Here is a 115343-nt window from a genome sequence, read left to right on the forward strand (position 1 = left end):
TTGGAAAACATCTCCGACCTCTGGAATCAGACTCTAAACGAACTCGAGAAAAAGGTCAGTAAACCCAGTTTCGACACCTGGTTAAAATCAACAGAAGCCAGATCCATTGTAGGTGATGCAATTTACATTGTAGCCCCTAATGAATTTGCTCGTGATTGGTTAGAAAACAGTTATGCTGAGTTAATTTCTGAAACAGTTTATGACATAACAGGTTCACAGTTAACGCCCAAGTTTGTCATTCCTGAATCTAGTCAATCTAAGGACGAAGATTCTCAACCTATGAAAAAAGTGAATCAAGCAAATTCAAATGAGCAAGATTCCAAGACCATGCTTAATTCCAAATATACCTTTGAAACCTTTGTCATAGGCTCTGGAAACCGCTTCGCACACGCTGCTTCTCTAGCTGTTGCTGAAGCACCCGCAAAAGCTTATAATCCACTCTTTATTTATGGTGGCGTTGGTTTAGGCAAAACGCACTTAATGCATGCGATTGGTCATTATGTGCTTGAGCATAATCCAGATGCTAAGGTTGTCTATCTGTCATCTGAAAAATTCACCAACGAGTTTATTAACTCGATTCGTGATAATCGCACGATTGATTTTCGTAACAAATATCGAAATGTCGACGTGCTTCTAATTGATGATATTCAATTTTTAGCTGGAAAAGAACAAACTCAGGAAGAATTTTTCCATACCTTTAATTCATTACATGAGGATAATAAGCAAATCGTCATTTCAAGTGACCGACCTCCAAAAGAAATACCGACACTTGAAGATCGGCTACGTTCACGGTTCGAGTGGGGGTTAATTACAGATATTACACCACCCGATTTAGAAACGCGGATTGCTATTTTACGCAAGAAAGCAAAGGCAGATGGCTTAGATATTCCCAATGAGGTCATGCTCTATATCGCTAATCAAATTGACACAAACATTAGAGAATTAGAGGGTGCACTTATACGTGTGGTTGCATACTCATCGCTCGTCAATGAAGAAATTGATGCCTCACTTGCCGCAAATGCACTTAAAGATATCGTGCCGCATGCTAGGCCAAAAGAAATTACGATTAAAGGAATCCAAGAAGTGATCGCGAATCGATTTAATATCTATTTAGAAGATTTCGCAGCGAAAAAACGGACAAAATCAGTCGCTTTTCCTCGTCAGATTGCGATGTACTTAACACGCGAATTAACGGATTTTTCACTACCTAAAATTGGTGAAGAATTCGGGGGACGTGATCATACCACAGTGATTCATGCTCATGAAAAAATCTCTAAAATGATGGCTGATGATATTCAACTGCAAAGAGAAATAGACGAATTAACCGAACAAATTAAATCAAGTTAATCACATTAAGTTGTGAATAATGTGGACAACAGTAACAACCTTAAGCACAAGTTATACACATGTGGATAACCAAGCACTTAGCGATGTTTCGACAGTTTTCCACAAATCCACATGCCCTACTAGTATTATGACTGAAATTATTAAAACAAAATAAATAATATAACACGTATTTATAGGGAGGCACTTATGAAAATCGTCATTAACCGTGACCAATTAATGAAAAGCATTCAAGACGTGATGAAAGCTATTTCACCGAAAACAACTATTCCTATTCTGTCTGGAATGAAAATCGAAGCAACTGAAGATGAAGTGACCTTAACGGGTAGCGATTCTGATGTAACGATCGAATCCATTATTCCTAAAGAAGAAGATGGCATCATTCATATTCATGATATAAACCCAGGTAAAATTGTCGTTCAAGCGAAGTTTCTACCAGACATTATTAAAAAATTACCTGATGAAACGGTTGAAATAGAATCGGATGGTGACTTGAATATTCTAATTCGTTCAGGGCAGGCAGAATTCAAATTAAACGGACAAGACCCAGAAGAATATCCACAACTCCCAATGTTAGAAACCGAAAATAGTTTTCATATGCCAATTGATTTATTAAAAACATTAATTCGCCAAACGAATTTCGCCGTTTCAACATCAGAAACTCGTCCAATCTTAACGGGGGTTCATTTTAAATTAGAAAATGGAGAACTAGAACTTGTTGCAACTGACAGTCATCGCTTAGCTTCACGCCGTGTCTCAATGGAAGAAGACGTGAGCCAACTAGAATTCAAAAACACTGTGATTCCTGGTAAAAGTTTAAGTGAATTAAATAAAATATTAGATGAATCTCAAGAGTCTATTCAGATTAGTGTAGCGGATAATCAAATTCTATTTAGAACGAAGCATTTATTCTTCTTATCTCGTTTATTAGACGGTAATTATCCAGAAACATCACGTTTAATTCCAGATCAAAGTAAAACAGAAGTGCATGTTAACGCCAAAGAGTTAATGCAGACGATTGATCGTGCAAGTTTACTTGCAAAAGATAATCGCAATAACATCGTTAAATTAGTGACCCAAGAACAAAACACCGTAGAAATCTCAAGTAACTCACCAGAAATCGGTACAGCAGAGGAAATGCTAAAGACAAATGATATTTCTGGTGAAGAATTAAAGATTTCGTTTAATGCTAAATACATGATTGATGCTTTAAGAGCAATTGATGCTGAAGAAGTTAAAATCAGTTTTACAGGTGCCATGCGTCCATTTATTATTCAACCAACAGACGATTCCGAACACATTTTACAACTCATCACACCAGTTAGAACGTACTAAATAACTTCCAAGTCAACTGAGCCTAAAGAGAACTTTTTAACTCTACGGCTCAGTTTTCTTTTCTTATCGGCAAATTTTTAGTAAAATATATAGTTAGGGAAATTCTAAGCGTAATTCATAAAATGAGGTGACAACATGGCTGAACCAATTGAAATCCAAACAGAAGAAATCACTCTAGGACAGTTTATTAAGCTCGCTAATATCGTTGAATCTGGCGGGATGGTGAAGATGTTCTTACAAGACTTCAATGTCTATGTAAATGGTGAACAAGATCAACGTCGTGGACGGAAACTGTATCTTAATGATGAAGTAGAGATAGAGGACGTTGGTACGTTTATCGTTGCTCAAGAAGATTAAAGACTTAGGGGTCTCATGATGCATATTGAAAATATAACAATTGAACAATATCGTAATTACGATTCATTATCTTTAGAATTTGATAATCAAATCAATGTCATGATTGGGGAGAACGCCCAAGGTAAGACAAATTTGATGGAAGCTATTTATGTTTTAGCCTTTACGAAATCTCACCGAACGTCAAAAGATAAAGAATTAATAAAATGGGACTCAGAGTATGGTAAAATAAAAGGGAGCATCTTTAAAAGAAATCGTACTTTCCCACTCGAAGTGATTTTTTCAGGAAAAGGGAAGAAAGCTAAGTTCAATCATATTGAACAAAAACGATTAAGCGATTATATAGGTTCACTTAATGTTGTGATGTTTGCGCCAGAAGATTTGAATTTAGTTAAGGGAAGCCCGCAGGAACGTCGTAAATTTATTGATATGGAATTGGGGCAAGTTCAACCCGTTTATATTTATCATCTCGGGCAGTACCAAAAAATCCTGAAACAGCGGAATGCCCTATTAAAAGATTTACAAAGACAATCAAAACAAGATCGAACGATGTTACATATTTTAACTGAGCAATTAATTGAACACGGTAGTATTGTCTTAAATAGAAGACTGCAATTCTTACAAAAGTTAAGAGAATGGGCAGTTCCAATCCATCATGGTATAAGTCGCAGTTTAGAAGAACTCACTATTAATTACGAACCGACCATTGACGTATCAGAGGATACAGATTTGGAAACAATAATAGAAAGATATAAAGCCCATTTCACGTCGATTGAAGATCGTGAAGTGGAACGCGGGACAACATTAGCTGGTCCCCATCGTGATGATTTAATGTTTGAAGTAAATGGTCGTAATGTTCAAACATATGGTTCTCAAGGACAACAACGAACAACGGCATTATCTTTAAAATTGGCAGAAATTGAACTCATTGAACAAGAAGTTGGTGAGTATCCCGTGCTATTGCTTGATGATGTGTTAAGTGAACTGGATGATCACAGGCAATCGCATTTACTTAATACCATTCAGGGCAAAGTCCAAACGTTTGTCACAACAACGAGTGTTGATGGCATTCATCATGATACGTTGAAGCAAGCTAAAATGTTTAATATTCATAACGGATATTTGAAATAAGAAAGGTGAGGTTTCAGGTTGTTTATTCATATCGGTGATGAACACGTTATACGTTCAAGCGAAGTTGTTTCGATCATTGATTATAACCTCTATCATTCTTCTTCGATTGTTGAAGAGATGATTTTTAATCAACGAAAAGCAGGAAATGTTGTGGAAGTGCCGTTTGAAGAACCTAAGGCAATTGTGATCACAACAGACGAGATTTATTTTAGTTCTTTATCCGTTGCAACGTTAAATAAGCGTTCGCAATTATCGCATATGTTAGATGGAATAGAGGATATAGCGGACGAAACACCGGATTTAAACTAAAAGCATGATCATTATGAAAATGAAGGTGAGACAATGTCTATGGAAGATAATTTAATGCAACAAGGGGATTATGGTGCGAGCCAAATTCAAGTATTAGAAGGTTTAGAAGCTGTTCGTAAAAGACCAGGCATGTATATTGGTTCTACGAGTGAACGTGGTCTTCACCACCTTGTTTGGGAAGTCGTCGATAATAGTATTGATGAGGCGTTAGCAGGTCATTGTGACACAATCGAGATCCAAATCGGTAAAGATAATAGCATTACAGTCATCGATAATGGCCGAGGAATTCCGGTTGATTTACACAAAAAGGCAGGTAAGCCAGCATTAGAGGTCATCATGACGGTGCTTCACGCAGGTGGTAAGTTCGATGGTGGATCTTATAAAGTGTCAGGCGGTCTTCACGGTGTTGGGGCTTCAGTCGTTAATGCACTATCCAGCGAATGTGAAGTGTTTGTTCATCGTGATGGTACGCTTTATTATCAAAGCTATACACGTGGCATTCCTGATGATGAAGTGAAAGCCATTGGTGAAACAGATATCACGGGGACGAAAACGCGTTTTAAACCTGATCCAGATATTTTTACGGAGACTGAAGAGTATTCGTATGATCAATTATTACATCGTACACGTGAATTAGCGTATTTAAATAGAAAATTACAAATATCATTAGAGGATTTACGTGAAGAAGAACCTCGCCGAGAAGAGTTTTATTTCGAAGGCGGTATTTCAGAATATGTTGAGCATTTAAACCATACGCGTCAGGCGCTACACGAACCGATTCATGGTGAGAATGAGCTTGACAATATTACGGTTGAATTTGCGATACAATATAATGACGGCTATGTCAGCAATTTATATTCATTTGCTAATAATATTCAAACAACAGAAGGTGGTACGCATGAGTCAGGCTTTAAGACAGCTTTAACTCGTGTCATTAATGACTATGCTCGCCGCAATAATTTATATAAAGAAAATGATCCGAATTTAATTGGGGATGACGTGCGCGAAGGTTTAACAGCGATTATTTCTGTTAAACACCCTGATCCACAATTCGAAGGTCAAACGAAGACGAAACTCGGTAACAGTGAAGTTAGAACCATTACGGATCAGATCTTCGCCGATAAATTCTCACAGTTTTTAGCTGAGAATCCAAAAGTCGCTAAACAAATCGTTGAGAAAGGGTTAATGGCTTCACGTGCTCGAATTGCTGCGAAAAAGGCACGCGAGGTAACACGTCGTAAGAGCGCACTAGAAGTATCTAGTTTACCTGGTAAGTTAGCTGACTGTGCCACAAAAGATGCTGATATTAGTGAGCTATACATTGTTGAGGGTGACTCAGCCGGTGGTTCAGCTAAGCAAGGTCGTGACCGTCATAACCAAGCCATTCTTCCTTTACGCGGTAAAATCATTAACGTTGAAAAGGCACGCCTGGATAAGATTTTATCGAATAACGAAATTCGTTCAATGATTACCGCTTTAGGAACAGGCATTGGTGAAGAATTTGACTTGTCGCAAGCTCGTTACAAGAAAGTTGTCATCATGACGGATGCTGACGTTGATGGTGCCCACATTCGTACGTTATTATTAACCTTCTTTTATCGGTATATGCGCCCATTAGTAGAAAATGGGTATGTCTATATCGCTCAGCCACCATTGTATAAAATGACGCAAGGTAAACAAATTTACTATGCGTATAATGATGCTGAAATGGAGCGCATTTATAATGAATTGCCAGCCTCACCTAAAATTAGTTATCAACGTTACAAAGGTTTAGGTGAAATGAATCCGTCGCAATTATGGGAAACAACGATGGACCCAGAAACGCGTACATTGCTTCAGGTTAACTTAGAGGATGCCATGGATGCCGATGAGATTTTCCAAGTGTTAATGGGTGATCAAGTAGAACCTAGACGCGATTTCATTCAACAAAATGCACAATATGTACAAAACTTAGATGTTTAATAAAAGTTCATGAACGTTTGAATTAAACGTTCATGTTCTTCTGTTAGGGAGGTAATTACTTTTGGATCAAGAACGTCCTCAAGTCCAAGAAATTAATTTAAGTCAGGAAATGCGAACCTCATTTTTAGACTATGCGATGAGTGTCATTGTTTCGCGAGCTTTACCAGACGTACGTGATGGGTTAAAACCAGTTCACCGTCGTATTCTGTATGCGATGCACGATTTAGGCATGTATTCGGATAAAGCCTATAAAAAATCCGCACGTATTGTCGGTGAAGTCATTGGTAAGTATCACCCGCACGGTGACTCAGCCGTATATGAAGCGATGGTCCGTATGGCGCAAGATTTCAACTTCCGTTACATGCTTGTTGATGGCCATGGTAACTTTGGTTCAGTAGATGGCGACTCAGCTGCCGCGATGCGTTATACAGAAGCTAGAATGTCCAAGATTTCAATGGAGATCTTGCGCGATATTAATAAAGATACGATTGATTATGATGATAACTATGACGGGACTGAAAGAGAGCCAGTCGTACTTCCAGCCCGTTTCCCTAATTTACTTGTAAACGGTGCTTCTGGAATTGCTGTCGGTATGGCAACTAATATTCCACCCCACCAACTAGGTGAAGTGATTGACGGGGTCTTAGCTTTAAGTGAAAATCCTGATATCACGATCCAAGAGTTAATGGATGATTATATTTATGGTCCTGATTTTCCAACGGGTGGCGAAATCTTAGGCCGTAGTGGTATACGTAATGCCTATGAAACTGGTAAAGGGTCTATTACCATTCGTTCGAAGGCTGATATCTTAGAGGATTCAAACGGCAAACCACGAATTGTTGTCAATGAGATCCCGTTCCAAGTAAATAAGGCACGCTTAATCGAAAAAATTGCAGAGCTCGTTCGAGAAAAGAAAATCGACGGTATTACTGATTTACGTGATGAGTCAGACCGAGATGGTTTACGAATCGTGATTGAAGTTCGTCGTGACGCTAACCCGAATGTTGTCTTAAATAACTTATATAAACAGACTGCCTTACAAACGTCTTTCGGAATCAATATGTTGGCTCTCGTTAATGGGCAACCAGAAGTATTGAATCTAAAACAGACGTTAAGTCATTACTTAGAACACCAAAAAGAAATAATTACCCGCCGTACTCAGTTTGAACTGGATAAAGCGGAAGCCCGTGCCCATATTTTAGAAGGTTTACGTACAGCGCTTGATTATCTAGATGAAGTCATCACGCTGATTCGTGAATCACAAACAACAGATATTGCTCGGGATGAATTAATCTCTCGTTTTGGTTTATCCGAAAAGCAAGCGCAAGCGATTTTAGATATGCGTTTGCAGCGTTTAACAGGATTAGAACGTGAAAAAATCGAAAATGAATATCAAGAACTAACTGAATTAATTGCTGAATTAAAGGCGATCTTAGCTGATGAAAATAAAGTGCTTGAAATTGTTCGAGAAGAGTTACTTGAGCTTAAAGAGCGCTTTAATGACAAACGTCAAACAGATATTACAGTTGGTGGCGCTGATTTAATTGAAGACGAAGACTTAATTCCTGAAGAAACAGTTGTCGTCACAGTGACACACAAAGGCTATGTGAAGCGACTGCCTGCAACGACATATAAAGCTCAGCACCGTGGTGGACGAGGTATTCAAGGTATGAATATGAACGATGATGACTTCGTGGAGCATTTACTCACGACGTCCACTCATGACACGCTGTTATTCTTTACGAATAAAGGCAAAGTCTACCGAGCTAAAGGTTATGAAATTCCTGAGTTCAGTCGTACTGCTAAAGGTCTTCCATTAATCAATGTGATTGAAATTGATCAAGATGAATGGGTAAATGCGGTCATTACGGTGAAAGAGTATGTGAGGGATTGGTATATATTCTTCACAACGAAAAACGGTATTTCCAAACGTACGACGCTTGAACAGTTTGCGAATATTCGCCGAGGTGGACTGCGAGCGATTAATTTACGTGAAGATGATGAATTAATCTCCGTTCGCCTGACTGATGGCAGTAAACAAATGATGATCGGTACGAAAGCAGGACATTTAATCCGTTTTAACGAAGAAGATGTTAGAGTGATGGGACGTACGGCATCTGGTGTTAAAGGAATTTCATTGCGTGAAGATGATGCTGTTGTCTCCATGGATATCTTAGAGCCAGGATCCGAAGTCTTAACTGTTACTTCAAAAGGTTATGGTAAACGCACACCAGAAGAAGAATATCGCATGCAAAACCGTGGCGGTAAAGGGATTTTAACGTGTAAATTGAACCCTCGTAATGGTCATGTCGTAGCCGTAAAACCTGTAACAGGTGAAGAAGACTTAATGATTATGACGATTGATGGTGTATTAATTCGTATGTCATCAAAATCGATTTCAACGACAGGTCGTAATACGCAAGGGGTTAAACTGATTCGCTTAGGTGATCAGGAAGAAGTAGCGACTGTTGCCCGCATTGAAAAAGAAGATGAAACGGAAGACGAAATAGAAGATCAAGAAGAAGAAACACTAGAAGACGGTGAATCTCCTGAAGAAGAGTAATAGAGGTGTTAGGTTATGAAAGTGCATCCACAACAAATTGTGCCAGGCTGTGTAGTTACAAAAGATGTCATAGGAAATACGGTGACACCTATTATTCCACGCAATACAGTTGTGGATCCTATTCATATCCAAGTGCTAGAAAAATTCAGGATTAATGAAGTTGAAGTGGCTAATAAACTTGTCACGGGTGAAGAGTTTGAAGCGGAAGAGTTAACTGAAGAAGAACAACAATCGCTTCAAAAGTTACCATTTTTCGAGCACTTCGTGGATGTCGTTAAACAAACACGATTAATTTTTGAGAATTGGGATTACCGTACTCCACTTGATTCGAAAAAGATTCGCGAGTTAATTTTGCCCCTAACAGAGCAAGCTGAGGATAAGCGTGATGTCATTTTAAAGCTGCATCATTATAATGATCCGAAATTCTATATGTATTATCATATGGTGGCGATGGCTGTTATTTCAACGTATTTAGCCAAACGACTTGGCTATGACGAGAGTGAACGTCATGGTGTTGCATTAGCTGCTTATTTATCAGATTTAGGGATGTTAAAGTCGCAAAAAGACGTTTATTTAAAAGAACGATCCATAGACTATAATGAATACGAACAAATTCAAAAGCATCCTATTGAGTCTTATCGCTTACTAGAAAAGGAACCGTTTAACCAAGATGTCAAAATTGCCATCTTACAGCACCATGAACGGTTAGATGGCTCGGGTTATCCATTAGGTGTCAAAATGGATAAGTTGCATCGGTTTGCGAAAATCTTAGCTGTCGCAGATATGTTCCATGCAATGACTTCTGAGCGAATGTATCGTCAAAAGCAATCGCCTTATAAAGTTATTGAAGAAATGCGAAAAGACCAATTAACACAATTGGATACGGAAGTACTGAATGAACTTGTTAGGTGTTTTGTTAATTTCGGAAACGGAACTGAAGTTAAACTATCAAATAGTGAATATGGAACGATTGTCTTCACAGATGAACGTTATCCTACTAGACCGCTCGTTCGGTTAAGGAAGAATAAAGAAATTTTAAATCTTATTGATGAAAAAGATTTATATATTGAAGAAATCTTATAGAGTCATTAGCTATATGTAGCTAGTGACTTTTGTTTTATAAATAGTCGATCTTGTTTAAGTCAATACTCACATTTTAAAATTTCTTTAAATTGGCGATGTGGTTAGGCTTAAAATATTGTATAATAAAAACGGTGCAGAATTGAGTCGAAAAGGATTAAAGAGACATGGGGGAACCGAGAATGAAACAGACAAAGACATACCTGACACGCATCCTCGTATTAACGGTGATGGTGTTTAGTTTACTAATGACAGGCGTGACAACAGCGCATGCTGAAATTAATGTTGAAGCAGAATCAGCGATTTTAGTTGATGCTGAAACAGGAAACATATTATTTGAAAAAGAATCAGATATTGCATTACCACCAGCAAGTATGACGAAGGTTATGACAGAATACTTAGTGTGGGAAGCTGTTGAAAATGGCGAAATTAATTGGGATACAAAGACAGAAATCAGTGAATATGCTTATTCAATTTCAGCTAATAATTCATTTTCCGGTGTTGGTCTTCGTTTAGACCATGAATACACAGTTCAAGAGTTATACGATGCCATGGCGATTTATTCAGATAATGCGACGACTATTGCATTAGCTGAGCTAATCGCAGGCTCAGAAGGCGAATTCGTTAAAATGATGAATGAAAAAGCAAAGGAAATGGGCTTAGAAAATGCAGAGTTCGTTAATTCGACTGGTTTATCTAATAGTAGTTTAGGTGAAAACTATCCTGAGGGAACAAATCCTGACGATAATAACTTAATCTCTGCGAAATCAATGGCCAAGCTTGCTTATCATTTAGTCAATGATTATCCAGAGGCCTTAGAAATATCAAGTGTTCCGACGCAAGAATTCGAAGGCAATGAAATGATTAATTACAATTGGATGCTTCCTGGTATGCCAGGTCATATAGCAAAATATACGTATGAGGGCTTAGATGGGCTAAAAACAGGTCGTACAGAATTAGCAGGTCACACCTTCACAGGAACAGCTAAACGTGACGGGACACGATTAATTTCAGTTGTCATGCGGACAGATAGTGTCGAAGCACGTTTCGAACAAACACAGAAAATACTTGATTATGGCTTTAATAGTTTTTCAAATCAAACATTATTTGAGGAAGGTCATCAAATCGAAGGTGAGTCAACGCTTCCAGTAGTAAATGGTAAAGAAGAAGAAATTGAGATTGCGTCTGCTGAACCGATTGAAGCGATGATTCGTGAAGGTGAAAAGGACCAGTATTCAGTGAATTATCAAATTAATGAAGATGTTTTAAATGATGAAGGTGCGATTGAGGCGCCAGTAGAAGAAGGTTTAGAAGTTGGCAAATTAGTGTTAACATATGATGGAGAACAAAGTTATGGTAATATTTTATCAGATGAGTCTACTATTTCAGTTCCAGTTGAAACCAATGATGGTGTCGAGAAATCAAATTGGTTTATGTTAATGCTACAAGCAATTGGTGACTTCTTTGTTGGACTATTTAATAGTATCAAAGGCTTATTTGCTTAATAACATCTGTTAAATCCGTTGTTGATATTGTGATCCGCTTTCGGTGGACGCTTTCCGCGGGCACGGCTCGAGCCTCCTCGGCCGAAAAGCCTGGCCTGTGGGGTCTCGAGACTCGTGCTATTCCCGCAGGAGTCACCACCTTCGCTTCTCACAATCCAACAACTCAACACTATTTTCATTATTAATATTTAAGTTTTAACTAACTAAATACAGATTGATAGGTTATAGGGGGAGCTCATATGTCAAATGTCGGTACAGATCGTGTGAAACGAGGAATGGCTGAGATGCAAAAAGGCGGCGTCATTATGGACGTTGTGAATGCTGAACAAGCTAAGATTGCAGAAGAAGCAGGTGCTGTTGCTGTTATGGCTCTAGAGCGTGTGCCATCAGATATTCGTGCTGCAGGCGGGGTTGCTCGTATGGCAGATCCAACAGTGACTGAAGAAGTATTAAATGCGGTGAGTATTCCAGTGATGGCTAAAGCACGAATTGGTCATATTGTGGAAGCGCGCGTGCTTGAAGCAATGGGTGCAGATTATATTGATGAAAGTGAAGTATTAACACCTGCAGATGATATTTATCACATTGATAAAAACGATTATACCGTACCATTTGTCTGTGGTTGCCGAAACTTAGGTGAAGCGTTACGTCGAATTGGTGAAGGTGCTTCTATGTTACGTACGAAAGGCGAACCAGGAACAGGTAATATTGTTGAAGCTGTTCGTCATATGCGTGAAGTCCAAACACAAATTCGTTACGTTCAGAATATGGCAAAAGATGAACTAATGGTGTATGCCAAAGAAACAGGCGCCCCATATGAATTACTCTTGCAAGTCCAAGAAGAAGGACGTTTACCCGTCGTAAACTTTGCAGCTGGTGGCATTGCAACGCCATCTGATGCTGCGCTTATGATGGAATTAGGCGCGGACGGCGTATTTGTTGGTTCTGGTATTTTCAAATCGAAAAATCCAGAGAAATTCGCCCGCTCAATCGTCGAAGCAACAACCCATTATCAAGATTATGAGTTAATTGCTAAGTTATCTAAAGATCTAGGTACAGCAATGCCTGGTCTTGAAACATCAACGCTTGAAGGTAACGATCGTATGCAAGATCGTAGTGAGTAAAGGAGTCTTATCATGGCAACAATAGGTGTATTAGGTTTACAAGGAGCATTCCGTGAACATATCCAATCCATTGAGGCATGTGGTCACGATGCTGTGTTAATTAAAAAAGTAGAGCAATTAGAAGCTGTCGATGGGTTAGTTTTACCTGGTGGCGAAAGCACAACAATGCGCCGATTAATTGATCGTTACGGATTTTTTGATGCCCTTGTCCAATTTGGTCAAGCTGGTAAACCAATCTTTGGAACGTGTGCAGGACTTATATTACTCGCTTCACAGATCGAAAATGATGATGACAATCATTTAGGCTTAATGGATATGACAGTGGCTCGTAATGCGTTTGGACGTCAAAAACAAAGTTTTGAAACGCCTCTTGAGATCAAGGCGGTGGCAGATGATTTTGAAGCAGTGTTTATTCGTGCCCCTTACATTCTTGATGTACACCATGATACGGAAGTTTTAGCTACCTATGATGATAAAATCGTTGCGGCTAAACAAGGACATTATTTAGCCACAGCATTTCACCCAGAACTGACTGATGATCATCGCTTAATGGCCTATTTTATCGATATGGTAGAACAATCAAAACTTGCTTCTGTCTAAAAAATAAGGTATATTAAAAGCTACAATAATAATGAATCAATTGCGCTGATAGGAATTAGTAGTGGTAAGTGTTTATCTCAGAGAGCTAGTGGTGGCTGTGAACTAGTATAAACAGACCGCGAATCCATCCTGGAGCAGGTGAACTGAATGATGACGTAAGTTTACCCGGAAAACAGTCCCGTTATGACTGTACAAGTTGGAAGGTTAAATCCTTCAACAAGGGTGGCAACGCGGGTTATACTCGTCCCTTTACTGCATGTGCAGTAAAGGGGCGTTTTTTTATTGGATTAACGATATTAGGGAGGTTAAATGTATGTTAGACATGAAGTTTTTACGTGACAATTTTGATGAAGTGAAACAAAAGATGCAAAACCGAGGAGAAGATTTAACGGATCTCGATCAGTTTCTTGATTGGGATGAAAAGCGCCGTGCTTACATCCAAGAATCAGAGGAGTTAAAAGCACGTCGAAATGAAGTTTCCAAAGAAATTTCTCAACTGAAGAAAAATAAAGAAGATGCAGATCATTTAATCCAAGAAATGCGTGAAGTAGGTGATCGCATTAAAGAGATCGACAATGAACTAAATGAAGTCGAGACGAAATTAAATCAGTTAATGCTTTCGATTCCAAATGTGCCTCATGAGTCAGTTCCAATTGGTGAAACCGAGGATGATAACATTGAAGTAAGACAATGGGGAGAAGTGCCATCATTTGATTTCGATGTTAAGCCACATTGGGATGTTGCAGATGAGTTAGACATTATTGATTTCGAACGTGCTTCTAAAGTGACAGGCAGTCGTTTTGCCTTTTATAAAGGACTAGGTGCACGTCTAGAACGAGCGTTAATTAACTTCATGATGGACTTACATTCAGACCGTCATGGTTATGAAGAAATGATGCCACCACAAATCGTTAATCGCGATAGTCTAACAGGGACTGGTCAGCTTCCGAAGTTCGGTGAAGATGTATTCAAACTAGAAGAATGGGATTATTTCTTAATTCCAACAGCTGAAGTTCCCGTAACGAATTATCACCGCGATGAGATCTTAACAGCTGACGATCTGCCGAAGAAATTCACGGCATTTAGCACAAATTTCCGTAGTGAAGCGGGATCAGCTGGCCGTGATACGCGTGGTTTAATCCGCCAACACCAATTTAATAAAGTCGAACTCGTTCAACTTGTAAAACCTGAAGAGTCTTATGAGACATTAGAGTCGCTCACAAATGATGCTGAGGAAGTGTTGCAGCAATTAAAATTACCATATCGTGTGATGAATATGTGCACAGGTGATTTGGGCTTCACAGCAGCGAAAAAGTACGACATTGAAGTGTGGATTCCGAGTTATGAGACTTACCGAGAAATCTCTTCTTGTTCGAACTTTGAAGATTTCCAAGCAAGACGTTCTGGCTTACGCTTCCGTCGTGAAGCAAACAGCAAACCAGAATACATGCATACTTTAAATGGTTCAGGCCTAGCAGTCGGACGAACGGTCGCCGCGATTTTAGAGAACTATCAAAACGATGATGGATCTGTAACCGTTCCAGACGTGTTAAAACCATATATGGGTAATGTGGAACGCATTAGCCAATAAATTAAAGACCCTCCGCTTAAGTGATCTGTATATGACCTAAGCGGAGGGTTAATATTTGTCTTATGAAGGAGTGTGAAGCTCACTAATTTGTAAGAACATTAAGAATATAAATTTCCTCGAGATTTTTATTATTTTCCTCTTTATAAATGTTTGTGAGCTGTGGTATACTAACAATCGTTGGTCGACAAAATGCGTCTTAAAGGCGCCTGCGCAAGAAAATATAATTTATTTCACAAAACACCTTGCATAACGTCGAACCATATGATATATTTTGTTTTGTGAGTTCACGGAGGAGTACCCAAGTTCGGCTGAAGGGAGCGGTCTTGAAAACCGCCAGGGGGTTTACGCCCCGCGGGGGTTCGAATCCCTCCTCCTCCGCCATATTATTTTAAGAGTAATTGGTTACATGATGTAGCCATTTTTTTATGTCTTTATTAAAAGTTTGAATATTATGATAATATTTGCAGTTATAAGATTGTTCGTATGTGATTGATGATAATAAAACGCTCTATACGTTGGCCAACGTATAGAGCGTTTTATTATGATTTAATATATTGTCTAGAAGTTTGAATATGATTGCCAATGCGTTCAAGGATGGGATCCACTGATGTGTTTGGATTGTGTAAATCATAATCGTTAATATTGATACGCATCACTGGGCACGTATTAAAGTTATTAATCCATTCTTCATAACGATCATACATTTCACGCCAGTATTCAATTGGCGTTTCTTGCTCCATTTCACGCCCACGGTTCTTAATTCGCTCTAATACATCTTCAAATGAACCTTCGAGATAAATTAAGAGATCAGGGTGAGGGAAGTAAGGGGTCATCACCATGGAATCGAATAAATGCTTGTACGTATTATAATCGGTTGGAGTCATCGTCCCTTTATCATAATGCATTTTCGCAAAAATACCCGTATCTTCATAAATTGAACGGTCTTGGATGAACCCACCCCCGTATTCAAAGATCCGTTTCTGTTCTTTAAATCGTTCAGCTAAGAAATAGATCTGTAGGTGAAAGCTCCACCGTTCAAAATCATAATAGAATTTATCAAGATAAGGGTTGTTTTCAACTTTTTCGTAAGATGTACGAAAGCCGATCTTATTGGCTAGCGCTTTCGTCATTGTAGATTTACCGACACCTACTGTTCCGGCGACAGTTATGACCGCATTTTTCGGAATGCCGTATTGGTTTAGATCGCTCATGATATAAAATCTCCTTTATCAATATGTTGTTGCACGACAGTTAAAATATAATCTAAATCAGATTGATGTTTAACGAAATCAATTTCGTCTCCGTTAATGCGGATGACAGGTACATCTGGATTTTCCTCTTCAAAGTGATTCATAAATTCCTCGTAGTCCTCAGATAGTTGTTGTAAGTAGTCCGCTTGGATGTTTTGTTCGACTTCTCGTCCACGACTTTCAATTCGTTTTAACAAGGTATCAAGGCTAGCGTGGATATAAATCATGACATTTGGTTTCGCTAAGTCTTGTGTTAAGATATTAAAAATCTGCTCATATTTTTCGTATTGTTCTGGTTTTAATGTCCGTCTCGCGAAGATCATATTTTTCATAATATGATAATCAGAAACAACGGGCTTTGCCTGATTTAAGTAATGCTTCTCAATGTCTTCGAGTTGCTTGAAGCGATTGCATAAGAAGAACATTTCTGTTTGAAAGCTCCACTCTTCAATATTGTCGTAAAACTTTCCGAGAAACGGATTCTCCTCAACGATTTCCTTTAATAAATGATAATAGAAGTGAGTTGCAATTTTATTGGATAATGACGTTTTACCAACGCCGATTGGACCTTCAACCGCAATAAAAGGCGTGTTATTCTGTCTCACGCATGATTCCTCCATTCATGACAAAGTTCGACTAGCTGTTATCCATCATACCAAATTTTAATTCGGTGTTGGGATATGATTTGAAATAAAAAATTTTCAATACTCCTATCAACCACCTATACGCTTTTTGCCCCAGTACATAGTTTATAGTATCGAAACAAAAAAGGGGTGAATAAATATGTGGGATGATTGCAATGAACTAGATTGCAAAGACTCAAAATGCGTATGTAAAACCGTACGCAAAATAGCAGATGCACAAGATGCAGTTGATGATCCAGGTTGTGATGTCGGCTGTAAACAATCAATCGATGACCTATTATCACCATCAACACCATCGTCAGGAAATGACACGGTTCCTTTTATTTTGTATTGTAAAGGATCATGTCGTCCGTTTGTCGGTAATGGTATTTTACAAGGTACTACAGGAAATAATCGCACTTTCCGTTGCTTCGAATCACCGATATTCCGTGTTAGTAAAATTCATAAGGATTGTTGCGCCGACTTAGAATTATTGTTACCAGTAACTGAAGGAGGATCAACACCAGGCCCTGGGGGGCATGAAGTCTGTAACTACTTCCCTGGTAACTCGATTCGTAACTTGCAACGCACAGGCATTTGCGTCAAAGTTGATTTATGTGATTTCGTCGGTATTTCATGTCTTGAACCAGTACGCGCACTACCTGTTTCTGACTTTAATGCTAATAACTGCGGCTCCTCTCAATCTCAATCTCATTCTCATTCTTAAAGGAAGAAGGTTGGTATCGTTTTGCGGTACCAACCTTTTCTATGTTTAATTTAATACATAGCGGGGTATCGTAAAAGTGTTAAGCTTGCTTTACAAAGCTTGTGCTGATTATAAATAAACTAAAAAAATTCTTTATGATACGTGTTTGACAAAATACCTATAGGGGTATATAATTACAAATGTAACGTCAAACAACAACTTTTCAAACGTATCTCAGAAGGAGGTTGAAAACATGGAATACGATGCAAAAGTTAAAAATAGAATTAAGCGTCTTGAAGGTCAATTACGTGGAGCGTTGCGTATGATGGAAGAAGGCGAAGATTGCCAAGAAGTAATCAACCAACTTTCAGCAAGCCGTACAGCACTTGATCGGACCATTGGTGTGATTGTAAGTGAAAACTTAATTGAATGTGTACGCGATGCTGAAGAAAATGGTGAAAACACAGACGAACGTGTTAAAGAAGCCGTCAATTTACTCGTTAAAAGCCGTTAAGAAATTTAAAAAGCGAAACAAGTTGACAAAATATATTTTGAGCTTTAATATACCCCTCAGGGTATAAAATGAAACAAATGAAGGAGGATTTTAAAATGGAAATCGCAAAAACATTAGATGCAACAAGTTTGGCTTGTCCAATGCCTGTCGTAAAAACGAAAAAAGCAATTGAAGATGTAAATAGTGGCGAGGTTTTAGAAGTGCGAGCAACGGACGCTGGAGCAAAAAGTGATCTTGCCGCATGGACGAAATCATCAGGACACGAATTAGTTGATACGAAAGAAGAAGACGGCGTATATATATTCTACGTAAAGAAAGCATAATGTTTAATATTCTGTTGAAAAGGATAAACGAAATATAAGTAAATACTTTATAAGGAGGATTTTCAAAATGGAAATCGCAAAAACATTAGACGCAAAAGGTTTGGCATGCCCAATGCCAATCGTGAAGACGAAGAAAGCAATTGAAGATGTAAATAGTGGCGAGGTTTTAGAAGTGCAAGCAACAGACGCTGGAGCAAAAAGTGATCTTGCCGCATGGACGAAATCATCAGGGCATGAACTAGTTGATACGAAAGAAGAAGACGGCGTTTATACTTTTTACGTTAAAAAAGCTTAAAAATTTTAATCAAAACAATACCTTTAGGGGTATAAAACTACAGGAGGTTCAATCATGGCTGAGAAGAAAAAGACAAATATAATCCTATTTAGTGGAGAATACGATAAAGCGATGGCAGCTTATATTATTGCGAACGGAGCGGCTGCCTATGATCACGATGTTACAATCTTTCATACGTTCTGGGGCTTGAATGCCTTAAGAAAAGACGAAAAATTACGCCCACAAAAATCATTTATGGAGAAAATGTTCGGCAAAATGATGCCACGCGGTGCGAAAAACTTACCATTATCTAAAATGAACTTTGCAGGTATGGGTCCTCAAATGATTAAAAGTGTGATGAAAAAGCACAATGCAATGCCAGTTGAAGATTTAATTGATATGGCGAAAGAACAAGACGTCACGTTACTAGCGTGTACGATGACGATGGATCTTCTAGGTATTAAAGAAGAAGAGTTAATCGATGGTGTTGAATTAGGTGGCGTAGCTGCTTATATTGCAGAAGGTGAAGATGGAGCAGTTAACTTATTTATCTAAGTTAAAAACTGTGAATGAATTCATCATTTCAAAAGATACTATAAATGACAATGGGTGAAAGTGAGGATCTACAATGAAAGAGATTACCACAGATGAAGTGAAAGAGTTATTAGATCAAGATGCAGATGTAAAAGTGATTGATGTTCGTGAAACGGATGAAGTAGCAGAAGGTCATATTCCAGGTGCGAAAAACATTCCGCTCGGTTTATTGGAATTCCGAGAAAATGAATTAGATAAAAATGAAGACTATGTTATGGTTTGCCGTTCAGGTGGCCGTAGTGGTAAAGCGACGCAATATTTAGAAGAAAGCGGCTATAACGTCAAAAATATGGCCGGCGGTATGTTAGCTTGGGATGGACCGACAGCAAAATAACGCCCTTAAGTTGTTAGTCTAATTATAGACCATTATGGCAGTTTTTATAGAGTTTAACAAATGCGTGTTTCACGTGAAATATTGAATGATAATGAGGAGGTTTTTGATTATGAGTTTCAAAACACTAACAGTTAATGAATTAGCTAACAAGGTGATGAATCAAGAAGATGTCTTCCTACTAGATGTTCGTAGCGAAGATGCTTTCGAAGACTGGAAGGTTGAAAGCGATAGTTTCAATTATTTAAACAAGCCATATTTCGATCTTGTAGATGGTGTAGAGCCGATTAAAGAAGAAATTCCAGAAAATAAAGATGTTGTCGTGATTTGTGCCAAAGGTAATTCTTCTAAAATGGTTGCCGAGCAGCTAGCAGATGAAGGATTCGACAATATTTACTCTGTAGAAGGCGGTATGAGAGCTTGGAGTGAACACCTAGAGCCTGTTAAATTAGGTGATTTAGAAGACGGTGGCGAATTGTATCAATTCGTACGTCTAGGTAAAGGTTGCCTATCCTATATGATCGTATCTGACGGTGAAGCAGCAATTATTGATGCGACTCGTATGGCTGATACGTATATTAATTTCGCAGAAGAAAAAGGTGCAACAATCAAGCACGTATTCGATACGCACCTACACGCTGACCACATTTCTGGTGGCCGTACAATTGCGGATAAAACGGGTGCAACGTACTATCTACCACCGAAAGACGCTGAAGAGATTCAATTAGATTATGCACCAATTCAAGACCAGGAAGAAATCAAAGTTGGGTCATCTAAGATTGATGTTCAAGCGATTTATTCACCAGGCCACACAATTGGTTCAACTTCATTCATCGTGGATGATCAGTACTTGATGACAGGTGATATTCTATTTATCCAATCTATTGGTCGCCCAGATTTAGCAGGTAAAGCTGATGATTGGGTTGGTGACTTACGTGAGACACTATACGAACGCTACAAAGAACTATCAAACGACCTAATTGTACTACCAGCTCACTATTCATTTAAAGAAGAACAAAATGAAGATGGTTCAGTTCAAGAAAAACTAGGTGTTCTATTCGAACAAAATGATGGTCTACAAGTAGAAGATGAGGAAGAGTTCCGTAAGATGGTAACAGAAAACTTACCACCTCAACCAAACTCTCACGAAAGAGTTCGTATGACGAATATGGGTAAAGAAACTCCAGAACTTGAAGAGAAACGTGAAATGGAAGTCGGACCTAACCGTTGTGCTGTAAGATAAATAACTGAATAAAGAGGGAGGTTGTCTCCCTCTTTTTATTTTTCAAAACGAATTACCCTAGGGGGTGTTGGAATGGAATATAGTTTGCTATTTATGCTTGTCATCTTTTTGATTGGCTTCTTAGGATCATTTATCTCGGGCATGGTTGGGATCGGTGGTTCGATTGTTAAATATCCCATGCTATTATATATCCCACCACTTTTAGGATTTGCAGCATTTAGTGCCCATGAAGTATCAGGCATTAGTGCTGTTCAAGTATTCTTCGCCACGATTGGTGGTGTTTGGGCTTATCGTAAAGGTGGTTATTTAAATAAAGAATTGATTATCTATATGGGTGTCAGCATTTTAATAGGTAGCTTCATTGGTGGATTTGGTTCACGGTTTTTATCAGATGATGGTGTTAACTTCGTCTATGCCATGTTAGCGACTGTAGCTGTTGTGATGATGTTTATGCCTAAGAAAGGTGTGGACGATCAATCATTTGATCAAGTGACATTTAATAAAACATTAGCTGCAACATTAGCGTTTATTGTAGGTGTTGGTGCTGGTATTGTCGGTGCTGCTGGCGCTTTCGTGTTAGTGCCAATCATGTTATTAGTACTAAAAATACCGACTCGCATGACTATCGCGTCATCTTTGGCTATCACCTTTATTTCTTCAATCGGTGCAACGGCTGGTAAATTAATGACAGGACAAGTCTTATTAATTCCTGCCATTATCATGATTGTAGCTAGTTTAATTGCATCGCCATTAGGCGCGAATGCTGGTAAGAAGATTAATACGAAGTTATTACAAGGTATTTTATCTGTATTAATTATGACATCAGCTATCAAAATCTGGCTCGATTTTCTATGATATAATGAAACTCACCTTAGAATAGGTGGGTTTTTTGTATAGGTTTCAAAGGTAAACTATATAAGAGGGTATTATTTGAGTTACATAAAGTGAATGATAAGAATAGTCAGCTTCAACTTCTGGAGGGTGATTTACATGCGTGAAACGGAGGATTCGAAATATATTCAACAACACTTAGCGAATGAACGAACGTATTTAGCCTGGATTCGAACAGCCCTAGCGATTATGGGGATAGGCTTTTTAATCGTAAATATTCATTTTTCGACGGGTGCCAGTGTAGGTGGTCAGTCGGATCAGTTAGTTGAAATGATTGGAATTCTATCAGTTGTGATTGGGTTGGTTGCGATTGTTTTTTCGACGGTTCATTATGTGCGCAAGAAAAAACAAATTAACGATCAAACATTCACATCTTCCCTTCATCTCGTTTGGTTAATTTCGGCGTTAATGTTAGTTATGGCGGGACTGTTTTTCGCTTACTTTTATTTATACTAAGTCACGGAGTCATCTCATATTGTTTGTATGGGGTGACTTTTTTATATTGGATAGGCTTACGCGTTTAATTGGTGATTAAACAGATCGGTATGGTATATTATAAGTGTCATTAATTTAAGAAAGTGAGGCGTTATCGATGAATGAAATTACAACAGACGAAGTGAAACAGTTACTTGAAAATAAAGAGGACGTCAATTTACTCGATGTTCGCGAACCAGAAGAAATTGAACAAGGGCATATTCCTGGCATCAAACATATTCCACTTGGTTCATTAGAAGAACGCAAAGACGAGTTAAGTCAAGATCAGGAGCATGTCGTCATTTGCCGTTCAGGTAATCGCAGTGGTAAAGCTGTTCAGTACCTCGAGCAACATGGCTTCAACGCGAAGAATATGGTCGGTGGCATGCTAGATTGGAATGGTCCGGTAGAGCGGTCGTAAATTCGTGAAGCGCGATAACCTATTAAAAAGCACTCACTTGAAAAGTGTCAGACTGCCGAGAAATTCACGGCAGTCTGACACTTTTATAACAGATCGGGCTCTTTGTATGAGCTCTGACTTGTTAGACTAAGAGAAGTCAGTGATTTAAGTTTCTGATTGGATTAGAGGGAAGTAGAAATTGCGAAAATTTATATATGATATAACACTAAAGTATTTGAAAATGACTACTAAACAGTTGCTGAAAAAAAGTAATAAAGACAAAAACCGAAAAGAAATTGAATCAACCATGAGAGATTTTGAAAAACAACTCCAGGAGCACGGGATATTAGATGAATCAGGTTTGTTAGTTGGCTCCATTCCAAAACGAAAAGAGCCGTGTCACTTAGTTAATGCATTTGTTATTGCTCAGAAAAACGACGATGAAGAAAATTATTATATTCAAACGGCTAAAGTGTGGACTCATAAAAAGGATCGAAAAGTTCCAATTATTATCTCTCAGTCAATATTAGCAACTTTTTTGTTAACATTAGGCGTTCTTCTCGCTATGGAGCGTTTTGGGATCGAAGTTAGCACATGGATTGGTTTAATGGGATTTATGCCCATTTTCGGGATGATAGCCGCAGCATTCGGTTTAGGGAGGAAACGCTGGGTTTGGATCATTATAAACTTTGTATTCTCTCAACTGTATAGTTTATTACTATTCTAATTAAATTAAACACTATGTATTTATAAATAAGTAATCATAGCTACTAATAATAAAGTGAAATTCAACATAGTAAGACCTGCAATTTTCCATCCTCTTCCCATTAGTGCTATAAAAAAGCCGATAATTGGTAAAAAGAATAAAATTAAATAGTATATACCTTCGATTATCGTAGTCATATATTGATTTAAAAATATAAAAATCAACCATAACATAACAAACAAAAAAGAGATCAAAAGTGAACTTTTGTGTAATTTTTTTTCATAACCTTCGACCCAAGTTCTAGCAACTTGCATGTAAAAATCGTCTTCTTTTGCAAATCGATTGGTTATAAAAGCATCCATTAATTTAATCGAGCTTTTTGATTTAACGCGTTTAGGTCCTTCTGTTAAATGCGGTGTTAAATACTTTTTTTCAATTAATTGTTCTTCAAACGTTTTCATTAATTTATTCACTTTATTGTGAGTGAAATTTTTTTGTGATTTTATAAAGGTTTCCCTTTTTATTAACTGGTAGATAAGAAAACGAACAAACCCCAAATAAATTTTAGAATACAGGCTTCGAAACATTCTATTTAATTCATCCTCTCAGTTTGTTTTACTATTAAATCTAATCGTTATAAAATAATAAATCTGGTGGATTTTATAATGAACTTAGCCACTTAAGTCATAAAAAACGCCATGTGAATTTCATGTTATATTGAAGTTAACCACAACACTCAATAAAGGAATGAAATCACATGACGCCATTTAATGATAACATGCCCCGCACTAAGGGCAAACACTTAAGCGCGGATGAACGGTCAAAAATCCAAGTGTTAAAGCAGGAAGGCTATTCTCACCGTCAAATCGCCAAAGTATTAGGCTGTGCGCCGCAAACAATCAATAATGAGATTAAACGGGGTTCGGTGACGCAAGCAAGAGAACAGAAACAAAATGGCAAAACATACCGCTATACGCATCCCGTTTATTTCCCAGATGTCGGCCAACGTCAGTACGAAGAAAATCGGTTAAACTGCGGGCGTATACCGAAATGGGTTGGTATCCCTACATTCATAGAATGGGCGGATACCAAGATGCTTCAGGACGGATGGTCTCCAGACGCTGTCGTCGGTTATTTGAAAGTCCATTTTCCGTATGCCCAAGCCTTACTACCGTGCACTACCACACTCTATCATTGGATCAACATCGGCATTATGCGGACGAAGAATATTGACCTGCTTGAGAAAGTCAGTCGCGCACCTAGAAAGACCGGGCGGCACGGTAAAGAAAATAAGCGCAAGTTAGGTACTTCCATTGAAGAGCGGCCGAAACATATTGAAGACAGAGCAGAGTTCGGACACTGGGAAATTGATACGGTACTGGGCGTTAAAGGTGAAGATGATGAGGTATTACTCACCTTGGCCGAGCGTAAAACACGGTTTGAATGCGTTATTAAAGTCGACCGAAAGGATGCATCATCGATTTCAAAAGCCGTTCAGTCACTGGCCGAGCGAACCGGCACAGACATGCGCGCCATGTTTAAAACCATCACGTCAGATAACGGGTCGGAGTTCAGCACGTTAGAAACGGATTTAAAAGAAACGACCCAAGTCTATTTTAGTCATCCCTATGCATCTTATGAACGCGGCACCAGCGAAAATCAGCACAAATTGATTCGACGGTTTATACCGAAAAGTCACCCCATCAGTCAAGTGAGTCAGCAACAAACCTTACGCGTACAAACGTGGATGAATACCTATCCGCGGAAACAGCTCAATTATCGCACGCCACAGGAAGCACTCATGACAGAGGTCAAGGCAATAGCTTAGATAGTTGTGACATTTCGCTCCCCCCTAGGGGGGAGAGCGTCAACTCTCTTCATCTATTCACAATCTCCCCATAGCAGGGGCTGGCCCAGTGGCTAACTTGTACTTGAAATTTAGGAAATAATAAATCTCCTATGAAAATTGCTATTATTAATAAAAAACAATAACAGATATTCATAGGAGATACAAGAGAAGGTTATACTAATATACTAAATTAATATTTTTTTAAAATGCGTAGCGGGCTACGTGTTTTAGCAAGGCTACGATTGTGGCTATGGCTACACCCACTTGCCACCATATCGCTGCGACAAGAATTAACACAAATACTAAACCTGTTCTTTTTGTTTTATTTTTGTCCCAATCAACATCTTCTAGAACAATTTTTTCTTTCATATGAACTCCAGAAGATAACTCGCTTAGTATTTCTAATGTTAACCAATCTACTTCTATCCAAGGAAAAGAGCTTGAAGTACTAATATCAAAGGTGCTCAATCTAGCTTCAATAAGGTTGGTAATATCATCTTCTATAATACTGTCTATTTCTGCTCGGGCTTCTGCCACCTCACTGACACCTGGTAAAAGAGTCTCTTCCATCATCAAGTTTATTAGCTCATCTATTGTACCGTCTAAAAGGTCACCGTTAATAGCTTTATCTGCAGGTAAATCCCAAGCTACCTCACTAATGTTTCCCATAATAATAGACCCTGTCAAAGAACCCTTTAAGGGACCTAAATTAACATCGTATTGAGATGAATAGCTGATAGTTCCTTTAGAACTTGATGTGTAACCTTCGTCAACATCAGCGAAAGGAGAATTTATTGGGTGATATTCCACAGGATCGGGCTCTGGAAGAGTGGATCTCTTAACCTGTGTACGAAAACTTTCAAAATGCTCTAACATATTCGCAGGGCAAAGTTTTCCACTCCAGTGGTTGTGGGTAACCACGTTGTAAATCGGGATGTTATAATCACGCATTAATTTACGAACTAACACAGCTGCATTCCTTCTTGTTTGTACAAAATCTCCTCCGTTATTTACACATAATTCAATGCCGATACTATTTCTGTTTCCGTCTCCCGATCCATCACCAGCGTGAAAGCCTGATTCATTTGTAGGCAAGTGTTGGTAAATCACTCGGCTGTCATCTACAGTGAAATGCCAAGATGAAAGAGTGCTAGGATTTTGAACATAATTGGAATGCATAAAAGCAGTAGCTCCAGGAGCAGTATTGGCTGTTTCATGAATCGTAATATATCGAGGAAACATAGAATAACCAGGACGATTATAATTTAAAGTAGGAATAAACACCTGAGAAATGGAGATATCACCTAAATCACCGCCGATAAAATCAACACTTCCTGTGTCGTCCTCCTCTTCAGGAGAGGTACGAGCTTCCAACCCAAGGGAAGTCAGTGTTTCCGATCCTGCAATGCCGTCTACTCTTAATCCATTCATAATTTGATAGCGTCGAACTGCATCTTCTGTGTTGGGACCGTAAATTCCGTCAACGCCGTTGTTCTCAGCATCAATATCTGGATAGAAATTATTATCTACTAAGGCTTGTTGTAAGGCACGAACTGCGTCTCCCTTATCACCAGGTCGTAATGTGTCACCGTATGATCCGGAATCTCTTACGCTACCAGATCCTTCACCGCTGATCCCCAAAGACGTCAATGTTACTGGTCCTGCTATACCGTCTACCGTTAATCCATTCATGTTTTGATAACGACGAACAGCACCTTCTGTATTAGGTCCATAAATACCGTCTATTCCATAGTTTGGGGCATTTATTTCTGGATAAAAATTATTATCTACTAAGGCTTGCTGCAACATTCTCACAGCTTCCCCAGAATCGCCGTGTTGGAGTATTCCAGCATACCCCGCAGATCCTTCACCATCACCTTCGTCAAGAATTCCTAAGTTAGATAATGTTTCTGGACCTGCGATTCCATCTACCGTTAAGTTATGCATAATTTGATAGCGTCGAACTGCATCCTCTGTGTTAGGACCGTAAATTCCGTCAACGCCGTTGTTCTCAGCATCAATATCTGGATAGAAATTATTATCTACTAAGGCTTGTTGTAATACTCTAACGGACTCTCCAGAATTTCCTGGACTCAAAACAGTACTTTCGGAGATCTCTCCAGAATTTCCATCAATTAGTCCAAGGGAGGAAAGTGTTGAAGGCCCCGCAATGCCGTCTACTGTTAATTCATGAACGATTTGAAACCTGCGAACCGCATCTTCTGTGCTAGGTCCGTAAATTCCGTCCACACCGTTATTATCCGCATCAATATTTGGATAAAAGTTATTGTTAACTAAGGCCTGTTGTAACAAAATTACATCTTCACCTGAATCACCACTTTTTAGTACTGTATCTTTTGTAATAGTCAATTAAAACAACTCCCTTTTAAAATTAAATTTCGGTAATTTAGAATTGTTACTTCCTACTTTCAATTGATTGCCCCTCCTTTTAGTTCTCATATTATATAAAGTGTATTTAAGTAATTAAAAACAACCTCTTATCTTAAATTGCTCTAGAAATACATTAATAATCAATGATTAGAAGATGGCAACCAAAGGAGATACTGAAGTTTTTTAAATTGTGTTAATAATTTAAGTTAGTCCAAGATTATTTCTTGCTGTCTATTATATTGTTTAAAGTTATTCGCTTTTGAAGATTAAACACAACAAACTTTTTTCATTACTTAGGCTTCTTTTTTATTAGTTAAAGTTTAGATTTAACATTTTCTCTTAACTTTGTGATTGCAGATGTTAGCTCTGTGATCTTTTTTTCTAGTCTAATTAATAAATAAATCGTGATCGCAATGGGAAAACCAAAGTTTCCTATTAAGTCATATAATAAATTAACATCCATCTTATAGCCCCCTTTTTAATATAAAGAGAAAGCTTAAAACAAAAGTTTACTAATTATGAAATATTATTTGAAAACAAAAGTACTTAATCATATAATAGAACATATGTTCGATTTTTTGATAAAAAAAGTTGATTACTTGATGATTATTTCTCTTTTGAAATTAAGGAGGAATGGACATGTACGAGGCTTATTATTATGTAGATGAATTTGTTAATCAGAATCCTGAATTATTCGAACAACCGATCATAAAAAGTTTTTTCCAAGATCAAGATCATTTTCTTTTGCTTAAAAAAGCGATTGAGCATAACGATGAAAACGCAAACCAAGAATTAAATCAGCAGTTTATTAAGTTTTATATGACATATAGGTTGGTTAGTTATATATCAGTATTATCTAGAAGGTATACCAATGACTATGATCAAAAGCTAAAAAAGCACCAAGATCGCCATGTCTTAATTCTTGATAAACCAGTGTCAGAAGGTGATGATGCAGCTATTATTGATTTATTTCATGCAGAATATGACGATTATGATTTGCACGGAACTATAACAGACATATTCTCCGATGAGAGACTCATAAATGCGATCAATGACTTGTCTAACAAGAAAAAACGCATTTTAGAGTTAACGTTCATGGGGCAGTTATCAATTAAAGAGATTGCAGAATACTTCAATGATAGTTCTCAGAACATCTCTAAGCATAAACGGGATGCTGTTAACAAAATTAAAAGTAAATTGAGTTAGTCAGTTCTAGAAAGGGGTGAAAGATATGGAGGACTTAGATGAGAATGTCATCATTCATGAAACGCTCAAGATGATGAAACCAAAAATTAAGAAGAGCATCAATCATACCAGCTATCAAGAACAAGAGGACGTGGAGCAGGAAATCAATTTGAAAGTTGTTGAAGCTGTGAAAAGTGAGAAAATCAAACCGATTGATTTCTGGGAATTTGTTGAGAAGAATAAAAGTGAAAGGACATAATTTTTCCTAATTCCAATGAAGCAAGAGGTAAATGGATTTTGAATTTAAATTACCTGCCTTGTAGTCTGTTGGAAAATGGTGGATTTTATAATGAACTTAGCCACTTAAGTCATAAAAAACGCCATGTGAATTTCATGTTATATTGAAGTTAACCACAACACTCAATAAAGGAATGAAATCACATGACGCCATTTAATGATAACATGCCCCGCACTAAGGGCAAACACTTAAGCGCGGATGAACGGTCAAAAATCCAAGTGTTAAAGCAGGAAGGCTATTCTCACCGTCAAATCGCCAAAGTATTAGGCTGTGCGCCGCAAACAATCAATAATGAGATTAAACGGGGTTCGGTGACGCAAGCAAGAGAACAGAAACAAAATGGCAAAACATACCGCTATACGCATCCCGTTTATTTCCCAGATGTCGGCCAACGTCAGTACGAAGAAAATCGGTTAAACTGCGGGCGTATACCGAAATGGGTTGGTATCCCTACATTCATAGAATGGGCGGATACCAAGATGCTTCAGGACGGATGGTCTCCAGACGCTGTCGTCGGTTATTTGAAAGTCCATTTTCCGTATGCCCAAGCCTTACTACCGTGCACTACCACACTCTATCATTGGATCAACATCGGCATTATGCGGACGAAGAATATTGACCTGCTTGAGAAAGTCAGTCGCGCACCTAGAAAGACCGGGCGGCACGGTAAAGAAAATAAGCGCAAGTTAGGTACTTCCATTGAAGAGCGGCCGAAACATATTGAAGACAGAGCAGAGTTCGGACACTGGGAAATTGATACGGTACTGGGCGTTAAAGGTGAAGATGATGAGGTATTACTCACCTTGGCCGAGCGTAAAACACGGTTTGAATGCGTTATTAAAGTCGACCGAAAGGATGCATCATCGATTTCAAAAGCCGTTCAGTCACTGGCCGAGCGAACCGGCACAGACATGCGCGCCATGTTTAAAACCATCACGTCAGATAACGGGTCGGAGTTCAGCACGTTAGAAACGGATTTAAAAGAAACGACCCAAGTCTATTTTAGTCATCCCTATGCATCTTATGAACGCGGCACCAGCGAAAATCAGCACAAATTGATTCGACGGTTTATACCGAAAAGTCACCCCATCAGTCAAGTGAGTCAGCAACAAACCTTACGCGTACAAACGTGGATGAATACCTATCCGCGGAAACAGCTCAATTATCGCACGCCACAGGAAGCACTCATGACAGAGGTCAAGGCAATAGCTTAGATAGTTGTGACATTTCGCTCCCCCCTAGGGGGGAGAGCGTCAACTCTCTTCATCTATTCACAATCTCCCCATAGCAGGGGCTGGCCCAGTGGCTAACTTGTACTTGAAATTTAGGTCTGTTGGAAAATTTAATTATCATTTGGTTGTTTTATAAGTAGTAAATCGCTCTTTATATAGTAGATGCGCATCAAAAAAGTTTAAAGAGTGATTATTAATGGCATTAGTTACAAAAGTTATGAATCTTAAACAGGTACAAGATGCTGAACAATCTCATATGGCGTTTCACGATGAACTACAGTATGGTGCAGGACAAAGTACCGTTTCTTCAAATCTAGCAGGAGTATTATTATCATCGTTGAGCACACTGTTTGGTAGAACCGTTGGTACAATATCTACAGTTGCTTATGAGATGGTAAGTATTGCAGATAATCAGAATTCTGATGCAATTGCATCATATGTCAGAGGAGGTGCTATTGCCTTTGAACGTTTAGGTGATTTGTTGAGAAATGGTAACTATATTAATGTAGAATTTCAGTTTGTGAAATTAGATTATTGGAGTAATGCTTCGACACCAGACCACACTTATATGTCTGGGAATGTTCATGACCCAACATCTGCTTATATTATTCAACAAGTACAACAGTCAAATGGTAGTTGGGTTAGTTACACATCATAATATAATTCCAGATAATCAAGCATAAGTATTTGATTTTATGACTGTCGAGAGTCTTGTCTCGACAGTCATTTTTTATGGAAGTATGAAATAAATTACCGAATTTATTTCATATAATTATTATAGTTCCTTCCGTTAGGTGTTACAATGCTTATAATTAAACTAAAGTTTAGGATGATTATATGAGAGATAAGAAGAAAATCCTATTATTAGTCAGTACTATAATTGTCATTGGTTTAACGGTCTATTTTGTAAATGATTATATGAAATACACTACTTTTGAAAATGAGTTTAATACTGTTAAAGATGAATATAATCATGATGAAGAAATAGATATGGTGAGAATAGAACACCGAAGTTTTGATTCAGAAATGCTGCATGCAAAAAATTTAACTGATCAGAAAAAAATTCGTGAATTATCCGAGAACTTTTCTGATATAGAATTAAAAGAAAGTAATCACTATAATCTATCAAATAATGATCATTACCAAATTATTTTGCACCATTCAAATTCTCAACCTTCCACCTATATTTCTATATATGAAAATAAAATATTAATAAGTGAACCTTTCATTCATGGTTCTTATGAAGTTATTGACGAAAACAACTTATATACTTACTTAAATAACTCAAGTTTTGATTGGGATGAAGAATTAGAAATCGAAGAGTAAATTAATGTGTGACATGTAAGAAAAAGAATAAACGTCATCAGTTAAGTCATTATGATCACCTATAATAGTCCTCATGCAAAAATTAGGTGATTTTGAGTTCATCACTTTAATTATAAAGCGATTTCATATACAATATGAGTACAGAATTTTTAAACAATTAAATAAGTTTGACAACAATTCGAATGAGGTGATGGTCATGAGTGAAAACGTTTTAAAAGGTAGTAACAAACAACACAACTTAAACAATTATGAAGAAACATACCAAAACTTCAGCTGGGATGAAGCGAAACAGAACTTCACTTGGCATGAGACAGGTAAAGTGAATATCGCATATGAAGCGGTCGATCGTCATGCTGAAAATCCCGATAAAAAAGATCAGGTCGCGTTACAATACGTCTCACCTGACCGCAAGGAATCCTTAACATTTGATCAGTTGAAAAAACAAAGTAATCAGTTTGCGAATGTGTTAAAAAATCAAGGCATTGAGAAAGGTGATCGCGTGTTTTTATTCATGCCGAGGTCGCCTGAATTTTACGCGAGCTTCTTAGGTGTTTTAAAAGTCGGTGCCATTGCTGGGCCGTTGTTTGAAGCATTTATGGAGCAGGCGGTACAAGACCGTTTGGAAGATAGTGAAGCGGTTATGCTCATTACGACGCCTGAATTATTATCACGCGTACCTGAAGATCAATTGCCTGACTTAAAGAAAGTCGTCTTAGTCGGTGATTCAACTGATATTCCTGATGGTTATATCGATTATCATCAAGAAATGGCACAAGCGAGTGAATCATTCGATCTTGAATGGGTCGATTTAGAAGACGGTATGGTGATTCACTATACATCAGGTTCAACAGGTAAACCAAAAGGGGTTTATCATGTTCATAATGCAATGATCCAACATTATCAAACAGGTAAATGGGTGCTCGATTTACAAGAGGATGATGTGTATTGGTGCACGGCTGACCCAGGTTGGGTAACGGGCACGAGCTATGGTATCTTTGCGCCGTGGTTAAACGGGGTGACGAACGTCGTGGTTGGTGGTCGTTTTAGTCCAGAGGCATGGTACGGAACATTAGATGATTATCAAATTTCCGTATGGTATTCTGCGCCAACGGCATTCCGTAAGTTAATGAGCTCAGGTAAAGAGATCGTAGATGACTTTAAATTAGACAGTGTGCGTCATATTTTAAGTGTCGGTGAACCGTTAAACCCAGAAGTGATTCATTGGGGCAAGAAAGCCTTTAATTTACGGATTCACGATACGTGGTGGATGACCGAAACAGGTGCGCAATTGATCTGTAACTATCCAACGATGGATATTCGTCCTGGTTCGATGGGTAAACCGATTCCAGGTGTAACCGCAGCGATCGTGGATGACCAGGGTGAAGAATTGCCACCAAACCAAATGGGTAACTTAGCGATTAAAGCGGGTTGGCCAGCTCAGATGCGTGCAATTTGGAAACGTCCTGAGAAATTCGAAAGCTATTTCTTAAACGGTTGGTACGTGTCTGGTGATAGTGCTTACCAAGATGAAGATGGCTACTTCTGGTTCCAAGGACGTTTAGATGATGTCATTAATACATCAGGTGAACGTGTCGGTCCATTTGAAGTCGAAAGTAAGTTAATCGAACATGAAGCTGTCGCTGAAGCGGGCGTTATTGGTAAACCTGATCCTGAACGCGGTGAGATCATTAAAGCGTTTGTTGCGCTTAATGAGGGTTACGAAGAATCTGAAGACTTATTAGAAGAAATCCGTCAGTTCGTGAAGAAAGGGTTTGCGGCTCATGCAGCCCCACGTGAAATTCAAGTAACGGACGCCATTCCGAAAACACGTAGTGGTAAGATTATGCGTAGACTCCTTAAATCACGTGAACTAGGCCTACCAGAAGGCGATACGTCGACGTTAGAAGAATAATTAATGATTTTATTAACAGCACAGTACTCGAACATTATTCCGAGTGCTGTGCTTTTTCTTATGAAACAAGTTTAGATTCCCACAAAATAGGAAACTTAAATAAGTACAGACTACACAATAGAAAAAGGTGATCTTAATGGATGATAAACTTTACACATTTATTGGTGTTGGCATTGGACCTTTTAATTTAGGTTTAGCGGCATTAACTGAAGATTTGGATGACGTCGACAGAATCTTTTTCGATGAAACGCCGAAAATGAATTGGCATCCAGGCATGCTAATTGATGGGATGGATTTACAAGTATCGTTTTTAGCCGATCTGGTGACGTTCGCAGATCCAACAAGTCGGTATTCGTTTTTAAATTATTTGCATGACCATGAACGACTATATAAATTTTTCTTTTATCATCGCTTAGAAATTCCGCGTCAAGAATATAATGATTACTTACAGTGGGCAGCAGCTCAGATTAATGGCCTTTATTACGGGCATCGCGTGGTAGATGTGATTGATCATCATGACGCCCCTGAACCTCATTATGAAGTGGTTGTAGAAGACGTCGAACAAGGTGAGACGTCACATTATTATACAAAGCATGTCGTGATGGCAACGGGATCCAAACCGCTTGTGTTAAATGCAGCGGAAGATTTGCCCGAAGAAGATGTCTTGCATACAAGTCAATATTTAGAACATAAGAATGAATTGTTAAAGTCAGACCATGTGACGGTAGTTGGATCAGGTCAAAGTGCAGCAGAAGTGTTCTATGATTTATTACAGGAAAGGAATAATTATCCTTTTCATATTACGTGGTTTACGCGCAGTAAAGGGATTTTCCAGCTTGAAGCAGCGAGTATTGGACAGGAGTTTTTCTCGCCGAAGTATGTGGATTATTTCCATCAATTAGAGTTTGATAAACGTATGCGGACATTAGAGACGTTAGATCCGTTGCGTAACGGGGTGGATGTGAAGACGTTGGATCATATTTATCATTTATTATATAATTTCTCGATCGGTGAAACAGACCCACAAATAACGATTCAACCGTTAACGGAAGTAAATGATATTAAGCAGAAAAACGGTTCATATGAATTGGTCTGTCAGCAGTGGCAGGAAGAACAATCATTTGAATATGACACTGAAAAAGTAGTGTTAGCGACAGGTTATAAGCCTGATATTCCTAAATGGTTCACGGACCGCTTTGAAGACAGAGTTAAATGGGAAAATAAAGATAAATGGATGTATGATCTGACGCGTGAATATCGCCTGCAATTCAACGATGAACGTGAGCATCAGTTCTATGTGGTGACGAATATTGATCATTCTCATGGTACAGCGGCGACGAATTTAGGGCTTGCTGTTCAACGGAATATGGAAATCATTAATGATATCGTTGGAAAACAGGTTTATAAAGCGCAGGATCATGCGATTTTCCAACAATTTCGCTATGAGTAGGACTGGGTGAAGTCGTTTGATTTTATCGGTAACGGGAATAGTGTTAATAACAAAAACGATGAGGTCAAGGAGGGGTTCGCTATGTTTAAACGGATTGCGTGTCTCATGACGAATGACTTCAAAGACCGAGAATACACAGATCCAGCCTATGCGTTTCGTGAAGCGGGACATTCAGTAGAGACGATTGAGAAGCTTGGTGATCAAGTGGTGAAAGGCAAGCGCGGGGAAGTTGAAGTGGCGGTTGATTATGGTATTAATGATGTCACTCCCGACCAATTTGATGCTTTGTTTATTCCTGGAGGCTTTTCGCCTGATCAATTGCGAGCAGATGACCGATTTGTTCAGTTCGCTCGTGATTTTATGGAACAAAATAAACCCGTATTTGCGATTTGCCATGGACCACAATTATTGATCACAGCTAAAACTTTAAAAGACCGTCATGTCACAGGTTATGATTCTATTGTCGTCGACTTAGAAAATGCAGGTGCTATTTATCATGACCAGCCCGTTGTCGTCTGTCATAACCTTGTAACGAGTCGAAACCCTGATGATATTCCAGATTTTAATCGTGAATCCTTAAAACAGTTATGAGCTAGATTCATCTAGCTCATAACTTGTTCATAGAAGGTGGTGAGTTCGTTTGATTATAACAGAACGAGAAGATTCATTTATCATGATTCGCCAACATGATCATGCGCTTGTAAGCGGCGAAATAGCGAAGCAATGGTTATCTAACATTTTCGAAGGAGAGAAGTGGCGCGATCAAGTGGAATATGCCGTGTCTCATCATGACTATGCTTGGATTCCTCTAGATGCAGAACCTATTTGGAACGATGATAAAGGTCAGCCGCATTCATTTATGTATTATCCCGTCAAACCGAAAGTCGAGCATTATTCATGGGGAGTCGACCAGGTTCATAAACAGTCGGCATATGCAGCTCTATTATGCAGTTGGCATTATGCGTCATTTTTTGACCAACAATCTGATGATCCGACCATTTCCGAATTTATTACCCGGGAAATAAATCGACAACAATCGATTAAGCAACAATCATTACCCGAGCAATCTGAGCAAGACTTTCATTTTAAGTTACTGCAATTCTGTGATGATTTGTCGCTTTATATGTGCTTAAATGAACCAGGAACACCCAAACATGAAGAGGTTAAAATGTTCAAAGATGGGTTCAGACAACACTTTCAAGGCTTGGACGAGCCTATACAAGCAAAATGGCTAGACGAACAACGAATTGCTGTTTCGCCTAACCCATTTAAGGAGCCATTTCACCTGCCAATTCCAGTTAAAGAAGTGGATAAAGAATTAATTAACAGTCGCGGTCTTCAGCAAGCGTTTGACTTAACGGAATTTGATGAACGCCATGTCTATTTAGTCTAATTTTCGAATATTAAATTCGTGATCAAGCAATGCCCAGTTCTGAGGAAAAGCTAAGCCGAGTTTCCAATAACTAATCCCTCGCAAACCTTTTTCTTTAATAAGATCGAATTTGGTTTGAATACTTCTAGCGTCTTCAAACCAGACTTCGTGTTGGTTCCCATCTTCATCCCAATAATAGAAGTAGGGTGCTTGCGCTTCTTCATCGAATTCGATCGCTTGATTGTATTCACGGGCCAGTTGAATGCCTTGATTGGGACTAATGGCTTGAGCGGGGTCGCCGCCTTCTTCATAAGGCAATGTCCAGTCATAGCCATAAGTATTTTGACCAAGCATAATCTTATCGGCAGGAATTTCAGTTAATGCGTATTCAACTACATCGGTGACGGGACCAATCGGCGATACAGCCATAGCTGGACCACCACTATAACCCCATTCATACGTCATAAGCACAACGAAATCGACAATGTCACCGTGGGCAGCATAATCATGTGCTTCGTACCACGCACCTGTTTGTTCGGCGCTTGTTTTCGGTGCAAGGGCTGTTGAAATCATCAAACCTTCTGGAGATAAACGGTCTTTTGCGGTTTGGAGAAATTGATTGTAAGCCTCTCGCATATCGGTAGGTAAGAACTCAAAGTCGAAATGAATATCTTGATACCCAACTTCGTTTGCTGTTGCGATAATTTGGCTAAATAATTCGTCTTGTACTTGCTCATTCGTTAGTATTCTACGGCCAAGCTCTTGATCGAAAGAGCCATCACGTAAATTGGTAATGACCATCATCAGCGCAGTCTGATTTTCGCTAGCAATCTCAGGTAATGGCTCAATTGGCGGTGGTGTTAATGTACCATCATCATTTACTTCATAACTAAATAATCCTAAGTACGTTAATAAAGGTGTACGATTCATTGCAGATTCAATCAGTTGATCGCTTACCGTATCCCCGAACGGTTCGACATAGGCATTAGTTGATATAGTGGTTTTGGATGGCTGAGGAATAGATAAGACTTGCCCGATCATTAATGGTTCATTGTAATCCAAATCATTATACTCAGCTAATTCTTCAAACGGGATATTCAGTTTTTGACCAATCGAATAAAAACTGTCACCAGCTTGCACTGTATACTCATCATTAGGGATGATGAGTGTTTGCCCGACGACTAAATCATTTGGCGTTTCTAATTGATTAATCATAATCAACTCATCTGCTGATGCTTGATAACGATTGGCGATTGAATATAAGGAATCACCTCGTTCGACGACATGAATTAACATAAACGCACTCCTCTCACTTATTCTTTATGAATTTATGAGAGGTCAATCGTTAATATGCATACATGCCGTGTTATAATGAGATTAGGTGATAAAGATGCAGGTATCATTCATGGATGAAGCGATCGAACAAGCGAAGCAAGCAGAGGCTATTGGTGAAGTGCCAATTGGCGCAGTGATTGTATATGAAGATAAAGTAATCGCTACTGGATATAATCAACGAGAGACGTCGCAATTAAGTGTAGCGCATGCGGAAATGATCGCGATTGAAGCGGCTAACCAACAAATCGGGAGTTGGCGTTTAGAAGATTGCACACTCTATGTCACGTTAGAGCCTTGTCCAATGTGTGCAGGAGCGATTGTTCAATCACGTATTCCTCATGTTGTATATGGTGCAACAGATCCTAAGGCAGGTTGCGCTGGTACGCTTATGAATTTATTAGACGATGATCGGTTTAATCACCGTGCGACTGTTACATCAGGTGTAAAGGAAGCAGAATGTGCGTCGTTATTAACTGATTTTTTCCGTCGATTAAGAAAACAAAAAAAGTCGACATAATTTGTTAACGAATTGGATTTCTTTGTTATTGCAAATTCGCTTTAAACGTAATATACTAGTATATGCGCTTTTGAAAAGGCGCTCCATAATTAAATGAACACTTGCCGTGCTAGGTGGGGAGGTAGCGGTGCCCTGTAACCCACAATCCGCTATAGTGGGACTGAATTCCCGTCTGAGGTAAAGTAGCTTTAAGGTCTGACGTCAGTGCACAGTGTTGACGTCTGGGTCCTGTGCAACGAGAACCCGTGAACCCTGTCAGGTCCGGAAGGAAGCAGCAGTAAGCGGCCCCTCTTGTGTGTCGCAGGGCAACCTGGACCGAGCTAGAATCTGACGTAACGCTTATGAGTTACTTTATCGAAGATGGGTGCACGGCGTACATAATGATGACAACTCACCTGTTAAGCGGGTGAGTTTTTTTAAGATATTACAGCGTTTACGAAACAATTGTATTACGTTTTGAAATGTCTGAATCGAATCGGTTATAATGGAAGAAGAGAAACTAAAGGAGATTACGTCCATGGCCTATCAAGCATTGTATCGAGTGTGGCGACCACAACAATTCACTGATGTTGTCGGTCAATCGCATATTACTAGAACGCTACAAAATGCGATTCTACAGTCTAAAGTCGCCCATGCTTATTTATTTACAGGACCACGCGGGACAGGTAAAACAAGTGCGGCGAAAATATTTGCTAAAGCAATTAATTGTAATTACGCCCCTGTCGAGGAACCATGTGGTGAATGTGATGCATGTCGTGGCATTCAAGACGGTTCGATTTCAGATATTATAGAAATAGACGCCGCTTCTAATAACGGTGTGGATGATATTCGCGAGATTCGGGATAAGGTGAAGTACGCGCCTAGTGCTTTGACTTATAAAGTGTATATTATTGATGAAGTGCATATGTTATCGACAGGTGCATTCAATGCTTTACTCAAAACCTTAGAAGAGCCACCTGAGCATGTGATGTTTATCTTGGCAACGACTGAACCACATAAGATTCCATTGACGATTATATCGCGTTGCCAGCGCTTTGATTTTAAACGAATTTCACAACAAGCCATTGTCGATCGCTTAAAATTAATCCTCGATGACAGTGATATTCCTTACGATGATCATGCGATTGTTCATGTTGGTCTCACGGCTGAGGGTGGTATGCGTGATGCGTTAAGTATACTTGATCAAGCGATCGCCTATAGTGAAGATGGCCATATTCATACGGAAGACGTATTAGCAGTAACCGGCTCGATTGCCCAAGAACAGTTGCTGGCAATGATTGAATCGCTCATTCAGCAAGATGGGAAGCAAGCTTTAACGCTACTCGACCAAATGATTCAAGAAGGAAAAGATCCGAGTCAGTTCGTTTTTGATTTTATCAACTTCTTACGTGATTTGTTAATGTACAACAGTGCAGATGGCATGGAAGAAGCGCTCGTTCGTGCGATTCCAAATGAGCAATTCCATCAAGTGCGTCAACAACTGACAGGTTACTGGTTAGAAGAAGCGATTTCAGTGTTAAACCAAACGCAACAAGATATGAAATGGACGAATAGTCCGAAAATCTTAGTTGAAGTGGCGCTGTTAAATATTCGCGAACTACCTAGTGAAGCTGAAGAACAACAGGGATCTGCCGCATCACCAGAACTGTTACAACAGATTGCGAACTTAGAGAAGGAACTGAAGACACTAAAAGAACAAGGTGTCCCTCAGGCTAATCAATCACAGGCACCACAAGAAGCACCTAAGCGCCAACAAACGAACCGTCAGAAGCAATATAAAGTCCCATATGAAAAAGTGCGCCAAACGTTATCGAACGCTACAAAAGACGATATTCAATCGGTTCGTCATAATTGGGCAACTTTTATGGAACAGTTAAAAAAGACAAGTCCACCTGCCCATGCTAAACTAGTGAATAGTGAGCCTAAAGCTGCTTCACCACAATCACTCATTATAGCGTTTGAATATGAAATTCATTGTAAGCTCATTGAAGAAAACCAAGAAATGATTGAAACAGCTTTAAGTGAATATATTGGTAAAAGGCTGACGATGATTCCAATTCCAAAAGATGATTGGCAGCCGATTCGAGAGGATTTCTTAAATCAACAATCAGATGATGAAACAGAAATAATGGCATCAAAAGAATCAACCGAACATGAGGAAGAAAGTAACCCAGCTGAAGAGGAACAAGTCATTACCGAAGCTCAACAGTTATTCGGGGATGATTTTGTAGAAGTGAAAGATTCTTAATAAAATATTTGATTGAAAGGGATGGATTATATGAATAATATGATGAAACAAATGCAGAAAATGCAGAAGAAGATGATGAAGGCGCAAGAAGAATTACATGAGATGTCGTTTGAAGCAACTGCTGGTGGCGGCATGGTTAAGGTTGTTGCTAATGGTAAAAAAGAAATCACAAATGTTGAGATTAATGAAGAAGTCGTCGACCCAGATGATGTTGATATGCTACAAGATTTAATTATTGCAGCAACGAATGATGTGTTAAAACAAGTAGATGACACAACAAACGAAAAGATGGGTGAATTCACGAAAGGTATGAATATGCCGGGAATGTTTTAGGAGGCCATGCTAATAAATGTATTATCCAGAACCAATTACGAAGCTAATTGATAGTTTCACAAAACTGCCAGGTATAGGTCCAAAAACTGCCGCTCGCCTGGCATTTTTTGTGTTAGAAATGGAAGAAGATGATGTATTAGATTTTGCAAAATCACTCGTCAACGCTAAACGTGAGCTAACGCATTGTAGTACGTGTGGTCATATAACGGATCAAGATCCATGTAGTATTTGTAGTGATGAATCGCGTGATGGATCAGTCATTTGTGTAGTCCAAGATCCGAAAGATGTGATCGCGATGGAAAAAATGAAAGATTTTCAAGGCAAGTATCACGTATTACACGGAACGATTTCGCCGATGGAAGGAATCGGGCCTGAAGATATAAACGTATCGACGTTGATTGAACGCCTTAAAGATGAGCAGGTAGAAGAATTAATCTTGGCGACGAACCCGAATGTGGAAGGGGAAGCGACGGCGATGTATATCTCACGTCTCGTGAAACCGTCAGGCATTCGTCTATCCCGAATTGCGCACGGATTACCTGTCGGAGGCGACTTAGAATACGCTGATGAGGTGACGTTATCGAAAGCACTAGAGGGACGTCGCGATTTATAATTGAATGAAGTTCTAATCGTGCTAATACGCACATAGGATTCTACTAGGATAAGCGAAAGGAGTTCTAGTATGGATCCAATTGTCGTGGTATTAGCACTTTTAGCTTTAATTGTTTTATTGTTGCTGTTTGGTGTTCCTGTTAGTATGATGCATTGGTTATCTAAAGGTGTATTTAAAATTGTGATAGGAGCATTGTTTATATTCATTGCTAATGTGTTTGGTGCAATGTTTGGTTTACATATTCCGATTAATTTATTTACATCTGTTGTTGCAGGATTCTTAGGCGTGATGGGTGTAGGAGCATTAGTGGCCATCCATCTGTTAATCTTATAGAGTTGTTGAAGGTAAAGCGAATGCAATACTGCACTCGCTTTATTTTTATAGCTTTGCCAAAGTCCGTTGTTGATATTGTGATCCGCTCTCGGTGGACGCTTTCCGTGGGCACGACTCGAGCCTCCTCGGAACTGAAGGAACTTCGGCTAAGTGCCGGACGTCAATCACAAACGCCGAAGTGACCCACATCCTGTGGGCCTCTGGGGGTCTCGAGACTTGTGCTGTTCCCACAAGAGTCGCCACCTTCGCTACTCACAAATCAACAACTAAGTGCTATATCAATCGAAAATCAACACTATACTTTAACAGTTCTATTTTATAAAAAGTTTCATAGAACATGTATAAGAATCTATTAAGCTGGGGATGATAGGTAGTGGAGGTGGAACCGATGAATCAAATGACCTTTCACTACTGCCAAGTGTGTGATCAATGGAAAGCGCAAGGAATCTATGTTTTAACGAATTTTATTTGTCAGTCATGCGAGCGTGCAATAGTTCAAACGAATCCTGAAGAAGAGCAGTATCAATATTACGTTGAGAAAATGAAATCTCGTCCGTTAACAAATCAGATGTTGATGTAATCTACTCTCCTATTTTTTATAGAATAATTTAAAAGACGCAACGACTATTAAATTTATAGTCGTTGCGTCTTTTAAATTGGCTTTGTTATAGTTTAGTGTTTATTTTTAAATAACAAAGTATTGAGTTGTTGAATTGTGAGTAGCGTTGGTGTCGACATTAGTCTTCTGGGTCGTCGATGGTATAGCGCGTGTCTCGAGATCCCGCTGTGATACAGTGATACAGCGAAAAAGGCGCATGATACAGCGCAATTGGTGCTCTATACAGCGAAATCTCTCCATTATACAGCGAAAACATACTTACATACAGCGAAACCATCGCTTGATACAGCGAAACCCCCAACACATACAGCGAAACTAAACTATACACCTAAAGCGGATCACGATATCAACAACGGACTTTAACAAAGCTTTTAAATTTAGAGCGTTTATTCAGGATCTTCTCCAATAATCCGAACTTCTCGTTCAAGGTCAACGCCAAAGGTTTCCTTGACTGTATTTTGCACGAGTTCAATCGATTGAATGTAATCCGTCGCTGTTGCGTTATTCTTGTTCACGATAAATCCAGCATGTTTAGTAGACACTTCAGCACCGCCGACGCCTTTACCTTGTAAATGACTGTCTTGAATGAGTTTACCTGCAAAGTAACCAGGTGGGCGCTTGAAGACACTGCCACAAGATGGGTATTCTAACGGTTGCTTTGATTCGCGTTTGTACGTCAAATCATCCACGACGGCTTTGATGTTATCGTATTGGCCTGGTTTTAAGACGAATAAGGCTTCTAAGACGATATAGCCTTTTTCAGGGATGTTGCTGTGGCGATATTGTAGGTCAAAGGCATCAGCTGAAAGGGTCAGTAAGTTGCCATCAGGGTCCACCACAACGGCTTCTTTTAAGACGTCTTTGATTTCGCCTCCATATGCGCCAGCATTCATGAACAATGCTCCTCCTACTGTGCCGGGGATCCCGCAGGCGAACTCTAATCCTGTTAGTTGTTCGTCTAACGCACGGTAGGAAACATCTATGATTCGAGCGCCGCTTTGTGCAATCATTTCATTTCCTTCGACTGTAATGTCTTTTAATTCTTTTAGGCTTAAGATAATCCCGCGAATGCCACCGTCTTTGACGATTAAATTCGATCCATTACCGAGTAGGGTGAATGGGAGTTGTTCACGGTTAGCCAATTTCACCACTTCTTGGACGGCTTCGTAGGAGGAAGGCGTGACGAAGTAGTCAGCTGCGCCGCCAAGTTTTGTATACGTATGGTTTCTTAAGGGTTCGTTAATCATGATATGGTCATCATCAAGTATTTGTTGTAATTGTTGTTCGATCGATGCATTAGTTGCCATGCAGTTCATCACCTCAACGCTTTGATTTTACGCGTATGAATGGTTTGTTATAGACGCGTCAGTTTATATTATTCTTATTATAACACGAAATGAATATTTACCGTTTGATGCAATGTGTTTTGAGACTTTTTTCGTGTAAGTTTAGTTAGAGACAGTTGTTGATATTGTGATCCGCTATCGGTGGACGCTTTCCGCGGGCACGGCTCGAGCCTCCTCGACCAAAAAGCGTGGTCTGCGGGGTCTCGATGCTCGTGCTATTCCCGCAGGAGTCGCCACCTTCGCTTCTCACAATTCAACAACTAAGCTAACGCACATTTTACAATTAGGTAATTAATTTTATTAAAACATTCGTGTAAAATAGGGTTATCAACTAATAGACTGGGTGATTAAATTGGATCAAAGCCAGAAACCGCTTGTTGACGCTTTAAAAGAGCATATAAGTAATTCACCGCACTCCTATCATGTCCCGGGGCATAAAAATGGGCAGTTATTTCCAGATGAGCTGGCTGATTGGTATCCCTTTTTAGCTTATGATGTAACGGAATTGCCTGGTTTAGATGATTTACATGAACCGAGTGGAACTATTGCTCAGGCACAACAATTAGCGGCACATTATTATGGTGTGGATGAGACGTATTTCTTGGTGAATGGGACAACGGCTGGTAATTTGGCGATGATTATGGCGACTTGTGAAGCGGGTGATCATGTATTAGTTCAGCGCAACAGTCATAAATCGATTATGCACGCACTTCATCTAGTAGGAGCGAGGCCGATATTTGTGACGCCAGATTTTGATCAAGCAACAGGCAGATTTAGTTCGTTGCGTGCTGAGGTAATGGCTGAGGCTATACATAGTGATCCAAGTATTAAAGCGATTGCGTTAACCTATCCAGATTATTTCGGTGCAACGTATGATTTAGAATCAATTGTAAAGGAAGCACACGCTCATCAGATTCCTGTTTTAATAGATGAAGCTCATGGGGCTCATTTTAATGTGAGTGATGCCTTTCCGAAGTCTGCGGTTGATTGTGGTGCAGATGTTATTGTTCAGTCAGCCCATAAGACACTGCCAGCCCTTACGATGGGTTCATTCTTACATTTGCAGTCAGCTTATGTGTCAGCTAACCTTTTAAAATATTATTTACAAGTGTTTCAATCAAGTAGTCCGTCTTATTTAATTATGATGAGCTTAGATTTAGCTCGTTATACAGTGGCGAATCTACATAAGGAAGACGTGAAGAAGACGCTAGACTGGATTGAAAAGTTTAACAAGACGATTGATCAGCTCGATGGTTTTCAAGTGTCAGCGGTTCGTAAAGGTGTTGATGATCCCTTAAAAACGATTATAACGTCCGATCGTTATAACTTACACGATGTGTTAATGTGGTTACATGAGAATGGAGTTGACGCTGAATTAGTCAGTGAACAACAACTATTATTGATTCATGGCTTAAATTTAGACGATGAATCGTGGAATGAGCGAATGCGAACGATGATGGATTGTTTGAAAGGCATTCCATTTAAGCAAAACCATGATAGAATAGAAACTAATATTTCATTTCAAAGTGGTATTGTACGTCTACCGTATTCTTATAAGGATTTGAGGCAATTCAGCCAAGTATGTATCAATTTTCAAGAAGCCATTGGTCGGATTGCTGCTGAGTCGATCACCCCTTACCCGCCAGGCATTCCTATCATTGTAGAAGGGGAAATCATTACATCTGAAGCGGTAGAAATGATAGAACAAGCAAAAGCTGAATCTGTCCATATTCAAACGACAGGTTCATCTAGTCATACACAGATTAAGGTTTATTCTATAGAGTAAAGGAAGAGTGTTGTGAGCGGATTATTTATTACATTTGAAGGTGGAGAAGGCGCTGGTAAATCAACAGTGATTCAATATATTGCCGATCAACTTGAGCATAAAGGGTATCAAGTATTAATGACGCGAGAGCCAGGTGGCATTGATATTGCGGAGAAGATTCGTCAAGTGATTTTAGACCCTGGGCACACGGCAATGGATGCGCGAACTGAAGCGTTATTGTATGCAGCTGCGCGCCGTCAACATTTAGTGGAACGGGTTATCCCTGCTTTAGAAGATGGTAAAGTTGTTTTATGTGACCGTTTTGTCGATAGTAGTTTGGCTTATCAAGGTCATGCTCGCGGTTTAGGGATTGACGATGTGTATGATATTAATAAATTTGCGATTGAGGATTGTATGCCAGATTTAACGATTTTATTTGATCTCGACCCTCAAATCGGCTTAGACCGGATACAAGATAATCATCAACGTGAGAAAAATCGTCTTGATTTAGAGAAGCTTGATTTCCACCAAAAAGTAAAAGAAGCCTATGATCTGTTAAAAGAACGTTTTTCTGATCGCATTCAAAGTATCGATGCCCATCAACCGATTGAAGCGGTACAACAAGCATGTGAAGCGACAGTTAATCAATATTTAGATCATCGATTTCAAAAATAATTCTTTATGAGTGCTAAATTGTCAAAAAACTTGTTATAATAGTAATAAGTATAGAGTCAGTTAAGAGGAGGATAAGGATGAAACTAATCCTTGCGATTGTACAAGATAAGGATGCTAACCGCTTGGCAGATGCGTTGGCAGACAATGATTATCAATCAACTAAATTATCATCGAGTGGCGGTTTTTTAAAGGAAGGTAACACGACCTTGATGATTGGTGTTCACGAAGACCATGTTGATCACGCGTTAGAAATCATTGAAGATAATTGTAGTCACCGTGATCAAATGGTAGCTCCAATTTCACCAATGGGTGGCAATGCAGACTCTTATATTCCGAAGCCAGTCAAGGTCGAAGTAGGTGGCGCAACCGTCTTTGTATTACCTGTTGACGCCTTCCATCAATTTTAAGCAGGAGTGACTGATTGTGAAAGTAACTCAAGAAATGCGTGCTCAATTAGAGGCCACGCAGCAAAAACAACCCAAACAAATGAATATGAAATCGTCATTCCAAAGCGTGGTCGGACAAGAAGCTCAGAAAATGAAGGAATCTGAGCTTAACCGCTTGCTAGGTGATTTAACCAAGCAAGGTGAAAAAGTGGCGAAATTTCGCTCCTTCCCTGACCTAGGCAAATACAAACAAATGGTTCGTCAATTTATCCAGGAAGCGACTAATTATGGTTTAGAGCTTGAACAGTCGCGAAAATGGGATTTAAATGGCGGGAACCAAACGTTATCAATTGTTAAACAAGTCGATGAAAAATTGGTCAAACTGACGGATGATGTATTAGATCAAGAGAAAAGCTCCATTGATGTATTAGATGATATTGGTGAAATTAAAGGACTTCTTATGAATTTATACGCTTAAATAGAACAGGATGACGTTAATGGAAACGTGGGCGCAGTTACAAGAAGTACAACCTGTGGCAACTCGTATGTTACAAAACAGTATTGTTAAAAATAGAATGGCACACGCTTATTTATTTCATGGGCCAAAAGGGACTGGCAAACAAAACGCCAGTCTTTTATTTGCGATGCGGTCGTTTTGTGAAGAGGCTGTAGAAGAATCGAGTGAACCTTGTGGGGAATGTCGGTCATGTAAGCGAATTAAATCAGGCAATCATCCTGATGTCCATTGGCTAGAACCAGAAGGTCAATCGATTAAAAAAGAACAAATCGAATTTCTGCAAAAAGAATTTACATACACAGGCTTAGAATCTAATCAAAAAGTTTATATCTTATCAGAAACTGACAAAATGACAACCAATGCGGCTAATCGCTTATTGAAATTCTTAGAAGAACCCAGCCAGCAGACGGTGGCGATTTTGATGACTGAGAATGTGGGTTCTGTGCTGAACACAATTTTGTCACGTTGCCAACGTATACAATTCCATGCTTTGAATCAAAATGATTTAACACAGCAATTTATCGAACAAGGGTTACCTGAGTCGACGGCACAAATTTATGCTGCCCTTAATTTTGATTTAAACGAAGCCCTGACTTATGAAGAGGATAGTTGGTTTGCCGAAGCGCGAAAAATAGTGATACAATTAATAGATAAAGTCATGAATCCTAAAGAAGAAGGATATCTGTTCCTCCATCAAGTGTGGCTACAACATTTCCAGGAACGCCACCATCACGAGCTAGGAATAGATTTATTAATATTATGGTATCAAGACATTATTTCATACCATTTAGACCGACAAGATCGTATCGTTTTAATTGATCAAAATGACCGATTAAAGCAATTTCACTATACGATGACATTACATGAAGCCAAAGCGTGTGTATATGAATTGCTGCAAACGAAACGTAGGTTAGCCTACAATGTTCACAATACACTTGCAATGGAACATTTAGTCCTTCAATTGCAGAGGTGATAAACGTGATAGAGATTATTGGTGTCCGCTTTAAACAAGTGGGTAAAATATATTATTTTGACCCAGGAGAGCTACAATTAACAACTGAAGATTATGTCATTGTTGAAACGGCTCGCGGGATCGAGTTTGGTCGCGTTGTGATTTCAAATCGTCAAGTTGATGAAGAAGATGTTGTCTTACCGCTTAAGAAAGTCATTCGGGTAGCAGACGACAAAGATAAATTGACGGTAACTGAAAACAATGAGATGACAAACCAAGCGATTAATGAATGTTCGAGTAAGATCAAAGAGCATCAACTAGATATGAATTTGGTTGATGCCGAGTATACATTTGACCGTAATAAAATTATTTTTTACTTTACGGCAGATGGACGTGTGGACTTCCGCCATTTAGTGAAAGATTTAGCATCAGTATTTAAGACACGAATTGAATTACGTCAAATTGGGGTACGTGATGAAGCTAAGATGTTAGGCGGAATCGGGCCTTGTGGACGCATGCTTTGTTGTTCTACGTTCTTAGGTGACTTTGAACCTGTCTCAATTAAAATGGCAAAAGATCAAAACCTATCATTAAATCCAGCCAAAATTTCTGGATTATGCGGCCGTTTAATGTGCTGCTTAAAATATGAGAATGATATGTACGAAGAAGCTAAACAAGAGCTGCCTGATATTGGTGAAAGCCTAACAACTTCTAACGGATCTGGTAAAGTTGTCGGCTTGAATATGTTAGAGCGCCTTGTGCAGGTTGAGTTAACAGAAATGGAACGCACAGTCGAATATACAGTTGATGAATTAATTGATGAAGGCGCCATTAAAGTGCCAGCAACAGAGTAATGAGGTGGATGTTGTGAACAAAAAGGAAGTGTTAGAGCGTTTTTCTCATTTAGAAAAACAGTTTGAAGAATTACAGCAAGATTTTTCGTTGTTGAAAAACGATCTCGTTCAACTAATGGAAGAAAATCATCAATTATCGCATGAGAACCATCACTTGCGTCAGCGTGTAGACGATTTAACACAGGATGAACCCGCTAAACATGAACATAAAGCAGCCAAGCGAGTTGGCGAAGGTTATGATAATTTGGCGCGAATTTATGAAGAAGGCTTCCATATTTGTCACGTCTATTTCGGAACACCAAGAGAAGAAGAAGATTGTATGTTTTGCTTAAAGTTTTTTAACTAGATAGATTCACTGAACATCCTTTACTGCTATGTGTAGTAAAGGATGTTTATTGTTAGCGTGTTTATGATTATTAGAAGAGAGGTTTAAAGGGCATGGTAGAATTAAAAGGTGATGAACGAATTGACTACTTATTTACCGATGATGAACGGCAAGTGATTCAAAGCCCGTCAGCGTTCGCATTTTCAGCTGATGCTGTCTTGTTAGCTGATTTCACATATTTACCAATTAAACGTGGTCGTGTCATGGATTTGTGTACAGGTAATGGCGTTATTCCGTTGTATCTGTCTAAGCGTTCCAATGCTTCAATCTATGGCGTTGAAATTCAAGAACGGTTATATGATATGGCCTTGCGTAATGTTAAACTAAACCAACTAGAAGATCATATCGAAATGATCCATGGTGACCTTCGTGAGGTATCGAAACAGTATAATCAACAGTTTGATGTTGTGACGTGTAATCCGCCGTACTTCAAAACGGATTCGAAAGAGAAACAAAACAATAATGATTATTTAACGATCGCAAGACATGAGGTTTATGGCGGGTTAACTGATGTGTTACAAGCCTGTAGTCGTCTGGTCAAATCAGGGGGCAAAGTTTCGATGGTTCATCGTCCCAATCGTTTAGTTGAAATCATGACCTTAGCTGAAACCTTTCAATTAGCGATCAAACGACTAAAGTTCGTCCATGCCAAACCAAATCGAGATGCGACCATGGTATTAATCGAGTTTTTAAAAGATGGAAAATCAGATATTAAAGTCGAGGCGCCGTTTTATATTCATCAGGAAAATGGAGCGTACACAGATGCGATGAAGGCGATTTTACATGGTTAGAAAGGAAGAATTATCACATGGTTCAGATTCAAAAAAGTTTCGGTAAAGACCAGAGCTCAACTTTATACATCGTCCCAACGCCGATTGGAAATTTAAATGATATGACATTCCGAGCGGTGGATGTCTTAAAACAAGTCGATTTAATTGCTTGTGAAGATACACGGCAAACGAAGAAACTATTAAATCATTTTGAAATAGAAAAATCACTAGTCAGTTTCCATGAACATAGTGAGGAAGCAAAGCGGGCAAGTTTGATCGATAATTTGCGTGAAGGGAAATCAATTGCTTTAGTGAGTGATGCTGGTATGCCGCTCATTTCGGATCCAGGCTACACATTAGTGCGAGATGCGCGTGAAGAAGGACTTCATGTCGTTGTCTTACCAGGTGCCAATGCAGCATTAACCGCTTTAGTTGGCTCAGGGTTACCAACTGATACGTTTACGTTTGCTGGATTTTTGCCGAAGAAAGATCAAGACTTACGAAATCGTTTAAAAGAGTTAGATCGGACAGGAAATACTTTGATTTTTTATGAGTCGCCTTATCGTGTCAAACAAACCTTAAAACGGATGACAGATGTATATCATGCATCTCGCCGAGTAACACTGGCTAGAGAGCTAACTAAAACGTTTGAGGAGTATGTGTCTGGAACCATTGAGGAAGTTTACGGATGGGCATGTTCAAATGATGCCACTATACGTGGTGAATTTTGCATCACTGTAGAGCCAGCTGATCAAATAGATGAGGAAGAAGATCGTTGGTGGGAATCCTGGTCTATTATTGAACATGTTGATTACTATAAGTCAAAAGAAGCTATCAAAACGAAAGCAGCGGTCAAAAAAGTGGCCTTAGATCGTGGTGTTTCGAGTCGTGATATTTATGATGCTTATCATGAGTCCTAAACGTAGAAAAAGCGGAGCATCATAACCCCGCTTTCTCACTTCAATCCATTTTCTTTTGGATTTCATTAATTAATTGTTGTGCACCTTCTTTACTTAGAACGATGTTTCCGTCGCCAACTGTGATGTTGTCGTTAGAAACTTCTCCAGTAATTTGGCAAGCCATATTAGGTTGGTATTTCTTAAGCACAATTTGATCGTCGTCAACGTAAATCTCAAGAGCGTCTTTAACGTTGATATCTAATGTACGACGAAGTTCAATTGGAATAACGACTCGTCCTAATTCATCGACTTTTCTGACAATACCAGTTGATTTCATTTTGTTTCTCCCCTCTCGATCATAATTTCGCTATCTTTCGAGACTAAATTTACCACTCTTTGTATGTATAGTCAATTAATTAAAGTATATTTACCAGTAAAGTGTTTCAAATTGAAACAACATACATGAATGGTGTAGATATGTCTTAAAGAAATAGGATGTACAATGAAAAACAATGGAAATTAACGCTTAAAATCGTTACAATAGAACCTAACTGAATAGATTAATGATTATGTTCTATCTTAGTCCATTGTTGGAATTGTGATCCGCTATCGGTGGACGCTTTCCGCGGGCACGGCTCGAGCCAGGCAACTACATCGAATAAGCATCTCTGCTACTTGCACCGAGATAGCCTACTTCGAAGCATCATTAGAAGACGCAGGTGCATCCCTCGGCCAAAAGGCGTGGTCTGTGGGGTCTCGAGACACGTTCTGTTCCCGTGACGGCCCGGACGGCCTAATGTCGACGTTGGTCACAGGACGTGACCGAACTTAGTTGACCAGGAGTCGCCACCTTCGCTTCTCACAATTCAACAATTTAGAGCTAGCTTTATAAATCTTGAAACTAAAATTTTAAATAAGCTTATAATAGCTATATAGGAGGTTTCTTAATGCCTGAGGAGAAGAATACGTTTTATATTACAACACCTATTTACTACCCAAGTGGCAATTTACATATTGGCCATGCGTATACAACGGTTGCAGGTGACGCGATGGCTCGGTATAAACGATTAAGAGGCTATGATGTCATGTACTTAACAGGTACTGACGAGCATGGCCAAAAAATTCAACGCAAAGCGGAAGAAGAGGGGACTTCTCCGAAAGAGTATGTGGATGGCATCGTAAGTGGTATTCAATACTTATGGGATAAGCTAGATATTTCTCATGATGACTTCATACGGACAACTGAGGATCGTCATAAAGTCATTGTTGAAAAAATCTTTGACCAACTCGTCCAACAAGGCGATATCTATTTAGATGAATATGAAGGTTGGTATTGTACGCCTTGTGAGTCTTTCTTCACTGATCGTCAATTAGATGATGGTCATTGTCCTGATTGCGGTCGTCCAGTTGAACGAGTTAAGGAAGAATCGTATTTCTTTAAGATGAGTAAATATGTTGATCGTTTAGTGCAGTTTTACGAAGATAATCCAGGCTTTATCCAGCCGGAATCACGTAAAAATGAAATGCTAAGTAACTTTATTGAACCAGGTTTAGAAGACTTAGCGGTATCAAGAACGACTTTCGAGTGGGGTGTAAAAGTCCCTGGTGATCCTAAACACGTAATCTATGTTTGGGTTGATGCATTATCCAACTATATTACAGCACTAGGCTACGGAACAGAAAACGACGAACGCTATCAAAAATATTGGCCAGCTGATGTGCATTTAGTTGGTAAAGAGATTGTTCGTTTCCATACCATTTATTGGCCAATCATGCTTATGGCTCTTGATTTGCCACTTCCAAAGAAAGTGTTTGCGCATGGTTGGTTACTCATGAAAGACGGTAAAATGTCTAAGTCAAAAGGCAACGTCGTCGATCCAGTTGATTTAATTGATCGTTATGGTTTAGATGCGCTTCGTTATTACTTATTACGCGAAGTTCCGTTTGGTTCTGACGGTGTCTTTACGCCAGAAGCATTCGTGGAGCGTTCAAATTATGATTTAGCCAATGACTTAGGTAACTTATTAAATCGTACGGTAGCGATGATTAATAAATATTTTGATGGTCATGTGCCAGCGATTAATCTAAACGAAACAAGTTATGATACAGACTTAATGAAGTCAGCAACGGAAACGAAACAAAAAGTTGAAGCAGCAATGGATGAGATGGAATTCTCAGTTGCTCTTTCGACGTTATGGCAATTTATCAGTCGCACGAATAAATACATTGATGAAAATGAACCTTGGGTATTAGCTAAGGATGAGGCACAACGCGATCGTTTAGGTAATGTGATGGCTCATTTAGTCGAGTCTCTTCGCAAGATTGCTATTGTGCTTCAACCATTTTTAACGTCTACACCGAAAAATATCTTTGATCAGCTTGGCATTCAAGATGAGGCGTTACAAACATGGGATAGCATTGCTGAGCATGATCTTGTTCAAAACGTACAAGTCGTGAAAAAAGGTACACCAATCTTCCCTCGTCTTGACACAGAAGAAGAAGTTCAGGCGATTGTAGATATGATGACGAAAAACTCACCAAAACCGACTGAAGAAGCGGAAAATGAGCAAAATGAAGACCAATCAGAGGAAATCACTATTGATGATTTCTTTAAGATCGATTTCCGCGTTGGTGAAGTCATTCACGTGGAACAAGTTCCGAAGACAGATAAATTATTAAAAATACAACTTGATTTAGGCTATGAGAAGCGTCAAGTTGTTTCGGGTATTGCAGAGCATTATGGTGAGCAAGATCTAATCGGTCGAAAAGTGATTTGTGTGAGCAACTTAAAACCAGCAAAACTTCGCGGTGAATTATCAGAAGGTATGATTCTAGCCGGAGAAGACGACAATGGTCATTTAAGCCTCGCAACCATCGATCAATCCTTACCAAACGGAACACAAATTAATTAAAAGATAAGGATTGTTAAAGTTAAGTGTTGATTTTCGAAACATGAAGCACTGAGTTGTTTTATTGTGAGTAGCGAAGGTGGCGACTCCAGTGGGAACAGCACGAGTCTCGAGACCCCGCAGGAAGTGCTTTTCTTCCGAGGAGGCTCGAGCCGTGCCCACGGAAAGCGTCCACCGGGAGCGGATCACAATAGTAACAACGGACTTTAATATAGCCAAAATTAAAAGGGGCGAAATTCGTCCCTTTTTCATGTAGATGAAAAGGAGTGCAACGTCATGTTATTTGATACACATGTGCATTTAAATGCTGATCAATTTATGGAAGACCGTGATGAAGTCATTCAACGAGCTTTAGATGAAGGCGTTACTGAAATGGTAGTCGTCGGTTTCGATCGTAAAACTATTCCTATAGCCATCGAAATCGCTGAACAATATGATTTCATCTACGCAGCAATAGGATGGCATCCTGTTGATGCGATTGATATGCAAGATGAGGACTTACAATGGATAGAAGAATTAAGCGCTCATGAAAAAGTTGTCGCCATTGGAGAAATGGGCTTAGATTATCACTGGGACAAGTCACCGAAAGATGTACAAAAAGACGTATTCCGCCAACAAATCGCTTTAGCTAAACGCGTGAATATGCCAATTATTATTCATAACCGCGAAGCAACAGCTGATATTGTTGAGATCTTAAAAGAAGAACAGGCAGGAGAAACTGGCGGCATTATGCACTGCTATAATGATGATGTCTCTTACGCAAAAGAATGTTTAGACTTAGGATTTCATATATCTTTAGGGGGGCCTGTCACGTTTAAAAATGCGACAGATCCCAAAATCGTAGCCCAAGAGGTACCGCTTGATAAGCTATTAATCGAAACGGATTGCCCATTTTTAGCTCCGCATCCGAATCGAGGCAAACGTAATGAGCCAGCTTATGTCAAACTCGTAGCTGAGAAAATTGCTGAACTCAAAGAGATCTCAGTTGATGAAGTAGCAAAAGAAACAAATAAAAATGCCAAAAATCTATTTCGCATATAATGAAAAAACCGTTCATAAAATAAAATGACCCACGTACGTATAAATCAAGTATGCTTGGTTAATGATGGTTTTAGGTATCAAATAGCGACCAATTTGTAAACAAATATCAAAGATTGTCATCAAAATGTAATGTGTAAATAGGACTTTTTTAATTGACTTATTGGTATAGGGTGCCTATAATCGGTTGCGTACAAGGAGGCATAGTTTATGGCAAATTTTGAACAGGCGAAAGGAAGCGGACGTCGCTTCACGTCGAAACACATGTCTATTATTTTCTTTTCAGTGTTAATTGCCTTTTTCTCAGTTGCCATGTTTATCAGCGATGCAATGAAAGCTGAAGTTTCAGTCTCTATAAACGGTGAGGAAGAAACTGTTCATTCAACGGCTGACACCGTTGAAGGTTTATTGACTGAAATAGACTTAGAGGTTGGTAAACATGATGAGTTGTCTAAGTCATTAGACGCTCCAGTAGAAGATGGAATGGAGCTTACTTACAAAGAAACAGATGAAGTCGTCGTTACAATTGGAAATAAATCAAATCATTACTATACAACAGAAGATAACGTACAAAACTTTTTGAAAGATGAAGGAATTGAGCTATCCGAAAACGATCAAATGTCCGTTTCGGCTCAAGATGATATTCGCAATAATATGCATATCGCAATCAATAAAGCTCTTGAAGTCACCATTAATGATGGTGGTGAAATACAAACAGCTCATGTTCCTAATCAAACGGTAGAAAATCTATTAAACAAGCAAGGGATTGCATTAGATGACAATGATCGTATCAATGTGGATCCTACTGAAAAAGTAAAAGATAACCGTACAATCGAAATTGTTCGCGTTTCTACAGAGTATGAAACAGTCGAAAAAGATGTTCCTCATGAAACAGAAACACGTGAAGATGATTCGATTATGCAAGGTGATAGTGAAGTCGTTCAATCAGGTCAAGATGGTAAAAAAGTGGAAGAATACAAGATTACCAAAGAGAACGGCGAAGAGGTTTCTCGTGAACTAGTTGAAGAGGAAATCGTTGAGGAAAGTGAAAATCGTGTGGTCGCAAAAGGAACAAAGCAGCCAACACAAACAGCACAATCTAGCTCATCAAATGAGTCGAGTTCACAATCATCAGATGTTCAACAAGTTTCCGAATCATCTGGTGGCTTTCAAACGTTCACTTCAACGAAATATACAGCAGACTGTAGTGGCTGTTCAGGCTATACAGCAACAGGCGTAAACGTTAATAATAAAACAACTCATAACGGTATGAGAATAATTGCTGTTGATCCTGGTGTTATTCCGTTACATTCTAGAGTAGAAGTAAAAACACCTTCTGGTTCATTCACAGCTATTGCGCTTGATACAGGCGGTGCCATTAATGGTAATAAGATTGATATTTTAACAAATTCAAGATCAGACGCACTCCAATGGGGTCGTAGATCTGTTCAAGTTCGCGTACTTGATTAATATTTTCGCCTTGAGAAGAATCCTGCTATACTATGAAGGTATAGCAGGATTTTTTATGTTGAAGTAGATATGAATAAAAGTGAGGCATTGATTTGAAAATACAAGAAGTCATCGTCGTAGAAGGTCGTGACGACACAGCTAAAATAAAACAAGCGGTAGACGCTGATACGATTGAAACAAATGGTTCGGCCATTGACCAACCAACTCTAGAGCGAATTAAACACGCCCAGGCTAAACGTGGTGTGATTATTTTTACGGATCCAGACTTTCCAGGTGAACGGATTAGACGGATTGTGCAACAACAAGTACCAGGATGTAAGCATGCTTTCATGCCAAAAGATGAAGCAAAAGGCTCGAATGGACTAGGGGTAGAGCATGCTACGAAACAGGCGATTCGCGAAGCGCTGGAAGCTGTTTATGAACTACGTCAGACATCCTATCAGCCTATAGAGTGGCGTCCTTATTTATTGGAATATGGTTTAGTAGGTGGGGCGCATGCTAAACCACGGCGTGAGCGTTTAGGTGAACGATTAAAAATTGGCTATGCGAATGCTAAACAATTAGAAAAAAGATTAAACATGTTTCAAATCACGGTGGATGAATTCGAATCTGTTATGGATGAGATCTTGAAAGAGGAGCGACAGCAATCATGAAACCGATAGCGACAATAACACGGACGAAAGAAATTATGGAGCGTCATCAATTATCTTTTAAGAAAAGTTTAGGGCAAAATTTCTTGATTGATGTTAATATTCTAGAAAAGATTGTCTCAAAAGCAGGTATTGATGATGAAACAGTGGTGATCGAAGTCGGTCCAGGCATTGGAGCATTAACCGAACAATTGGCCAAAAAAGCTGAGCATGTTTATGCGTTTGAAATTGACGGACGTCTGATCGATGTCTTAGAAGATACCATGTCGCCTTATCCACAAGTGACAGTGACTCATCAAGACATTTTAGAAGTTGATTTAAACGCATTTATTGCTGAACATGTTCCTGAGGGTAAACAGGTCAAAGTCGTAGCGAATTTACCGTATTATATTACGACACCAATTTTAATGAAGTTGTTATCGAGTCAGCTTCCAATTGAGTCGATCACAGTCATGATGCAAAAGGAAGTGGCTGCACGAATGGCTGCAGCGCCTAATTCTAAGGATTATGGGTCGTTATCCATTGCTGTCCAGTATTATACCGAATCTGATGTTATTATGACGGTTCCGAAAACGTGTTTTGTCCCGCAACCTAATGTTGATTCAGCGATTTTGCAATTAAATGTTCGAAATCAGCCATATGTCACTGTTCAAGATGAGGCGTTGTACTTTGAGATTGTTCAAGCAAGTTTTGGTCAACGTCGGAAAACGTTACGTAATAATTTAAAACGTGCTTTTAAAGAATTGGATGCATCGACACTTGATCAAGTGTTTGCAGAATCGAATATTGATGGGACAAGAAGGGGAGAATCATTAACGCTTGAAGAGTTCGGATCTTTAAGCGATGTCATGAGCCATTATGTAAAAAATAATTGATCTTATATAAAGCATCTAACATCTTTTGTTTGGTAAAAATAAAAGGTGTTAGGTGTTTTTTTATGGAATTATCAAGCACAATTATTCGTCTTATGTAATAGTGTGTAATGAGAAGGGCATCTGCGGAAAGGGCGAGCGCTATGACTTGGCAAAAAGGAGATATTGTGACACGTTATTCCTATAATCATGATCTGTTATTTCGTGTGCAACATTCTCATAAGGATGAAATTGTGCTATTCGGGGAAAACTTCCGACTAGAGGTTGATGCACCTTCCTCTGATTTAAGACGAGTGGAAGAGAATGAACGTAATCAATTAGAGCAATCGATTCGTGAAAGTGAAGCAACGTCTTATCGTATGTTTCGTCAAGATTATTATTTACAGTCATTTCGTCATTATACATCTTCTATGGTCGCTGAAGACCCTATTATTCAATTTCAATTATGTCCAAAAGTCCTACACATTGATGGGGATCATTTATTCCTTAAAAAATGTATCATGTTATATAAACGGCTGGGCTTACAAGTTCACGGAATTCACGTGAATGAGTCAGAGATGCCAGAAAAAACGAAAGAGCTTGTTCAAAAAATTCAACCTGACATCCTCGTGATTACTGGCCATGATGCGTATTCTAAAGATAAAGGCGAAGAACAGGATATTCGAGCTTACCGTAATAGCAAATATTTCGTTGAATCTGTACGTGAAGCTAGACGTATACAACCGAGTCTGGATCAGATGGTTATTTTTGCAGGCGCATGTCAATCTCATTTTGAGTCGTTAATTAAAGCGGGGGCGAATTTTGCGAGTTCGCCTACACGAATTAATATCCATGCGCTAGACCCTGTGTATGTTACTGCGAAAGTAGGCTTCACCTCATTCATGGATAAGGTGGATTTACATGATGTACTTCACAAAACGATCACGCGTGAAAAAGGAATAGGAGGCGTTGAAACAAGAGGCTTATTTCGAATTGGTCTACCCTATATGCAAGGATTACCCCAAACAAATGAACATCCACAAGAACACCGCCCATAGCGGTGTTTAATTTTTTTAATGAGTTTTTAATGTATGAATTTGCTGAATTCGGTCATATTAAGAAGAAGATGAGACTTTTTATTGACATATGAGCGCTTATATTGGTATAATTAAAAACTTTTGACTAACAACAGGAAATGTGTTACAGTATATATAGAGTGAGGTGGAGTTTAATGGGAAAAACATTGGGTGAGATTAAACAAGCATTAGACGTTAAAATTGGTGAACGTCTAACGCTAGAAGCAAACGGTGGTCGTCGTAAAACAATTGAACGTTGCGGCGTTCTGGCGGAAACATACCCCTCCGTTTTTATTGTTGAACTTGATCAAGATGAACACGCTTTCGAACGTGTTTCTTACAGCTATGCGGATGTTTTAACTGAAACAGTTAAAATTACATTTACAGATGAGATGACTAAGTTAGCTTAATTTAAGCTAATCATTTATTTTTCTTCTTTTTGTTAATGTCCTCAACACTTACCATGTTTCGAATTCCTAATCGTACATAACCTAAGCGTGTCGTTCTAAACGACAGAAGGAGTTGTGGTCATTGGGTCGAAAAGGCGTCATGTCTAATCGTTTCAAGGATGAGATCGCAAAAGAGCTGGGGTTTTACGACACGGTACAAAAAGAAGGTTGGGGCGGTATCAAATCAAGAGATGCCGGTAACATGGTGAAGCGGGCTGTTGAGATGGCACAAGAACAGATGGATAAGGAACAACGTTAAAACGTTGGGGAAAGCAGACCTGATTTTCAGGTCTGCTTTTTCTTTTGCATTGATAACAGATGCTCGTTCGTATATGATACAATCACAGAGATGATGAAAACAGTAGGTGATGATCATGATATTTGAAAAAGCACCAGCCAAAATAAATTTAACACTTGATGTCTTACATAAACGAGACGATGGTTATCATGAAGTCGAAATGATTATGACAACCATTGATTTATTTGATCGTTTAAGCTTTGAAAAGTTAGATAACGACCAAATTCAAATTGATTCGGAGAACCGATTCGTGCCAGATAATGAACAAAATTTAGCGTATCAAGCAGCCGATATATTCAAACAACAGTTCTCGATTAAACAAGGAGTAAGGATTGAAATTGATAAGCAAATCCCTGTTGCGGCAGGTCTTGCGGGTGGTAGTAGTGATGCTGCTGCGACGATTAGAGGTTTAAATCGTTTGTTTGAAACACATTTATCAAATCAAGACATGGAACAGTTAGCTGAGCGCATTGGTTCAGACGTACCGTTTTGTGTTCAAGGTGGCACACAATTGGCTCGCGGGAGAGGTGAAGTACTAAAACCTGTTACGCCACTGCCACCGTGCTATGTGGTCATTGCTAAACCAACTGATGGCGTTTCAACGAAGGAAATATACAAACGTGTCAATTTAAATGAAATGACGCATCCTGATACTTCAGCGATGATTCATGCGCTTGAAGACCAGGATTTTGGTAGGGTTTGTGCTGAGTTGAATAATGTGTTAGAGCCGATTACAGTTGAGATGCATTCAACCATTGCCCAAATAAAAGAAAGAATGCTAAAAGCTGGCGCACCTGGTGTTTTAATGAGTGGAAGCGGTCCGACCGTTTATGCACTGGTTCAGCAGGAAGCTAAGGCAGATCGAATTTATAACAGTTTAAAAGGGTTCTGTCATGATGTCTACACAGTTCATGCACTACGCTAAATATAGTCATGCCAAACAATTCGTGATATAGTAGGGTTAATTATTCGGTTTTTGAGGTGGATGAAATGAAACGAAGTCAACGAATCGCAGCCATGACGCATTATTTTAAGGAGAACCCAAGAATACTCGTGTCGCTTCCGTTCTTTGTAAAAACGTATGAAGCAGCAAAATCATCCATTAGTGAAGATATAGATATCATTGATGATATGTTCAGACAATTAGGGATAGGACGAATTGAAACGGTATCTGGCTATTCAGGTGGCGTTAAATATGTTCCTGATTATCCATTAGAAGCGAGTCAGAATTTTATCGATGAGTTGATTGAGTTGTTAGAAGATCCGACTCGTATTTTGCCTGGTGGATATTTATATATGAGTGATTTATTAGGTCATAATTATTATGTACGGCGAATTGGTAAGATATTTGGATCTGCTTTTCAAGATATAGAAGCTGATTATGTTGTAACAGTAGCGACTAAAGGGATTCCAATCGCTTATGCAGTGGCCGAAGCACTTAATTTACCAGTTGTCATTATTAGACGTGATCCAATCGTGACTGAAGGTTCAACCATTAGTATCAACTATGTATCAGGCTCATCCCGAAAGATTCAGTCAATGGCTTTAGCTAAGCGACATATTACACCTGGTTCGAATGTCATATTAGTGGACGACTTTATGAAAGCAGGCGGTACGATTAAAGGGATGGAAAGCTTAATGGCTGAGTTCGATGCCCATGTCAAAGGGATCGGTGTTCTAGCAGAAGCTGAGGATGAAGATGAAGAACGGCGTGTGATGAACTATACATCTTTATTAAAAATCCATGATGTTAATGAAAAAGCACAAGATGTAAAAGTGATGCGAGGTAACTATTTCAATTCCTGAGGTTCAATAAGGAGTTAATCATGTTCTAGCACAGATTAGCTCCTTATTTTTCTTTATCTTTGTCACAAAATTATAAAAAAATAAAAATTTTAGCAGGAATTTAAGTCTCATTGTTGAAAAGTAAAATTAGAGTCCTATAAATTTTGTGCAATTATATTGTGCGAAAAAGGTTCAGTTTAATTTCCAAAAGGTGGTGAGACAGAATGCAAGTAACAGACGTAAGGCTTCGTCGTGTAAACACTGATGGTCGTATGCGTGCTATTGCATCAATTACTTTAGACGATGAATTTGTCGTCCATGATATTCGTGTAATTGATGGAAATAATGGGCTATTTGTAGCGATGCCTAGTAAACGTACGCCAGACGGAGAGTTTAGAGACATCGCCCACCCAATTAATTCTGGTACACGTGGTAAAATCCAAGATGCTGTCTTGGAAGAGTACCGTCGTGCAGGTGAAGAAGTGGAATACGAAGAAGCAGGCGCTTCTTAAAAAAGTAATGAACAGAGGTTCAATCGTTAGTGCGATTGAATCTCTTTTTTTATCTTTAACCCAAAAGGACTGAACTTAAACTTGTTTTTATAAATATCTCTTTATTTTAGTCGACAGAATTAGTGGTTAAGTTGCATGTAGGCTTGTTTTAAGATATATTCATAATGGATGATTATAATGGTTTCAAACTGTTAATAATGAAGTTTTGTTTGACTGTTGGAGGGAAAAGAATGACGAATCGTAATGCTGTTGTTTTGGCGGCAGGTAAAGGATCAAGAATGAAATCAGAATTATATAAAGTGCTTCACCCCGTGTGTGGGAAGCCTATGGTGCAACATGTCGTGGATCAGTTAAATCATTTAGGGCTGAATCAAATCGTGACGATTGTAGGCCATGGAGCTGAATCAGTACAAGAACAGTTAGGTGATCAGACACAATATGCTGTTCAAGAAGAGCAACTAGGGACAGGCCATGCCGTGCAGATGGCGAGTTCAGTTTTAGAAGGTCAAAAAGGAACAACGGTTGTCGTTTGTGGAGATACCCCATTACTTACAGCGGATACGATGCGTGAATTAATGGATCAGCATGAACAACAACAAGCTAAAGTGACAGTTTTAACGACTGACGTGGACGATGCTACTGGTTACGGTCGAATCATTCGTCAAGTTAATGGGCAAGTTGAAAAAATCGTAGAAGAAAAAGATGCATCAGACGAAGAGAAAGCAGTAACTGAAATTAATACGGGTACATATTGTTTCGATAATGAATTATTATTCGAGGCTCTATCTCAAGTATCGAATGATAATGCGCAAGGTGAGTATTATTTACCTGATGTGTTGGAAATAGCGAACGAACGTGGCGAAACCGTGGCAGCGCATAAGACGACACAAGTTGAAGAAACAGTGGGCGTCAATGATCGCGTGGCGTTGTCTAAAGCAGAGAAGCTGATGAAACAACGGATTAATGAGTATCATATGCGCCAAGGTGTCACCATAGTAGATCCTGATCAGACATATATTGGACCTGACGTATCCATTGGAACAGATGTTACGCTTGAACCAGGTGTCCATATTCATGGGGATACACAAATTGGATCGCATTCATTTATTGGTGCCCATACGACCATTAATCATGCTACAATTGGAGAAGAAACTCTAATTAAGCAGAGTGTTGTCACCAATAGTCAAATTGGATCGAGAGTTCAAATTGGTCCATTTGCTCATATTCGCCCAGAAAGCACACTGAGTGATGATGTAAAAGTGGGTAATTTCGTAGAAGTGAAGAATACAACAATGGGGTCAAACAGTAAAGCATCGCACTTATCTTATTTAGGTGATGCCGATCTCGGTAACAATGTGAACGTTGGTTGTGGCAGTATAACAGTAAATTATGATGGACAATCCAAGCATCAAACGGTTATAGGGGATGATGCATTTATTGGCTGTAACTCGAACTTAGTTGCCCCTGTATCCATCGAGAAGGGTGCTTATGTCGCTGCTGGTTCTACGATTACGAAAGATGTGCCAGAAAAAGCGTTATCGATTGCTCGTTCAAGACAAGAGAATAAAGAAGGTTATGTCGATCGTTTGAAGAAACGGTCTTAACATAAGGTGAAGCAAGTCTAATTATAAAACAAACGAGATGGTGGAGGTTCCTTTTTTATGACTAATCAATACCAAGACTCTAGTCTGAAAGTTTTTTCCCTTACTTCAAATCCAGAGTTAGCCCAAGAAATAGCTGATTCTGTTGGTGTCGAACTCGGAAAATCCTCGGTCAAACGATTTAAAGATGGTGAGGTTCAAATTAATATTGAGGAAAGTGTACGTGGTTGTGATGTGTTTGTTGTTCAATCGACGAGCAATCCAGTTAACGAACATCTCATGGAATTACTGATTATGATTGATGCGCTAAAACGCGCTTCAGCTCGTACGGTTAACATTGTAATGCCTTACTATGGCTATGCACGTCAAGATCGTAAAGCACGCTCACGTGAGCCGATTACATCGAAATTAGTCGCAGATTTATTAGAGACGGCTGGTGCAGATCGTGTTGTTTCTGTAGACTTACATGCCGCGCAAATTCAAGGGTTCTTTAACATTCCTATTGACCATTTGATCGCAGGACCAACCCTTTCCGATTACTTCTTAGAGAAAGGGTTAGAAGATGTGGTTATTGTTTCACCTGATCATGGTGGTGTAACCCGTGCTCGACAAATGGCCGATCGTTTAGGTGCGCCAATTGCGATTATTGATAAGCGTCGACCACAACCGAATGTAGCTGAAGTGATGAATATTGTCGGTAATATTGAAGGTAAAACCGCTATTCTTGTCGATGATATCATTGATACAGCTGGTACGATTACATTGGCTGCGAATGCGATGATTGAGAATGGCGCAAAAGAAGTCTATGCGTGCTGTACACACCCTGTGTTATCTGGCCCAGCAATTGAACGAATTGAGAATTCAGCCATTAAAGAATGTGTTGTGACAAACACGATTAAATTATCTGATGATCTAGGAACAGATAAAGTTGTCCGTTTATCTGTTGGTGATTTAATTGGCGAGTCGATCAAACGCGTTCATGAACACCGTTCGATCAGTTCACTTTTTGATTAATAATTTTACATTTTCGTTTAAAAAGGTATAATAGAGGGTAAGAGTAAATATCAGAAAGTTTCTTAACAAAACGGAGGTTGAATACACATGGCAGCAGTAATTCAAGCAAAGGAAAGACAAGACACAACGCGTTCTGAAACAAAACAGATTCGTGCAGCGGGTCGAGTACCAGCCGTTGTTTACGGCAAGGATAAAGACCCAATCACGGTTTCAGTAGATAGTATGGATTTACTTAAAAAAGTTAGAGATGAAGGCCGTAATGCGGTGTTCTCTTTAGAAGTTGAAGGTGGCAAATCGTTAGAAGCAATGCTTTATGATTATCAAACAGATGTCATTAAAAACGAATTAACACACGTCGACTTCTATCTTGTTGATATGTCTACTGAAGTAGACGTAGAAGTGTCTGTTAATATCGAAGGTGAATCTAAAGGTGAAAAAGAAGGTGGCGTGATGCAGCAAACAATGCACATGCTGAACGTACGTGCAACGCCACGTAATATCCCTGAAGATATCACAATCGATGCTAATGAATTAGAAATTGGTGACAGTGTTACAGTAGGTGATCTGAAATCTGGTAAGAACTTTGAACTTCTAGATGATGAAGATACAACGATTGTGACTGTATTACCACCACAACAAGAAGATGTTCCTGAAGTAGGCGAAGAAGGAGCATCTGAAGAAGACGCTGAGCCTGAAGTGATTAACGAAAAATCCGAAGATAACGAAGAAGAAAAATAATTTGATATTTACTTGAAGTGAACAGATCGAAGTCAGCTCATGTTGTGCGCTTCGATCTGTTTTTTCCATTTAATCGTTTTACATAGAAAGAAATAAGGAGTTTCGGAACATGAAGTGTATAGTAGGTCTGGGTAATCCCGGTTTAAAATATAAAAAAACACGTCACAATATTGGTTTCCAAGTCATTGATCACATCGTGGAACAAAACGGTTGGAAATATAAAAAAGATAAATTCAAAGGCCATTATGTCCAAGAAAATTGGCGCGGTGAAAAAGTCTTATTATTAAAACCCCAAACGTATATGAATTTATCTGGACAATCAGTACGTGAAGCGGTTGATTATTTTAATCTAGAACCGTCCGACGTACTGGTTATTTATGATGACCTTGATTTACCGACTGGAAAAATTCGCTTGCGCCAAAAAGGTGGTCATGGTGGCCATAATGGAATAAGGGATATTATTAATCAATTGGGGACCAAAGAGTTTAACCGTCTACGTTTTGGAATTGATAAACCAGAAGGTGAGCAGTCAGTTGTCGATTATGTGTTAGGTAAATTCTCGAAAGCTGAGCAACAATCAGTCAACCCATCCATTGAAGAGGCTGCACGTGCGTGTGAAGCATGGTGCGAGAAACCATTTTTAGAAGTGATGAATGACTTCAATCAATAATATAATCGAATATAGAACCTTCACGTTGGTTAAGCTATAACATAGTATAGCTTATTGCATGAGGGAGGTTCTGATGTGTTACATGTATCATGTCGTCATTGTCATAAGGTGATGCAAGAATTTGATGGTGATTCAATGCTTGAAAATTGGTTGTTAGAACACTCAGGAGAAGAAACTAATTTCCATGAGTTTTTACAAACAACACCAGATGGTGCTTTGCATTTATGGTTAGTTTGCGAGGAATGTGAAGATATTCTAACGCAAAATCCTAATCTATTCGAACAAGATTATTTTATCCATTAGTTGCTTTGGTAAGGACCAAGGCCTTTTTCTGTTGAGGTAAGGGGGAGAAAAGTTTTGCAAAACATTAAAGAATATTTGTCGTTACAAGACGATTTCGCAACAATTATCGAAGGCTTAGAACAAGGAATGAACGAACAACAAGTTTCAGGCTTAACCAATCCATCACGCGCAGTATTGGCTAGGATTGTAGCTGAATCTTTAGAACGTCCGATTGTTTATGTCACACACCAGTTACAGCAAGCGCAAAAAGTTTATGAGGAACTATCCGCTGTATCAGAAGACGAGCAAGACGTTCATCTTTATCCAGCTAATGAACTTTTAGCCGCTGAAATCGTGTCTGCTTCCCCTGAATTAAAAGCGCAACGGTTAGAGGCTTTAAAATTGTGGCGTCAACGTGGGCGAGGAATCTTAGTCGTGCCCATTTCGGCGTTCAAGCGACTTTTACCCCCTGCATCTATGCTCGACCGTTATGAAGTGACGCTAACAACGGGTGAAGAGGCGCCGCCTGAGCAGATGATCGAAAACATGCATCATTTAGGCTATAAAATGGTTGATTTAGTCGATGCACCTGGAGAAATGAGTCGCCGTGGTGGAATCGTCGATGTCTATCCATTAACTGAAGCTTATCCGATTCGTGTTGAGTGGTTTGATGATGAGGTCGAATCGATTCGTTATTTCGATGCGGAAACACAACGCTCACAAGGAGAGATTCAGACGATCCAAATCAGTCCAGCTGAGGAGTTTGTTGCGACAGTTGAACAAATGCAGCACGCGGCGACCGAGCTTAAAATGTTACGTCAGGAAACGGCTCGACAACTTAGCACGGATGAAGAGCGGGAACAATTACATGAACATATTAATTATGATATAGAGCGTTTAGAACAAGGTGAGATGTTTGATGGTATCTCACAATATGTTCAACTTCTTTATGGTGAGAAAAATAGTTTGCTAGATTACTTCCCAGAGCAAACGGTTTTAATGTTAGATGAAATGAGCCGAATTTCAGAAACGGCCGATCAACTCGACCGCGAAGAAGCGAATTGGTACACGGATATGCTGCAGCGTCAAGCAATCGTTCAGGGGCTCACCCTTTCATTTGATTGGTTGACGGTTTGGCAAGGCATGACCTTTTCGAAGGTTTATTTATCGTTATTCCTGCGTCATATTCCGAATACAAAGCCGGAAAATGTCATTAATATGTCTAGTCGGCAAATGCAGCAATTCCATGGGCAAATGAATTTGCTTCAAAATGAAATGGAACGTTGGCGTGAAGCTGACTTTTCTGTCGTCATTATCGCAGCAAATGAAGAAAGAGCTGAGCGTGTCGAACGAGTCTTAGACGATTATGAAATGACGGCAAGTCGTGCGCCTAATACGACAGCTTTACCTGTATCTCAACCCATTATTATTACTGGTTATATCAGTGAAGGTTTTGAAATGCCGAGTTATCGATTAGCGGTGCTAACGGAAGAAGAACTGTTCAAAAAGAAAATGCCGAAGAAACGCAAGAAGCAGACTTTATCTAATGCTGAACGGATTAAAAGCTATCAAGAATTAGAAACGGGTGATTATGTTGTTCATACAAATCACGGTATTGGTAAGTATTTAGGCATTGAAACGATGCAAGTCAGTGATGTTCACAAAGACTATATGGTGATTCGTTACTCTGGAAACGATAAGTTGTTTGTACCTGTTGAACAAATTGATTTAGTTCAAAAATATGTTGGGTCAGAAGGCAAAGAACCCAAGCTCTATCGTTTAGGCGGAACAGAATGGAAGAAGGTCAAATCTCGAGTTAAATCATCCGTTGAAGATATCGCTGATGATTTAATCAAGTTATATGCCGAACGTGAATCATCGAAAGGGTTTGCCTTTTCAGAAGACGACGAGATGCAAAGGGAATTTGAAGCGGCCTTCCCATATGAAGAAACAGAAGATCAGATGCGTTGTATCCAAGAAGTAAAAGCTGATATGGAGAAAGAACGCCCAATGGACCGCTTATTATGTGGTGATGTTGGTTATGGTAAAACAGAAGTGGCGATTCGTGCAGCCTTTAAAGCGATCGTTGATAATAAGCAAGTCGCGATGCTTGTTCCGACGACCATTTTAGCACAGCAACATTATGAAACCTTTAAAGAACGGTTTGAAGAATACGGGATTAATGTTCGTGTACTCAGTCGTTTCCAAACGACGAAACTACAGAAGGAAACCCTTTCGGATCTTCAAAAAGGGTTGGTTGATGTCGTCATTGGAACGCATCGTTTGTTATCGAAGGATATTCAATTTAAAGATTTAGGATTGCTCGTGATTGATGAAGAACAACGCTTTGGTGTGAAGCACAAAGAAAAGATTAAGCAGATTAAGGCTAATCTAGACGTGTTAACACTAACCGCAACGCCGATTCCGAGAACCCTGCATATGTCGATGGTTGGTGTGCGTGATTTATCAGTCATTGAGACACCACCTGAAAATCGTTTTCCGATTCAGACGTACGTGGTTGAATATAATCCGCCATTTATTAAAGAAGCGATTGAACGGGAGATGGCACGTGATGGTCAAGTATTCTTTTTATTTAATCGCGTTGATATGATTGACCGTGTTGCAGCTGAAGTGGATGAACTAGTAGAGGATGCACGTGTTGCTTTCGCGCATGGTCAAATGAATGAACGCCAGCTTGAAAACATTATTTTCGACTTTTTAGAAGGTCATTATGACGTATTAGTCAGTACAACCATTATCGAAACAGGGGTCGATATTCCGAATGTAAACACCCTAATCGTGAATGACGCTGACCGTATGGGGCTTAGTCAGTTATATCAATTACGTGGACGTGTCGGTCGTTCGAACCGATTAGCGTATGCTTATTTTACCCATCAGCAGAATAAAGTGCTATCAGAAGTGGCTGAAAAACGTTTAGAAGCCATTAAAGAGTTCACAGAATTAGGATCAGGATTCAAAATTGCGATGCGCGATTTATCGATTCGTGGCGCTGGTAATTTATTAGGTACTGAACAACATGGCTTTATTGACTCAGTCGGTTTCGATTTGTATTCGCAAATGCTGAATGAAGCGATCCAGGCAAAACAAGAAGGTAAGCCATATGAAGAAACGAAACCGTTCGAAGTGGAAATGACGTTGTCACTTGATGCTTATATTCCAAGTGATTATATCGATGATGAAACGCAGAAAATCCAAATGTATAAACGAATTAACGCTGCTAATGATGTGCAGGAAATCTTTGATATGAAAGATGAATTGCTCGATCGTTTCGGTCCATACCCGCAGGAAGTAGAAGAACTTCTGCAAGTCGCTCGCATTCGTTTGTTAGCTCAGAAAGAACGAATCGAAACAGTTCACGAGAAGAATCAATCCCTTGAAATGATGATGGATGAAGAAGCGAGTTTAACAGTCGACGGCTCTGAGCTATTTGTTTTAGCCAATGAATATGGACGTATGGTGCAACTAGGAACAGAAGGCAATAAGCTTAAGATTATGATTAATTATGGACGTAAACAAAAACAAGAACGTTACGATGTGTTGGAAGATCTGTTAACGAAACTGCATCAAGTGAAAAAACAACCAAACCATGCATAGTTTTCTTCTGCTGCTTCATACTACGATTAAGAACCAAACACGACACTCATCAACTGATGAGAGACATCAGGGAAAGTGGGGATTACACAGTATGAAAGCAACAGGAATTGTGCGTCGAATTGATGACCTAGGAAGAGTTGTCGTCCCTAAAGAAATTAGGCGAACGTTACGTATTCGCGAGGGTGATCCACTCGAGATTTTTGTTGATCGTGATGGAGAAGTGATTTTGAAAAAATATTCACCGATCAATGAGTTGGGTGAGTTTGCCCAAGAATACGCTCATGCACTTTTCGATGCGACGGGTTATAAGGTGTTGGTATCTGATCGTGATGAGTACATTGCAGTCGCTGGTGCTTCGAAGAAATCGTACTTAAAGCAACCCATTGGAGAAGCGATTGAAAAAGCGATGGAAAATCGGGATTCAGTGGTTGAGCGACAGACGTATTCTGTTGACTTAGTTCAAGGTCAGGAAGAATCACTTGCGTCATTTATCATTCAACCGATTATATCTAATGGTGATCCCGTCGGAAGTATCGTGATGTTTGCCGAAGAAGGAACGCTTGCAGATGTTGAAATCAAAGTGTGTGAGACGGCAAGTAACTTTTTGGCTCGACAAATGGAGTAATTGTTCCGTGATGGTCCGTTCTTAAACCTGTTTTATGCTATAATAGTGATGTATTAAATTCAGAAAGAGGTTTATTATGTCGCGGGCGGATCAATGGTTAAAAGGTACAATTATTCTTACGATTGCAGGTTTTATTGGTAAGATATTAGGTATGGTGTATCGCATTCCGTTACAAAACTTAGCAGGTGATGAAGGGTTATATATTTATCAACAAATTTACCCGTTGATCTCGCTAGCATTAATGTTATCGATTTATAGTTTTCCGAGTGCGATCTCTCATACCTTATCTCATGAGCTCAATCAAAACGCCCAGGCTCGTTTACATAACGCGTCTGCGGTGTTTTATTTATTATGTGGCACGGGCTTTGTGATCAGTCTGGGTTTGTTTTTATTAGCTCCTGAAATTGTCGAGTTAATGGGTGACCCTGCTCTGTTGGAAGCTGTACGAATGAGTAGCTTATTGTTTTTACTGATTCCGTTTACAGCTTTTTTACGAGGGTGGTTCCAAACGATGGGACAACCAGCAGCTGTGGCTTGGTCCCAGATCATAGAACAATTTATACGTGTGATCGGGATCATTATTGCAACCATTTTAATCGTTCAGACTTCCGCCTCGTTATATACATTAGGGTATGTGGCAAGTCTCGCGACAATAGTAGGAACGATTGTCGCTTTTGCATTATTACTAATCTTATTTAAACAATCACGATTCCGTCATCAATTGTCATTTGAATTGCCATTAACGATTTCTAAAAAGTTAGTGCACTCGCTCATGACAGGCATGATTATTTATAGTTTGACTCATATCTTGCATCTATTACTTCAGTTGGTAGATGTCATGACGATGGTACGAGGTTTAGAGGAATTTGGGTTAACCTTTGAACAGGCGAAAGTAGCTAAAGGTGTATTTGACCGAGGTAATCCGTTAATTCAGCTAGGTTTAGTGTTCGGGTCGGCTTTAGCGTTTGCGATTGTTCCTGCTTTTGAACAAGTGAGTGGACGGATCTCTAAATTAGATGAGCGTCTCGCCTTTAAGGTGACGTGGTTGTTATCGTTAAGTGCTGCAGGCGGATTAGTCGTGATTATGCCATGGCTAAATCCTTTGTTTTATCAGTCTTCAGATGGGACCAGTACGATTCAATGGCTGGTCATGCTTGTCTTTATCTTGTCACTCTTAATGGCATTATCGGTTATGTTGCAGGCTTATCAGGTCCGTTTACAACAACTGATCGGCGTTGGCTTGCTGTTAGTGTTTAAAGTCAGTTTGAATGTATGGCTCATACCTATATATGGCATCATGGGCGGAGCACTTGCATCTGTCATTGCGAGCTTATTGGTTCTGATTCTTTGTTATATCATGTGGATTAAACAGTCGCAATTAACGAATTTACTCCCTTTCATGATTAAAGCGACTGTATCTGTCTTATTAATGGTGGCGCTCGTTTCATTGTTTTCGTTTGGTTTAGAAGCGTTAGGTTTATTACAGCAAGATCAGCGATGGTTATTAAGTATTGCTGTCGTGTTGATGTGTGGACTTGGAGTAGTAGTTATTTTATTTATGATGACTCAAAGCAAGTTATTCAATATCTATGAGCGGCAAACATTAGCCCAATTACCACAGATCGGGAAATGGTTTAAAGATTAATAGAAAGTAGGGATAGCATGGGACATATACATATTGTTGGTCTTGGGGCTGGTACGATTGATCAGTTACCATTAGGCATTTACCGACAACTCATAAAACAAGAAAACGTTTTGACTCGAACGCTTGATCATCCAGTCATTCATGATCTGCAAGCAGAAGGTGTCATATTTTCTAGCTACGATGAAGTTTATGAGGCGAATGACCAATTTGGGAGTGTCTATGAAACTATTGCTAAAGATTTAATCAAGCAATCTGAGCAAAAAGATATCATTTATACAGTGCCAGGGCATCCCATGGTCGCTGAAAAGACAGTTCAATTATTGTTAGAAACGGAGCAGGATAATATTACGGTTTCGATTGAAGGTGGGCAAAGTTTCATCGATCCACTCTTAACAGCTGTCAATGTTGATCCGATCGAAGGGTTCCAATTATTAGACGGAACAGCCCTCGATAGACATGTCATTCAATATGAGCAACATCTTTTAATTAGCCAAGTGTTTGATACTGTCACGGCCTCTGATGTGAAGTTGGAGTTAATGGAAGACTTACCTCATGATTATCCCGTTACTATTGTTCATGCAGCTGGAAGTGACCAAGCTTGGCAGCGAACAGTCCCATTATATGAGCTAGATCGCAATTTCCCGGTGAGTAATTTAATCACGGTCTATGTGCCGCCTCAACCTCGTGATCAATTACACCACACGTTTACAGCGTTGCGTGAGGTTATTGCAAGGTTACGAGGTCCAGGAGGATGTCCTTGGGATCAGAAGCAAACACATGAGTCACTACGCCCTTATTTGATAGAAGAAGCGTATGAAGTGATCGAAGCGATTGATCAACAAGATGATGATCATCTAGCTGAGGAGTTAGGAGATGTTCTCCTCCAAGTGATGCTTCATAGTCAAATTGGTGAAGATCATGGTTATTTCACAGTTGATGACGTCATTCAGAATGTGACGGACAAAATGGTCGAACGCCACCCTCATGTCTTTGGTGATGAAAATGTAGATTCAGCAGATGATGTGAAACGGAACTGGGAAGAAATTAAACAACAAGGCCGTCCGAAACAAGAATCAGTGTTAGACGATGTGAATGAGTCACTACCTCGCCTATTATTAGCAAAAGAGATTCAAAAGAAGGTTGCTAAGGTAGGGTTTGATTGGGAAGAAGCTGAACCAGTTGTAGCGAAAGTTTATGAAGAATTAAAGGAATTTGAAGAGGCAGTGGCGAATGAAACAAGTGATGAAGCGGAATTAGAGTTAGGAGATGTCTTATTTTCGCTTGTGAACTTAGCGCGTTATTATCGTATCGATCCAGAAGTGGCACTCAATCGAACGTGTTATAAATTTATTCAACGATTTCAAAGCGTTGAAAAACGTGTGAAAGAGAGTGATCAAGCGTTAACTGACTTGTCTTTAGAAGAGCTTGAGGAGTATTGGCAAGAGATTAAAAGAAATCAGCAATGAGGTGACATGATGCGCTTAGATAAATTTTTAAAACTATCACGCTTAATTAAACGACGTACAGTAGCGAAAGATGTAGCGAATCAAGGCCGTATAGAAGTTAATAGTCAACCAGCAAAAGCATCATCTGACCTAAATGTCGGGGATGAAGTTATGATTCAGTACGGCCATAAGAAATTAGTCATTCAAGTAGAATCCTTACAGGAACATGTGAAAAAGGATCAAACAACACGTCTATACACAGTTATTAAAGAAGAAAAAGTTGAAACAAATGATTAATTGATGCATGAACTCTTATTGCTAGTCATAAGATGGCTAGTGAATAGGAGGGGTAGACATGCCATATGAAAAATCACTCTATCAACCAGAGCGCGAGGAAAAACGAGAACATGCTGTGACTTTGACTGATCGAAAGGAACTGAAGTTAACAGGGGTTTTGGATGTCGATAGTTTTGATACAGAGGAATTTCTGTTAAAGACATCACTAGGGTACTTGATGGTGCGCGGCCATAATTTGCATATGAAGAATTTAAATGTTGATGAAGGGTTGCTCACGATTCAAGGTAAAATCTATTCTTTTGATTATATCGACGAGTCTAAACAACAGCCTGCTAAAGGATTCTTTAGCAAGTTATTGAAATGACGCTAACAACACAATTCACCACGATGCTCGTCCTTATTCTATGCGGATTACTAATCGGTGCACTTTTTGATGTGTACAAGCAGTTGGTTCGTCCGCATGATTTTAAGAACCGATTAGTAATTGATAGTTTATTTTGTGGGTTAGTGGGGGTATGGTTGTACTATACCCTATTTCAACTTAACGGTGGAGCGCTGCGATTTTATTTTGTAATCGCCTTAGCTCTAGGTATTTCGACATATTATGCGCTGTTTCAAGCCATATTTCTACGAATTTTTGCGTATTTTTTGAATTTTTTGTCCGCATGCTTTCGCATTATTTATCAGCTTATAGATCATGTGATTGTTAAACCTTTAACGTGGATTTTTCGCGTGTTGACGGGCATAGTCGTTTTTGTTTTAAGTATTGTATGGCGATTAATAGTGACTTTAATGAAGCTGATCAAGCTATTATTGGCGCCGTTTGTGCCAAGAATAGTAAAAAAGTACCTTAAACACTTCGTCGAAACTTGCGATAATAGAATTAGGTTTATGTGGAAAAAACTAGTGCTACTTATAAAGAAAAGGAGGCGTGCAAGGGATGTTCAAGAAGAAGAAAAAAATGGATAATGTTGAAAAGTTAGATTCAACATACGTAAAAGAACAAGAAGCTTATCTTGCTCGAAAGCGAAGAGAGAAAAAGCTTCTGAAACGTCGCTTAATCGCCTTTGGTTTACTTTTCTTATTAGTAGCCGGAACACTTTCAGGTTATTATATACAACAACAAGCCATACATGATGATAAAAAAGCAGAACAAGAACAACTTCAAGAGGAATTAAAAGCAGCGAAGGATGAACAAGATCGATTAGAACGAGAAGTTGAATTATTAAATGACACTGAGTATTTATTACAAATCGCACGGAAAGATTATTTCTTCTCGCGTGAAGGTGAAGTGATTTTCAACTTGCCTGAAGACAGTGAAGAAGGTGAGCCTTCTTATTGACACTTTTAATCGAGCTTATATATAATGATAAAGAGTAGATTTTCTTATTATTATTAAGGAGGAGCATTTTCTTTATGTCAGTTGAAGTAGGCAGCAAGTTGCACGGTAAGGTGACCCGCATTACGAATTTTGGAGCTTTTGTTGAGCTTCCAGATGGGTCAACTGGCTTGGTCCACATTAGTGAGGTAGCAGATCAGTTCGTTAAGGACATTAGCGAACACTTATCCGTCGGTGATGAGGTCGAGGTTAAAGTTTTAAATGTAGAGGATAATGGCAAGATTGGATTATCCATTAAAAAGGCGGATGTGAAATATGAGCGCGAAGAACAGAAGAAACGCGCAGAAAACTTTGAATCAAAAATGAACAAATTTTTAAAGGATAGTGAAGAAAAGATGTCCTCACTTAAAAAGCATACGGAATCTCGCCGTGGTGGCGGTGGTGCTAAAAGAGGGTAATCTTGCTGTCTATTTAGATAAGTCAATATATAGCGATTTTAGAAAAGCTGCAACGGAACATGGTTCTGTTGTGGCATTTTTTTATTGGCTTTAAAATAGGCTCTAATATATTTATTGGGATATAAGCGCAATTTAACTTCATATTTAACTTACTTATTCAACCTCTCGATAGTTTAATACACACTTGCTGAAGTGAGCATTGCAATACTCCACATAATAAGAGTAAAAGATACTGTAAGCCAAACGGTATTGACTGTAGTTTCTTCTTCTTTTTTTACCTTTTTAAAAATAGAAACTAAATTCAAACAAAATATAATACACAGGATAGGCATTAAAATCCATCCAATGAATAGAAAAGTAACAAATATAATATACATTACCTCCAATATAGGTGTTTATTGTTGTTTCATATTACTGCCCGTCAGTTTAAGTACACCCTTTTACGATCTTTATGTTAATTTTAGCATAAAATTTCATAATACTTTTCTAAATAACCAGAATAAATCGTAATTGGCATCAAAAATAATCATTTAAATAACATAGTATTTAACGCTCGTATTATCACCTTCATTGCAAAGTTTAAATAAAATCTAAGTACGGTTGTTAATAAGGTTAATATTTGTAATGTTAATTTAGGAATAAAAACTAACAAATTTTGTTATATAAATCAAAATGGGACTATGAAACGTTATCCGAATTTTAATCGTATCTACTGTGTTATTTATAACCTTTTCTCTTAGGGCTGGACCGAATGGAGTTACCTCAAATCTGTTATTTTCATACTCATAAAACGATATAGTATACATAAAAAGCCCGACATTGTTTTCAAAACAATGTCGGGCTTTATTTTTAGTGACCCGTACGGGACTCGAACCCGTGTTACTGCCGTGAAAGGGCAGTGTCTTAACCGCTTGACCAACGGGCCTCAGTATTAAAAAAGTGGCGGCGGAGGGAATCGAACCCCCGACCTCACGGGTATGAACCGTACGCTCTCGCCAGCTGAGCTACACCGCCAAGTTTTAAATCTGCTCTGTTGAGCACAAAGATTATAGTACAATACGAGAGTACGTGTGTCAACAAGATTTCAACGATTTCTCTTGTAAATTTTGTTGATGTTCATCAACCCTTGTAAAAGCATGTACCCTGAATCTTATTTGTACGCTTATTTCATCAATTAACGAAAGGAAAAGTCGAAAATTTTTTCCATTGCTACTCGTGATTTTGACAAAGTTTTAGTCATATTCGTGATTAACTGTGCATATAAGGGGTGGTGATGACGTGAGTTCTCTATCAAAACGATCTATATTCGCCAGTAATCGTCGCCTAAACGAAACGATGCCAGTACTCAATAGGTTGGCAAAGTTTTTCTATCAATTGATGATTACGTACGGACTATTATGGTACTTATTAGGATTATTACTAGGACGAGCCATTATATTATCGGACATTTCGCCTTTTGCGATCGCTTTCTTGGCTGTCACAGCGGTTACAAAACGGTCGTTTGCTCCATTGACGATGTTGTGTATGATATTAGGGGCTTTAACTGTTAGTATCCCACACGCAGTTTTTATCAGTTTGAGTAGTTTGTTGATGCTAATGATTGACCATCATTGGGGGCAAACTCGTTCAAAACGTCTGAAATGGTTGGCTTTGACAAGTGGTGCGAGTGTTGTGTTAGCAAGGCTAATGATTGTTGCCTTTGAAGGTGTTTTTACGATTTATGACATGACGATGTTTGTGATTGAAGGTACGCTTGCTGGATTTTTAGTGATGGTATTTTTGCAAGCGTATCCATTTAATTCTCTAAAACCACCTCGCGCGAAATTCAAAGTAGAAGAAATGATCTGTGCCATGATATTAGCGACAGCTGTGTTAACAGGCATGGTCGGATTAACCATCAATGGTATTGCGATCGACCAGATCATGGCGATCTACATTGTGTTATTTGCTGCTTTAGTAGCAGGAACGACGGCGGGTTCGGCTGTCGGCGTGATGGTTGGGTTGATGCTGAGTTTGACGAGTGCTATTGAACTTTATCAGATTAGCTTATTAGCGCTAATTGGTTTATTAGCTGGATTGTTAAAAAATGTTAACAGAACCGTGATGACGTTCGGTGCACTTATTGCTGCATTATTAATTGGTATTTATAACATTGAAATGATGTCGCTACACAATCTGTTATGGCAGACCGTCATAGCAGCTGGTTTATTTCTGCTGACACCATCAATGCTTGGTAAGAAAGTGGCTAAATATGTTCCTGGAACGGAAGAAGCTCAGGCTGAAAACGAGCAGTATTTACAAAAAGTTCGTGACGCAACTGCGAATCGAGTAGAACGATTCTCTGAAATGTTCGAAGCTTTATCGGATAGTTTTGCCTCGATTGAAACGGATACAACAAAGTTTGATGATATGCATGACGTGGACGAGTATTTGAGTCGGGTGACGGAAAAGACGTGTCAAACCTGTCTCAAGAAACAGACTTGTTGGGTGAATCAATTTGATCGTACTTATCCTGTCTTAAAGCAAATGATGATGGCGATTGAAGAACGAGACTCGTCACAGCTTAATTTTCAAATGGGGAAATTGCGGAATTTCTGTGTGAAAAGTGATCAGGTCGTGGATCAAATGCGTTATGAATTCTCATTTTATAAAGCGAATAAGCGGTTAAAACAACAAGTAAGAGAAAGTCGCCAGTTTGTATCGGAACAACTTAATGGTGTATCAGAAGTGATGAATAATTTTGCTACAGAAATGGTAAAGGAACGAGAAGATTATGTTTGGCATGAACAAATGATTCGCCGCGTGCTTTATGAGAACCGTTATTCATTGGAGCATTTGGAATTATTTTCGATTGATAAGGGTAATATTGATTTAGAAATGACACTCTATTTTAACGATTATCACGGAGAAGCGGAAAAAGTCATTGCTCCGTTATTATCTGATTTATTAAATGAAACCGTTGTAGTAGACGAAGAAACGGCTTCTTCAGAACGGCATGGTGACCGGACGTTTGTCTTTAGTTCGGTGAAAAATTATCAGTTAGCTTCAGGAGTAGCTCATGCCGCGAAACAAGGCAATCTACTATCAGGCGACACATATATGACGTTGCCGTTAGGAAAGAGTCGCTTTGTGTTAGCAATTAGTGATGGTATGGGGAATGGTGAACGGGCTTATTTAGAAAGCTCGGAAACATTGAAACTACTTAAACAAATTTTACAATCGGGTATAAATGAACAAGTCGCTTTACAGTCGATTAATTCGATTCTATCGTTGCGAACATCCGATGAGATCTATGCGACGCTTGATCTGGCCGTGATTGATTTACAAGAACCACATGTAAACTTCTTGAAAATTGGTGCTATGATGAGTTTTATTAAAAGAGGCGATGCTGTCTACCCGATTGAATCGGGCAACTTACCGATTGGTATTTTAGAAGAATTCGATGTGGAACCAGTTTATGAATCGCTTAAAGATGGCGACTTACTCGTTATGGTGAGTGATGGGATTTTAGAGTCTGCGGCAACTGAAGATAACCGGGAAATGTGGTTGAAACGGAAAATTCGTGAGCTCGAAACAGATGATCCTCAAGATGTGGCAGATTTAATATTAGAAGAAACGATTCGTAGTCATCACGGGTCTATAGTCGATGATATGACTGTGTTAGTGACGAAAATCGAAAAGAGTCGTCCGAAATGGGCTTCTTTCTCCTCCGTGGCTACGGTTTAATGACGTATATTTCTATTTTTGACTGTCAACAATGATTGTAAATGTTGAAGGAGGCGTTGGCAGTTGAATAAAGGTAGTGTTAGTCAGATTCTATTAATCACAGATGGGTGTTCCAATCAAGGAGAAGATCCAGTGGCTGTTAGTCGTCACATTGTATCAACAGGGGTGTCTGTTAATGTGATTGGTGTATTAGATGATGATCAAACAGAAGAACCGATTGGCTTGCGTGAAGTCAATGAAATAGCTGAAGCAGGTAAAGGGGTTAGTCGGATTGTATATGCGGATGACTTATCTGAAACGATGCAAATGGTCACGCAGCAAGCTATGACGCAAACGATCCAAGGTTATGTGAATCAAGAGCTAAAGAGTATTTTAGGTGATGAAACAAATGAAGAAGCTTTGCCACCTGAGACAAGGGGTGAAGTACAAGAAGTGATGGAAGATTTAAGTGAAACAGTTGATTTAAATATGGTGATTCTAGTGGATACGAGTGCTAGTATGCAAACGAAAATGTCAGCTGTGAAAGAGGCCTTAGATGATTTGATGATTAGTTTAGATGCAAGACAAGGTCAATTTATGTATACGGTTTATCAGTTCCCGACTCGTAAGCAAGTTGTGAAGTTGCTGCTTGATTGGACGGATGATGGTAAACGAATTGCTAAGGTATTTCCGAAGTTTGCTGTGGGTGGTATTACCCCTACAGGTGCAGCATTACGTGAAGCGGCAAAGGCCTTCCATATTAGTGAACAAGATGATGTAATGAGAGGGGCAGCATATGATGTCATCGATCCATCCTACCGTTCGTCTAGCTAATGGGACGCGGATTAATGGTTTGTGGCATAAACGACAGTATCAGATTAAACAGCTATTAGGCGAAGGTGCGCGAGGGTCAACTTACCTTGTTGAAGCATCGGGTAAGAAAGTGGCCTTGAAAATTAGTCGCGATCCATCTGTTGTGACGGCTGAAGCTAATATTTTAAAGAAATTGCAGCGGGCCCAAAGTGTTTCACTTGGGCCTTCTTTAATCGATGTAGATGATGGTTATCTTCCTAATCGAATGAAGCAAAGCTTTTACGTGATGGAATATGTGCAAGGTAAACCTATGACATCGCTAGTGGGGAAGTTATCATTAGTTGATCTTGGAAGGTTAATGTCACGACTCTTATCTGAACTTCATCAACTTCATAGTATGGATTATATTTTTGGTGATTTAAAGCTAGATAATATGATTTTTGACGATGGTTTGAAACGAATTCGGTTAGTAGATGTTGGTGGTGTTACGCAGATTGGACGTGGTATTCGGGAATATACCTCGATATACGATCGAGGGTTTTGGCGGCTAGGTGGACGAAAAGCTGAACCAACCTACGATCTGTTTGCCTTGGCGATTTGTTTGATGCACGCTGAACGCCCATTGAAATTTGATTCCAACGGTCAGCAACAAATGCTTTGGCGCTTCTTATCTAGTAGCAAGCGGATTACGCCTTTTCAACAAGTAATCAAACAAGCCTTATTAGGAAAATACCGTGACGCTTTGCATATGAAACGTGATGTTGATCAAGTCGTGCAACATTTAATCCGCTCTCGCCCAGTCCAACAACGCACGACTAAAGTAAATAATAGGCGCATCAGTGAACGTGACTTAATTACATTGAGTGGAATGGTGGCATTTAATGGATTCATGATCTATATATTATTATAGTCGCTCCCGCTGTTAATTGAATGAGGATTTGGTATAATGGTACGATAAAGTGGTGATGAATCATCAAAAGGGCGGCTTGTCTTATGGAAGAACAAGTAAAACAATTTATCCAAGAGCAGGGGCTAATTCAACAAGGTGATGACCTTTATGTTGCTGTATCAGGGGGCGTTGATTCCATGGCGTTACTCCATTTACTGTACAGCATACAATCAGATTGGAATTTAACCCTTACAGTCCTAACGGTGGATCATCAGTTGCGCGGTGAAGAATCTGAAGCGGACAGTTTGTTCGTGGCTAATCAGGCTGCCAAGTTATCCATTCCTTGTCGCGTACTTAAAGTTGATACTAAAGCTTATCAACAAAGGACCCAAACAGGTGTACAAGAAGCAGCGCGAACATTACGTTATGATGCCTTCGCAAAAGAAGTGAGTGAATCTGGAAAACTTGTTTTAGCCCATCATGGTGATGACCAAATTGAAACGATGTTCATGCGCCTAAGTAAAGGCGTCTTTCCAAGAGGCATGGACGCTAGTAAACAGTTAGATTCGCTTCACGTTATTCGTCCTTTGTTAAAGGTGAGTAAGGATCAGATTAAGGATTATGTCAATCAACATTCGATTCCTTTTCGTGAAGACCCAAGTAATGCCTCGGATGACTATACACGCAATCGTTTCCGTCATCAGCTGTTACCATTTGTTCAATCAGAGAATCCTAATATACATAATAGTGCTATGGATCTTCATCATGAATTATCCCAAGATCATCAGCTGTTAAATGAATGGGCTTTGGAACGTATGATGGCGATCAGCCAATTTTGTGAACAAAAGGTGACCTTTTCAATTAATTTTTTTGAGGCCCTACCATTACCTTTACAAAGGCGAGGCTTTCATCTAATATTAAACTATCTTAGTGTAAGTAATCAGTCTTATCGGCGTGATTTTCAATCGTTTAAAGAGTGGTTAGCATCTGAAACGCCTAATAGTGAATGGACGTTACGACAAGGGTTAAAGGCTATTAAATCCTACGATACGTGTACGGTTACAACCCAGACATTCGAAACGACGAGTTATGAGATCCCATTGAATATTGGCGATCTGAAGCGGCTACCCAATGGGTGGACCATACAGGTTCAAGAGATAAGTTCTGAACATAGTAAAAAACTCAATTTGAATGATCGTATTATGGTTGGTTCAAAATCAGATGTATCATGGCCGTTAACCGTTAGGACAAGACGTCCAGGTGATCGTATACGGCCTAAAGGATTAAATGGTCATAAAAAAGTAAAGGATATTTTCATTGATGAAAAAGTTCCTTTAAATGAGCGTGATACATGGCCGGTGGTGACAGATGCAAATGGTCGTGTGTTGTGGATTCCATTATTAAAACAGAGCGATTGGGCTGATTTATCGGATACACGTCATATCATACTTTCAATCGATGAAAGTGAATCATAGGGGGATTTGTTTTGCATAATGAAATTAAAGAAGTCTTGATTTCTGAAGAGGAAATTCAAGCGAAAGCAGAAGAATTAGGAGCGCAAATCACACGTAACTTTGACGGGAAGTTCCCTCTGGCAGTAGGTGTCTTAAAAGGTGCTATGCCGTTTATGAATGATTTATTAAAACGTGTTGAAACGCATGTGGAAATTGACTTTATGGATGTCTCAAGCTATGGCGGCGGCATGGAATCATCTGGGGAAGTTCGAATCGTGAAAGACCTGGATACACAAGTTAAAGGTCGAGATTTGTTGATCATCGAAGATATTATTGATAGTGGCTTAACATTAAGTTATTTAGTCGACTTATTTAGGTATCGTCAAGCGAATTCCATTACAATCGTGACATTGTTAGACAAGCCATCAGGTCGTAAAGCTGATGTGTTTGCAGACATTGTAGGTTTTGAAGTACCAGACGCCTTTGTTGTTGGTTATGGACTGGACTTTCAAGAGCGTTATCGAAACCTTCCGTATATCGGGGTTTTAAAAGAAGAGATTTATTCATAGTTATTGTTTGAGGTAGGTAAAATAATTATGATAACATAAGTTTAGTTTTGCACTTAAATAAGGAAACAAGCAATGAACTATAGATGATGGGTAGACAGCTTAGTTTGCACATAGCTTAGGAGGAGGTTAGTGATGAATCGGGTGTTCCGAAATACCATATTTTACTTAATAATCTTTTTAGTTGTCATCGGAATTATCGGAATGTTGAACAATCCGAGTCCGGAAACGGAACAACTCACTTATGATGAATTTCAAGGGGTCTTAGAAAACGACCAAATTGAAGAATTAAACTTACAATATACGAACTTCGCGTATGATGTAACAGGTGAATATCAACCTGGTGATGCAGGAGAGGCTGAATCTTTCCGTGCTGAAATTCCAGCAACTGAAGAAATCGTTAATAATGTTGTGGAAACAGCTCGAGATCAAGGCCTAGTCGATGTTCAGGCGGCTGAAGAGCCAAGTGCTTGGGCGCGATTTTTTACAACACTTATTCCGTTTTTAATTATCTTCATTCTGTTCTTCTTCTTACTTAGCCAGATGCAAGGCGGCGGTGGCCGTATGATGAACTTTGGTAAGAGTAAGGCGAAGATGTATACTGAAGATAAGAAACAGACCAAATTTAATGAAGTAGCAGGTGCTGATGAAGAGAAACAAGAGCTTGTAGAAGTTGTTGAGTTCTTGAAGGATCCGCGTAAATTCTCTGAATTGGGCGCGCGTATTCCAAAAGGTGTTTTACTCGTTGGCCCTCCAGGTACTGGTAAGACATTACTTGCGAAGGCAGTAGCTGGTGAAGCAGGCGTACCATTCTTCTCAATCAGTGGTTCTGACTTCGTTGAAATGTTTGTCGGTGTTGGTGCGTCACGTGTACGTGACTTATTCGAAAATGCGAAGAAAAACGCACCGTGCATTATTTTCATTGACGAAATTGATGCAGTTGGACGTCAGCGTGGCGCTGGTGTCGGCGGTGGCCACGACGAACGTGAACAGACATTAAACCAATTACTTGTTGAAATGGACGGTTTTGGTGTCAATGAAGGTATTATTATGATGGCGGCGACAAACCGCCCAGACATTCTTGACCCAGCGTTATTACGTCCTGGTCGTTTTGACCGTCAAATTCCGGTACAGAACCCAGACGTTAAAGGACGTCAAGAAGTCTTACAAGTCCACGCACGTAACAAACCATTAAGTGAATCAGTGGACGTTAAAGCGATTGCGTTAAGAACACCTGGATTTACAGGTGCAGACCTAGAAAACTTATTAAACGAGGCAGCTTTAGTTGCTGCACGTTCTGACGCTAAGAAGATTGAAATGGAACACGTCGATGAGGCGATTGACCGTGTGATTGCAGGTCCTGCCAAGAAGAGCCGTGTCATTTCTGATAAAGAGAAAAACATTGTCGCTTACCACGAAAGTGGACACACAGTTATTGGTATGGTGCTTGATGAAGCCGATATGGTTCATAAGGTAACAATCGTGCCACGTGGTCAAGCTGGTGGTTATGCGGTAATGCTTCCTAAAGAAGACCGTTATTTCCAAACAAAACCAGAATTGCTTGATAAGATCACGGGCTTATTAGGTGGTCGTGTTGCTGAAGAATTAATCTTCGGTGAAGCAAGTACTGGCGCTCATAATGACTTCCAACGCTCAACAAACATTGCCCGTAAGATGGTAACGGAATTCGGTATGAGCGAGAAGTTAGGTCCATTACAATTTGGTAGTTCTGGAGGCCAAGTCTTCTTAGGTAAGGACATTCAGAATGAACCAAATTACAGTGATCAAATCGCTTATGTGATTGACCAAGAAGTACAAGCAATTATTAATGATTGTTACGAACGTGCTCACAGTATCTTGTCAGAGCATAAAGAGCAATTAGAAATCATTGCGAAAACATTACTTGAAGTTGAAACACTTGATGCTCGTCAGATTAAAGGTCTTTTCGAAGATGGCGTATTACCAGAGCCACTCGAAGAAGAAGAGGTTGATGAGACTCCTTCTGAACAAACATCTGAAGAGACTGAAACAGATGGTCAAGATGATTCAGATGACAATCAAGACGTTCAAGTTAATATTCAATCACAAGATGAGACTGCTTCAGATGATGAGGCATCAGATGACGATCGTCGTAAAGAATAATCAAGTGATCCCAACCTACCCTGAATCATTCAGGGTAGGTTTTTTGTTGTTGGTTTAGCTTGAACCGTTGTTGAATTGTGATCCGCTATCGGTGGACGCTTTCCGCGGGCACGGCTCGAGCCTCCTCGGAAGAAAAGCACTTCCTGCGGGGTCTCGAGACTCGTGCTATTCCCGCAGGAGTCGCCACCTTCGCTCCTCACAATTCAACAACTTAGTGCTTAACCAATTAAATTCACCACTAAAAGATAAAAAGGCTATTGTTATACCGCTAATTCATTGAGTTTTTGAGTAGGTTTCACGACAAAAACTGAGTGTTTGTGGTATGATTTACGTTGAATGAAACATCAAGCTAATGACGCGTTATTAAATTGTTATAAAGAAATGGTGTGACAGTATGATATTTGTGTTAGACGTAGGCAATACCAATACCGTTATGGGTGTGTTTGAACAAGACCAATTAACTTACCAGTGGCGCATTGCAACCGATCGTCATAAAACGGAAGATGAGTACGCCATGCAGGTGAAAGCTTTGTTGCAACACCACGGGCTATCATTCGATGACTTTGATGGTGTAATCATATCATCAGTGGTGCCTCCGATTATGTTTTCTTTAGAGAAGATGTGTGAAAACTATTTTCACTTGAAACCATTGATTGTGGGAAGCCAACGCGTGGATGCTCATTTGAAAATGGCTTACCCGAATCCTCAGGAAATTGGTGCAGACCGTATTGTTAACGCAGTTGGTGCCATTAAGATGTATGGCGCGCCGGCTGTTATTATTGATTTTGGGACGGCGACGACCTATTGTTATGTCAATGAAAATGAAGAATATGTAGGTGGAGCGATTGCACCTGGCATCAATATTTCGACCGAAGCATTGTACGCTAAAGCAGCTAAATTGCCACGCATTGAGATTGGTCGCCCGCATCAAGTGGTCGGACAATCAACGGTAGAAGCGATGCAATCAGGAATCTATTATGGCTACGTCGGCCAAGTGGATGCTGTCGTGAACCAATTTAAAGCTCAAGCTAATCAAAAGCCAACTGTTGTCGCAACAGGTGGCTTGGCTAGATTAATTGGTAAAGGATCTGAAACTATTGATTATGTCGATACTGAACTGACATTACATGGTTTATATGAGATATATTGCGCGAATGAGAAAGGAGAATAATCATGAGTGATTATCTAGTTAAGGCAACTGCATTTGACGGACAAGTCCGTGCTTATGCGATTGAATCAACACAATTTGTGAATGAAGCGTGTCGCCGCCATGATACATGGCCAACTGCATCAGCAGCTTTAGGTCGAACGATGACGATTACGTCGATGATGGGCGCCATGCTTAAAGGTGATGATAAGTTGACGGTTAAAGTTGAAGGTGACGGTCCGATCGGTGCAATCGTTGCAGACGGAAACGCAAAAGGTGAAATACGAGGTTATCTCAAAAACCCACATGTCGACTTTGATTCAAATGAACATGGCAAATTAGATGTTCGCCGTGCTGTTGGAACAAACGGTACGATTGGCGTCGTGAAAGATATCGGGCTAAAAAATAATTTCACAGGTCAAGTTCCGATTGTTTCGGGTGAAATTAGTGAAGACTTTACGTATTATTTTGTGACATCAGAACAAGTCCCATCAGCTGTGGGTGCGGGTGTTTTGGTTGATACAGATTATTCAATCTTAGCTTCAGGTGGTTTTATTGTTCAAATGATGCCTGGTGCGACTGAGGAAACGATCTCGACTGTTGAAGAACGGATTAATCAAATGACAACCGTTTCAACACAAATTCAACAAGGCAAAAAACCAGAAGATATTCTGGAGAGCTTTTTTGAAGGACATGAATGGCATGTTGTTGAACAACAGAACGTTGAATTCAGTTGTTCATGTTCTAAAGAACGTACGGAAAATGCGATTGCTTCACTTGGAAACGAAGAAATTCAGTCGATGATTGAAGAAGATGGTGGAGCAGAGGCAACATGCCACTTCTGTAATGAGGTCTATCATTTGTCAGCAGACGAATTGAGCGAATTAAAGAGCTAATTTAGAAGTTAGTGTGGAAAGGGGGATCTTCATGCAAGATACTCAACCTATGAACCAGTCGCTTCAATTATTCGATCAGACAATGGTTATGGGAATTCTAAATGTAACACCCGATTCATTCTCAGATGGTGGACAGTTTAATAATCTAGAACGGGCTGTGGCACAGGCGGAGCAAATGGTAGCAGATGGTGCGACAGTGATTGATGTCGGCGGGGAGTCTACACGCCCTGGACACACGCCTGTTTCAGCAGAAGAAGAAATTGATCGAGTGGTTCCGGTGATTCAAGCGCTAAGCGATCATATATCTGTACCCATTTCAATCGATACGTTTAAAGCTAAAACAGCTGAGGCTGCGGTTCGAGCAGGTGCGACAATCATCAATGATGTATGGGGTGCTAAGCATGACCCAGAGATTGGGGCCGTTGCAAAGAAATATAACTGTCCGATCATTTTAATGCATAATCAAACTGAACCAGATTATGACGATCTCATGGATGATATAAAAACCTCTTTGAAGGAATCCATTGAAATCGTGAAACAACAAGGGGTTAATGACGAGCAAATTATTTTAGACCCTGGCGTCGGTTTTGGTAAAACACATCAGCAAAATTTACTTGTCATGCGATGTTTAAAAGAGTTGAAGACACTCGGTTATCCGATTTTACTAGGAACCTCACGTAAATCAATTGTGGGTAAAACGCTGGATTTACCTGTTGAAGAACGATTAGAAGGAACGATTGCGACGATTTGTCAGGGTGTAAGCCAGGGTGCTGATATTGTACGGGTTCACGATGTGAAGGAAGTAAAACGTGCAGTAGACATGATGGATGCAATGCTTGGTAAAGGGTGGAATGAACATGGACAAGATTAAGTTAAATGGCATGATGTTTTATGGGTATCACGGCTTGTTTCCAGAAGAGAATAAGTTAGGTCAACGTTTTACAGTCGACTTAGAGCTTATGTTGGATTTAACGTCATCAGGTAAAACTGACAACATGGATGAAAGCATTGATTATGGTCAAGCCTATGAAGTCGCTCAGGCTGTTGTTGAAGGTGAAGCGTATAACTTAGTGGAAGCTGTTGCTGAAACTTTGGCTGAAAACATGTTTCGAGCATTTTCAATTTTAGAAGCGATTAAAATTACGATTGATAAACCAGGTCCGCCAATCCCAGGTTATTACCAATCGGTTGCAGTGGAGATCGAACGGGAGCGCCCTTATGGCTTATCGTAGTTATATCGCTTTAGGGTCGAATATTGAACCAAGGGAAACTTATTTGAAAGAGGCTATTGAAGCTTTATCTCAAGATGAACGTGTGGATTTCGTAGCGTCATCAAGAGTCTATCAAACCGCACCAGTCGGTTTTCTTGATCAAGCGGCTTTTCTAAACATGGTGGTCGCTGTTGATACCACCTATGAACCGTTAGAATTATTAGTGTTAACGCAATCGATTGAGGAGTCTGTCGGCCGTGAGAAAACGTTTCGAAACGGACCAAGGCAGATCGATTTAGATATTTTGTTATTTGCTCAGACGACGTTAGAAACCGACCGTTTAACGATTCCTCATCCACGAATGACTGAACGTGCTTTTGTGTTAGTGCCATTGTCTGATCTGGCTAAGTATGAAAAAATCAGCGAGAAAACCGTTCAAAGCTATGTGGATGAACTTGATTCTGAGGAACTTGCTGGTGTAGAGTATTATGCAGAACATATTTGAATAAACGATGATCTAACCTTCTGTTTAATGCGCCTGGTGGTTAAACTAGATTATCAGGTATCATGAAGGATTACTTAATAGATAGAGGTGAATAATGTGTCAGAAGAAATGAATGACCAAATGCAGATGCGGCTTGAAAAGTTAAAAACATTACAAGAATCTGGCATCAATCCATTTGGTGATAAATTTGAACGTACCCATCTAGCCAAAGATTTACAAGCAGCCTATGATCAGTATAGTAAAGAAGAGTTGGAAGAAATGGAATCTGAAACCACAGTTACCGTCGCTGGACGTATTATGACGAAGCGGGGTAAAGGTAAAGCAGGCTTCGCACACATTCAAGATTTGTCAGGGCAAGTGCAAATCTATGTTCGTAAAGATCGAATAGGTGAAGAAGCTTATGACATTTTCCAATCAGCTGACCTAGGTGATATTGTTGGAGTTTCAGGTGTCATGTTTAAGACTAAAGTTGGTGAACTATCCGTTAAGGCTGATTCATTTGAGTTCTTAACTAAATCACTGCGTCCGCTACCAGAGAAATTTCATGGTTTAAAAGACGTCGAACAACGTTATCGTCAGCGTTATCTTGATTTAATTACGAACTTAGAAAGCCGAGATACGTTCGTATTAAGAAGTAAGATCTTGCAATCTATGCGCCGTTACTTAGATGACCAAGGCTTTTTAGAAGTTGAAACACCAATGATGCATTCGATTCCAGGTGGGGCCTCAGCGCGTCCATTCGAAACACATCATAATGCTTTAGATATTCCTTTATATATGCGAATTGCCATCGAGCTCCATCTTAAGCGATTAATCGTGGGTGGTATGGAGAAAGTGTATGAAATTGGCCGAGTCTTCCGTAATGAAGGAGTTTCAACCCGTCACAATCCTGAATTCACAATGATTGAGTTATATGAAGCATTCGCAGATTACCATGACATGATGGACTTAACAGAAACACTAATTGCTCATATTGCTCAAGATGTACTTGGTTCAACAACTGTAACGTATGGTGAACATTCAGTTGATCTATCATCTGGTTGGAAGCGTTGGCACATGGTTGACGCCATTAAAGAATATACAGGGGTAGACTTCTGGCAAGACCTATCAGATGAACAAGCTCATACATTAGCTAAAGAACATGGTGTTGATGTAGATAATAATATGACATTTGGTCATATCGTGAATGAATTCTTTGAACAAAAAGTCGAGGAACATTTAATCCAACCAACTTTTATTTATGGACATCCTGTTGCGATTTCACCATTAGCTAAGAAGAATGATGAAGATGGCCGTTATACGGATCGTTTCGAATTATTTATAGTTGGTCGTGAGTATGCGAACGCATTCTCTGAATTAAATGATCCAATTGATCAGCGTGAACGTTTTGAAGCGCAAGTGAAAGAACGTGATGCTGGTAATGATGAAGCCCATCTCATGGATGAGGACTTTTTAGAAGCTCTAGAATACGGGATGCCGCCAACAGGTGGTTTAGGGATCGGAATTGATCGATTAATCATGTTATTAACGGATTCCCCATCAATCCGTGATGTATTACTCTTCCCACAAATGCGTCATCGCTCTTAAATGATTATGTATAGAAGAAGCCAAGACTTACCACACTATTGACGGTGTAGGTAAGTCTTTTTTTGTGGTTGAGAAACGTATTGCCATTTGTGAATAGATGGTATGGTAAAACAAGAATGGTGCTAGTATCCTTTTGAAATTTATAGGTTTAATCAAATGATATTTGTCAGAATTAATTTACATTAACAAAACTATTGCGTATGATTTTCAGGCGTGATACATTATTAATTGTCGCGTTGAGAGACGCGCTAATGACAGTGATTTGAAAGAACATACAGCAAAATCAAATCACAAAATAACTATTGACTTTCTAACCAATAGTTGTTATATTTAAAAGGTCGCTTTTTGAGAGCAAAATCGATTTAAACAATCGATTAAAAAGATTAATAAAAAGTTGTTGACTTTCGGTTTTCAACTTGGTATATTAGTCATTGTCGCTTTCGAACGCGACACATATCGAACCTTGAAAACTAAACAAAATAGCCTGTCGTCAATTCGTTTTTCTTCTTATTTGTTAATAGGAAGAAAGCGGAGACGAAATAAGAAACAACAATAAGCCAAATCAAACACTTTAATTGGAGAGTTTGATCCTGGCTCAGGACGAACGCTGGCGGCGTGCCTAATACATGCAAGTCGAGCGCGGGAAGCGAGCTGAAGCCCTTCGGGGTGGACGCTCGTGGAACGAGCGGCGGACGGGTGAGTAACACGTGGGCAACCTACCTGTGAGACGGGGATAACTCCGGGAAACCGGGGCTAATACCGGATAACGCATCGAACCGCATGGTTCGATGATCAAAGATGGCTTCTAGCTATCACTCACAGATGGGCCCGCGGCGCATTAGTTAGTTGGTGAGGTAACGGCTCACCAAGGCGACGATGCGTAGCCGACCTGAGAGGGTGATCGGCCACACTGGGACTGAGACACGGCCCAGACTCCTACGGGAGGCAGCAGTAGGGAATCATCCGCAATGGACGCAAGTCTGACGGTGCAACGCCGCGTGAGCGATGAAGGTCTTCGGATCGTAAAGCTCTGTTGTGAGGGAAGAACAAGTGCCGTTCGAATAGGGCGGCACCTTGACGGTACCTCACCAGAAAGCCCCGGCTAACTACGTGCCAGCAGCCGCGGTAATACGTAGGGGGCAAGCGTTGTCCGGAATTATTGGGCGTAAAGCGCGCGCAGGCGGTTCCTTAAGTCTGATGTGAAAGGCCACAGCTCAACTGTGGAGGGCCATTGGAAACTGGGGAACTTGAGGACAGAAGAGGAGAGCGGAATTCCACGTGTAGCGGTGAAATGCGTAGATATGTGGAGGAACACCAGTGGCGAAGGCGGCTCTCTGGTCTGTAACTGACGCTGAGGCGCGAAAGCATGGGTAGCGAACAGGATTAGATACCCTGGTAGTCCATGCCGTAAACGTTGAGTGCTAGGTGTTAGGGGGTCCAACCCTTAGTGCTGCAGTTAACGCAATAAGCACTCCGCCTGGGGAGTACGGCCGCAAGGCTGAAACTCAAAGGAATTGACGGGGGCCTGCACAAGCGGTGGAGCATGTGGTTTAATTCGACGCAACGCGAAGAACCTTACCAGGTCTTGACATCTTCGGACAACCCAAGAGATTGGGTCTTCCCTTCGGGGACCGAATGACAGGTGGTGCATGGTTGTCGTCAGCTCGTGTCGTGAGATGTTGGGTTAAGTCCCGTAACGAGCGCAACCCCTGATCTTAGTTGCCAGCATTCAGTTGGGCACTCTAGGATGACTGCCGGTGACAAACCGGAGGAAGGCGGGGATGACGTCAAATCATCATGCCCCTTATGACCTGGGCTACACACGTGCTACAATGGATGGTACAAAGGGAAGCCAAACCGCGAGGTCGAGCTAATCCCATAAAGCCATTCTCAGTTCGGATTGTAGGCTGCAACTCGCCTGCATGAAGCCGGAATCGCTAGTAATCGCGGATCAGAATGCCGCGGTGAATACGTTCCCAGGCCTTGTACACACCGCCCGTCACACCACGAGAGTTGGCAACACCCGAAGTCGGTGGGGTAACCTTCACGGAGCCAGCCGCCGAAGGTGGGGCCAATGATTGGGGTGAAGTCGTAACAAGGTAGCCGTATCGGAAGGTGCGGCTGGATCACCTCCTTTCTAAGGAATATAGGAGGCGACAGTGCTATTTTGTTTAGTTTTGAAGGATCGATGATCCTTTGAAAAGTACCTTGAAAACTAGATAAGATGAGATACCAAAGCATCGAAAAGCAAGTAAAGACACAAGCGTCTTTTCACGCATAACTTGATGGTTCGCCATGGAGTTAAGAGTTAGTTAAGTGAACAAGGGCGCACGGTGGATGCCTTGGCACTAGGAGTCGAAGAAGGACGGGACAAACACCGATATGCCTCGGCGAGCAGTAAGTAAGCGTCGACCCGGGGATGTCCGAATGGGGAAACCCACGACCCGTAATGGGGTCGTATCCATGGCTGAATACATAGGTCATGGAAGACAACTCAGGGAACTGAAACATCTCAGTACCTGAAGGAAGAGAAAGCAACCGCGATTTCCTGAGTAGCGGCGAGCGAAACGGAAACAGCCCAAACCAAGGCGCATGCGTCTTGGGGTTGTAGGACACGCCAAACGGAGTGATCAAGATACACGGTAGATGAAGCAACCTGGAACGGTTCGCCAGAGACGGTAAAAGCCCGGTAATCGAAACGGTGTATCCTCCGGCGTGGATCCTGAGTACGACGGAACACGTGTTATTCCGTCGGAATCCGGGAGGACCATCTCCCAAGGCTAAATACTCCCTAGTGACCGATAGTGAACCAGTACCGTGAGGGAAAGGTGAAAAGCACCCCGGAAGGGGAGTGAAATAGAACCTGAAACCGTGTGCCTACAAGTAGTCGAAGCCCGTTAATGGGTGACGGCGTGCCTTTTGTAGAATGAACCGGCGAGTTACGAGGACGAGCAAGGTTAAAGAGCAGATCTGGAGCCGCAGCGAAAGCGAGTCTGAACAGGGCGCATTAGTTCGTCATCGTAGACCCGAAACTGTGTGATCTACCCATGTCCAGGGTGAAGGTCAGGTAACACTGACTGGAGGCCCGAACCCACGTATGTTGAAAAATGCGGGGATGAGGTGTGGGTAGCGGTGAAATGCCAATCGAACACAGAGATAGCTGGTTCTCTCCGAAATAGCTTTAGGGCTAGCCTCAACGTAGCGAGTCTTGGAGGTAGAGCACTGATTGGACTAGGGGCCCCTATCGGGTTACCGAATTCAGTCAAACTCCGAATGCCAATGACTTACCGTTGGGAGTCAGACTATGGGTGATAAGGTTCATAGTCGAAAGGGAAACAGCCCAGACCGCCAGCTAAGGTCCCTAAGTATGTGTTAAGTGGGAAAGGATGTGACGTTGCTCAGACAACCAGGATGTTAGCTTAGAAGCAGCTATCATTTAAAGAGTGCGTAATAGCTCACTGGTCGAGTGACGTTGCGCCGAAAATTTACCGGGGCTAAACACATCACCGAAGCTGCGGATTGTCCGCAGGACAATGGTAGGAGAGCGTTCTAAGGGCTTAGAAGTCAGACCGTGAGGACTGGTGGAGCGCTTAGAAGTGAGAATGCCGGTATGAGTAGCGAAAAAGAAGTGAGAATCTTCTTCACCGTAAGCCTAAGGTTTCCTGAGGAAGGCTCGTCCGCTCAGGGTAAGTCGGGACCTAAGCCGAGGCCGAAAGGCGTAGGCGATGGCCAACAGGTTGAAATTCCTGTACCACCTCCTTTCCGTTCGAACGACGGGGAGACGCAGGAGGATAAGGGAAGCGTGCCACCGGATGTGCACGCCCAAGCAGAGAGTGTGATGGATAGGCAAATCCGTCCATCGGACGCATGATCTGTGATGGGGAGGGAACATAAGTACCGAAGTCCCGGATTTCACACTGCCTAGAAAAGCCTCTAGTGAGGAAAGAGGTGCCCGTACCGCAAACCGACACAGGTAGGCGAGGAGAGTATCCTAAGGTGATCGGGAGAACTCTCGTTAAGGAACTCGGCAAAATGACCCCGTAACCTCGGGAGAAGGGGTGCTCATCTAGGCTACGGCCTAGGGAGCCGCAGTGAAAAGGCCCAAGCGACTGTTTATCAAAAACACAGGTCTCTGCGAAGCCGTAAGGCGAAGTATAGGGGCTGACACCTGCCCGGTGCTGGAAGGTTAAGGGGATGCGTTCGTCCTTCGGGACAAAGCGTTGAACCGAAGCCCCAGTAAACGGCGGCCGTAACTATAACGGTCCTAAGGTAGCGAAATTCCTTGTCGGGTAAGTTCCGACCCGCACGAAAGGTGCAACGACTTGGGCACTGTCTCAACGAGAGACCCGGTGAAATTATACTATGCGTGAAAATGCGCATTACCCGCGACAAGACGGAAAGACCCCGTGGAGCTTTACTGTAGCCTGATATTGAATGTTGGTACAGCTTGTACAGGATAGGTGGGAGCCTAAGATGCCGGAGCGCAAGCTTCGGCGGAGGCGCCGGTGGGATACCACCCTGGCTGTACGGACATTCTAACCCCGAGCCGTGATCCGGTTCGGAGACAGTGTCAGGTGGGCAGTTTGACTGGGGCGGTCGCCTCCCAAAGAGTAACGGAGGCGCCCAAAGGTTCCCTCAGAATGGTTGGAAATCATTCGCAGAGTGTAAAGGCAGAAGGGAGCTTGACTGCGAGACTTACAAGTCGAGCAGGGACGAAAGTCGGGCTTAGTGATCCGGCGGTTCCGCATGGAAGGGCCGTCGCTCAACGGATAAAAGCTACCCCGGGGATAACAGGCTTATCTCCCCCAAGAGTCCACATCGACGGGGAGGTTTGGCACCTCGATGTCGGCTCATCGCATCCTGGGGCTGTAGTCGGTCCCAAGGGTTGGGCTGTTCGCCCATTAAAGCGGTACGCGAGCTGGGTTCAGAACGTCGTGAGACAGTTCGGTCCCTATCTGTCGTGGGCGTTGGAAATTTGAGAGGAGCTGTCCTTAGTACGAGAGGACCGGGATGGACACACCGCTGGTGTACCAGTTGTTCCACCAGGAGCACTGCTGGGTAGCTACGTGTGGTCGGGATAAGTGCTGAAAGCATCTAAGCATGAAGCCCCCCTCAAGATGAGATTTCCCATTGCCTCGAGCAAGTAAGATCCCTCAGAGACGATGAGGTTGATAGGTCCGAGGTGGAAGCGTGGTGACACGTGGAGCTGACGGATACTAATCGATCGAGGACTTAACTAACGGTTAAGACGCCTGGTCGACGTTGCGCGGTATCATCGATCTTATCTAGTTTTGAAGGTATTTATAGATTATCCATAAATATCTTAGACAAAATTTTAAAAACCCCTTGCATTTTTAATGAAGGGTGAATATAATATAACTTGTCGTTGAAATTTGAAGTTATTTGTCCGGTGGTTATGGCAGAGAGGTCACACCTGTTCCCATGCCGAACACAGTAGTTAAGCTCTCTAGCGCCGATGGTAGTTGGGGTTCTTCCCCTGCGAGAGTAGGACGCCGCCGGGCTTTAATTAATGGAGGATTAGCTCAGTTGGGAGAGCACTTGCCTTACAAGCAAGGGGTCGGTGGTTCGAGCCCGCCATCCTCCACCATCTTAATAAGCCGGCCTAGCTCAATCTGGCAGAGCAACTGACTTGTAATCAGTAGGTTGGGAGTTCGAGTCTCTCGGCCGGCACCACTTATTAATTCAATCGTCAGATTGATAAAATAAAATATGCATTTAATGATGAACTATTCGTTTTAGGAGCCATTAGCTCAGCTGGCAGAGCATCTGACTTTTAATCAGAGGGTCGGTGGTTCGAATCCACCATGGCTCACCATTTGCGGGTGTGGCGGAATTGGCAGACGCGCTAGACTTAGGATCTAGTGTCTTATGACGTGGGGGTTCGACTCCCTCCACCCGCACCATTATTTATGCGGAAGTAGTTCAGCGGTAGAACACCACCTTGCCAAGGTGGGGGTCGCGGGTTCGAATCCCGTCTTCCGCTCCATTAGATGCCGGGGTGGCGGAATTGGCAGACGCACAGGACTTAAAATCCTGCGGTAGTTCTACTACCGTGCCGGTTCGAGTCCGGCCCTCGGCACCACTTTTTTGGCGCCCGTAGCTCAATTGGATAGAGCGTCTGACTACGGATCAGAAGGTTAGGGGTTCGACTCCTCTCGGGCGCACCATAAAAAACGGGAAGTAGCTCAGCTTGGTAGAGCACTTGGTTTGGGACCAAGGGGTCGCAGGTTCGAATCCTGTCTTCCCGACTCTTCATAACGGGGCCTTAGCTCAGATGGGAGAGCGCCTGCTTTGCACGCAGGAGGTCAGCGGTTCGATCCCGCTAGGCTCCACCATTTTAAACATCGAACCTTGAAAACTAAACAAAATAGCCTGTCGTCAATTCGTTTTTCTTCTTATTTGTTAATAGGAAGAAAGCGGAGACGAAATAAGAAACAACAATAAGCCAAATCAAACACTTTAATTGGAGAGTTTGATCCTGGCTCAGGACGAACGCTGGCGGCGTGCCTAATACATGCAAGTCGAGCGCGGGAAGCGAGCTGAAGCCCTTCGGGGTGGACGCTCGTGGAACGAGCGGCGGACGGGTGAGTAACACGTGGGCAACCTACCTGTGAGACGGGGATAACTCCGGGAAACCGGGGCTAATACCGGATAACGCATCGAACCGCATGGTTCGATGATCAAAGATGGCTTCTAGCTATCACTCACAGATGGGCCCGCGGCGCATTAGTTAGTTGGTGAGGTAACGGCTCACCAAGGCGACGATGCGTAGCCGACCTGAGAGGGTGATCGGCCACACTGGGACTGAGACACGGCCCAGACTCCTACGGGAGGCAGCAGTAGGGAATCATCCGCAATGGACGCAAGTCTGACGGTGCAACGCCGCGTGAGCGATGAAGGTCTTCGGATCGTAAAGCTCTGTTGTGAGGGAAGAACAAGTGCCGTTCGAATAGGGCGGCACCTTGACGGTACCTCACCAGAAAGCCCCGGCTAACTACGTGCCAGCAGCCGCGGTAATACGTAGGGGGCAAGCGTTGTCCGGAATTATTGGGCGTAAAGCGCGCGCAGGCGGTTCCTTAAGTCTGATGTGAAAGGCCACAGCTCAACTGTGGAGGGCCATTGGAAACTGGGGAACTTGAGGACAGAAGAGGAGAGCGGAATTCCACGTGTAGCGGTGAAATGCGTAGATATGTGGAGGAACACCAGTGGCGAAGGCGGCTCTCTGGTCTGTAACTGACGCTGAGGCGCGAAAGCATGGGTAGCGAACAGGATTAGATACCCTGGTAGTCCATGCCGTAAACGTTGAGTGCTAGGTGTTAGGGGGTCCAACCCTTAGTGCTGCAGTTAACGCAATAAGCACTCCGCCTGGGGAGTACGGCCGCAAGGCTGAAACTCAAAGGAATTGACGGGGGCCTGCACAAGCGGTGGAGCATGTGGTTTAATTCGACGCAACGCGAAGAACCTTACCAGGTCTTGACATCTTCGGACAACCCAAGAGATTGGGTCTTCCCTTCGGGGACCGAATGACAGGTGGTGCATGGTTGTCGTCAGCTCGTGTCGTGAGATGTTGGGTTAAGTCCCGTAACGAGCGCAACCCCTGATCTTAGTTGCCAGCATTCAGTTGGGCACTCTAGGATGACTGCCGGTGACAAACCGGAGGAAGGCGGGGATGACGTCAAATCATCATGCCCCTTATGACCTGGGCTACACACGTGCTACAATGGATGGTACAAAGGGAAGCCAAACCGCGAGGTCGAGCTAATCCCATAAAGCCATTCTCAGTTCGGATTGTAGGCTGCAACTCGCCTGCATGAAGCCGGAATCGCTAGTAATCGCGGATCAGAATGCCGCGGTGAATACGTTCCCAGGCCTTGTACACACCGCCCGTCACACCACGAGAGTTGGCAACACCCGAAGTCGGTGGGGTAACCTTCACGGAGCCAGCCGCCGAAGGTGGGGCCAATGATTGGGGTGAAGTCGTAACAAGGTAGCCGTATCGGAAGGTGCGGCTGGATCACCTCCTTTCTAAGGAATATAGGAGGCGACAGTGCTATTTTGTTTAGTTTTGAAGGATCGATGATCCTTTGAAAAGTACCTTGAAAACTAGATAAGATGAGATACCAAAGCATCGAAAAGCAAGTAAAGACACAAGCGTCTTTTCACGCATAACTTGATGGTTCGCCATGGAGTTAAGAGTTAGTTAAGTGAACAAGGGCGCACGGTGGATGCCTTGGCACTAGGAGTCGAAGAAGGACGGGACAAACACCGATATGCCTCGGCGAGCAGTAAGTAAGCGTCGACCCGGGGATGTCCGAATGGGGAAACCCACGACCCGTAATGGGGTCGTATCCATGGCTGAATACATAGGTCATGGAAGACAACTCAGGGAACTGAAACATCTCAGTACCTGAAGGAAGAGAAAGCAACCGCGATTTCCTGAGTAGCGGCGAGCGAAACGGAAACAGCCCAAACCAAGGCGCATGCGTCTTGGGGTTGTAGGACACGCCAAACGGAGTGATCAAGATACACGGTAGATGAAGCAACCTGGAACGGTTCGCCAGAGACGGTAAAAGCCCGGTAATCGAAACGGTGTATCCTCCGGCGTGGATCCTGAGTACGACGGAACACGTGTTATTCCGTCGGAATCCGGGAGGACCATCTCCCAAGGCTAAATACTCCCTAGTGACCGATAGTGAACCAGTACCGTGAGGGAAAGGTGAAAAGCACCCCGGAAGGGGAGTGAAATAGAACCTGAAACCGTGTGCCTACAAGTAGTCGAAGCCCGTTAATGGGTGACGGCGTGCCTTTTGTAGAATGAACCGGCGAGTTACGAGGACGAGCAAGGTTAAAGAGCAGATCTGGAGCCGCAGCGAAAGCGAGTCTGAACAGGGCGCATTAGTTCGTCATCGTAGACCCGAAACTGTGTGATCTACCCATGTCCAGGGTGAAGGTCAGGTAACACTGACTGGAGGCCCGAACCCACGTATGTTGAAAAATGCGGGGATGAGGTGTGGGTAGCGGTGAAATGCCAATCGAACACAGAGATAGCTGGTTCTCTCCGAAATAGCTTTAGGGCTAGCCTCAACGTAGCGAGTCTTGGAGGTAGAGCACTGATTGGACTAGGGGCCCCTATCGGGTTACCGAATTCAGTCAAACTCCGAATGCCAATGACTTACCGTTGGGAGTCAGACTATGGGTGATAAGGTTCATAGTCGAAAGGGAAACAGCCCAGACCGCCAGCTAAGGTCCCTAAGTATGTGTTAAGTGGGAAAGGATGTGACGTTGCTCAGACAACCAGGATGTTAGCTTAGAAGCAGCTATCATTTAAAGAGTGCGTAATAGCTCACTGGTCGAGTGACGTTGCGCCGAAAATTTACCGGGGCTAAACACATCACCGAAGCTGCGGATTGTCCGCAGGACAATGGTAGGAGAGCGTTCTAAGGGCTTAGAAGTCAGACCGTGAGGACTGGTGGAGCGCTTAGAAGTGAGAATGCCGGTATGAGTAGCGAAAAAGAAGTGAGAATCTTCTTCACCGTAAGCCTAAGGTTTCCTGAGGAAGGCTCGTCCGCTCAGGGTAAGTCGGGACCTAAGCCGAGGCCGAAAGGCGTAGGCGATGGCCAACAGGTTGAAATTCCTGTACCACCTCCTTTCCGTTCGAACGACGGGGAGACGCAGGAGGATAAGGGAAGCGTGCCACCGGATGTGCACGCCCAAGCAGAGAGTGTGATGGATAGGCAAATCCGTCCATCGGACGCATGATCTGTGATGGGGAGGGAACATAAGTACCGAAGTCCCGGATTTCACACTGCCTAGAAAAGCCTCTAGTGAGGAAAGAGGTGCCCGTACCGCAAACCGACACAGGTAGGCGAGGAGAGTATCCTAAGGTGATCGGGAGAACTCTCGTTAAGGAACTCGGCAAAATGACCCCGTAACCTCGGGAGAAGGGGTGCTCATCTAGGCTACGGCCTAGGGAGCCGCAGTGAAAAGGCCCAAGCGACTGTTTATCAAAAACACAGGTCTCTGCGAAGCCGTAAGGCGAAGTATAGGGGCTGACACCTGCCCGGTGCTGGAAGGTTAAGGGGATGCGTTCGTCCTTCGGGACAAAGCGTTGAACCGAAGCCCCAGTAAACGGCGGCCGTAACTATAACGGTCCTAAGGTAGCGAAATTCCTTGTCGGGTAAGTTCCGACCCGCACGAAAGGTGCAACGACTTGGGCACTGTCTCAACGAGAGACCCGGTGAAATTATACTATGCGTGAAAATGCGCATTACCCGCGACAAGACGGAAAGACCCCGTGGAGCTTTACTGTAGCCTGATATTGAATGTTGGTACAGCTTGTACAGGATAGGTGGGAGCCTAAGATGCCGGAGCGCAAGCTTCGGCGGAGGCGTCGGTGGGATACCACCCTGGCTGTACGGACATTCTAACCCCGAGCCGTGATCCGGTTCGGAGACAGTGTCAGGTGGGCAGTTTGACTGGGGCGGTCGCCTCCCAAAGAGTAACGGAGGCGCCCAAAGGTTCCCTCAGAATGGTTGGAAATCATTCGCAGAGTGTAAAGGCAGAAGGGAGCTTGACTGCGAGACTTACAAGTCGAGCAGGGACGAAAGTCGGGCTTAGTGATCCGGCGGTTCCGCATGGAAGGGCCGTCGCTCAACGGATAAAAGCTACCCCGGGGATAACAGGCTTATCTCCCCCAAGAGTCCACATCGACGGGGAGGTTTGGCACCTCGATGTCGGCTCATCGCATCCTGGGGCTGTAGTCGGTCCCAAGGGTTGGGCTGTTCGCCCATTAAAGCGGTACGCGAGCTGGGTTCAGAACGTCGTGAGACAGTTCGGTCCCTATCTGTCGTGGGCGTTGGAAATTTGAGAGGAGCTGTCCTTAGTACGAGAGGACCGGGATGGACACACCGCTGGTGTACCAGTTGTTCCACCAGGAGCACTGCTGGGTAGCTACGTGTGGTCGGGATAAGTGCTGAAAGCATCTAAGCATGAAGCCCCCCTCAAGATGAGATTTCCCATTGCCTCGAGCAAGTAAGATCCCTCAGAGACGATGAGGTTGATAGGTCCGAGGTGGAAGCGTGGTGACACGTGGAGCTGACGGATACTAATCGATCGAGGACTTAACTAACGGTTAAGACGCCTGGTCGACGTTGCGCGGTATCATCGATCTTATCTAGTTTTGAAGGTGCTTCACCTTCAATTGAATACAATCATATGAAGTCCGGTGGTTATGGCAGAGAGGTCACACCTGTTCCCATGCCGAACACAGTAGTTAAGCTCTCTAGCGCCGATGGTAGTTGGGGTTCTTCCCCTGCGAGAGTAGGACGCCGCCGGGCATATTGTTAAAGCTAAGAGATTTATTGTCTTCTTAGCTTTTTTTGTTTATGATGGAATAATAATTAAATAGTATTCATACATAAAAGGGGACTGGTGTAAAAGAGGAGTGTAATTGAAATGGATTTCATTCAATATATAAATGAACAATTCATTAATGAAAATTTTGATACCATGTTATATCGTGTATTACTTGCGACGGTATTATGTGGATTAATTGGTTTTGAGCGTGAACTTAAAAACCATCAAGCAGGTTTCCGTACTCATATATTAGTTGGTGTAGGTGCTTGTGTGATGATGTTACTATCAGTTTATGGGTTTGACCCTTATATTAACGATCATGATACAGTCCGTTTTGATCCAGCTCGTATTCCTTCTTATGTAATCAGTGGGATTGGCTTTTTAGGAGCAGGAACGATTCTTGTTCATGGTATGACGATTAGAGGTTTAACAACGGCTGCGTCTATTTGGACTGTTGCTGGACTGGGATTAGTTATTGGTGCAGGTATGTATGCTTTAGGAATCCTTGCAACATTAGTTGTATTATTAAGTTTAATTTTTCTTAACTCATTTGAGAAGCTATTTACGCGTCATAAGGATAAAAATCAACTGCATTTATTAATTAATCAAGAGGCTCATATTGGAGACATTCTTGATTTATTAGAAGAATTTCATTTACAGATCAAACGTATGGAAATTAAAAGTGATGAAATGGATCGTCGGAATGTCCATATTGAGCTAGAGAAACGTCAAGAATTTAACCGTCATGAATTATTAAATCAGTTAAGTAAATTGAATGATGTCACTTATATTTATAATAATGATGATTTGGATATAACCAATAAATAATAGTATTAGATAACGTGTGAACACTATTTTTGCCAGTGTTCACACGTTTTTTTATGCAAAAATAACTATTACAAAAGCAAGCAATCAAATCATTTGCAACATAGAAAAATATCAGTATAATGAAAGTATAGTCAAAGATAGTCAAAGTCAAACTTTGATCAATTATAAATGATTGAGGAGTAAGGAGGGAGCGACGGTGAGGAATATATCCGAAGTAATTGAAGCGTATTTAAAGCAAGTTATTCAGTCGAGTCAGAGTGATGTCGTTGAATTAAAGCGCAGTGAAATTGCTGACCGTTTTGAATGTGTCCCTTCTCAAATAAATTATGTGATTAATACGCGATTTACGCTTGAAAAAGGCTATTTGGTCGAAAGTAAGCGTGGCGGTGGTGGCTACATTCGCATTATTCGCTTACAACCGAAATCGAATGAAGCTTTAATACAAGAGATGGATTTAGCATCGAATCAACCTTTAACTCAACAAGCTTCATTTGATTTAGTTGAACGTCTTAAGGAAGAAAATTTGATAACAGAGCGTGAAAAACGTTTGATGGAGAAAGTTATGCATCGAGATATTCTGGATATACCATTACCAGATCGTGATATTATTCGTGCTAAGATTTTTAAAGAACTATTAACGACCATCAAAATGCACGGTTGATTGGAGGGGTTAAAATGTTATGTCAAAACTGTCAAGAGCGAGAAGCCTCTGTTCATTACACGCAAGTCGTTAATGGACAAAAGAAAGAAATGCATTTGTGTGAGCAATGTGCTCAAGGTGAGGGTTATATGGATTTTGCAAATGAAAACTTATCCCTTCACCACTTTCTAACGAATATGTTCCCATTTGATCAAACAAAAGACCAAACGGAACAACAGATGACCTCTGCACAATCGATTCAATGTGAAGGATGCGGCTTAACGTATCATGAGTTTCGACATCAAGGTAAATTCGGTTGTAGCCAATGCTATGAAGCTTTTTCGGATTATCTAGACCCGATATTTAAACGTGTTCATAGTGGCAATACAGAACATGTTGGTAAAATTCCGAAGAGACTAGGCGGTCATTTGCATAAACACCGGGAAATTAATCAACTCCAAGAACAGATGCAGCAAAAAATTAATGAAGAAGATTTCGAGGAAGCTGCGAATATTCGAGACCGTATCCGTCATTTAAAAGAGGAACTGCATGATGGTCATGGGGGTGAAGCGTAATGTCTTTACAAGATTTTATTAATGATGCCATCAGCCCATGGATGAATGATGAAGGTCGGGATTCGGATATTGTTTTAAGCACACGAATCCGTTTGGCCCGCAATTTGGAAGAAGTGCCTTTCCCGACAAGTGGAGATCAGTCGTCACAAGAGAAAGTACTCGAACATATTGAACAAGAGTTTAACAATCAATCTTATGAGGATTTTAAAAAGTTTCAGTTAGTGAAGATGGCTGATATAGAGCCGGTTGAAAAACGGGTTTTGGTTGAAAAACATTTGATGAGTCCTAATTTAGCTGAAAATACTCAAACAGGTGCGGTGCTAATTTCAGAAAATGAGCAGGCTTCAGTGATGATTAACGAAGAGGATCATTTAAGAATTCAACTCTATTATCCAGGCCTAGGCTTATCTGAAGCTTTACAACAAGCCCAGAAGTTAGATGATTGGTTTGAAGAACGAACAAGATATGCATTTAGTGAAGAAAAAGGCTATTTAACTAGTTGTCCAACTAATGTCGGCACAGGCTTGCGTGCATCGGTTATGATGCATTTGCCAGCGTTAACGATGACGAATCAAATGACTCGCTTGGCTCCAGAGATCAACAAGTTAGGGTTAGTCGTCCGTGGTATTTATGGAGAAGGCAGTGAAGCGCTCGGTGCGTTGTATCAAATATCCAATCAAATGACACTTGGTAAGTCAGAAGAGGATATTATTCAAGATTTACAGAGTGTTGTAAGCAAAGTGATTGAAAGTGAACGTCAATCTCGTGAATGGGTGATGCAACAATCGGGTATACAGTTAGAGGACCGGATATTTAGGTCTTACGGTGTGTTGGCACATAGCCGCATCATTGAATCGAAGGAAGCGGCCAAATGCTTATCAGATGTCCGATTAGGCATCGATTTAGGTTTAATCAAAAACATTTCAAAAACCATTTTGAATGAGTTAATGGTGCTAACGCAGCCGGGCTTTTTACAACACTACGCGAAGAAATCCCTACAACCAGCTGAACGTGATTGGTTTAGAGCGAACCTAATTCGTGAACGATTACAATTAGAGCAATATTAATTGAAGGAGGCAAACAGGTATGATGTTTGGACGATTTACAGAGAGAGCACAAAAAGTGTTAGCTTTATCTCAAGAAGAAGCTGTACGATTAGGTCATAATAATATTGGAACAGAACATATATTACTCGGCTTAGTGAAAGAGGGCGAAGGTATTGCAGCCAAGGCGCTTTCGTCATTAAACGTGACAGCCGAACAAATCCAACAGGAAGTTGAACAATTAATTGGTGTCGGTCAAAGTGAACAACAAACGATTCATTACACACCACGCGCGAAAAAAGTCATTGAATTATCAATGGATGAAGCGCGTAAATTAAATCATTCATATGTCGGAACAGAGCATATCTTACTAGGCCTAATTCGTGAAGGCGAAGGTGTAGCTGCACGCGTCTTTAACAACTTAGGTGTTAGCCTAAACAAAGCACGCCAGCAAGTGTTACAGCTGTTAGGCAGTAATGAATCAACAGGTAATAATCGTCAACAGAAACAATCAAGTAATGCGAGTACACCAACACTTGATTCATTAGCAAGGGATTTAACAGCAGTGGCACAAGAAAGCAATATCGACCCTGTTATTGGTCGTGCTGAAGAAATTGAACGTGTCATTCAAGTGTTAAGCCGTCGCCGTAAGAACAACCCAGTTCTAATTGGTGAGCCTGGTGTTGGTAAAACAGCGATTGCTGAAGGTCTAGCACAACAAATTATTAATAATGAAGTACCAGAAATTTTACGTGATAAACGCGTGATGACACTTGATATGGGTACTGTTGTTGCAGGTACTAAATACCGCGGTGAATTCGAAGATCGTTTGAAAAAAGTCATGGAAGAAATTCGCCAAGCTAATAATGTCATTCTTTTCATTGACGAATTGCACACATTAATCGGTGCTGGTGGTGCTGAAGGTGCAATTGACGCTTCAAACATCTTGAAACCAGCTCTAGCACGCGGTGACTTACAATGTATTGGTGCCACAACATTAGACGAATATCGTAAATATATTGAAAAAGATGCCGCGTTAGAACGCCGTTTCCAACCGGTTCAAGTTGATGAACCGACACCGGAACAATCACAACAAATTCTTGAAGGATTACGTGACCGTTATGAAGCGCATCACCGTGTTACGATTTCACCTGAAGCGATCGAAAGTGCTGTTCGCCTATCAGACCGTTATATCACGGATCGTTTCTTACCAGATAAAGCGATTGACTTAATTGATGAAGCGGCATCACGTGTACGCTTAAGAAGTTATACTGCTCCACCTAACTTAAAAGAACTTGAACAGAAGTTAGATGAAGTGAAGAAAGAAAAAGATGCGGCTGTACAAAGCCAAGAATTTGAAAAGGCTGCTTCTCTACGTGATAAAGAGCAGAAATTAAAAGATGAACTAGAGAAAACAAAAGACGAGTGGAAAGAAAAGCAAGGTAAAGAAGATTCTGAAGTAACGCTTGAAGATATCGCTCAAGTTGTCTCTACTTGGACGGGAGTGCCTGTTTCTCGCTTAGCGAAGGATGATAAAGAACGCTTACTCAACCTAGAACAAACGCTTCATGATCGTGTTATCGGTCAAAATGAAGCTGTTGACGCTGTTGCTAAAGCAGTTCGTCGTGCTCGTGCAGGCTTGAAAGATCCGAAACGTCCAATTGGTTCATTTATCTTCTTAGGTCCAACAGGTGTTGGTAAGACAGAATTAGCGCGCGCATTAGCGTCTTCAATGTTCGGTGATGAAGATGCAATGATTCGTATGGATATGTCCGAATATATGGAAAAACACGCGACTTCTCGTCTAGTTGGTTCTCCTCCTGGCTATGTAGGCTATGAAGAAGGTGGCCAATTAACGGAAAAAGTACGCACCAAACCTTATTCCGTTATTCTATTAGACGAAATTGAAAAAGCGCACCCTGAGGTCTTTAACATCTTACTACAAGTCCTAGAAGATGGTCGTTTGACTGATGCGAAAGGTCGCGTTGTTGACTTCCGTAATACGGTCTTAATTATGACATCAAACGTGGGTGCTCAAGAATTACGTCGCCAGAAATACGTTGGTTTCAGTGTTGACGATAATCAACAAGATCATAAACAAATGAAATCGAAAGTGATGGACGAATTGAAGAAAGCATTCCGTCCAGAATTCTTAAACCGTATCGACGAAACGATTGTCTTCCATTCACTTGAAGAAGATCATATTAAAGAAATTGTTCAACTCATGGTTAAACAATTACAAAATCGTCTGTCTGAAAGTGAAATTAACTTCACTTTAACAGATGAAGCGATTAAGAAGATTACTGATGAGGGCATGGACTTAGAATATGGTGCTCGACCTTTACGTCGTTCACTTCAGAAGAATGTGGAAGACTTCTTATCAGAAGAACTTCTTCGTGGTACGATTCAAGCAGGGCAAGAAGTAGAAATTGACGTCAATGAAGACGGTGAATTCTATATTGCCTCGACGAAGGATCTTGAACCTGAAACAAATGAACAATCATAAGATTAACAGCCGGATTCATCGATAATCCGGCTGTTTTTTCTACTTTGTTATAATGTAAGCACCTACATAGGAAAGGGAGTAAATTATGGCTAAATCAAAAGTGATCTTTTTCTGTCAGGAATGTGGCTATGAATCACCGAAATGGATGGGGAAATGTCCAGCTTGTCATCAATGGAATACATTAGTTGAGGAAAAGGTGTCAAAAAACGCTGATCGTCATCAAGTAACAGGAGAATCCTCTAAACAACGAAAGAAACCTCAATCGATTAAAGAAGTATCTTCACAAGAAGAGGAACGTTTATCCACGCAAATGGAAGAGTTAAATCGTGTGTTGGGTGGTGGCATTGTACCTGGTTCGCTTGTTCTCATCGGAGGTGACCCCGGTATAGGTAAGTCGACATTATTACTTCAGCTATCATCTCAAGTGGCGAACAATCATATGAATGTGTTGTACATCTCTGGTGAAGAATCGGAAAAACAAACGAAACTACGATCTGACCGACTCGATGCGAATGAGGATCATTTATACATTATGGCGGAAACAAATTTAGAATATGTGATTGATGCCATTGATCAAATGAACCCATCATTTGTCGTCATCGATTCGATTCAGACGATCTTTAATGATGCGGTTACCTCAGCACCAGGCTCTGTTTCCCAAGTCCGTGAATGTACGAGTGCCTTGATGAAAGTGGCAAAGTCGAAAGGAATCTCGATTTTCATCGTGGGTCACGTGACAAAAGAAGGAGCGATTGCAGGGCCGCGCTTGTTAGAGCATATGGTTGATACGGTATTATATTTTGAAGGGGAACGCCATCATACATTCCGAATCCTCCGCAGTGTTAAAAACCGTTTCGGAAGTACACATGAGATGGGCATTTTTGAGATGAAAGAAGAAGGATTAAAAGAAGTCAGTAACCCATCGGAAATCTTTCTAGAAGAGCGATCACAAGGGGTAGCAGGTTCAACAGTAGTCGCTTCATTAGAAGGGACTCGTCCGATGCTAGTGGAAATTCAAGCATTGATCTCCCCGACTCAATTTGGTAACTCCCGCCGTATGGCAACAGGGCTAGATCATAATCGGGTCCCATTACTTATGGCTGTCTTAGAAAAACGAGCTGGGTTATTGTTACAAAACCAAGATGCTTACGTCAAAGTTGCTGGTGGCGTGAAATTAGATGAGCCTGCAATTGATTTAGCAGTTGCTATTAGTGTCTCTTCAAGCTTCCGTGACCAGCCGACACGTCCAGATGATGTATTTATTGGTGAAGTCGGATTAACAGGTGAGGTTAGACGGGTCGCTCGTATTGAACAACGCGTTCACGAAGCACATAAACTTGGATTTAAGCGCATTATTTTACCAAGTAATAACTTAGGCAGTTTTACACCGCCAGAAGGAATTGAATTAGTCGGAGTCAATTCCGTACAAGAGGCTCTAAAAGCAGGTTTGGAGTAATTGTGTTACAAACGAGAAATGTTTGTAACACAATTGACATAAAAAGTTTCGTAATGATATAATGATATCTTTTTGACGCAAATTTTTGAACCGTGCTATAATAAGCTATTATAGTTCATTTATTAACTTATGTTCTATTTTGCTTTTGGTAACACTTAAGAATAGGAGGTGCAAGCATGTTAAAGAGGACGATACAATTGTTTATCGTGGTCGCTGGTGGTGCACTCGGTTATTTATATTCACCTGAAGTTGCATCATTAGTAGGCGTTGACGGGTCAAGTTGGTTCATTCCTTTTATCGGTTTAGTGTTAGGTGCAATCATATTATTTATATCTACTTTTTGGCTCGTGGACTATATTGTTAATCTGTTAAAAGTGATCGAAGAGAAGTTGGTCAAAGCACCAGTGGCCGATTTATTATTTGGTAGTTTAGGTTTGATTGTCGGGTTGGTTCTGGCCTTTCTCGTTAATATTTACTTGCAAGGTTTAAGTAATCCGGTTTTATCTGAGATATTACCTATATTCGTCATGGTGATTTTAGGTTATTTAGGCTTCCAAGTCGGGTTTAAACGACGAAATGAATTTATCAATTTATTATCGATGAATCGTAAAGAATCAGGAGCGGATGAGCAGCAGGCAAATGTCAACCAAGCGCCAGATGTTCGCCCGAAAATCCTAGATACGAGCGTTATTATCGATGGGCGAATAGCTGATATTTGTGAAACGCACTTTTTAGAAGGGTCTATTATTATTCCCCATTTTGTGTTGGAAGAATTACAACATATCGCAGACTCATCAGATGTTTTAAAACGTAATCGCGGACGCCGTGGTTTAGATGTTTTAAACCGATTGCAGAAGGAAGTCCCTGTAGATGTTCAGATTTACGAGGGAGACTTTGAAGACATTCAGGAAGTCGATAGTAAACTAGTGAAATTAACGAAGGTCATGAGTGGTGTTCTTGTGACGAATGATTTTAATCTAAATAAAGTATCCGAGTTTCAGAATGTGACAGTCTTAAATATCAATGATTTGGCGAATGCCGTTAAACCTGTTGTTTTACCAGGTGAAGAGATGAATGTTTATGTCATTAAGGCGGGTAAAGAAGATCGTCAAGGCGTTGCATACTTGGATGACGGCACGATGATTGTGGTCGAAGAAGGTAAGAATCATATCGGTGACAGTCTTGATGTTATTGTGACAAGTGTTCTACAAACTTCAGCAGGCCGCATGATTTTCGCGAAACCGAAAGCACTAGATCAGGCGCAATAAAATAACCTAAGGGGCTGACGCAGTATCAATTGAAAATTATGTGATGTGTCAGCCCTTTTCGTTTGGTTAATGTTCACCTATAATAAATGTAACAAGTTCTAAATGAGATAGGAGACGCAGCATGGAACAATATCAAGCCATTGTTTTAGCAGCTGGACAAGGTAAGCGCATGGGATTAGGGCAAAATAAACAATTACTTCAATTAGGTGGTCACCCGTTAATCGCCCATACACTTAATGTGTTTGAAGAAGATCCTTTATGCCGAGCGATTTATCTTGTTGTGCAAGCAGATGAATACGATGTGATGAAAGAAGTCGTGAATGAATATAGTTTTGAGAAGGTTAAGAAGTACATCACTGGTGGTAATGAACGTCAGGACAGCGTTCGCCAAGGTGTTGAAGCGGTTGAAGAAAACGTGATTACATTTGTCCATGACGGTGCTCGTCCATTTGTGAGCCAAAATGAACTTCATGATTTGTTTGAAGCCACTAAACAACAAGGATCAGCATTCTTAGCAACACCTGTTACAGATACGGTTAAACAACAATCAGAGCAGGGCATTAAAACGTTAGATCGTAATACGCTTTATCAAGCGCAAACGCCACAAGCTTTTCAATATGAGTGGTTAAAACGAGCTCATGATCACGCGTTCAAAAATAGTGTTATGGCAACGGATGATGTGGCGTTATTAGAAGAAATAGGATTAGAACCGATTATTGTAGAAGGTAGCCTAGATAATTTTAAATTAACGAATCCTGAAGATATACAAAAAGCGGAAAATATGCTACAAATGAATAGGTTTGAGAATCGTAAGGAGGAGTCATCGATGATTCGCATTGGACAAGGCTTTGATGTACATCAATTAGTGGAAGGTCGCCCTTGTATCATAGGTGGGGTGGAGATTCCTTACGATTACGGTTTGAAAGGTCATTCTGATGCGGATGTGTTATTACATACGATTGCAGATGCTGCTTTAGGGGCGGTGGGACGAGGTGATATCGGCCGCCATTTCCCTGACGATGACCCGCAATATGAAGGCTATGATTCAAAACAATTACTAAAAGAAGTATGGGAAGACGTAGAAGCGTTAGGCTATACATTAGGTAATGTTGACTGTACGATTATGGCACAAGCACCGAAGATGGCACCATATGTTGATGAGATGAAAACTGTCATTGCCTCCATTTTAAACGCTCGTGAGGATCAAGTGAATGTCAAGGCGACAACAACAGAAAATCTTGGGTTTACAGGGCGTAAAGAAGGCATTGCTGCTCAAGCAGTCATATTATTACACGAAACGTCATAAATTTTGTACAATATTACTTAGACATATGAAAGGGGATCAAATCATGACGGAAAAAGTACGCGTTCGTTATGCACCAAGTCCAACGGGTCATTTGCATATCGGAAACGCTCGAACGGCATTATTTAATTACTTATTCGCTCGTAGTACGGGTGGTGACTTCATCATTCGTATTGAAGATACAGACCAGAAACGAAATGTTGAAGGTGGCGACATCGGTCAGCTAACGTATTTGAAATGGTTAGGCATCGATTGGGATGAGAGTGTTGATATTGATGGAGGTTATGGACCATATCGTCAAATGGACCGCCTGCATATCTATCAAGAATATGCTGATGAGCTCCTTGAAAAAGGACTTGCTTATAAATGCTATATGACAGAAGAAGAATTAGAACAAGAACGTGAAGAGCAACGCGCTCAAGGGAAAGTACCGAAATATTCGGGTGCCCATCGTGATCTAACACCTGAACAAATTCAAGCCTTTGAAGATGAAGGTCGTATTCCAAGCATTCGTTTGCGTGTTCCTAAGAACGAAACGTATACATTTAATGATATCGTGAAGAAGAATATCACCTTTGAATCTGGAGATTTCGGTGATTGGGTCATCATGAAGAAAGACGGGACGCCAACGTATAATTTCGCTTGTGCGATTGATGATTACTTGATGAAGATTACTGATGTCTTACGCGGTGAAGATCACATCTCGAATACACCGAAACAAATGATGGTTTACCATGCATTTGGCTGGGAAGTCCCGAGATTTGCGCACATGACCTTAATTGTGAATGAAGAACGTAAGAAATTGAGTAAACGTGATGAAGATATCATTCAATTTATTGAACAATATGCAGACTTAGGTTATTTACCTGAGGCGCTATTTAATTTTATCGCATTACTTGGCTGGTCACCTCAAGGTGAAGAAGAGCTGTTTACGCGTGAAGAGCTGACAGAAATCTTTGACCCAGAGCGTTTATCGACATCACCTGCTGTATTCGACCCAAGCAAATTGAAGTGGATGAACAATCAATATATTAAAGACAGTTCATTAGAGCGTGTGATTGATTTGACGTTGCCACATTTAATTGAAGCAGGTAAAGTGTCTGAAGATATGAGTGCAGAAGACCGCGAGTGGTTGGAAAAACTCATCTCCCTTTATCATAATCAATTGAATTATGGCGCGGAGATTGTTGAGCTGACAGAACTCTTCTTCCGTAAAGAAATCAATTATGATGAAGAGAGCCAGGCTGTATTAGATCAAGAACATGTGCCAGATATGTTAGCGCATTTCAAATCAGAATTAGAACAATTAGATGAACTGACACCAGAAGATGTCAAAGCTGCCACTAAAGCAACGCAGAAAGCAACAGGTAATAAAGGTAAGCAATTGTTCATGCCGATTCGTGTGGCAACCACAGGGCAAATGCATGGACCTGAATTGCCAGATGCCATTAGTCTTCTTGGAAAAGAAACCGTCATTCATCGATTGAATCAAGTCGCATCGTCGTAACGACTTTTACTTTAGCGACATATGAATAGTCAAAGCGTTGATGAGGAGAAGTAAAACGTGTGATTTAACTTCAGAGAAAGCTACATAAGCTGAGAGTAGCTGTTAAAGATCCGTTTGAAATGCACCTCTGAGCCTTCACTTGAATAAATAGTATGGTGAAGCGGATGGCTCCGTTACAAGCTATAAGTTGAGGGGGGATAATCCTCTAAACAGAGTGGAACCGCGCTATGTAGCGTCTCTGTCTATATAAGTTATAGGCAGGGACGTTTTTTATTGAGATCAGTTACCTCATCACAAGGAGGGAAGAATAATGTTTAAATTTTTTAAGCTGCTTAAAGAAGATGTCGATGTCGTGTTCGACCAGGACCCAGCAGCACGCAATCGATTAGAAGTTATGCTGACGTATGCGGGTGTTCATGCAGTTTGGGCGCATCGGTTTGCACGCGGCTTTCAAAAACGCAATATGAAGTTTATTGCCCGGGTAATATCACAAGTGAGTCGCTTTTTAACGGGTATTGAAATCCATCCAGGCGCTAAAATTGGCCGTCGCTTTTTTATCGATCATGGCATGGGTGTTGTCGTTGGTGAAACATGCGAAATCGGGGATAATGTCACGATTTTTCAGGGTGTCACCTTAGGAGGTACAGGCAAGGAAGGCGGCAAACGTCACCCTACCTTGAAAGATAATGTGCTAGTCGCAACTGGTGCGAAGGTGCTCGGCTCTATTACGATCGAAGAGCATTCAAAAATAGGAGCTGGCTCTGTTGTCTTAAAAGACGTACCTAAGTATTCAACTGTTGTTGGTATCCCAGGTAATATTGTGGTCAAAGATGGGGTTAAAGTGAAGAAGAACTTTGATCACCATAAACTGCCCGATCCTGTTGCTGATAAATGTGATTATTTAGACCAAAAAATTGCTGAATTGCAGGCTGAAGTGAAAGCATTGAAAGGAGAGAATCATCGTGACGATTAGAATGTACAATACATTAACGCGTCAAAAAGAAGAGTTCAAACCAATCGAAGACGGTAAGGTGAAAATGTATGTTTGCGGGCCGACTGTCTATAATTATATTCACGTAGGTAATGCCCGTCCGGCGATTGTGTTTGATACGATCAGACGTTATTTAGATTATCGTGGTTATGAGGTTGAATATGTACTTAATTTCACCGATGTTGATGATAAACTCATCAAGGCTTCACATGAATTAGGTGAAGATGTTCCGGCGATTGCTGAGCGTTTTATTCAGGCGTATAAGGAAGATGTCGGCGCTTTAAATGTGCAAGAAGCGGTTCATCATCCGCGCGTGACTGACACGATGGATGAGATTATTGATTTTATTAAAGGATTGATCGATAAAGGTTATGCCTATGAAGCGGATGGAGATGTTTATTTTAAGACACGTGCTTTCGATGAATACGGTAAATTATCTCACCAATCCATCGACGAATTACAATCGGGATCGCGTATTCAGGTAGGCGATAAGAAAGAAGATCCTCTTGATTTTGCGTTATGGAAAGATGCTAAAGATGGTGAAATAGCTTGGGAGAGCCCGTGGGGTGAAGGTCGACCAGGTTGGCATATCGAATGTTCAGCAATGGCCAAAAAGCACTTAGGTGACACCATCGATATTCATGCTGGTGGGCAAGACTTGTCATTCCCGCACCATGAGAATGAAATCGCCCAGTCAGAATGCTTCAATGATGAAACATTTGCTAATTATTGGCTTCATAATGGCTATATTCAAATCGATAATGAAAAAATGTCGAAATCACTAGGTAATTTTATTTTAGTCCATGATCTTGTTAGAGAACATGATCCAAACGTGGTACGCTTCTTTATGTTAAGTGTTCATTACCGGAATCCGATTAATTTCAACGATGAATTATTAGCGAGTGCCAAGCGTAGTTTTGATCGATTGAAATCAGCGTATGATAATTTAGCGCACCGTAAGCAAGCGAGCATGAATCTATCAAGCGATGGGCAAGAATGGTTGGATCAAGTAGAACGTCATGTTGACACATTTGTTCAAGAAATGGATGATGATTTTAATACAGCGAATGCAATCAGTGTTTTATTTGATTTAGCTAAAGATGCGAACATTTATTTAGAGCAAGATCAGACGTCATCCGATGTAATTGATCGATTTATGGCAGCGTTTGATGAAATAACAGGCGTTCTTGGTTTCTCATTAGTGACGACTGAATTATTAGATGAAGAAATCGAGACCTTAATAGAAGAACGGAAACAAGCGAGAAAAGATCGCCAATTCGCTCGAGCTGATGAAATTCGTGATCAACTAGCAGATATGGGTATTATTTTAGAAGACACGCCACAAGGAACGAGATGGAAAAGACAATGAATCCTAAATC

Annotated in this window: 106 protein-coding genes, 12 tRNA genes, 6 rRNA genes, 1 other RNA gene, 1 pseudogene and 2 other annotated features (1 of these 128 running past the window's edge); of the genes and pseudogenes, 115 read left to right on the forward strand and 11 right to left on the reverse strand. The window is 40.7% G+C overall.

All coding sequences use genetic code 11. The features are described 5' to 3' along the window. The 9 genes from dnaA (at window position 1) to ACKXGF_RS00045 (ending at window position 11583) form a co-directional block, all read left to right on the forward strand. On the forward strand, window positions 1-1347 hold the full coding sequence (dnaA, locus tag ACKXGF_RS00005; protein WP_411954359.1) for a chromosomal replication initiator protein DnaA: 1347 nt from the start codon (window positions 1-3) through the stop codon (window positions 1345-1347). 186 nt (window positions 1348-1533) lie between these two features. Next, a complete protein-coding gene (gene dnaN / locus ACKXGF_RS00010) occupies window positions 1534-2679 on the forward strand; it encodes a DNA polymerase III subunit beta (protein ID WP_411954360.1) in 1146 nt (381 codons plus the stop codon). A 135-nt stretch (window positions 2680-2814) separates the two neighbouring features. After that, entirely contained in the window at window positions 2815-3036 is a 222-nt protein-coding gene (gene yaaA, locus ACKXGF_RS00015; RefSeq protein ID WP_411954361.1) for a S4 domain-containing protein YaaA, read from the forward strand. An 18-nt stretch (window positions 3037-3054) separates the two neighbouring features. Beyond that, window positions 3055-4164 (forward strand): DNA replication/repair protein RecF, encoded by a 1110-nt coding sequence (recF, locus tag ACKXGF_RS00020; protein WP_411954362.1) that lies wholly within the window; start codon window positions 3055-3057, stop codon window positions 4162-4164. Window positions 4165-4182: 18 nt separating this feature from the next. Next, on the forward strand, window positions 4183-4473 hold the full coding sequence (gene remB, locus ACKXGF_RS00025; protein ID WP_167263013.1) for an extracellular matrix regulator RemB: 291 nt from the start codon (window positions 4183-4185) through the stop codon (window positions 4471-4473). A 39-nt stretch (window positions 4474-4512) separates the two neighbouring features. Continuing rightward, window positions 4513-6435, forward strand: coding sequence for a DNA topoisomerase (ATP-hydrolyzing) subunit B (gene gyrB / locus ACKXGF_RS00030; RefSeq protein WP_411954363.1), 1923 nt, complete (start codon window positions 4513-4515; stop codon window positions 6433-6435). A 109-nt stretch (window positions 6436-6544) separates the two neighbouring features. Next, on the forward strand, window positions 6545-8998 hold the full coding sequence (gene gyrA / locus ACKXGF_RS00035) for a DNA gyrase subunit A (RefSeq protein WP_411955605.1): 2454 nt from the start codon (window positions 6545-6547) through the stop codon (window positions 8996-8998). A 15-nt stretch (window positions 8999-9013) separates the two neighbouring features. After that, window positions 9014-10081 (forward strand): HD-GYP domain-containing protein, encoded by a 1068-nt coding sequence (locus tag ACKXGF_RS00040; protein ID WP_411954364.1) that lies wholly within the window; start codon window positions 9014-9016, stop codon window positions 10079-10081. A 179-nt stretch (window positions 10082-10260) separates the two neighbouring features. Further along, the gene (locus ACKXGF_RS00045; protein WP_411954365.1) at window positions 10261-11583 is read left to right on the forward strand and encodes a serine hydrolase; all 1323 of its coding nucleotides are present in this window, start codon (window positions 10261-10263) and stop codon (window positions 11581-11583) included. Here ACKXGF_RS00045 and ACKXGF_RS00050 read toward each other — a convergent pair. Continuing rightward, on the reverse strand, window positions 11580-11762 hold the full coding sequence (locus ACKXGF_RS00050; RefSeq protein ID WP_411954366.1) for a hypothetical protein: 183 nt from the start codon (window positions 11760-11762) through the stop codon (window positions 11580-11582). The genes ACKXGF_RS00045 and ACKXGF_RS00050 overlap by 4 nt on opposite strands. Before the next feature lie 60 nt (window positions 11763-11822). Here ACKXGF_RS00050 and pdxS point away from each other — a divergent pair, with 60 nt between their 5' ends. From pdxS to ACKXGF_RS00070, 4 genes are all read left to right on the forward strand, one after another. Continuing rightward, on the forward strand, window positions 11823-12707 hold the full coding sequence (gene pdxS, locus ACKXGF_RS00055; RefSeq protein ID WP_167263005.1) for a pyridoxal 5'-phosphate synthase lyase subunit PdxS: 885 nt from the start codon (window positions 11823-11825) through the stop codon (window positions 12705-12707). 12 nt (window positions 12708-12719) lie between these two features. After that, window positions 12720-13307, forward strand: coding sequence for a pyridoxal 5'-phosphate synthase glutaminase subunit PdxT (gene pdxT, locus ACKXGF_RS00060; RefSeq protein WP_411954367.1), 588 nt, complete (start codon window positions 12720-12722; stop codon window positions 13305-13307). A gap of 36 nt (window positions 13308-13343) precedes the next feature. Further along, window positions 13344-13559: a binding site (T-box leader), on the forward strand. A 61-nt stretch (window positions 13560-13620) separates the two neighbouring features. Next, window positions 13621-14898, forward strand: a complete 1278-nt coding sequence (serS, locus tag ACKXGF_RS00065; protein ID WP_411954368.1) for a serine--tRNA ligase — start codon at window positions 13621-13623, stop codon at window positions 14896-14898. Window positions 14899-15186: 288 nt separating this feature from the next. After that, a tRNA-Ser gene (locus ACKXGF_RS00070) sits at window positions 15187-15279 on the forward strand. Between the two features lie 158 nt (window positions 15280-15437). Here the strand turns inward: ACKXGF_RS00070 and ACKXGF_RS00075 are convergent. After that, the gene (locus ACKXGF_RS00075; RefSeq protein ID WP_411954369.1) at window positions 15438-16109 is read right to left on the reverse strand and encodes a deoxynucleoside kinase; all 672 of its coding nucleotides are present in this window, start codon (window positions 16107-16109) and stop codon (window positions 15438-15440) included. After that, window positions 16106-16753 (reverse strand): deoxynucleoside kinase, encoded by a 648-nt coding sequence (locus tag ACKXGF_RS00080; RefSeq protein WP_411954370.1) that lies wholly within the window; start codon window positions 16751-16753, stop codon window positions 16106-16108. Before ACKXGF_RS00080 ends, ACKXGF_RS00075 begins: the two co-directional genes overlap by 4 nt. Before the next feature lie 178 nt (window positions 16754-16931). Between ACKXGF_RS00080 and ACKXGF_RS00085 the strand changes: the two genes are divergently transcribed. The 11 genes from ACKXGF_RS00085 (at window position 16932) to ACKXGF_RS00135 (ending at window position 23248) form a co-directional block, all read left to right on the forward strand. After that, window positions 16932-17498 carry a CotY/CotZ family spore coat protein gene (locus ACKXGF_RS00085; RefSeq protein WP_411954371.1) on the forward strand — a complete coding sequence of 189 codons (567 nt, stop codon included), beginning with the start codon at window positions 16932-16934 and terminating at the stop codon, window positions 17496-17498. 232 nt (window positions 17499-17730) lie between these two features. Continuing rightward, on the forward strand, window positions 17731-17991 hold the full coding sequence (locus ACKXGF_RS00090; protein ID WP_411954372.1) for a metal-sensitive transcriptional regulator: 261 nt from the start codon (window positions 17731-17733) through the stop codon (window positions 17989-17991). A gap of 95 nt (window positions 17992-18086) precedes the next feature. Then, window positions 18087-18314, forward strand: coding sequence for a sulfurtransferase TusA family protein (locus ACKXGF_RS00095; RefSeq protein ID WP_411954373.1), 228 nt, complete (start codon window positions 18087-18089; stop codon window positions 18312-18314). Between the two features lie 67 nt (window positions 18315-18381). Next, window positions 18382-18609, forward strand: a complete 228-nt coding sequence (locus ACKXGF_RS00100) for a sulfurtransferase TusA family protein (protein ID WP_411954374.1) — start codon at window positions 18382-18384, stop codon at window positions 18607-18609. 54 nt (window positions 18610-18663) lie between these two features. Next, a complete protein-coding gene (locus tag ACKXGF_RS00105) occupies window positions 18664-19143 on the forward strand; it encodes a DsrE/DsrF/DrsH-like family protein (RefSeq protein ID WP_411954375.1) in 480 nt (159 codons plus the stop codon). Between the two features lie 73 nt (window positions 19144-19216). Next, window positions 19217-19516 carry a rhodanese-like domain-containing protein gene (locus tag ACKXGF_RS00110; protein WP_411954376.1) on the forward strand — a complete coding sequence of 100 codons (300 nt, stop codon included), beginning with the start codon at window positions 19217-19219 and terminating at the stop codon, window positions 19514-19516. Between the two features lie 109 nt (window positions 19517-19625). Beyond that, window positions 19626-20756, forward strand: a complete 1131-nt coding sequence (locus ACKXGF_RS00115; protein ID WP_411954377.1) for an MBL fold metallo-hydrolase — start codon at window positions 19626-19628, stop codon at window positions 20754-20756. Between the two features lie 72 nt (window positions 20757-20828). Continuing rightward, complete coding sequence (locus ACKXGF_RS00120) at window positions 20829-21611, forward strand: sulfite exporter TauE/SafE family protein (protein WP_411954378.1); 783 nt, start codon at window positions 20829-20831, stop codon at window positions 21609-21611. A 135-nt stretch (window positions 21612-21746) separates the two neighbouring features. Further along, a complete protein-coding gene (locus tag ACKXGF_RS00125; RefSeq protein ID WP_167262979.1) occupies window positions 21747-22103 on the forward strand; it encodes a YidH family protein in 357 nt (118 codons plus the stop codon). 136 nt (window positions 22104-22239) lie between these two features. Beyond that, window positions 22240-22542: a rhodanese-like domain-containing protein gene (locus ACKXGF_RS00130; RefSeq protein WP_411954379.1), complete on the forward strand. Its 303-nt coding sequence runs from the start codon at window positions 22240-22242 to the stop codon at window positions 22540-22542. Window positions 22543-22720: 178 nt separating this feature from the next. Beyond that, window positions 22721-23248 carry a hypothetical protein gene (locus ACKXGF_RS00135; protein ID WP_411954380.1) on the forward strand — a complete coding sequence of 176 codons (528 nt, stop codon included), beginning with the start codon at window positions 22721-22723 and terminating at the stop codon, window positions 23246-23248. 20 nt (window positions 23249-23268) lie between these two features. Here ACKXGF_RS00135 and ACKXGF_RS00140 read toward each other — a convergent pair whose 3' ends face one another. Then, the gene (locus tag ACKXGF_RS00140) at window positions 23269-23688 is read right to left on the reverse strand and encodes a hypothetical protein (protein ID WP_411954381.1); all 420 of its coding nucleotides are present in this window, start codon (window positions 23686-23688) and stop codon (window positions 23269-23271) included. 296 nt (window positions 23689-23984) lie between these two features. On the opposite strand from ACKXGF_RS00140, the gene ACKXGF_RS00145 reads away from it, so the two are divergent. After that, window positions 23985-25055: an IS30 family transposase gene (locus ACKXGF_RS00145; RefSeq protein ID WP_411953264.1), complete on the forward strand. Its 1071-nt coding sequence runs from the start codon at window positions 23985-23987 to the stop codon at window positions 25053-25055. A gap of 222 nt (window positions 25056-25277) precedes the next feature. On the opposite strand, the gene ACKXGF_RS00150 is transcribed toward ACKXGF_RS00145, so the two are convergent. Continuing rightward, window positions 25278-27446 (reverse strand): peptidoglycan-binding protein, encoded by a 2169-nt coding sequence (locus ACKXGF_RS00150; RefSeq protein ID WP_411954382.1) that lies wholly within the window; start codon window positions 27444-27446, stop codon window positions 25278-25280. 334 nt (window positions 27447-27780) lie between these two features. Then, the gene (locus ACKXGF_RS00155) at window positions 27781-27930 is read right to left on the reverse strand and encodes a YvrJ family protein (protein WP_167262962.1); all 150 of its coding nucleotides are present in this window, start codon (window positions 27928-27930) and stop codon (window positions 27781-27783) included. A gap of 176 nt (window positions 27931-28106) precedes the next feature. On the opposite strand from ACKXGF_RS00155, the gene ACKXGF_RS00160 reads away from it, so the two are divergent. The 9 genes from ACKXGF_RS00160 (at window position 28107) to ACKXGF_RS00200 (ending at window position 36263) form a co-directional block, all read left to right on the forward strand. Next, a complete protein-coding gene (locus tag ACKXGF_RS00160) occupies window positions 28107-28673 on the forward strand; it encodes a sigma factor-like helix-turn-helix DNA-binding protein (RefSeq protein WP_411954383.1) in 567 nt (188 codons plus the stop codon). A gap of 25 nt (window positions 28674-28698) precedes the next feature. After that, the gene (locus ACKXGF_RS00165) at window positions 28699-28911 is read left to right on the forward strand and encodes a hypothetical protein (RefSeq protein ID WP_411954384.1); all 213 of its coding nucleotides are present in this window, start codon (window positions 28699-28701) and stop codon (window positions 28909-28911) included. A gap of 182 nt (window positions 28912-29093) precedes the next feature. Then, window positions 29094-30164 (forward strand): IS30 family transposase, encoded by a 1071-nt coding sequence (locus ACKXGF_RS00170; protein WP_411953264.1) that lies wholly within the window; start codon window positions 29094-29096, stop codon window positions 30162-30164. A gap of 214 nt (window positions 30165-30378) precedes the next feature. Continuing rightward, window positions 30379-30840, forward strand: a complete 462-nt coding sequence (locus tag ACKXGF_RS00175; protein WP_167262956.1) for a hypothetical protein — start codon at window positions 30379-30381, stop codon at window positions 30838-30840. 179 nt (window positions 30841-31019) lie between these two features. Beyond that, window positions 31020-31508: a hypothetical protein gene (locus ACKXGF_RS00180; RefSeq protein ID WP_411954385.1), complete on the forward strand. Its 489-nt coding sequence runs from the start codon at window positions 31020-31022 to the stop codon at window positions 31506-31508. Window positions 31509-31698: 190 nt separating this feature from the next. Continuing rightward, window positions 31699-33420: an acetate--CoA ligase gene (acsA, locus tag ACKXGF_RS00185; protein WP_411954386.1), complete on the forward strand. Its 1722-nt coding sequence runs from the start codon at window positions 31699-31701 to the stop codon at window positions 33418-33420. Between the two features lie 136 nt (window positions 33421-33556). Further along, entirely contained in the window at window positions 33557-34870 is a 1314-nt protein-coding gene (locus ACKXGF_RS00190) for a lysine N(6)-hydroxylase/L-ornithine N(5)-oxygenase family protein (protein WP_411954387.1), read from the forward strand. A gap of 81 nt (window positions 34871-34951) precedes the next feature. Continuing rightward, window positions 34952-35461: a type 1 glutamine amidotransferase domain-containing protein gene (locus ACKXGF_RS00195; protein WP_411954388.1), complete on the forward strand. Its 510-nt coding sequence runs from the start codon at window positions 34952-34954 to the stop codon at window positions 35459-35461. 49 nt (window positions 35462-35510) lie between these two features. Then, window positions 35511-36263, forward strand: a complete 753-nt coding sequence (locus ACKXGF_RS00200; protein ID WP_411954389.1) for a DUF3891 family protein — start codon at window positions 35511-35513, stop codon at window positions 36261-36263. On the opposite strand, the gene ACKXGF_RS00205 is transcribed toward ACKXGF_RS00200, so the two are convergent. Continuing rightward, complete coding sequence (locus ACKXGF_RS00205; RefSeq protein ID WP_411954390.1) at window positions 36255-37538, reverse strand: LysM peptidoglycan-binding domain-containing protein; 1284 nt, start codon at window positions 37536-37538, stop codon at window positions 36255-36257. The two genes, ACKXGF_RS00200 and ACKXGF_RS00205, sit on opposite strands and share 9 nt — an antisense overlap. A 94-nt stretch (window positions 37539-37632) precedes the next feature. Between ACKXGF_RS00205 and tadA the strand changes: the two genes are divergently transcribed. From tadA to ACKXGF_RS00240, 7 genes are all read left to right on the forward strand, one after another. Then, entirely contained in the window at window positions 37633-38094 is a 462-nt protein-coding gene (gene tadA, locus ACKXGF_RS00210) for a tRNA adenosine(34) deaminase TadA (RefSeq protein ID WP_411954391.1), read from the forward strand. Between the two features lie 104 nt (window positions 38095-38198). Beyond that, window positions 38199-38466, forward strand: an RNA gene (gene ffs, locus ACKXGF_RS00215) — signal recognition particle sRNA large type. A gap of 145 nt (window positions 38467-38611) precedes the next feature. After that, window positions 38612-40342, forward strand: a complete 1731-nt coding sequence (gene dnaX, locus ACKXGF_RS00220; RefSeq protein ID WP_411954392.1) for a DNA polymerase III subunit gamma/tau — start codon at window positions 38612-38614, stop codon at window positions 40340-40342. Window positions 40343-40354: 12 nt separating this feature from the next. Continuing rightward, window positions 40355-40675 (forward strand): YbaB/EbfC family nucleoid-associated protein, encoded by a 321-nt coding sequence (locus ACKXGF_RS00225; protein ID WP_411954393.1) that lies wholly within the window; start codon window positions 40355-40357, stop codon window positions 40673-40675. Between the two features lie 16 nt (window positions 40676-40691). After that, a complete protein-coding gene (recR, locus tag ACKXGF_RS00230; RefSeq protein ID WP_306974107.1) occupies window positions 40692-41288 on the forward strand; it encodes a recombination mediator RecR in 597 nt (198 codons plus the stop codon). Window positions 41289-41357: 69 nt separating this feature from the next. Continuing rightward, complete coding sequence (locus ACKXGF_RS00235) at window positions 41358-41621, forward strand: pro-sigmaK processing inhibitor BofA family protein (protein ID WP_411954394.1); 264 nt, start codon at window positions 41358-41360, stop codon at window positions 41619-41621. Between the two features lie 373 nt (window positions 41622-41994). Next, window positions 41995-42201, forward strand: a complete 207-nt coding sequence (locus ACKXGF_RS00240) for a sigma factor G inhibitor Gin (protein ID WP_411954395.1) — start codon at window positions 41995-41997, stop codon at window positions 42199-42201. A 425-nt stretch (window positions 42202-42626) separates the two neighbouring features. Here the strand turns inward: ACKXGF_RS00240 and murB are convergent, their stop codons facing one another. Further along, window positions 42627-43547 carry a UDP-N-acetylmuramate dehydrogenase gene (gene murB, locus ACKXGF_RS00245; RefSeq protein ID WP_411954396.1) on the reverse strand — a complete coding sequence of 307 codons (921 nt, stop codon included), beginning with the start codon at window positions 43545-43547 and terminating at the stop codon, window positions 42627-42629. Between the two features lie 391 nt (window positions 43548-43938). Between murB and ACKXGF_RS00250 the strand changes: the two genes are divergently transcribed. The 9 genes from ACKXGF_RS00250 (at window position 43939) to rsmI (ending at window position 50810) form a co-directional block, all read left to right on the forward strand. Further along, entirely contained in the window at window positions 43939-45372 is a 1434-nt protein-coding gene (locus ACKXGF_RS00250) for an aminotransferase class I/II-fold pyridoxal phosphate-dependent enzyme (RefSeq protein ID WP_411954397.1), read from the forward strand. Between the two features lie 12 nt (window positions 45373-45384). Next, window positions 45385-46026: a dTMP kinase gene (gene tmk / locus ACKXGF_RS00255; protein WP_411954398.1), complete on the forward strand. Its 642-nt coding sequence runs from the start codon at window positions 45385-45387 to the stop codon at window positions 46024-46026. Between the two features lie 77 nt (window positions 46027-46103). Next, window positions 46104-46433 (forward strand): cyclic-di-AMP receptor, encoded by a 330-nt coding sequence (locus ACKXGF_RS00260; RefSeq protein ID WP_167262924.1) that lies wholly within the window; start codon window positions 46104-46106, stop codon window positions 46431-46433. Between the two features lie 16 nt (window positions 46434-46449). Beyond that, window positions 46450-46890 (forward strand): YaaR family protein, encoded by a 441-nt coding sequence (locus tag ACKXGF_RS00265; protein WP_167262922.1) that lies wholly within the window; start codon window positions 46450-46452, stop codon window positions 46888-46890. A gap of 19 nt (window positions 46891-46909) precedes the next feature. After that, window positions 46910-47902 carry a DNA polymerase III subunit delta' gene (gene holB / locus ACKXGF_RS00270; protein WP_411954399.1) on the forward strand — a complete coding sequence of 331 codons (993 nt, stop codon included), beginning with the start codon at window positions 46910-46912 and terminating at the stop codon, window positions 47900-47902. A 5-nt stretch (window positions 47903-47907) separates the two neighbouring features. Continuing rightward, on the forward strand, window positions 47908-48735 hold the full coding sequence (locus ACKXGF_RS00275) for a stage 0 sporulation family protein (protein ID WP_411954400.1): 828 nt from the start codon (window positions 47908-47910) through the stop codon (window positions 48733-48735). Between the two features lie 13 nt (window positions 48736-48748). Continuing rightward, window positions 48749-49081 (forward strand): initiation-control protein YabA, encoded by a 333-nt coding sequence (locus ACKXGF_RS00280; RefSeq protein ID WP_167262917.1) that lies wholly within the window; start codon window positions 48749-48751, stop codon window positions 49079-49081. Window positions 49082-49173: 92 nt separating this feature from the next. Further along, complete coding sequence (locus ACKXGF_RS00285) at window positions 49174-49911, forward strand: tRNA1(Val) (adenine(37)-N6)-methyltransferase (RefSeq protein WP_411954401.1); 738 nt, start codon at window positions 49174-49176, stop codon at window positions 49909-49911. Window positions 49912-49928: 17 nt separating this feature from the next. Further along, a complete protein-coding gene (gene rsmI / locus ACKXGF_RS00290) occupies window positions 49929-50810 on the forward strand; it encodes a 16S rRNA (cytidine(1402)-2'-O)-methyltransferase (RefSeq protein ID WP_411954402.1) in 882 nt (293 codons plus the stop codon). A 40-nt stretch (window positions 50811-50850) separates the two neighbouring features. Here the strand turns inward: rsmI and ACKXGF_RS00295 are convergent, their stop codons facing one another. After that, complete coding sequence (locus ACKXGF_RS00295) at window positions 50851-51126, reverse strand: AbrB/MazE/SpoVT family DNA-binding domain-containing protein (RefSeq protein ID WP_306974132.1); 276 nt, start codon at window positions 51124-51126, stop codon at window positions 50851-50853. A gap of 610 nt (window positions 51127-51736) precedes the next feature. Here ACKXGF_RS00295 and metG point away from each other — a divergent pair. The 25 genes from metG (at window position 51737) to ACKXGF_RS00420 (ending at window position 75556) form a co-directional block, all read left to right on the forward strand. Continuing rightward, window positions 51737-53701: a methionine--tRNA ligase gene (metG, locus tag ACKXGF_RS00300; protein WP_411954403.1), complete on the forward strand. Its 1965-nt coding sequence runs from the start codon at window positions 51737-51739 to the stop codon at window positions 53699-53701. A gap of 273 nt (window positions 53702-53974) precedes the next feature. Continuing rightward, window positions 53975-54739 carry a TatD family hydrolase gene (locus ACKXGF_RS00305; protein WP_411954404.1) on the forward strand — a complete coding sequence of 255 codons (765 nt, stop codon included), beginning with the start codon at window positions 53975-53977 and terminating at the stop codon, window positions 54737-54739. 207 nt (window positions 54740-54946) lie between these two features. Beyond that, window positions 54947-56206 carry a ubiquitin-like domain-containing protein gene (locus tag ACKXGF_RS00310; RefSeq protein ID WP_411954405.1) on the forward strand — a complete coding sequence of 420 codons (1260 nt, stop codon included), beginning with the start codon at window positions 54947-54949 and terminating at the stop codon, window positions 56204-56206. 92 nt (window positions 56207-56298) lie between these two features. Continuing rightward, window positions 56299-56859: a ribonuclease M5 gene (rnmV, locus tag ACKXGF_RS00315; protein ID WP_411954406.1), complete on the forward strand. Its 561-nt coding sequence runs from the start codon at window positions 56299-56301 to the stop codon at window positions 56857-56859. Then, window positions 56856-57731: a 16S rRNA (adenine(1518)-N(6)/adenine(1519)-N(6))-dimethyltransferase RsmA gene (gene rsmA / locus ACKXGF_RS00320; protein ID WP_411954407.1), complete on the forward strand. Its 876-nt coding sequence runs from the start codon at window positions 56856-56858 to the stop codon at window positions 57729-57731. Before rnmV ends, rsmA begins: the two co-directional genes overlap by 4 nt. A 140-nt stretch (window positions 57732-57871) precedes the next feature. Continuing rightward, window positions 57872-58765: a sporulation peptidase YabG gene (yabG, locus tag ACKXGF_RS00325; protein ID WP_411954408.1), complete on the forward strand. Its 894-nt coding sequence runs from the start codon at window positions 57872-57874 to the stop codon at window positions 58763-58765. 173 nt (window positions 58766-58938) lie between these two features. Then, window positions 58939-59193 (forward strand): biofilm formation stimulator Veg, encoded by a 255-nt coding sequence (gene veg, locus ACKXGF_RS00330; RefSeq protein WP_411954409.1) that lies wholly within the window; start codon window positions 58939-58941, stop codon window positions 59191-59193. 139 nt (window positions 59194-59332) lie between these two features. Further along, the gene (locus ACKXGF_RS00335) at window positions 59333-59491 is read left to right on the forward strand and encodes a small, acid-soluble spore protein, alpha/beta type (protein WP_411955537.1); all 159 of its coding nucleotides are present in this window, start codon (window positions 59333-59335) and stop codon (window positions 59489-59491) included. Window positions 59492-59606: 115 nt separating this feature from the next. Further along, window positions 59607-60455, forward strand: a complete 849-nt coding sequence (ispE, locus tag ACKXGF_RS00340) for a 4-(cytidine 5'-diphospho)-2-C-methyl-D-erythritol kinase (protein WP_411954410.1) — start codon at window positions 59607-59609, stop codon at window positions 60453-60455. A 65-nt stretch (window positions 60456-60520) separates the two neighbouring features. Next, window positions 60521-61336, forward strand: coding sequence for a pur operon repressor (purR, locus tag ACKXGF_RS00345; RefSeq protein ID WP_411954411.1), 816 nt, complete (start codon window positions 60521-60523; stop codon window positions 61334-61336). 203 nt (window positions 61337-61539) lie between these two features. After that, window positions 61540-61827, forward strand: a complete 288-nt coding sequence (gene spoVG / locus ACKXGF_RS00350; RefSeq protein ID WP_167262890.1) for a septation regulator SpoVG — start codon at window positions 61540-61542, stop codon at window positions 61825-61827. A 230-nt stretch (window positions 61828-62057) separates the two neighbouring features. Then, window positions 62058-63431, forward strand: a complete 1374-nt coding sequence (gene glmU, locus ACKXGF_RS00355; RefSeq protein WP_411954412.1) for a bifunctional UDP-N-acetylglucosamine diphosphorylase/glucosamine-1-phosphate N-acetyltransferase GlmU — start codon at window positions 62058-62060, stop codon at window positions 63429-63431. 57 nt (window positions 63432-63488) lie between these two features. Next, window positions 63489-64442 carry a ribose-phosphate diphosphokinase gene (locus ACKXGF_RS00360; protein ID WP_306974143.1) on the forward strand — a complete coding sequence of 318 codons (954 nt, stop codon included), beginning with the start codon at window positions 63489-63491 and terminating at the stop codon, window positions 64440-64442. Between the two features lie 87 nt (window positions 64443-64529). Next, window positions 64530-65180 (forward strand): 50S ribosomal protein L25/general stress protein Ctc, encoded by a 651-nt coding sequence (locus tag ACKXGF_RS00365; RefSeq protein ID WP_411954413.1) that lies wholly within the window; start codon window positions 64530-64532, stop codon window positions 65178-65180. Window positions 65181-65289: 109 nt separating this feature from the next. Then, window positions 65290-65850: an aminoacyl-tRNA hydrolase gene (gene pth / locus ACKXGF_RS00370; protein ID WP_411954414.1), complete on the forward strand. Its 561-nt coding sequence runs from the start codon at window positions 65290-65292 to the stop codon at window positions 65848-65850. Between the two features lie 75 nt (window positions 65851-65925). Beyond that, window positions 65926-66153 (forward strand): anti-sigma-F factor Fin, encoded by a 228-nt coding sequence (locus tag ACKXGF_RS00375; RefSeq protein WP_167262879.1) that lies wholly within the window; start codon window positions 65926-65928, stop codon window positions 66151-66153. Window positions 66154-66207: 54 nt separating this feature from the next. Beyond that, window positions 66208-69747 (forward strand): transcription-repair coupling factor, encoded by a 3540-nt coding sequence (gene mfd / locus ACKXGF_RS00380; RefSeq protein WP_411954415.1) that lies wholly within the window; start codon window positions 66208-66210, stop codon window positions 69745-69747. A gap of 91 nt (window positions 69748-69838) precedes the next feature. Beyond that, a complete protein-coding gene (gene spoVT, locus ACKXGF_RS00385) occupies window positions 69839-70372 on the forward strand; it encodes a stage V sporulation protein T (protein WP_411954416.1) in 534 nt (177 codons plus the stop codon). Between the two features lie 76 nt (window positions 70373-70448). Beyond that, window positions 70449-72017, forward strand: a complete 1569-nt coding sequence (locus tag ACKXGF_RS00390) for an oligosaccharide flippase family protein (RefSeq protein WP_411954417.1) — start codon at window positions 70449-70451, stop codon at window positions 72015-72017. A gap of 17 nt (window positions 72018-72034) precedes the next feature. Further along, complete coding sequence (gene mazG / locus ACKXGF_RS00395; protein WP_411954418.1) at window positions 72035-73483, forward strand: nucleoside triphosphate pyrophosphohydrolase; 1449 nt, start codon at window positions 72035-72037, stop codon at window positions 73481-73483. A 9-nt stretch (window positions 73484-73492) separates the two neighbouring features. Next, the gene (locus tag ACKXGF_RS00400; RefSeq protein ID WP_411954419.1) at window positions 73493-73759 is read left to right on the forward strand and encodes an RNA-binding S4 domain-containing protein; all 267 of its coding nucleotides are present in this window, start codon (window positions 73493-73495) and stop codon (window positions 73757-73759) included. Between the two features lie 58 nt (window positions 73760-73817). Further along, window positions 73818-74123, forward strand: coding sequence for a sporulation protein YabP (yabP, locus tag ACKXGF_RS00405; RefSeq protein ID WP_306974157.1), 306 nt, complete (start codon window positions 73818-73820; stop codon window positions 74121-74123). After that, complete coding sequence (gene yabQ / locus ACKXGF_RS00410; protein WP_411954420.1) at window positions 74120-74728, forward strand: spore cortex biosynthesis protein YabQ; 609 nt, start codon at window positions 74120-74122, stop codon at window positions 74726-74728. Before yabP ends, yabQ begins: the two co-directional genes overlap by 4 nt. Continuing rightward, entirely contained in the window at window positions 74700-75101 is a 402-nt protein-coding gene (locus ACKXGF_RS00415) for an FtsB family cell division protein (protein ID WP_411954421.1), read from the forward strand. The genes yabQ and ACKXGF_RS00415 overlap by 29 nt, the downstream gene beginning before the upstream one ends. Before the next feature lie 74 nt (window positions 75102-75175). Then, complete coding sequence (locus ACKXGF_RS00420; RefSeq protein WP_167262863.1) at window positions 75176-75556, forward strand: S1 domain-containing RNA-binding protein; 381 nt, start codon at window positions 75176-75178, stop codon at window positions 75554-75556. 853 nt (window positions 75557-76409) lie between these two features. Here the strand turns inward: ACKXGF_RS00420 and ACKXGF_RS00425 are convergent. Together ACKXGF_RS00425 and ACKXGF_RS00430 are read right to left on the reverse strand one after the other, a co-directional pair. Then, window positions 76410-76481: transfer RNA gene (locus tag ACKXGF_RS00425), tRNA-Glu, on the reverse strand. A 15-nt stretch (window positions 76482-76496) separates the two neighbouring features. Further along, window positions 76497-76570: transfer RNA gene (locus ACKXGF_RS00430), tRNA-Met, on the reverse strand. 264 nt (window positions 76571-76834) lie between these two features. On the opposite strand from ACKXGF_RS00430, the gene spoIIE reads away from it, so the two are divergent. The 40 genes and pseudogenes from spoIIE to ACKXGF_RS00630 all read left to right on the forward strand — a co-directional run. Next, window positions 76835-79282, forward strand: a complete 2448-nt coding sequence (gene spoIIE / locus ACKXGF_RS00435) for a stage II sporulation protein E (RefSeq protein WP_411954422.1) — start codon at window positions 76835-76837, stop codon at window positions 79280-79282. 63 nt (window positions 79283-79345) lie between these two features. After that, on the forward strand, window positions 79346-80095 hold the full coding sequence (locus tag ACKXGF_RS00440; RefSeq protein ID WP_306974167.1) for a vWA domain-containing protein: 750 nt from the start codon (window positions 79346-79348) through the stop codon (window positions 80093-80095). Then, entirely contained in the window at window positions 80058-80984 is a 927-nt protein-coding gene (locus ACKXGF_RS00445; protein WP_411954423.1) for a protein kinase domain-containing protein, read from the forward strand. The genes ACKXGF_RS00440 and ACKXGF_RS00445 overlap by 38 nt, the downstream gene beginning before the upstream one ends. Before the next feature lie 83 nt (window positions 80985-81067). Beyond that, window positions 81068-82438, forward strand: a complete 1371-nt coding sequence (gene tilS / locus ACKXGF_RS00450) for a tRNA lysidine(34) synthetase TilS (protein WP_411954424.1) — start codon at window positions 81068-81070, stop codon at window positions 82436-82438. An 11-nt stretch (window positions 82439-82449) separates the two neighbouring features. Further along, on the forward strand, window positions 82450-82986 hold the full coding sequence (hpt, locus tag ACKXGF_RS00455) for a hypoxanthine phosphoribosyltransferase (protein WP_411954425.1): 537 nt from the start codon (window positions 82450-82452) through the stop codon (window positions 82984-82986). A gap of 132 nt (window positions 82987-83118) precedes the next feature. Then, window positions 83119-85125, forward strand: a complete 2007-nt coding sequence (ftsH, locus tag ACKXGF_RS00460) for an ATP-dependent zinc metalloprotease FtsH (RefSeq protein WP_411954426.1) — start codon at window positions 83119-83121, stop codon at window positions 85123-85125. 394 nt (window positions 85126-85519) lie between these two features. Next, on the forward strand, window positions 85520-86296 hold the full coding sequence (locus ACKXGF_RS00465) for a type III pantothenate kinase (protein WP_411954427.1): 777 nt from the start codon (window positions 85520-85522) through the stop codon (window positions 86294-86296). A gap of 2 nt (window positions 86297-86298) precedes the next feature. Then, window positions 86299-87168, forward strand: coding sequence for an Hsp33 family molecular chaperone HslO (hslO, locus tag ACKXGF_RS00470; protein WP_411954428.1), 870 nt, complete (start codon window positions 86299-86301; stop codon window positions 87166-87168). Window positions 87169-87199: 31 nt separating this feature from the next. After that, complete coding sequence (gene folP / locus ACKXGF_RS00475; protein WP_411954429.1) at window positions 87200-88039, forward strand: dihydropteroate synthase; 840 nt, start codon at window positions 87200-87202, stop codon at window positions 88037-88039. Further along, window positions 88026-88400: a dihydroneopterin aldolase gene (folB, locus tag ACKXGF_RS00480; protein WP_411954430.1), complete on the forward strand. Its 375-nt coding sequence runs from the start codon at window positions 88026-88028 to the stop codon at window positions 88398-88400. The genes folP and folB overlap by 14 nt, the downstream gene beginning before the upstream one ends. Beyond that, complete coding sequence (gene folK, locus ACKXGF_RS00485; RefSeq protein ID WP_411954431.1) at window positions 88387-88884, forward strand: 2-amino-4-hydroxy-6-hydroxymethyldihydropteridine diphosphokinase; 498 nt, start codon at window positions 88387-88389, stop codon at window positions 88882-88884. The genes folB and folK overlap by 14 nt, the downstream gene beginning before the upstream one ends. A 96-nt stretch (window positions 88885-88980) precedes the next feature. Beyond that, window positions 88981-90471, forward strand: coding sequence for a lysine--tRNA ligase (lysS, locus tag ACKXGF_RS00490; RefSeq protein WP_411954432.1), 1491 nt, complete (start codon window positions 88981-88983; stop codon window positions 90469-90471). A gap of 572 nt (window positions 90472-91043) precedes the next feature. Further along, window positions 91044-92608, forward strand: a 16S ribosomal RNA gene (locus tag ACKXGF_RS00495). 173 nt (window positions 92609-92781) lie between these two features. After that, window positions 92782-95711, forward strand: a 23S ribosomal RNA gene (locus ACKXGF_RS00500). A 166-nt stretch (window positions 95712-95877) separates the two neighbouring features. After that, a 5S ribosomal RNA gene (gene rrf, locus ACKXGF_RS00505) occupies window positions 95878-95993 on the forward strand. A 10-nt stretch (window positions 95994-96003) separates the two neighbouring features. Next, window positions 96004-96079 (forward strand) — tRNA-Val (locus tag ACKXGF_RS00510). Window positions 96080-96088: 9 nt separating this feature from the next. Then, window positions 96089-96165: transfer RNA gene (locus tag ACKXGF_RS00515), tRNA-Thr, on the forward strand. 66 nt (window positions 96166-96231) lie between these two features. Beyond that, window positions 96232-96307, forward strand: a tRNA-Lys gene (locus tag ACKXGF_RS00520). Between the two features lie 3 nt (window positions 96308-96310). Further along, window positions 96311-96395 (forward strand) — tRNA-Leu (locus ACKXGF_RS00525). A gap of 8 nt (window positions 96396-96403) precedes the next feature. Next, window positions 96404-96478, forward strand: a tRNA-Gly gene (locus ACKXGF_RS00530). 6 nt (window positions 96479-96484) lie between these two features. Further along, window positions 96485-96574: transfer RNA gene (locus ACKXGF_RS00535), tRNA-Leu, on the forward strand. Window positions 96575-96582: 8 nt separating this feature from the next. Then, window positions 96583-96659 (forward strand) — tRNA-Arg (locus ACKXGF_RS00540). Window positions 96660-96666: 7 nt separating this feature from the next. Then, a tRNA-Pro gene (locus tag ACKXGF_RS00545) sits at window positions 96667-96740 on the forward strand. Between the two features lie 11 nt (window positions 96741-96751). After that, a tRNA-Ala gene (locus tag ACKXGF_RS00550) sits at window positions 96752-96827 on the forward strand. Between the two features lie 125 nt (window positions 96828-96952). Next, window positions 96953-98517 (forward strand): 16S ribosomal RNA (locus ACKXGF_RS00555). A gap of 173 nt (window positions 98518-98690) precedes the next feature. Then, window positions 98691-101620, forward strand: a 23S ribosomal RNA gene (locus tag ACKXGF_RS00560). A gap of 92 nt (window positions 101621-101712) precedes the next feature. Then, window positions 101713-101828 (forward strand): 5S ribosomal RNA (gene rrf / locus ACKXGF_RS00565). The 16S, 23S and 5S rRNA genes sit together here with 9 tRNA genes alongside, the layout of an rRNA operon. Window positions 101829-102000: 172 nt before the next feature. Next, entirely contained in the window at window positions 102001-102675 is a 675-nt protein-coding gene (locus tag ACKXGF_RS00570; protein ID WP_411955538.1) for an MgtC/SapB family protein, read from the forward strand. Between the two features lie 196 nt (window positions 102676-102871). Continuing rightward, a complete protein-coding gene (locus ACKXGF_RS00575) occupies window positions 102872-103336 on the forward strand; it encodes a CtsR family transcriptional regulator (protein WP_411954433.1) in 465 nt (154 codons plus the stop codon). A 14-nt stretch (window positions 103337-103350) separates the two neighbouring features. Continuing rightward, the gene (locus tag ACKXGF_RS00580; RefSeq protein WP_411954434.1) at window positions 103351-103890 is read left to right on the forward strand and encodes a UvrB/UvrC motif-containing protein; all 540 of its coding nucleotides are present in this window, start codon (window positions 103351-103353) and stop codon (window positions 103888-103890) included. Then, window positions 103890-104957: a protein arginine kinase gene (locus ACKXGF_RS00585; RefSeq protein WP_411954435.1), complete on the forward strand. Its 1068-nt coding sequence runs from the start codon at window positions 103890-103892 to the stop codon at window positions 104955-104957. The genes ACKXGF_RS00580 and ACKXGF_RS00585 overlap by 1 nt, the downstream gene beginning before the upstream one ends. 19 nt (window positions 104958-104976) lie before the next feature. Further along, window positions 104977-107439 carry an ATP-dependent protease ATP-binding subunit ClpC gene (gene clpC / locus ACKXGF_RS00590; RefSeq protein ID WP_411954436.1) on the forward strand — a complete coding sequence of 821 codons (2463 nt, stop codon included), beginning with the start codon at window positions 104977-104979 and terminating at the stop codon, window positions 107437-107439. Between the two features lie 85 nt (window positions 107440-107524). Next, complete coding sequence (gene radA / locus ACKXGF_RS00595; protein ID WP_411954437.1) at window positions 107525-108895, forward strand: DNA repair protein RadA; 1371 nt, start codon at window positions 107525-107527, stop codon at window positions 108893-108895. A 176-nt stretch (window positions 108896-109071) separates the two neighbouring features. Continuing rightward, entirely contained in the window at window positions 109072-110163 is a 1092-nt protein-coding gene (locus ACKXGF_RS00600) for a PIN/TRAM domain-containing protein (protein ID WP_411954438.1), read from the forward strand. A 121-nt stretch (window positions 110164-110284) separates the two neighbouring features. After that, window positions 110285-110962, forward strand: a pseudogene (gene ispD / locus ACKXGF_RS00605) (2-C-methyl-D-erythritol 4-phosphate cytidylyltransferase); the annotation flags it as partial. A 27-nt stretch (window positions 110963-110989) separates the two neighbouring features. Then, window positions 110990-111469: a 2-C-methyl-D-erythritol 2,4-cyclodiphosphate synthase gene (ispF, locus tag ACKXGF_RS00610; protein ID WP_411955539.1), complete on the forward strand. Its 480-nt coding sequence runs from the start codon at window positions 110990-110992 to the stop codon at window positions 111467-111469. Between the two features lie 43 nt (window positions 111470-111512). After that, window positions 111513-112973, forward strand: a complete 1461-nt coding sequence (gene gltX, locus ACKXGF_RS00615) for a glutamate--tRNA ligase (protein ID WP_411954439.1) — start codon at window positions 111513-111515, stop codon at window positions 112971-112973. A gap of 28 nt (window positions 112974-113001) precedes the next feature. Then, window positions 113002-113216, forward strand: a binding site (T-box leader). Between the two features lie 67 nt (window positions 113217-113283). Next, entirely contained in the window at window positions 113284-113946 is a 663-nt protein-coding gene (gene cysE / locus ACKXGF_RS00620; protein WP_411954440.1) for a serine O-acetyltransferase, read from the forward strand. Next, window positions 113936-115333, forward strand: a complete 1398-nt coding sequence (gene cysS / locus ACKXGF_RS00625) for a cysteine--tRNA ligase (protein ID WP_411954441.1) — start codon at window positions 113936-113938, stop codon at window positions 115331-115333. The genes cysE and cysS overlap by 11 nt, the downstream gene beginning before the upstream one ends. Next, window positions 115318-115343, forward strand: the 5' portion of a protein-coding gene (locus ACKXGF_RS00630) for a Mini-ribonuclease 3 (protein WP_411954442.1). It continues 382 nt past the right edge of the window; 26 of the gene's 408 nt are visible here — the first part of the coding sequence; its start codon is at window positions 115318-115320; its stop codon lies beyond the right edge, outside the window. Before cysS ends, ACKXGF_RS00630 begins: the two co-directional genes overlap by 16 nt.

It is taken from the genome of Alkalibacillus sp. S2W (assembly GCF_046764385.1).
GTDB lineage: Bacteria > Bacillota > Bacilli > Bacillales > Alkalibacillaceae > Alkalibacillus > Alkalibacillus almallahensis.

What these genes read in the sequence shown, in the direction of transcription:
- dnaN (WP_411954360.1), top strand. Translation starts at nt 1,534, where the DNA reads ATGAAAATCGTCATTAACCGTGACCAATTAATGAAAAGCATTCAAGAC.
- yaaA (WP_411954361.1), top strand. Translation starts at nt 2,815, where the DNA reads ATGGCTGAACCAATTGAAATCCAAACAGAAGAAATCACTCTAGGACAG.
- recF (WP_411954362.1), top strand. Translation starts at nt 3,055, where the DNA reads ATGCATATTGAAAATATAACAATTGAACAATATCGTAATTACGATTCA.
- gyrB (WP_411954363.1), top strand. Translation starts at nt 4,513, where the DNA reads ATGGAAGATAATTTAATGCAACAAGGGGATTATGGTGCGAGCCAAATT.
- gyrA (WP_411955605.1), top strand. Translation starts at nt 6,545, where the DNA reads ATGCGAACCTCATTTTTAGACTATGCGATGAGTGTCATTGTTTCGCGA.
- ACKXGF_RS00040 (WP_411954364.1), top strand. Translation starts at nt 9,014, where the DNA reads ATGAAAGTGCATCCACAACAAATTGTGCCAGGCTGTGTAGTTACAAAA.
- ACKXGF_RS00045 (WP_411954365.1), top strand. Translation starts at nt 10,261, where the DNA reads ATGAAACAGACAAAGACATACCTGACACGCATCCTCGTATTAACGGTG.
- ACKXGF_RS00050 (WP_411954366.1), bottom strand. Translation starts at nt 11,762, where the DNA reads ATGAAAATAGTGTTGAGTTGTTGGATTGTGAGAAGCGAAGGTGGTGAC.
- pdxS (WP_167263005.1), top strand. Translation starts at nt 11,823, where the DNA reads ATGTCAAATGTCGGTACAGATCGTGTGAAACGAGGAATGGCTGAGATG.
- pdxT (WP_411954367.1), top strand. Translation starts at nt 12,720, where the DNA reads ATGGCAACAATAGGTGTATTAGGTTTACAAGGAGCATTCCGTGAACAT.
- serS (WP_411954368.1), top strand. Translation starts at nt 13,621, where the DNA reads ATGTTAGACATGAAGTTTTTACGTGACAATTTTGATGAAGTGAAACAA.
- ACKXGF_RS00075 (WP_411954369.1), bottom strand. Translation starts at nt 16,109, where the DNA reads ATGAGCGATCTAAACCAATACGGCATTCCGAAAAATGCGGTCATAACT.
- ACKXGF_RS00085 (WP_411954371.1), top strand. Translation starts at nt 16,932, where the DNA reads ATGTGGGATGATTGCAATGAACTAGATTGCAAAGACTCAAAATGCGTA.
- ACKXGF_RS00090 (WP_411954372.1), top strand. Translation starts at nt 17,731, where the DNA reads ATGGAATACGATGCAAAAGTTAAAAATAGAATTAAGCGTCTTGAAGGT.
- ACKXGF_RS00095 (WP_411954373.1), top strand. Translation starts at nt 18,087, where the DNA reads ATGGAAATCGCAAAAACATTAGATGCAACAAGTTTGGCTTGTCCAATG.
- ACKXGF_RS00100 (WP_411954374.1), top strand. Translation starts at nt 18,382, where the DNA reads ATGGAAATCGCAAAAACATTAGACGCAAAAGGTTTGGCATGCCCAATG.
- ACKXGF_RS00105 (WP_411954375.1), top strand. Translation starts at nt 18,664, where the DNA reads ATGGCTGAGAAGAAAAAGACAAATATAATCCTATTTAGTGGAGAATAC.
- ACKXGF_RS00110 (WP_411954376.1), top strand. Translation starts at nt 19,217, where the DNA reads ATGAAAGAGATTACCACAGATGAAGTGAAAGAGTTATTAGATCAAGAT.
- ACKXGF_RS00115 (WP_411954377.1), top strand. Translation starts at nt 19,626, where the DNA reads ATGAGTTTCAAAACACTAACAGTTAATGAATTAGCTAACAAGGTGATG.
- ACKXGF_RS00120 (WP_411954378.1), top strand. Translation starts at nt 20,829, where the DNA reads ATGGAATATAGTTTGCTATTTATGCTTGTCATCTTTTTGATTGGCTTC.
- ACKXGF_RS00125 (WP_167262979.1), top strand. Translation starts at nt 21,747, where the DNA reads ATGCGTGAAACGGAGGATTCGAAATATATTCAACAACACTTAGCGAAT.
- ACKXGF_RS00130 (WP_411954379.1), top strand. Translation starts at nt 22,240, where the DNA reads ATGAATGAAATTACAACAGACGAAGTGAAACAGTTACTTGAAAATAAA.
- ACKXGF_RS00140 (WP_411954381.1), bottom strand. Translation starts at nt 23,688, where the DNA reads ATGAAAACGTTTGAAGAACAATTAATTGAAAAAAAGTATTTAACACCG.
- ACKXGF_RS00145 (WP_411953264.1), top strand. Translation starts at nt 23,985, where the DNA reads ATGACGCCATTTAATGATAACATGCCCCGCACTAAGGGCAAACACTTA.
- ACKXGF_RS00155 (WP_167262962.1), bottom strand. Translation starts at nt 27,930, where the DNA reads ATGGATGTTAATTTATTATATGACTTAATAGGAAACTTTGGTTTTCCC.
- ACKXGF_RS00160 (WP_411954383.1), top strand. Translation starts at nt 28,107, where the DNA reads ATGTACGAGGCTTATTATTATGTAGATGAATTTGTTAATCAGAATCCT.
- ACKXGF_RS00165 (WP_411954384.1), top strand. Translation starts at nt 28,699, where the DNA reads ATGGAGGACTTAGATGAGAATGTCATCATTCATGAAACGCTCAAGATG.
- ACKXGF_RS00170 (WP_411953264.1), top strand. Translation starts at nt 29,094, where the DNA reads ATGACGCCATTTAATGATAACATGCCCCGCACTAAGGGCAAACACTTA.
- ACKXGF_RS00175 (WP_167262956.1), top strand. Translation starts at nt 30,379, where the DNA reads ATGGCATTAGTTACAAAAGTTATGAATCTTAAACAGGTACAAGATGCT.
- ACKXGF_RS00180 (WP_411954385.1), top strand. Translation starts at nt 31,020, where the DNA reads ATGAGAGATAAGAAGAAAATCCTATTATTAGTCAGTACTATAATTGTC.
- acsA (WP_411954386.1), top strand. Translation starts at nt 31,699, where the DNA reads ATGGTCATGAGTGAAAACGTTTTAAAAGGTAGTAACAAACAACACAAC.
- ACKXGF_RS00190 (WP_411954387.1), top strand. Translation starts at nt 33,557, where the DNA reads ATGGATGATAAACTTTACACATTTATTGGTGTTGGCATTGGACCTTTT.
- ACKXGF_RS00195 (WP_411954388.1), top strand. Translation starts at nt 34,952, where the DNA reads ATGTTTAAACGGATTGCGTGTCTCATGACGAATGACTTCAAAGACCGA.
- ACKXGF_RS00205 (WP_411954390.1), bottom strand. Translation starts at nt 37,538, where the DNA reads ATGTTAATTCATGTCGTCGAACGAGGTGATTCCTTATATTCAATCGCC.
- tadA (WP_411954391.1), top strand. Translation starts at nt 37,633, where the DNA reads ATGCAGGTATCATTCATGGATGAAGCGATCGAACAAGCGAAGCAAGCA.
- dnaX (WP_411954392.1), top strand. Translation starts at nt 38,612, where the DNA reads ATGGCCTATCAAGCATTGTATCGAGTGTGGCGACCACAACAATTCACT.
- recR (WP_306974107.1), top strand. Translation starts at nt 40,692, where the DNA reads ATGTATTATCCAGAACCAATTACGAAGCTAATTGATAGTTTCACAAAA.
- ACKXGF_RS00235 (WP_411954394.1), top strand. Translation starts at nt 41,358, where the DNA reads ATGGATCCAATTGTCGTGGTATTAGCACTTTTAGCTTTAATTGTTTTA.
- murB (WP_411954396.1), bottom strand. Translation starts at nt 43,547, where the DNA reads ATGGCAACTAATGCATCGATCGAACAACAATTACAACAAATACTTGAT.
- ACKXGF_RS00260 (WP_167262924.1), top strand. Translation starts at nt 46,104, where the DNA reads ATGAAACTAATCCTTGCGATTGTACAAGATAAGGATGCTAACCGCTTG.
- holB (WP_411954399.1), top strand. Translation starts at nt 46,910, where the DNA reads ATGGAAACGTGGGCGCAGTTACAAGAAGTACAACCTGTGGCAACTCGT.
- ACKXGF_RS00285 (WP_411954401.1), top strand. Translation starts at nt 49,174, where the DNA reads ATGGTAGAATTAAAAGGTGATGAACGAATTGACTACTTATTTACCGAT.
- rsmI (WP_411954402.1), top strand. Translation starts at nt 49,929, where the DNA reads ATGGTTCAGATTCAAAAAAGTTTCGGTAAAGACCAGAGCTCAACTTTA.
- ACKXGF_RS00295 (WP_306974132.1), bottom strand. Translation starts at nt 51,126, where the DNA reads ATGAAATCAACTGGTATTGTCAGAAAAGTCGATGAATTAGGACGAGTC.
- metG (WP_411954403.1), top strand. Translation starts at nt 51,737, where the DNA reads ATGCCTGAGGAGAAGAATACGTTTTATATTACAACACCTATTTACTAC.
- ACKXGF_RS00305 (WP_411954404.1), top strand. Translation starts at nt 53,975, where the DNA reads ATGTTATTTGATACACATGTGCATTTAAATGCTGATCAATTTATGGAA.
- ACKXGF_RS00310 (WP_411954405.1), top strand. Translation starts at nt 54,947, where the DNA reads ATGGCAAATTTTGAACAGGCGAAAGGAAGCGGACGTCGCTTCACGTCG.
- rsmA (WP_411954407.1), top strand. Translation starts at nt 56,856, where the DNA reads ATGAAACCGATAGCGACAATAACACGGACGAAAGAAATTATGGAGCGT.
- yabG (WP_411954408.1), top strand. Translation starts at nt 57,872, where the DNA reads ATGACTTGGCAAAAAGGAGATATTGTGACACGTTATTCCTATAATCAT.
- veg (WP_411954409.1), top strand. Translation starts at nt 58,939, where the DNA reads ATGGGAAAAACATTGGGTGAGATTAAACAAGCATTAGACGTTAAAATT.
- ACKXGF_RS00335 (WP_411955537.1), top strand. Translation starts at nt 59,333, where the DNA reads ATGTCTAATCGTTTCAAGGATGAGATCGCAAAAGAGCTGGGGTTTTAC.
- ispE (WP_411954410.1), top strand. Translation starts at nt 59,607, where the DNA reads ATGATATTTGAAAAAGCACCAGCCAAAATAAATTTAACACTTGATGTC.
- purR (WP_411954411.1), top strand. Translation starts at nt 60,521, where the DNA reads ATGAAACGAAGTCAACGAATCGCAGCCATGACGCATTATTTTAAGGAG.
- spoVG (WP_167262890.1), top strand. Translation starts at nt 61,540, where the DNA reads ATGCAAGTAACAGACGTAAGGCTTCGTCGTGTAAACACTGATGGTCGT.
- glmU (WP_411954412.1), top strand. Translation starts at nt 62,058, where the DNA reads ATGACGAATCGTAATGCTGTTGTTTTGGCGGCAGGTAAAGGATCAAGA.
- ACKXGF_RS00360 (WP_306974143.1), top strand. Translation starts at nt 63,489, where the DNA reads ATGACTAATCAATACCAAGACTCTAGTCTGAAAGTTTTTTCCCTTACT.
- ACKXGF_RS00365 (WP_411954413.1), top strand. Translation starts at nt 64,530, where the DNA reads ATGGCAGCAGTAATTCAAGCAAAGGAAAGACAAGACACAACGCGTTCT.
- pth (WP_411954414.1), top strand. Translation starts at nt 65,290, where the DNA reads ATGAAGTGTATAGTAGGTCTGGGTAATCCCGGTTTAAAATATAAAAAA.
- spoVT (WP_411954416.1), top strand. Translation starts at nt 69,839, where the DNA reads ATGAAAGCAACAGGAATTGTGCGTCGAATTGATGACCTAGGAAGAGTT.
- ACKXGF_RS00390 (WP_411954417.1), top strand. Translation starts at nt 70,449, where the DNA reads ATGTCGCGGGCGGATCAATGGTTAAAAGGTACAATTATTCTTACGATT.
- mazG (WP_411954418.1), top strand. Translation starts at nt 72,035, where the DNA reads ATGGGACATATACATATTGTTGGTCTTGGGGCTGGTACGATTGATCAG.
- ACKXGF_RS00400 (WP_411954419.1), top strand. Translation starts at nt 73,493, where the DNA reads ATGCGCTTAGATAAATTTTTAAAACTATCACGCTTAATTAAACGACGT.
- yabP (WP_306974157.1), top strand. Translation starts at nt 73,818, where the DNA reads ATGCCATATGAAAAATCACTCTATCAACCAGAGCGCGAGGAAAAACGA.
- yabQ (WP_411954420.1), top strand. Translation starts at nt 74,120, where the DNA reads ATGACGCTAACAACACAATTCACCACGATGCTCGTCCTTATTCTATGC.
- ACKXGF_RS00415 (WP_411954421.1), top strand. Translation starts at nt 74,700, where the DNA reads ATGTTCAAGAAGAAGAAAAAAATGGATAATGTTGAAAAGTTAGATTCA.
- ACKXGF_RS00420 (WP_167262863.1), top strand. Translation starts at nt 75,176, where the DNA reads ATGTCAGTTGAAGTAGGCAGCAAGTTGCACGGTAAGGTGACCCGCATT.
- ACKXGF_RS00445 (WP_411954423.1), top strand. Translation starts at nt 80,058, where the DNA reads ATGATGTCATCGATCCATCCTACCGTTCGTCTAGCTAATGGGACGCGG.
- tilS (WP_411954424.1), top strand. Translation starts at nt 81,068, where the DNA reads ATGGAAGAACAAGTAAAACAATTTATCCAAGAGCAGGGGCTAATTCAA.
- ftsH (WP_411954426.1), top strand. Translation starts at nt 83,119, where the DNA reads ATGAATCGGGTGTTCCGAAATACCATATTTTACTTAATAATCTTTTTA.
- ACKXGF_RS00465 (WP_411954427.1), top strand. Translation starts at nt 85,520, where the DNA reads ATGATATTTGTGTTAGACGTAGGCAATACCAATACCGTTATGGGTGTG.
- hslO (WP_411954428.1), top strand. Translation starts at nt 86,299, where the DNA reads ATGAGTGATTATCTAGTTAAGGCAACTGCATTTGACGGACAAGTCCGT.
- folP (WP_411954429.1), top strand. Translation starts at nt 87,200, where the DNA reads ATGCAAGATACTCAACCTATGAACCAGTCGCTTCAATTATTCGATCAG.
- folB (WP_411954430.1), top strand. Translation starts at nt 88,026, where the DNA reads ATGGACAAGATTAAGTTAAATGGCATGATGTTTTATGGGTATCACGGC.
- folK (WP_411954431.1), top strand. Translation starts at nt 88,387, where the DNA reads ATGGCTTATCGTAGTTATATCGCTTTAGGGTCGAATATTGAACCAAGG.
- ACKXGF_RS00570 (WP_411955538.1), top strand. Translation starts at nt 102,001, where the DNA reads ATGTTATATCGTGTATTACTTGCGACGGTATTATGTGGATTAATTGGT.
- ACKXGF_RS00580 (WP_411954434.1), top strand. Translation starts at nt 103,351, where the DNA reads ATGTTATGTCAAAACTGTCAAGAGCGAGAAGCCTCTGTTCATTACACG.
- ACKXGF_RS00585 (WP_411954435.1), top strand. Translation starts at nt 103,890, where the DNA reads ATGTCTTTACAAGATTTTATTAATGATGCCATCAGCCCATGGATGAAT.
- clpC (WP_411954436.1), top strand. Translation starts at nt 104,977, where the DNA reads ATGATGTTTGGACGATTTACAGAGAGAGCACAAAAAGTGTTAGCTTTA.
- radA (WP_411954437.1), top strand. Translation starts at nt 107,525, where the DNA reads ATGGCTAAATCAAAAGTGATCTTTTTCTGTCAGGAATGTGGCTATGAA.
- ACKXGF_RS00600 (WP_411954438.1), top strand. Translation starts at nt 109,072, where the DNA reads ATGTTAAAGAGGACGATACAATTGTTTATCGTGGTCGCTGGTGGTGCA.
- ispF (WP_411955539.1), top strand. Translation starts at nt 110,990, where the DNA reads ATGATTCGCATTGGACAAGGCTTTGATGTACATCAATTAGTGGAAGGT.
- gltX (WP_411954439.1), top strand. Translation starts at nt 111,513, where the DNA reads ATGACGGAAAAAGTACGCGTTCGTTATGCACCAAGTCCAACGGGTCAT.
- cysE (WP_411954440.1), top strand. Translation starts at nt 113,284, where the DNA reads ATGTTTAAATTTTTTAAGCTGCTTAAAGAAGATGTCGATGTCGTGTTC.